At 64.0% G+C, this 115,343-nt stretch carries 100 protein-coding genes and 1 pseudogene (1 of these 101 running past the window's edge); 33 read left to right on the forward strand and 68 right to left on the reverse strand.

The annotated features are described in order from the left end of the window. Positions 1–254 (forward strand): integrase core domain-containing protein (locus CK220_RS24680; RefSeq protein ID WP_141245220.1); only part of this gene is annotated, 254 nt, incomplete at its 5' end. Here CK220_RS24680 and CK220_RS24685 read toward each other — a convergent pair. After that, positions 251–937: a D-lyxose/D-mannose family sugar isomerase gene (locus CK220_RS24685; protein ID WP_095814017.1), complete on the reverse strand. Its 687-nt coding sequence runs from the start codon at positions 935–937 to the stop codon at positions 251–253. The two genes, CK220_RS24680 and CK220_RS24685, sit on opposite strands and share 4 nt — an antisense overlap. Positions 938–1,144: 207 nt before the next feature. Here CK220_RS24685 and CK220_RS24690 point away from each other — a divergent pair, with 207 nt between their 5' ends. Continuing rightward, positions 1,145–2,203, forward strand: coding sequence for a D-TA family PLP-dependent enzyme (locus CK220_RS24690; RefSeq protein ID WP_095814098.1), 1,059 nt, complete (start codon positions 1,145–1,147; stop codon positions 2,201–2,203). 112 nt (positions 2,204–2,315) lie between these two features. Here CK220_RS24690 and CK220_RS24695 read toward each other — a convergent pair whose 3' ends face one another. The 8 genes from CK220_RS24695 to hutI form a co-directional block, all read right to left on the reverse strand. Continuing rightward, positions 2,316–3,119 (reverse strand): heme ABC transporter permease, encoded by an 804-nt coding sequence (locus tag CK220_RS24695; protein WP_095814018.1) that lies wholly within the window; start codon positions 3,117–3,119, stop codon positions 2,316–2,318. An 89-nt stretch (positions 3,120–3,208) separates the two neighbouring features. Next, positions 3,209–4,978 (reverse strand): glucan ABC transporter ATP-binding protein/ permease, encoded by a 1,770-nt coding sequence (locus CK220_RS24700; protein ID WP_095814019.1) that lies wholly within the window; start codon positions 4,976–4,978, stop codon positions 3,209–3,211. Between the two features lie 368 nt (positions 4,979–5,346). Beyond that, positions 5,347–13,926, reverse strand: coding sequence for a glucoamylase family protein (locus CK220_RS24705; protein WP_095814020.1), 8,580 nt, complete (start codon positions 13,924–13,926; stop codon positions 5,347–5,349). Positions 13,927–14,196: 270 nt separating this feature from the next. Next, positions 14,197–14,784: a HutD family protein gene (locus CK220_RS24710; protein ID WP_095814021.1), complete on the reverse strand. Its 588-nt coding sequence runs from the start codon at positions 14,782–14,784 to the stop codon at positions 14,197–14,199. Between the two features lie 4 nt (positions 14,785–14,788). Beyond that, positions 14,789–16,459, reverse strand: a complete 1,671-nt coding sequence (gene hutU / locus CK220_RS24715; RefSeq protein WP_095814022.1) for a urocanate hydratase — start codon at positions 16,457–16,459, stop codon at positions 14,789–14,791. A 37-nt stretch (positions 16,460–16,496) separates the two neighbouring features. Then, positions 16,497–17,312 carry an N-formylglutamate deformylase gene (gene hutG, locus CK220_RS24720; protein WP_095814023.1) on the reverse strand — a complete coding sequence of 272 codons (816 nt, stop codon included), beginning with the start codon at positions 17,310–17,312 and terminating at the stop codon, positions 16,497–16,499. A 220-nt stretch (positions 17,313–17,532) separates the two neighbouring features. Then, complete coding sequence (gene hutH / locus CK220_RS24730) at positions 17,533–19,068, reverse strand: histidine ammonia-lyase (protein ID WP_095814024.1); 1,536 nt, start codon at positions 19,066–19,068, stop codon at positions 17,533–17,535. Beyond that, on the reverse strand, positions 19,065–20,291 hold the full coding sequence (gene hutI / locus CK220_RS24735; protein WP_176479192.1) for an imidazolonepropionase: 1,227 nt from the start codon (positions 20,289–20,291) through the stop codon (positions 19,065–19,067). The genes hutH and hutI overlap by 4 nt, the downstream gene beginning before the upstream one ends. Positions 20,292–20,388: 97 nt before the next feature. Between hutI and CK220_RS24740 the strand changes: the two genes are divergently transcribed. Both CK220_RS24740 and hutC read left to right on the forward strand, forming a co-directional pair. Further along, positions 20,389–21,744, forward strand: a complete 1,356-nt coding sequence (locus tag CK220_RS24740; protein WP_095814025.1) for a formimidoylglutamate deiminase — start codon at positions 20,389–20,391, stop codon at positions 21,742–21,744. Between the two features lie 5 nt (positions 21,745–21,749). Then, positions 21,750–22,496 carry a histidine utilization repressor gene (gene hutC, locus CK220_RS24745; RefSeq protein WP_095814026.1) on the forward strand — a complete coding sequence of 249 codons (747 nt, stop codon included), beginning with the start codon at positions 21,750–21,752 and terminating at the stop codon, positions 22,494–22,496. Positions 22,497–23,033: 537 nt separating this feature from the next. Here the strand turns inward: hutC and CK220_RS24750 are convergent. Then, complete coding sequence (locus tag CK220_RS24750; RefSeq protein WP_095814027.1) at positions 23,034–23,378, reverse strand: RidA family protein; 345 nt, start codon at positions 23,376–23,378, stop codon at positions 23,034–23,036. A gap of 227 nt (positions 23,379–23,605) precedes the next feature. On the opposite strand from CK220_RS24750, the gene aztA reads away from it, so the two are divergent. The 4 genes from aztA to CK220_RS24770 all read left to right on the forward strand — a co-directional run bounded on the left by aztA (position 23,606) and on the right by CK220_RS24770 (position 26,759). Further along, the gene (gene aztA, locus CK220_RS24755; RefSeq protein ID WP_095814028.1) at positions 23,606–24,427 is read left to right on the forward strand and encodes a zinc ABC transporter ATP-binding protein AztA; all 822 of its coding nucleotides are present in this window, start codon (positions 23,606–23,608) and stop codon (positions 24,425–24,427) included. Next, positions 24,427–25,302, forward strand: coding sequence for a zinc ABC transporter permease AztB (gene aztB / locus CK220_RS24760; RefSeq protein WP_095814029.1), 876 nt, complete (start codon positions 24,427–24,429; stop codon positions 25,300–25,302). Before aztA ends, aztB begins: the two co-directional genes overlap by 1 nt. A 30-nt stretch (positions 25,303–25,332) precedes the next feature. After that, the gene (aztC, locus tag CK220_RS24765) at positions 25,333–26,274 is read left to right on the forward strand and encodes a zinc ABC transporter substrate-binding protein AztC (protein WP_095814030.1); all 942 of its coding nucleotides are present in this window, start codon (positions 25,333–25,335) and stop codon (positions 26,272–26,274) included. 146 nt (positions 26,275–26,420) lie between these two features. Beyond that, the gene (locus tag CK220_RS24770) at positions 26,421–26,759 is read left to right on the forward strand and encodes a TIGR01244 family sulfur transferase (RefSeq protein WP_095814100.1); all 339 of its coding nucleotides are present in this window, start codon (positions 26,421–26,423) and stop codon (positions 26,757–26,759) included. 155 nt (positions 26,760–26,914) lie between these two features. Here the strand turns inward: CK220_RS24770 and CK220_RS24775 are convergent, their stop codons facing one another. After that, complete coding sequence (locus CK220_RS24775; protein ID WP_095814031.1) at positions 26,915–27,382, reverse strand: Lrp/AsnC family transcriptional regulator; 468 nt, start codon at positions 27,380–27,382, stop codon at positions 26,915–26,917. 137 nt (positions 27,383–27,519) lie between these two features. Here CK220_RS24775 and hppD point away from each other — a divergent pair, with 137 nt between their 5' ends. Next, positions 27,520–28,635 (forward strand): 4-hydroxyphenylpyruvate dioxygenase, encoded by a 1,116-nt coding sequence (hppD, locus tag CK220_RS24780; RefSeq protein WP_095814101.1) that lies wholly within the window; start codon positions 27,520–27,522, stop codon positions 28,633–28,635. Between the two features lie 29 nt (positions 28,636–28,664). Here hppD and CK220_RS24785 read toward each other — a convergent pair whose 3' ends face one another. The 4 genes from CK220_RS24785 to hmgA form a co-directional block, all read right to left on the reverse strand. Then, positions 28,665–28,967, reverse strand: a complete 303-nt coding sequence (locus tag CK220_RS24785) for a BrnA antitoxin family protein (protein WP_095814032.1) — start codon at positions 28,965–28,967, stop codon at positions 28,665–28,667. 171 nt (positions 28,968–29,138) lie between these two features. Beyond that, positions 29,139–29,675 carry a DinB family protein gene (locus tag CK220_RS24790; RefSeq protein ID WP_095814033.1) on the reverse strand — a complete coding sequence of 179 codons (537 nt, stop codon included), beginning with the start codon at positions 29,673–29,675 and terminating at the stop codon, positions 29,139–29,141. A gap of 4 nt (positions 29,676–29,679) precedes the next feature. Further along, positions 29,680–30,705, reverse strand: a complete 1,026-nt coding sequence (locus tag CK220_RS24795; protein ID WP_095814034.1) for a fumarylacetoacetate hydrolase family protein — start codon at positions 30,703–30,705, stop codon at positions 29,680–29,682. A 99-nt stretch (positions 30,706–30,804) separates the two neighbouring features. Further along, on the reverse strand, positions 30,805–32,118 hold the full coding sequence (hmgA, locus tag CK220_RS24800) for a homogentisate 1,2-dioxygenase (protein ID WP_095814102.1): 1,314 nt from the start codon (positions 32,116–32,118) through the stop codon (positions 30,805–30,807). Between the two features lie 139 nt (positions 32,119–32,257). On the opposite strand from hmgA, the gene CK220_RS24805 reads away from it, so the two are divergent. After that, positions 32,258–32,695, forward strand: coding sequence for a MarR family transcriptional regulator (locus CK220_RS24805; protein ID WP_176479193.1), 438 nt, complete (start codon positions 32,258–32,260; stop codon positions 32,693–32,695). A gap of 36 nt (positions 32,696–32,731) precedes the next feature. On the opposite strand, the gene CK220_RS24810 is transcribed toward CK220_RS24805, so the two are convergent. The 3 genes from CK220_RS24810 to CK220_RS24820 all read right to left on the reverse strand — a co-directional run bounded on the left by CK220_RS24810 (position 32,732) and on the right by CK220_RS24820 (position 35,463). Then, positions 32,732–33,157 carry a hypothetical protein gene (locus tag CK220_RS24810; RefSeq protein ID WP_095814036.1) on the reverse strand — a complete coding sequence of 142 codons (426 nt, stop codon included), beginning with the start codon at positions 33,155–33,157 and terminating at the stop codon, positions 32,732–32,734. After that, positions 33,154–34,188, reverse strand: a complete 1,035-nt coding sequence (gene tdh, locus CK220_RS24815) for an L-threonine 3-dehydrogenase (RefSeq protein WP_095814037.1) — start codon at positions 34,186–34,188, stop codon at positions 33,154–33,156. The genes CK220_RS24810 and tdh overlap by 4 nt, the downstream gene beginning before the upstream one ends. Positions 34,189–34,275: 87 nt before the next feature. Further along, positions 34,276–35,463 (reverse strand): glycine C-acetyltransferase, encoded by a 1,188-nt coding sequence (locus CK220_RS24820; protein WP_095814038.1) that lies wholly within the window; start codon positions 35,461–35,463, stop codon positions 34,276–34,278. Between the two features lie 299 nt (positions 35,464–35,762). Between CK220_RS24820 and CK220_RS24825 the strand changes: the two genes are divergently transcribed. Then, entirely contained in the window at positions 35,763–37,832 is a 2,070-nt protein-coding gene (locus CK220_RS24825; protein ID WP_095814039.1) for an EAL domain-containing protein, read from the forward strand. On the opposite strand, the gene CK220_RS24830 is transcribed toward CK220_RS24825, so the two are convergent. After that, on the reverse strand, positions 37,829–38,257 hold the full coding sequence (locus CK220_RS24830; protein WP_095814040.1) for a MarR family winged helix-turn-helix transcriptional regulator: 429 nt from the start codon (positions 38,255–38,257) through the stop codon (positions 37,829–37,831). The genes CK220_RS24825 and CK220_RS24830 overlap by 4 nt on opposite strands. Positions 38,258–38,422: 165 nt before the next feature. Here CK220_RS24830 and CK220_RS24835 point away from each other — a divergent pair, with 165 nt between their 5' ends. Further along, entirely contained in the window at positions 38,423–38,830 is a 408-nt protein-coding gene (locus CK220_RS24835) for a hypothetical protein (protein WP_095814041.1), read from the forward strand. 127 nt (positions 38,831–38,957) lie between these two features. Here CK220_RS24835 and CK220_RS24840 read toward each other — a convergent pair whose 3' ends face one another. Together CK220_RS24840 and CK220_RS24845 are read right to left on the reverse strand one after the other, a co-directional pair. Continuing rightward, complete coding sequence (locus CK220_RS24840; protein ID WP_095814042.1) at positions 38,958–39,695, reverse strand: HD domain-containing protein; 738 nt, start codon at positions 39,693–39,695, stop codon at positions 38,958–38,960. Between the two features lie 104 nt (positions 39,696–39,799). Next, positions 39,800–41,845 carry an NADH:flavin oxidoreductase gene (locus tag CK220_RS24845; RefSeq protein WP_095814043.1) on the reverse strand — a complete coding sequence of 682 codons (2,046 nt, stop codon included), beginning with the start codon at positions 41,843–41,845 and terminating at the stop codon, positions 39,800–39,802. A gap of 199 nt (positions 41,846–42,044) precedes the next feature. Here CK220_RS24845 and queF point away from each other — a divergent pair, with 199 nt between their 5' ends. After that, complete coding sequence (gene queF, locus CK220_RS24850) at positions 42,045–42,506, forward strand: preQ(1) synthase (RefSeq protein WP_067330169.1); 462 nt, start codon at positions 42,045–42,047, stop codon at positions 42,504–42,506. Positions 42,507–42,742: 236 nt separating this feature from the next. Here the strand turns inward: queF and CK220_RS24860 are convergent, their stop codons facing one another. The 4 genes from CK220_RS24860 to CK220_RS24875 all read right to left on the reverse strand — a co-directional run bounded on the left by CK220_RS24860 (position 42,743) and on the right by CK220_RS24875 (position 46,813). Continuing rightward, on the reverse strand, positions 42,743–43,327 hold the full coding sequence (locus CK220_RS24860) for a hypothetical protein (protein WP_095814044.1): 585 nt from the start codon (positions 43,325–43,327) through the stop codon (positions 42,743–42,745). Between the two features lie 4 nt (positions 43,328–43,331). Then, on the reverse strand, positions 43,332–43,805 hold the full coding sequence (locus CK220_RS24865; RefSeq protein WP_095814045.1) for a DUF3828 domain-containing protein: 474 nt from the start codon (positions 43,803–43,805) through the stop codon (positions 43,332–43,334). A gap of 100 nt (positions 43,806–43,905) precedes the next feature. Then, on the reverse strand, positions 43,906–45,555 hold the full coding sequence (locus tag CK220_RS24870) for an ABC transporter substrate-binding protein (RefSeq protein WP_095814046.1): 1,650 nt from the start codon (positions 45,553–45,555) through the stop codon (positions 43,906–43,908). 217 nt (positions 45,556–45,772) lie between these two features. After that, positions 45,773–46,813: a proline racemase family protein gene (locus CK220_RS24875; RefSeq protein ID WP_095814047.1), complete on the reverse strand. Its 1,041-nt coding sequence runs from the start codon at positions 46,811–46,813 to the stop codon at positions 45,773–45,775. Between the two features lie 247 nt (positions 46,814–47,060). Here CK220_RS24875 and CK220_RS24880 point away from each other — a divergent pair, with 247 nt between their 5' ends. Further along, positions 47,061–47,744: a GntR family transcriptional regulator gene (locus CK220_RS24880; RefSeq protein ID WP_095814104.1), complete on the forward strand. Its 684-nt coding sequence runs from the start codon at positions 47,061–47,063 to the stop codon at positions 47,742–47,744. Positions 47,745–47,795: 51 nt separating this feature from the next. Here the strand turns inward: CK220_RS24880 and CK220_RS24885 are convergent, their stop codons facing one another. Then, a complete protein-coding gene (locus tag CK220_RS24885) occupies positions 47,796–49,346 on the reverse strand; it encodes a trimethylamine methyltransferase family protein (RefSeq protein WP_095814048.1) in 1,551 nt (516 codons plus the stop codon). A 90-nt stretch (positions 49,347–49,436) separates the two neighbouring features. On the opposite strand from CK220_RS24885, the gene CK220_RS24890 reads away from it, so the two are divergent. Both CK220_RS24890 and mutL read left to right on the forward strand, forming a co-directional pair. Next, entirely contained in the window at positions 49,437–50,339 is a 903-nt protein-coding gene (locus CK220_RS24890; protein ID WP_095814049.1) for a LysR substrate-binding domain-containing protein, read from the forward strand. 45 nt (positions 50,340–50,384) lie between these two features. Then, positions 50,385–52,253 carry a DNA mismatch repair endonuclease MutL gene (mutL, locus tag CK220_RS24895; RefSeq protein WP_095814050.1) on the forward strand — a complete coding sequence of 623 codons (1,869 nt, stop codon included), beginning with the start codon at positions 50,385–50,387 and terminating at the stop codon, positions 52,251–52,253. 213 nt (positions 52,254–52,466) lie between these two features. On the opposite strand, the gene CK220_RS24900 is transcribed toward mutL, so the two are convergent. Further along, a complete protein-coding gene (locus CK220_RS24900; protein ID WP_095814051.1) occupies positions 52,467–53,360 on the reverse strand; it encodes an EamA family transporter in 894 nt (297 codons plus the stop codon). A gap of 90 nt (positions 53,361–53,450) precedes the next feature. Here CK220_RS24900 and CK220_RS24905 point away from each other — a divergent pair, with 90 nt between their 5' ends. Beyond that, positions 53,451–54,377 carry a LysR family transcriptional regulator gene (locus CK220_RS24905; RefSeq protein WP_095814052.1) on the forward strand — a complete coding sequence of 309 codons (927 nt, stop codon included), beginning with the start codon at positions 53,451–53,453 and terminating at the stop codon, positions 54,375–54,377. A gap of 10 nt (positions 54,378–54,387) precedes the next feature. Here the strand turns inward: CK220_RS24905 and CK220_RS24910 are convergent, their stop codons facing one another. Further along, positions 54,388–54,972 carry a hypothetical protein gene (locus CK220_RS24910; RefSeq protein WP_095814053.1) on the reverse strand — a complete coding sequence of 195 codons (585 nt, stop codon included), beginning with the start codon at positions 54,970–54,972 and terminating at the stop codon, positions 54,388–54,390. A gap of 110 nt (positions 54,973–55,082) precedes the next feature. Here CK220_RS24910 and CK220_RS24915 point away from each other — a divergent pair, with 110 nt between their 5' ends. Continuing rightward, positions 55,083–55,316 (forward strand): DUF2093 domain-containing protein, encoded by a 234-nt coding sequence (locus tag CK220_RS24915; RefSeq protein WP_095814105.1) that lies wholly within the window; start codon positions 55,083–55,085, stop codon positions 55,314–55,316. A gap of 201 nt (positions 55,317–55,517) precedes the next feature. Here CK220_RS24915 and lpxK read toward each other — a convergent pair whose 3' ends face one another. From lpxK to epmA, 7 genes are all read right to left on the reverse strand, one after another. Beyond that, on the reverse strand, positions 55,518–56,555 hold the full coding sequence (lpxK, locus tag CK220_RS24920; RefSeq protein WP_095814054.1) for a tetraacyldisaccharide 4'-kinase: 1,038 nt from the start codon (positions 56,553–56,555) through the stop codon (positions 55,518–55,520). A gap of 62 nt (positions 56,556–56,617) precedes the next feature. Continuing rightward, positions 56,618–57,934 (reverse strand): lipid IV(A) 3-deoxy-D-manno-octulosonic acid transferase, encoded by a 1,317-nt coding sequence (gene waaA, locus CK220_RS24925; protein WP_095814055.1) that lies wholly within the window; start codon positions 57,932–57,934, stop codon positions 56,618–56,620. Then, the gene (locus CK220_RS24930; protein ID WP_095814056.1) at positions 57,931–58,707 is read right to left on the reverse strand and encodes a lysophospholipid acyltransferase family protein; all 777 of its coding nucleotides are present in this window, start codon (positions 58,705–58,707) and stop codon (positions 57,931–57,933) included. Before CK220_RS24930 ends, waaA begins: the two co-directional genes overlap by 4 nt. 5 nt (positions 58,708–58,712) lie before the next feature. Then, positions 58,713–58,958 (reverse strand): DUF4170 domain-containing protein, encoded by a 246-nt coding sequence (locus tag CK220_RS24935; RefSeq protein WP_040973997.1) that lies wholly within the window; start codon positions 58,956–58,958, stop codon positions 58,713–58,715. 75 nt (positions 58,959–59,033) lie between these two features. Beyond that, the gene (locus CK220_RS24940) at positions 59,034–59,828 is read right to left on the reverse strand and encodes a 3'(2'),5'-bisphosphate nucleotidase CysQ (protein ID WP_095814057.1); all 795 of its coding nucleotides are present in this window, start codon (positions 59,826–59,828) and stop codon (positions 59,034–59,036) included. A gap of 1 nt (position 59,829) precedes the next feature. Beyond that, positions 59,830–61,173, reverse strand: a complete 1,344-nt coding sequence (locus tag CK220_RS24945) for a TldD/PmbA family protein (protein ID WP_095814058.1) — start codon at positions 61,171–61,173, stop codon at positions 59,830–59,832. A 221-nt stretch (positions 61,174–61,394) separates the two neighbouring features. Beyond that, positions 61,395–62,438, reverse strand: coding sequence for an EF-P lysine aminoacylase EpmA (epmA, locus tag CK220_RS24950; RefSeq protein ID WP_095814059.1), 1,044 nt, complete (start codon positions 62,436–62,438; stop codon positions 61,395–61,397). Positions 62,439–62,567: 129 nt separating this feature from the next. Between epmA and efp the strand changes: the two genes are divergently transcribed. After that, complete coding sequence (gene efp, locus CK220_RS24955) at positions 62,568–63,137, forward strand: elongation factor P (protein ID WP_095814106.1); 570 nt, start codon at positions 62,568–62,570, stop codon at positions 63,135–63,137. A 70-nt stretch (positions 63,138–63,207) separates the two neighbouring features. Here efp and CK220_RS24960 read toward each other — a convergent pair whose 3' ends face one another. After that, positions 63,208–64,173: a LysR family transcriptional regulator gene (locus tag CK220_RS24960; RefSeq protein ID WP_095814060.1), complete on the reverse strand. Its 966-nt coding sequence runs from the start codon at positions 64,171–64,173 to the stop codon at positions 63,208–63,210. Positions 64,174–64,282: 109 nt separating this feature from the next. Here CK220_RS24960 and CK220_RS24965 point away from each other — a divergent pair, with 109 nt between their 5' ends. From CK220_RS24965 to CK220_RS24975, 3 genes are read left to right on the forward strand one after another with little or no spacing between them, the layout of a single operon-like run. Further along, positions 64,283–65,203 carry an NAD(P)-dependent oxidoreductase gene (locus tag CK220_RS24965; protein ID WP_176479195.1) on the forward strand — a complete coding sequence of 307 codons (921 nt, stop codon included), beginning with the start codon at positions 64,283–64,285 and terminating at the stop codon, positions 65,201–65,203. Between the two features lie 46 nt (positions 65,204–65,249). Next, positions 65,250–66,176 (forward strand): NAD(P)-dependent oxidoreductase, encoded by a 927-nt coding sequence (locus tag CK220_RS24970; RefSeq protein WP_176479196.1) that lies wholly within the window; start codon positions 65,250–65,252, stop codon positions 66,174–66,176. Next, positions 66,173–66,511, forward strand: a complete 339-nt coding sequence (locus CK220_RS24975; RefSeq protein ID WP_095814063.1) for a DUF2218 domain-containing protein — start codon at positions 66,173–66,175, stop codon at positions 66,509–66,511. Before CK220_RS24970 ends, CK220_RS24975 begins: the two co-directional genes overlap by 4 nt. A 135-nt stretch (positions 66,512–66,646) precedes the next feature. On the opposite strand, the gene CK220_RS24980 is transcribed toward CK220_RS24975, so the two are convergent. Then, positions 66,647–67,312 (reverse strand): metalloregulator ArsR/SmtB family transcription factor, encoded by a 666-nt coding sequence (locus tag CK220_RS24980; protein WP_095814107.1) that lies wholly within the window; start codon positions 67,310–67,312, stop codon positions 66,647–66,649. Positions 67,313–67,416: 104 nt separating this feature from the next. On the opposite strand from CK220_RS24980, the gene CK220_RS24985 reads away from it, so the two are divergent. From CK220_RS24985 to CK220_RS24995, 3 genes are all read left to right on the forward strand, one after another. Next, positions 67,417–68,148 carry an MBL fold metallo-hydrolase gene (locus tag CK220_RS24985; RefSeq protein WP_095814064.1) on the forward strand — a complete coding sequence of 244 codons (732 nt, stop codon included), beginning with the start codon at positions 67,417–67,419 and terminating at the stop codon, positions 68,146–68,148. Next, a complete protein-coding gene (locus CK220_RS24990; protein WP_245429391.1) occupies positions 68,145–69,377 on the forward strand; it encodes an MFS transporter in 1,233 nt (410 codons plus the stop codon). The genes CK220_RS24985 and CK220_RS24990 overlap by 4 nt, the downstream gene beginning before the upstream one ends. A gap of 113 nt (positions 69,378–69,490) precedes the next feature. Next, positions 69,491–70,579: an acyltransferase family protein gene (locus CK220_RS24995; protein WP_095814066.1), complete on the forward strand. Its 1,089-nt coding sequence runs from the start codon at positions 69,491–69,493 to the stop codon at positions 70,577–70,579. 39 nt (positions 70,580–70,618) lie between these two features. Here CK220_RS24995 and CK220_RS25000 read toward each other — a convergent pair whose 3' ends face one another. Further along, positions 70,619–71,257 (reverse strand): PQQ-binding-like beta-propeller repeat protein, encoded by a 639-nt coding sequence (locus CK220_RS25000; RefSeq protein WP_095814067.1) that lies wholly within the window; start codon positions 71,255–71,257, stop codon positions 70,619–70,621. Positions 71,258–71,287: 30 nt separating this feature from the next. Beyond that, a complete protein-coding gene (locus CK220_RS25005) occupies positions 71,288–72,508 on the reverse strand; it encodes a helix-turn-helix domain-containing protein (protein ID WP_095814068.1) in 1,221 nt (406 codons plus the stop codon). A 122-nt stretch (positions 72,509–72,630) separates the two neighbouring features. On the opposite strand from CK220_RS25005, the gene CK220_RS25010 reads away from it, so the two are divergent. Then, complete coding sequence (locus tag CK220_RS25010) at positions 72,631–73,380, forward strand: DUF899 family protein (protein WP_067329733.1); 750 nt, start codon at positions 72,631–72,633, stop codon at positions 73,378–73,380. A 75-nt stretch (positions 73,381–73,455) separates the two neighbouring features. Further along, positions 73,456–73,761 (forward strand): hypothetical protein, encoded by a 306-nt coding sequence (locus CK220_RS25015; RefSeq protein WP_176479197.1) that lies wholly within the window; start codon positions 73,456–73,458, stop codon positions 73,759–73,761. On the opposite strand, the gene CK220_RS25020 is transcribed toward CK220_RS25015, so the two are convergent. Together CK220_RS25020 and CK220_RS25025 are read right to left on the reverse strand one after the other, a co-directional pair. Beyond that, the gene (locus CK220_RS25020) at positions 73,714–74,175 is read right to left on the reverse strand and encodes a response regulator (RefSeq protein WP_095814069.1); all 462 of its coding nucleotides are present in this window, start codon (positions 74,173–74,175) and stop codon (positions 73,714–73,716) included. The two genes, CK220_RS25015 and CK220_RS25020, sit on opposite strands and share 48 nt — an antisense overlap. A 40-nt stretch (positions 74,176–74,215) precedes the next feature. Continuing rightward, positions 74,216–76,894, reverse strand: a complete 2,679-nt coding sequence (locus tag CK220_RS25025; RefSeq protein WP_095814070.1) for a PAS domain S-box protein — start codon at positions 76,892–76,894, stop codon at positions 74,216–74,218. A 262-nt stretch (positions 76,895–77,156) separates the two neighbouring features. Between CK220_RS25025 and CK220_RS25030 the strand changes: the two genes are divergently transcribed. Together CK220_RS25030 and CK220_RS25035 are read left to right on the forward strand one after the other, a co-directional pair. Further along, positions 77,157–78,617 (forward strand): phospholipase D-like domain-containing protein, encoded by a 1,461-nt coding sequence (locus CK220_RS25030; protein WP_095814071.1) that lies wholly within the window; start codon positions 77,157–77,159, stop codon positions 78,615–78,617. Between the two features lie 25 nt (positions 78,618–78,642). Continuing rightward, positions 78,643–79,443: an endonuclease/exonuclease/phosphatase family protein gene (locus tag CK220_RS25035; protein ID WP_095814072.1), complete on the forward strand. Its 801-nt coding sequence runs from the start codon at positions 78,643–78,645 to the stop codon at positions 79,441–79,443. Between the two features lie 9 nt (positions 79,444–79,452). Here CK220_RS25035 and CK220_RS25040 read toward each other — a convergent pair whose 3' ends face one another. The 5 genes from CK220_RS25040 to CK220_RS25060 all read right to left on the reverse strand — a co-directional run bounded on the left by CK220_RS25040 (position 79,453) and on the right by CK220_RS25060 (position 85,808). Continuing rightward, positions 79,453–81,441: a glycoside hydrolase family 127 protein gene (locus CK220_RS25040; protein WP_095814073.1), complete on the reverse strand. Its 1,989-nt coding sequence runs from the start codon at positions 81,439–81,441 to the stop codon at positions 79,453–79,455. 28 nt (positions 81,442–81,469) lie between these two features. Further along, entirely contained in the window at positions 81,470–82,327 is an 858-nt protein-coding gene (locus CK220_RS25045) for a carbohydrate ABC transporter permease (RefSeq protein ID WP_067000383.1), read from the reverse strand. After that, the gene (locus CK220_RS25050) at positions 82,327–83,250 is read right to left on the reverse strand and encodes a sugar ABC transporter permease (protein WP_095814074.1); all 924 of its coding nucleotides are present in this window, start codon (positions 83,248–83,250) and stop codon (positions 82,327–82,329) included. The genes CK220_RS25045 and CK220_RS25050 overlap by 1 nt, the downstream gene beginning before the upstream one ends. Before the next feature lie 189 nt (positions 83,251–83,439). After that, the gene (locus tag CK220_RS25055; protein ID WP_095814075.1) at positions 83,440–84,687 is read right to left on the reverse strand and encodes a sugar ABC transporter substrate-binding protein; all 1,248 of its coding nucleotides are present in this window, start codon (positions 84,685–84,687) and stop codon (positions 83,440–83,442) included. Positions 84,688–84,752: 65 nt separating this feature from the next. Further along, positions 84,753–85,808 carry a LacI family DNA-binding transcriptional regulator gene (locus tag CK220_RS25060; protein WP_095814076.1) on the reverse strand — a complete coding sequence of 352 codons (1,056 nt, stop codon included), beginning with the start codon at positions 85,806–85,808 and terminating at the stop codon, positions 84,753–84,755. Between the two features lie 179 nt (positions 85,809–85,987). Between CK220_RS25060 and CK220_RS25065 the strand changes: the two are divergent. Further along, positions 85,988–86,254, forward strand: a pseudogene (locus CK220_RS25065) (zinc-binding dehydrogenase); the annotation flags it as partial. Between the two features lie 332 nt (positions 86,255–86,586). On the opposite strand, the gene CK220_RS25070 reads toward CK220_RS25065, so the two are convergent. The 6 genes from CK220_RS25070 to CK220_RS25100 form a co-directional block, all read right to left on the reverse strand. Continuing rightward, positions 86,587–87,957: a TRAP transporter large permease subunit gene (locus CK220_RS25070; RefSeq protein WP_095814077.1), complete on the reverse strand. Its 1,371-nt coding sequence runs from the start codon at positions 87,955–87,957 to the stop codon at positions 86,587–86,589. A gap of 3 nt (positions 87,958–87,960) precedes the next feature. After that, positions 87,961–89,061, reverse strand: a complete 1,101-nt coding sequence (locus CK220_RS25075) for a TRAP transporter small permease subunit (protein ID WP_095814078.1) — start codon at positions 89,059–89,061, stop codon at positions 87,961–87,963. Positions 89,062–89,120: 59 nt separating this feature from the next. Further along, a complete protein-coding gene (gene dctP / locus CK220_RS25080; protein WP_245429392.1) occupies positions 89,121–90,422 on the reverse strand; it encodes a TRAP transporter substrate-binding protein DctP in 1,302 nt (433 codons plus the stop codon). Positions 90,423–91,481: 1,059 nt separating this feature from the next. Further along, positions 91,482–92,162, reverse strand: coding sequence for a DUF6064 family protein (locus CK220_RS25090; RefSeq protein WP_095814080.1), 681 nt, complete (start codon positions 92,160–92,162; stop codon positions 91,482–91,484). Next, complete coding sequence (locus CK220_RS25095; protein ID WP_095814081.1) at positions 92,162–93,079, reverse strand: aldo/keto reductase; 918 nt, start codon at positions 93,077–93,079, stop codon at positions 92,162–92,164. Before CK220_RS25095 ends, CK220_RS25090 begins: the two co-directional genes overlap by 1 nt. A gap of 27 nt (positions 93,080–93,106) precedes the next feature. Continuing rightward, the gene (locus CK220_RS25100; RefSeq protein ID WP_095814082.1) at positions 93,107–94,069 is read right to left on the reverse strand and encodes a lipid kinase; all 963 of its coding nucleotides are present in this window, start codon (positions 94,067–94,069) and stop codon (positions 93,107–93,109) included. Between the two features lie 235 nt (positions 94,070–94,304). On the opposite strand from CK220_RS25100, the gene CK220_RS25105 reads away from it, so the two are divergent. Continuing rightward, positions 94,305–95,384, forward strand: a complete 1,080-nt coding sequence (locus tag CK220_RS25105; RefSeq protein ID WP_095814108.1) for a mechanosensitive ion channel family protein — start codon at positions 94,305–94,307, stop codon at positions 95,382–95,384. A gap of 45 nt (positions 95,385–95,429) precedes the next feature. On the opposite strand, the gene CK220_RS25110 is transcribed toward CK220_RS25105, so the two are convergent. Together CK220_RS25110 and CK220_RS25115 are read right to left on the reverse strand one after the other, a co-directional pair. Then, positions 95,430–97,202, reverse strand: coding sequence for an SLC13 family permease (locus CK220_RS25110; RefSeq protein ID WP_095814083.1), 1,773 nt, complete (start codon positions 97,200–97,202; stop codon positions 95,430–95,432). Positions 97,203–97,357: 155 nt separating this feature from the next. Next, on the reverse strand, positions 97,358–98,005 hold the full coding sequence (locus tag CK220_RS25115; protein WP_095814084.1) for a class I SAM-dependent methyltransferase: 648 nt from the start codon (positions 98,003–98,005) through the stop codon (positions 97,358–97,360). Between the two features lie 239 nt (positions 98,006–98,244). Here CK220_RS25115 and CK220_RS25120 point away from each other — a divergent pair, with 239 nt between their 5' ends. Then, positions 98,245–98,457: an Hpt domain-containing protein gene (locus CK220_RS25120; RefSeq protein ID WP_245429393.1), complete on the forward strand. Its 213-nt coding sequence runs from the start codon at positions 98,245–98,247 to the stop codon at positions 98,455–98,457. Positions 98,458–98,471: 14 nt separating this feature from the next. Here CK220_RS25120 and CK220_RS25125 read toward each other — a convergent pair whose 3' ends face one another. From CK220_RS25125 to CK220_RS25160, 8 genes are all read right to left on the reverse strand, one after another. After that, positions 98,472–99,899: a glycosyltransferase family 2 protein gene (locus CK220_RS25125; RefSeq protein WP_176479198.1), complete on the reverse strand. Its 1,428-nt coding sequence runs from the start codon at positions 99,897–99,899 to the stop codon at positions 98,472–98,474. Next, positions 99,896–100,933, reverse strand: coding sequence for a HEAT repeat domain-containing protein (locus CK220_RS25130; RefSeq protein WP_095814085.1), 1,038 nt, complete (start codon positions 100,931–100,933; stop codon positions 99,896–99,898). Before CK220_RS25130 ends, CK220_RS25125 begins: the two co-directional genes overlap by 4 nt. Positions 100,934–100,935: 2 nt before the next feature. Then, a complete protein-coding gene (locus tag CK220_RS25135) occupies positions 100,936–102,684 on the reverse strand; it encodes a YaiO family outer membrane beta-barrel protein (protein ID WP_095814086.1) in 1,749 nt (582 codons plus the stop codon). Beyond that, positions 102,684–103,076 carry a response regulator gene (locus tag CK220_RS25140; protein WP_095814087.1) on the reverse strand — a complete coding sequence of 131 codons (393 nt, stop codon included), beginning with the start codon at positions 103,074–103,076 and terminating at the stop codon, positions 102,684–102,686. The genes CK220_RS25135 and CK220_RS25140 overlap by 1 nt, the downstream gene beginning before the upstream one ends. A 179-nt stretch (positions 103,077–103,255) precedes the next feature. Further along, entirely contained in the window at positions 103,256–103,642 is a 387-nt protein-coding gene (locus CK220_RS25145; RefSeq protein ID WP_095814111.1) for a response regulator, read from the reverse strand. 5 nt (positions 103,643–103,647) lie between these two features. Beyond that, on the reverse strand, positions 103,648–106,089 hold the full coding sequence (locus CK220_RS25150) for an ATP-binding protein (protein ID WP_095814088.1): 2,442 nt from the start codon (positions 106,087–106,089) through the stop codon (positions 103,648–103,650). Between the two features lie 176 nt (positions 106,090–106,265). Then, positions 106,266–107,123, reverse strand: a complete 858-nt coding sequence (locus CK220_RS25155) for an alpha/beta hydrolase (RefSeq protein WP_176479199.1) — start codon at positions 107,121–107,123, stop codon at positions 106,266–106,268. A gap of 19 nt (positions 107,124–107,142) precedes the next feature. Then, positions 107,143–108,066, reverse strand: a complete 924-nt coding sequence (locus CK220_RS25160) for an Lpg1974 family pore-forming outer membrane protein (RefSeq protein ID WP_176479200.1) — start codon at positions 108,064–108,066, stop codon at positions 107,143–107,145. A 204-nt stretch (positions 108,067–108,270) separates the two neighbouring features. On the opposite strand from CK220_RS25160, the gene CK220_RS25165 reads away from it, so the two are divergent. Then, positions 108,271–109,449 carry a cytochrome P450 gene (locus CK220_RS25165; RefSeq protein ID WP_176479201.1) on the forward strand — a complete coding sequence of 393 codons (1,179 nt, stop codon included), beginning with the start codon at positions 108,271–108,273 and terminating at the stop codon, positions 109,447–109,449. On the opposite strand, the gene CK220_RS25170 is transcribed toward CK220_RS25165, so the two are convergent. From CK220_RS25170 to CK220_RS32850, 6 genes are all read right to left on the reverse strand, one after another. After that, positions 109,438–110,256, reverse strand: coding sequence for a Stf0 family sulfotransferase (locus tag CK220_RS25170; RefSeq protein ID WP_141245223.1), 819 nt, complete (start codon positions 110,254–110,256; stop codon positions 109,438–109,440). The two genes, CK220_RS25165 and CK220_RS25170, sit on opposite strands and share 12 nt — an antisense overlap. A 27-nt stretch (positions 110,257–110,283) precedes the next feature. Then, on the reverse strand, positions 110,284–111,150 hold the full coding sequence (locus CK220_RS25175; RefSeq protein ID WP_095814093.1) for an alpha/beta hydrolase: 867 nt from the start codon (positions 111,148–111,150) through the stop codon (positions 110,284–110,286). Then, positions 111,150–111,581 (reverse strand): hypothetical protein, encoded by a 432-nt coding sequence (locus CK220_RS25180; protein ID WP_095814094.1) that lies wholly within the window; start codon positions 111,579–111,581, stop codon positions 111,150–111,152. The genes CK220_RS25175 and CK220_RS25180 overlap by 1 nt, the downstream gene beginning before the upstream one ends. Before the next feature lie 319 nt (positions 111,582–111,900). Then, positions 111,901–113,241 carry an HlyD family type I secretion periplasmic adaptor subunit gene (locus CK220_RS25185; protein WP_095814095.1) on the reverse strand — a complete coding sequence of 447 codons (1,341 nt, stop codon included), beginning with the start codon at positions 113,239–113,241 and terminating at the stop codon, positions 111,901–111,903. Continuing rightward, positions 113,238–114,977: a type I secretion system permease/ATPase gene (locus CK220_RS25190; RefSeq protein ID WP_095814096.1), complete on the reverse strand. Its 1,740-nt coding sequence runs from the start codon at positions 114,975–114,977 to the stop codon at positions 113,238–113,240. The genes CK220_RS25185 and CK220_RS25190 overlap by 4 nt, the downstream gene beginning before the upstream one ends. Before the next feature lie 139 nt (positions 114,978–115,116). After that, positions 115,117–115,343, reverse strand: part of the annotated coding region (locus tag CK220_RS32850) for a VCBS domain-containing protein (protein WP_280952756.1) (this coding region is incomplete at its 5' end). 1,832 nt of the annotated region lie beyond the right edge of the window; 227 of its 2,059 annotated nt are in view.

The following is a 115,343-nucleotide window of genomic DNA, read 5'->3' on the forward strand; positions in this document are numbered from 1 at the left end:
AACTCGGCCTAAAGCATGTCAGGACAAGACCTTATACGCCGAAGACCAACGGCAAGGCCGAGCGCTTCATCCAGACGGCACTCAGGGAGTGGGCATACGCTTTCGCCTATCCAACATCACAACAACGCGCCGCAGAGCTGCCGGTGTGGCTGCATCGCTACAATTGGCACCGCCCCCACGGCAGCCTAAAGTCCAAAACGCCGATCAGTCGCCTCGCTCTAACCCAGGACAACCTGTTGAGGCTCCACAGCTAGCCCAGCCACTTCTCGTAGTCGGACACCAGAAGGTGAACCGGTGCGACATCCTCCTCGATATTGGAGAAGCGGCCGATCGGGTCGCGGAAGACGTTGTCGGTGAGGTCGTCGTTGACGGTCGAGACCTCGCCGATCAGCACGTCCTTATCCTCGGCCCAGAAGGCGTGCCAGACGCCCGGCAGGAGCGTCACGCTCTGGCCCGGGTCGAGCTTCAGGAGCCCGCCGGCGGGCAACCTGGTGATGGTGCCGTCGACCGGCACCGACACTTCGGCCTTCGGGTCGATGCCGCCGTCGCGATCGTGCATGAACAGTTCCAGCACCAGCTTGCCGCCGCCGCGGTTGATGATGTCCTCGGCCTTGATGTTATGGCGGTGCATGGGCGACAGCTGGTCCTTGCGCGAGATCATGATCTTCTCGGCGTAGAGCATGCCCATGCCGAGCTTCATGTCCGCGTAGCGGCCGTTGCGGACGGTAAACAGGAAGAGGCCAAGCTCATCGAACTTCTCCTGGCCGTAGTCGGTGATGTCCCAGCCGAGACGCGAGCTGAAAATGGCCGAGGAGTCCGCCTTGTGCGCCTTCATCTCTTCCGGCGACCAGTAGGCGAACGGCGGCATGATGTAGCCGAACGAGCGGATGAAGGCGTCGGCTTCGCGGATGATGTCGTTGATCTTGGAGCGCTTCATGGTCGTTTTTCCTTCCGGCCGCTGCCTGCTGAAATCTGCCGACCCGAATATCCCAATGCCGCTCCGCTGTCGACGCAAACTCACGGCTCTGGCCTCGTGACATCCGGCCGGATCAAGCCCATAACCCCAACCGGTTTTTGATGCGCATGTCTTTATCCCGAAACCGGTTCCCACTTTCGGGAGACATGCTTTTGAACGGTGATCTTCATGGCAAACATAGACGATCTCGACACGCCGGCGATCCTGATCGACGCGGCCCGCGCCGAAGCCAACATCACGAAGGCGCAGGCGCATGCCGACCGCCACGGGCTGAAGCTGCGCCCCCATATCAAGACGCACAAGCTGCCCTACTGGGCGAAGAGGCAGGTGGCGGCGGGTGCGGTCGGCATCACATGCCAGAAGATCGGCGAGGCCGAGGTGATGGCCGATGCCGGGCTTGAGGACATTTTCCTGCCCTACAACATTCTCGGCCGCGCCAAGCTGGAGCGGCTGAAGGCACTGCATGGCCGCGTCACGCTGTCGGTCACCGCGGACAGCCACGAAACGCTGGCAGGGCTAGCCGCGACCTTCACCGATACCGGCCACCCGCTGCCGGTGCTGGTCGAATGCGACACCGGCATGGGCCGCTGCGGCGTGCAGAGCCCGGCCGAAGCGGTGGCGCTGGCGAAAGTGATCGACCAGGCCAAGGGCCTGACCTTCGGCGGGCTGATGACCTATCCGGCCGCCGGCCGCGCTGCCGAAGCGGAGACCTGGCTGAGGACCGCGCGCGAGACGCTTGCGGCGGCCGGCCTCGAATGCCGGCGCATTTCCAGCGGAGGCACGCCGGACATGTGGCGCTCGGGCGAGGACAGCGTTGTGACCGAATATAGGCCCGGCACGTATATTTATCTCGACCGCTACCAGGTCGCCAAAGGCGTCGGCACGCTCGACGATTGCGCGCTGACGGTGCTGGCCACCGTGGTCAGCCACCCGACGCCCTCCCGCGCCATCCTCGACAGCGGCAGCAAGGCATTGTCCTCCGATACGCTGGGGCTGCCGGATTTCGGCGAGCTGCTCGGCGTGCCCGGCGCGCGGGTGACGGGGTTGAGCGAAGAGCACGGCAACGTCACGCTTGCGGACGGTGCAGCCCTGCGCATCGGCGAGCGCGTGCGCGTTGTGCCCGATCATTGCTGCGTGGTGACAAATTTGTTCGACCAGGTGCATCTGATCGACGGCGACAAGGTGCTGGAAACACTGCCGGTGGCGGCGCGTGGACGTATGGGGTGATGTGCGCCTTTCTCTTGTCCCCCTGTGGGAGAAGGTGGATCGGCGCGATTGCGCCGAGACGGATGGGGGGTGTTCCAGCGGAGTGAGACGTCGGCTTTCCCTGGAACACCCCTCATCCGTCGCCTTCGGCGACACCTTCTCCCACGAGGGAAGAAGGGGAAGTTCGTTCAGCCTGCCGCGCCGCAACTCTCCGCATCGCGATCACACGGCGCCTGAAAATCTCCGTGCGTATCGCCATCAAGTGCAGCGTGAAGAACAGCACGGTGAAGCCAAGCGCCATCACGGCGAGCGGCCACAGCATGGAGGGGTCGATGGTCGGGCCGCCGAGGCGGAAGACCGAGGCCGGCTGGTGCAGCGTGTTCCACCAGTCCACCGAGAATTTGATGATCGGGATGTTGATGAAGCCGACCAGCGTGATGATTGCGGCGGCCCAGGCGGCGCGGCCGGCGTCGTCCAGCGCGCGGGTCAGTGCGATGATGCCAAGATACATAAGGAAAAGCACGAAGACCGAGGTCAGCCGTGCGTCCCACACCCACCAGGTGCCCCACATCGGCTTGCCCCAAATGGAGCCGGTGATCAGCGCAAGCGCGGTGAAGGTGGCGCCGATCGGAGCCGCGGCCTTCAGCGCCACGTCGGCCAGCGGGTGGCGCCAGACCAGAGTGCCGAGCGCCGAGATCGCCATGATGGTGTAGCACATCATGGCAAGCCAGGCGAAAGGCACGTGGATATACATGATGCGCACCGTGATGCCCTGCTGGAAATCCTCTGGCGCGGTGAAGCTCATATAGAAGCCGACGCCGAGCAGGATCGCCGCGATCGCCGCCAGCCACGGAATAACCTTGTCGGCCAGCCCGACGAAGCGCGTCGGGTTGGCGAGGTCGATCCAGCCGGCGAGGCGTGAGGTGGTGTCGCTCATGCCGATCTAAATAGACCGGCGATGTGTCCGGGGCAATCGAGGGAGTGTCGCAGCCTTCCCTTCCCCCCTGTGGGAGAAGGGAAAAAAGCTTACGCGGCTTCGGTCACCGGACGGCTGAGGCGGCGGACTTCCTCGTCGTTGAGCAGGCCGCCGGCGCGCAGCAGGGCTGCGAAGCGGCCGTTGCGCAGCGACAGCTCGGTGAAGCCGCCATATTCGACCACCTTGCCCTTGTCCATGAAGACGACCAGGTCGGCGTCGCGAACGGTGGTCAGGCGGTGGGCAATAATGAAGGTCGTGCGGTTGCGCCGCAGTTCGTCGATCGCTTCCTTGACGCGATCCTCGGTCTCGACGTCGAGGGCGCTCGTCGCCTCGTCGAGCACCAGGATCGGCGCATCCTTCAGCACGGCGCGGGCGATGGCGATGCGCTGGCGCTCGCCGCCCGAGAGCTGGCCGCCGCGCTCGCCGACGACGGTGTCGTAGCCGCCGCTCTTGGCCAGGATGAAATCCTGCGCGGCGGCGGCATTGGCGGCGGCGTGCACCTCGTCATTGCTCGCATCGGCGCGGCCAACGCGGATGTTATCCTCGATCGAGCGGTTGAGGAGGCCGGCGTCCTGGAAGACGGTGGCGATCGAGTGGCGCAGCGACTTGCGCGTCACCGTGCGGGTGTCGATGCCGTCGATCAGGATGCGGCCTCTGGACGGTGTGAAGACGCGCTGCAGCAGGTTGATGAGCGTCGTCTTGCCGGCGCCGGTCGGGCCGACGATGGCGACGGTCTTGCCGGCCGGCACCTCGAAGGAGACGTCCTCGATACCATAGCCCGAATTCGCGAACTCGAAGCTGACGTCCTCGAAGCGCACACGGCCGGTGACATTGGTCAACTCGCGCAGGCCGTCCGGCTCGGCGGTTTCGGCGGCCGAGTCCTCGAGGCGATAGAAATCCTCGAGCTTGGCGCGGGCCTCGGAAATCTGCGTCGTGAAGGCCGACATCTGGTCGAGACGGGCGATCAGCATTCCGGCAAAGCCGGTGAACGCGACGACGTCTCCGACGCGAAGCTGGCCACGGGTGACGAGATAAGCGCCAATCGAGAGCACGATCATCATCGAGATGGTCGACGACAGGCGGTTCAGCGCATTGGCGATCGCCCACCAATCAAGCACCGGATTCTGCGCGTCGAGCAGGTCCTTGACATAGCGCTTCAGCGTCGCGGTCTCATGGCCGATGCGGTTGTAGCTCTGCAGCACGGCGACGTTGCTGACGCTGTCGGTCACATGGGCAAACACGGTGTGGTAGTGGCGCTCGACGGCGGTCTGCCCCGACTTGGTACGGCGCATGACGATACGGCCGATTCCGACGTAGAGCACGCCCAGGCCGAGCAGCACGATGGACATGCGGACGTCCATGGAAAGCGCGGTCGGCACCAGCAGCACCAGCGCGATGGCGGTCGAGAGATGCACGCGCATAAATTCGAGCCACAGGCTGAACAGGGTCTCGACGGCGCGCAGCAGCGTCTGCAGCGAATTGGAAGTGCCGCGCTGGTGGTGCCAGGCGAGCGGCATGGTGATGACGCGCTCGAAGGACTGGCACAGCACTTCCGAACGGCGGGTATGGGCGAAGCGGTCGGCGCCGCGCGACACCAGCACGAAAGCCATGACATTGAAGATACCGAGAGCAGCCCAGACGGCGAGCGTCGAAAACACCGGACCTTTTTCGGAGATGGCGCCGATAACCCGGCCCAAAAGGATCGGCTCGAGAATTGCGATCGCGGCAAGCGCGACGTTGGCGCCGCAGATCAGCGCGACGCGCTTCTTGTCCGCAGCCAGATAACCCAGCGCTCTAAAGTAGATCTGCAGAAGTGACACTTCAGCTACTCCGCCAAACTCTTGTCCGTGCTCAATGTCGGTATTGTGCACCGCACCATTTTTTGACACGTACCGCTTAATGTGTCGCGAAACAATGCGTCGTCTATCCCTTCCGTTCCCATTTAGCGAACAAAAGATGACGACGGTGCGAAATCTGACGTGATCACCTAACGGTTTGAGATAAAAGGTGAAATGTCAGCCTTGAGGCAAAATAATGGCACATGCCCCGCGCTGCCACATTTTCGATCACATGCCGCTTGCTTAGCCGGGTCTAAAGCAGCGTGGGCCCGTTGCCCGGTCCATTGCCAAAGTAAAACGCCAAGCTTGGCCGCGCATCCCGAGAGATGCGCGGCCTGCAATCTTTGATCTTACGCAGGTATCTTGACGACGACCTCGGTCTTCTCGCCGACCTTTGGTTCGAAAGATCCTGATTTGGTCTTCGAACCATTTACTTCAAGCCCGATCGACTTGGTCTTTTTGTCGCGGATGACGCGAACCTTGATTTCGCCGTCGAACATCTTGAGCGTGGCGGCGTAGCCGTCCCAGTGCCCCGGCAGCTTCGGCCTAAACGTGATCTGCTTGCCGCGCCGCTCGATGCCGAGGATTCCTTCCACCGCGGCCCGGTAAAGCCAGCCGGCCGAGCCCGTGTACCAGGTCCAGCCGCCGCGGCCGCCCTTTCCTTCGCCGGCGTAGATGTCCGCCGCCACGACGTAAGGCTCGACGCGGTAATGCTCGGCCGCCGCCTCGTCCGAGGCGTGGTTGACGGGGTTCAGCATTGAGAAGCAGCGATAGGCTTCGTCGGTGCGTCCCATTTCCGCCAGCGCGATGACGAACCAGGTGGCGGCATGGGTGTACTGGCCGCCGTTCTCGCGCACGCCCGGCGGGTAGCTCTTGATATAGCCGGGATCCTTGTCGCTGTTCGAGAAGGGCGGCGTGAACAGCTTGACGATCTTGTGCTTGTCGTCGACGAGCATCTTCGTCGCCTGCTCCATGGCCGTGGTCGAGCGGGCAGGATCCCCCTCGCCCGACAGCACGCTCCAGGACTGGGCGATGGAGTCGATCTTGCACTCGTCCGAGTTGCGGGAGCCGAGCGGCGTGCCGTCGTCGAAGCTGCCGCGCCGATACCATTGGCCGTCCCAGGCCGTGCTCTCCAGCGCCCGCTTCAGCAGGTCTGCGTGCTTCGTCCAGGCTTGCGCCCGCTTGCTGTCGCTCTGTCCCTTGGCGATGGGCGCGAAGTCACCCAGCGTCTTCAGCAAGAACCAGCCCAGCCAGACGCTCTCGCCCTTGCCGCCCTCACCGACACGGTTCATGCCGTCGTTCCAGTCGCCGCCAAGGATCAGCGGCAAGCCTGCCGGGCTGCTGCGCTTGATCGCAAGATCGAGCGCCCGCGCGCAGTGGTCGTAAAGCGAGGCGGTGGTCTTGGTGATCTCGGGCGTGAAGAAGGCGTCGTGCTCGCCCTCGCCAAGCTCCTGCCCGTCGATGAAGGGGATCTGCTCCTTGAGGATCGCGGCATCGCCCGTCACCTCGATGTAGCGGGCCGTCGCGTGCGCCAGCCAGACAACATCGTCCGAGATCATGGTGCGCACGCCGGCATCGGTGCGCGGCAGCCACCAGTGCTGCACGTCGCCCTCCTGGAACTGCCGGCGGGCGGCGTTGAGAATCTGGTCGCGCGCCAGCTTCGGATCATGCGCCAGCAAAGCCAGTGTATCCTGCAACTGGTCGCGGAAGCCGAAGGCGCCGCTCGCCTGGTAGAACGCCGAGCGCGCGCGGATGCGGCAGGCCAGGCTCTGGTAGGGCAGCCAGTGGTTGACCATGGCGTTGAGCGCCTTGTCCGGCGTCTCGACCTGAATGGTGTCGAGGAAGCCGCGCCAGACGCGCTCATTGTCGGCCAGACGCTGGTCGAAATCCTTGTCCCTGTGGGTCTGCACCAGGGCGCTCGCCTCGGCGGCCGTGGCGGCGTCGCCAAGCAGCCAGAACAGCGTCACGTCGCCTCCGGCCGGGATGTCGATGTCGCTGGCGATCACCGCGCAAGGATCGTCACCTGCCTCGACGCGGCCGGACAAAGCAACCCCGCCAAGCACGGCCTGCGGATATTCCGTCGTGCCGTGCCTGCCGATGAACTCACCGCGGTCGGCGGTCACCGAATGAACAGGCGCCGTCGTGGCGAGGAAAGACACCCGCTCGCCGAAGTCGAGCCCGTATGGGTTCTGCGCCAGCATGGCGCCCGTTGCGGCGTCCCTGGTCGGCACGATGGTTGCCGCCGTGCGCGAGCGATGGCCGCCGAGCACCCACTCGGCATAGGCATAGACGCGCAGCCTTGCCGGCGCGGAGCCGGCATTCTGGATGCGCAGCCGGGTGATCTTCACCGGATCCACCGGGTCGACCACCTGCGTCAGATCCATCGACAGCGGCCCGCGCTTCGAGCGGAAGGTCGAGAACCCCTGCCCGTGCCAGGTTTCGTAGGTCATCGAGGGATCGCGCACCACCGCGGCCGTCGGCGAGAACGCCTTGCCGCTCAACTGATCATAGATATAGAAGCCCTCGCCCGGTCGGTTCGACACCGGGTCGTTCGACCACGGCGTCAACTGGTAGTCGCGGCTGTTGCGGCTCCAGGTGAAGCCGGCGCCCTCGGCCGAGACGTGGAAGCCGAAGGAAGCGTTGGAGATGACGTTGATCCAGGGCTGCGGCGTCACACGACGGCCGGTCAGCCGCGTCACATAGTGGCGCCCGTCGCCGTCGAAGCCGCCAAAGCCGTTCCAGAGGCTGAGGCCGGTGCCGTCGGCGGCGATATCGGCTCCCCCCTCGCTTGCCCGCGTCGGCTCAGGCAATGGCGGCGACGGCTGGCGGGCCGGAACGCCTTCCGCCTGCTGCAAGGCGTCGCGAGCCTGCAATGCCGCGGTCTCGGCCCTTTCGAGCTGGTCGAAGATGGTGCCGTTGCGGGTGTGGAGCGCGACGCGTGCGACCGACAGCAGGGTCCTGTAGGTCGGCTCGTCCATCAGGTCGCGGCGCACGGCGAAGATGTGCTGGCGGGGCCCAAGCTCGCGACCGCGCAGGCGGCTGTTCTCGCACAGCGTCTCCACCGCGCGTTGCAGGTCCTGCACGTAGGAGGACGCCTGCTCGTTGACGACGACGAAGTCGATCATCATGCCGCGGGCGCGCATGTATTCCTGGAAGCGCAGCGCCTGAGCGACGATCTCGAGATCGGCGACGTCGCCGATGCGCACCAGGAAGATGGGGAAATCGCCGGAGATGCTGGTTGGCCAAAGGCTCGACTGGCGGCCGAGGCCCGACGCGATGGAGTCGGCGGGCAGACGCAGGAACGGATCGGGATAGATCAGGTAACGCGCCAGCTTCTGCACATTGGCAGCATCCGTCAGGCTGAGGCCGAGATGGCGGGTCTGCACCTGGCTGCGCGTCCAGGCGAGCATCGCCTGGCGGGCGAAACTTTCCTGGTGGTCGAGGCGGCCGATCGCCTCGTCGAGCTCGCCGCGGTTGGCGCCGACGACAGTCCAGAAGGTCAGCGATATCTTTTTGTTGGCCGGCACGCGCACCTGGCGGCGGAGTGCCGCCACCGGGTCGAGCGTGAAGCCGTGGGTGCCGGAGAGCCGGGCGCCGGGATCGAAGGCGGCGGCGTCGGTGATGGTGCGGCCGCGGCCGATGAAGGCGCGGCGATCGGTTTCGGCCTCGGCGTCGCGCGAGGGACCCGACGGATCGGTGACGAAATGCACCATGGTAAGGTCGGGCTCGTTCTTGTCGCGCTTGCGCCTGGTGGCAAAGATCGCCCCGTTGTTCGCAGAGATCTCGGTCTCGACGAACATCTTCGAGAAGGCCGGATGGGCGTTGTCTGAGGCTTCGTTGCCCAGCACCAGCTCGGCAAATGACGTCACCTCGATGTGCCGGTCGGTGGGGCCGTCATTGTAAAGCGTGACGCGCCGGCCTTCGCCATTGCCTTCGGAAATGACGATGCACTCGACCTCCGAACGCAGCGAGCCGATCGATTTGGTGAAGCTCGCCTTGTCATCGGCAAACAGCGTCTGCACGCGCTCGCCCTCGGCGCGCTTCGGCTCGGCGGTGGCCGACCACCAGTCGCCGGTCGCGGTGTCGCGCAGGAACATATAGGAGCCGAGACGGTCTTCGCTCGGGTCCGGTTGCCAACGGGTGACGGCAATCTCGCCGAAGCGGCTGTAGCCGGAACCGGAGGCGGTGACCATTACCGAGTAACGGCCATTCGACATAACATTGGTCGCGCGCAGCGCCTTGATCGGGTCAAGGATGATGCGGCTGTCCGGGCTCTCGGTCTCGGTCTCGTCCTTGGAGCGCTCGTCGGCCTCGGTCCTGACGGTAGCGGTCGGGATGTCGCGCGGCGCCTTCTCCTGCAAGAGGAGTTCGGCCGATTCGATCACCGGATCGCTGTGGAAGCGTTCGCGCAGCCGACCCTCGAAGATGGCGTCCGCCACGGCGGCGATCGACATGCCGGAATGGTGGGCCATGTAGTTCTGGACGACGGCGTGGTCGGTGCCTTCCGGCACGCGCTGCGGCGTGAAATCGACCGCATCGTAGAAGCCGTGCCGGCCGAGCGCGCCGATCGAGCGCAGCCGCATCAGGTTCTGCACCGCCTCGCGCGGATTGAACTGCGCCGCCAGGATGGTGGCGTAAGGCGCGATCACGGTGTTCTGGCCGAGGCCGCGCTTCAGGCCGAGGCCGGGCACGCCGAAGTTGGTGTATTGGTAGGTGAGCTCGCGGTCGCGGGCATTGTAGGCCGCTTCCGAGATGCCCCAGGGCACGTTCTTCGAGCGTGCATACTGGATCTGGCGCTTGATGATGAGCTTGCTGGTCTGGTTGAGGATCGAGCCCTGCGGCTCCTTCATCACCAGCGGCGGCATCAGGTACTCGAACATCGAGCCCGACCAGGACATCAGCGCGCCCTTGAAGCCGATCTCGACGATCGGCCGGCCGAGCCGGAACCAATGCTCGGTCGGCAGATCGCCCTTGGCGATGCCGAACAGGCTGGTCAGCCGCGCCTCGGAGGCGAGCAGGTCGTAGCAGCTCTCGTCGAGCTGGTGCTCCTCGACGCGATAGCCGATCGACAGGAGCTTGCGCTCCTGCCGCATCAGGAAGGAGAAATCCATCTCGAAGGCGTAGCGGCGGCAGCGCCCGCGCAGCGCGAGCAGCTTGGTGCGGAGCGCCGAGACCGCGCTTTCGTCATTGTGCGAATCGTGCACATGCGCCTCGCAGGTCGCCTCCAGCCTGGCCGCCCAATCGGCGATGACGTCGCTCTTCGGTGACGCCGCCTCGACGTGAATGGCGGTGGCGAGCTTGCGGATCTCGCCGGCCAGCACCGCGAGATTGATGGTGCGGATCGAGGCCATCTCGGGCTGCGCCTTGATGGTCATCACTGCCCGGCGCATGCCGTCGAGCCGATCGGCGAGACGCTGGCGCAGCGGCCGCAACTGGCGGCGGTCGTCGGGCAGTTCCTCCAGGCTCTCGTCGAGGATGGTGACGGTGTCGAGGATGCCCTCGAAATCGCCCTGCAGGTGGACGGAAGGCGCCTCGGCCCATTCGGCACAGGCCGCAGCCACCGCGACCAGATGGCCGGCGAGATTGCCGCTGTCGACCGCCGAGATATAGAGCGGATAGAGCGGCTTCAGCGTCGTCGTGTCGTACCAGTTGTAGAGATGCCCGCGATCGCGCGGCATGTTCTCGATGGTTGTCATCGTGGCGTCGATGCGGGTGATGGCATCCGACAGGCTGATCCAGCCGAAATCGCGCGCCGACACCACCGAGAGCAGGTAGACGCCGATATTCGTCGGCGAGGTGCGCGGCGCGACCACCGGCGCCGGGCTTTCCTGGAAATTGTCGGGCGGCAGATGGTGATGCTCGGCCGTCACGAACGTTTCGAAATAGTGCCAGGTGCGACGCGCCACGGTGCGCAGCGCATGGATGTCGGAAGCCGAAATGCGCAGCCTATCCTCGGTCTCGGCCGAGCGGCTGATCCAGCAGGCGACGGCTGGCGAGCCGATCCAGAAAATCGCAAAGAAGAAAGCGACAAACGCGCCAGTGGAATCGGCCAGCACGGGAACGGCAAGGCCGACGACGCCGACGATCACGGCGCCGTACATCATGCTGTAATAGGCGCCGAGATCGCTGCCGCCGGTCTTGTGCGCCTGCGAGGCGGTGCGCCACTCCAGAAGGTTCTGGCGGCTGACAAAGAGCCGGTAAAGCGTGCGGACGATGGCATCGCCCATCATCCAGGCGAGATGCGCCATCAAAAGCACCTTCAGCGCCACCAGCGCGGTGCCGAACACAGTGTCGCGCGCCAGCGCTGAAAAATGGCCGCGCGGCGTCTGGTCGCCGCTCTTCGGCAGGATGCCGTTGACGATATCGAAAGTGGGGGCCATGAACAGGCTGAGGATCATCAACGCCTGCCACTGCGCGGCCTGCGTGAAGGGCAGCAGCGTCCAGCCGGCGATACAGGCCATCACCCAGAAGATCGGGGTGACCGAGCGGCGCAGGTTATCGACCATTTTCCAGCGCGACAGTGCCGGAACGCCAGAGCGCGGATCGAACATGAAGCCGAGCAATTGCCAGTCGCCGCGCGCCCAGCGGTGGTGGCGTGAGGCGTCGACCGAGTAGCGGGTCGGATAGTCCTCGACCAGCTCGACATCGGTGACGAGCGCGGCGCGCGCCAGGGCGCCTTCGAGCAAATCGTGGCTGAGGACGGTGTTTTCCTCGATGCGGCCCTTCAGCGCCGTTTCGAAGGCGTCGATATGGTAGAGGCCCTTGCCGGTGAAAGTGCCGTCGCCGAAGACGTCCTGATAGACGTCGGACACGGCAAAGACATACGGGTCGAGACCGCGATTGGCCGAGAAGACGCGCTGGAAGAAGGAGGCATCATCGCCGCTGGTGAGCGAGGCGGTGATGCGCGGCTGCAGGATGGTGTAGCCGGCTGTGACGACGCGCTTTGCCGGATCGAAATGCGGACGGTTGAGCGGATGCGCGAGCTTGCCGACAAGGCTCGAGACGGCGTCGCGCGTGGTGCGCGTATCGGCGTCGAGCGTCATCACATAGGTGACTTTGTCCGGCAGCGGCACTTCGAGCGGCAGGAAGGTGGTGTCGCTGTCGCCGCGCAGCAGAAGGTTGAGCTCATGCAGCTTGCCGCGCTTGCGCTCCCAGCCCATCCAGCAGCCCTGCGCCTGGTTGTAGAGGCGGCGGCGATGCAGAAGATAGAAGCGCGGAGCGCCTTCGGACGGGTAGCGGGCGTTCAGCCTGGCGATCTCGTCGCGAGCATATTGCAGGATCTCGATGTCGGCTGCGTCGATCTCGGTCTTGGAATCCGGCCAGTCGGACAAAAGCGCGAAATGGATCTCTTCTGCCGTGTTGGCGAGATGATGCACCTCGATGTTGCGGATGTTTTCCTCGACGTCGTCGCGCGACCCGATGAGAGAAGGCACGACGACCAGCGTGCGCGCTGAGGCGGGGATGCCGTGCTTGTAGTCATAGCCGACGAGCCGCGTCGGCTTGAGGAAGAGCGCCACGACGGTGTTGAAGAAGGCCAACGCGCCTTCGCTCGCCGGCACCGCGAACAAAGCCAGCATCAGCGTGATCGCCCCCGCCGAGAGGCCGAGATTGGCAAGCGCGTTGCCGGACAGCACAAGCAGGAGCACCGTCAGCAGGAAGACCGGCACGACGATGCCGAGCCAGCCGGTGGCGGCAAAGGCGCGCTTGGAAGTCACATAGAAGGGAGCCCGGTAGCCGATCGCCTGTTCCAGCTCCGGCCGGCGCGGCCCGACCAGGAAGAAGCCGACGTCGGTATGCACGGAGGGGTCGGCAGTTTCCGGCACGCCGGACGCATCGGTGACCCCGGGCATGTGGCCTGCAAGCTCGATCGCCTTTTCGGCGACGCGGAATTCGGAAAGGTCGGAGCGGCGCGCGAGCTGCTCGATCGCAGTGCGATACTGGTCGCGCGAGAAGAAATCGAGCGCGGCGAAATCGGTCTTCTCGCGCAGCAGCGTATCGATGCGGCTGACGCCTTCGAACCAGACCGTCCAGTCGACGTCGTTGATCAGGCGCAGGCCGCGGATGATGTTGCCGGTGGTGACATTGCCGCTGGACAGCGTCTGATGCTCGGAGATGATGATCTCCTCGGCGTCGGAGCCGGTCTTCTCGAGCTCACCCTCCAGCCATTCCAGCGCGCGGCCGGCATTCTGCGAACCATCACGCAGGCGGTAGAGGAGCTGGGTGGCGAAAGTGGTGTCCTGCGCATGCGTGGCGTAGCTCGACAGGATCCTGGTCCGGTCGGCATTGTCGTCGGTCGCCAGCACCCGGTCGGCGACCTCGTTGGCGATCTGGCGCATCTCTCTGGTACGGTTGACGCGCACTGCGATGCGGCGGAGGTTTTCGATCAGCACGAAACGCAGCAGCGACGGCAGCGCCCACAGCTCGCCAATCTTCAGCGGCTCGACCGATTGAAAGCCCTCGACGATCGCCTTGAACATGGTCGCCGAGACCGCGCTGTCGGAATGCTCGACGTAGCTCCAGGCGACGACGAAGGCGCGCGGCAAAGCCGTGCCGTCCGCAAGCTTGAGCGTCGGCAACTGGCGGTAGAAACGGCGCGGCAGATCGCGCTTGACCTGAAAAATAGTCTCCTCGACCAGGTAGTTGTTGTCGAGCAGCCATTGCGCCGCGGGCGTGATCGTCTCGCCCTTGGCCTGGGCGGCATTGGTCGAACGGTAGACTTCGAGGATCTTCTTCGCGCTGTCGCGGATGCGGGCCTGGAATTCGAAAGGCGAGAGCCCGAACAGGTCTCTGACATCGCCCTTGGCAAGTGCCGCGCCGAGCGCGCGCAGCCGGTCTTCAGGCAGGAAATTGGAGCGTATCGGCGCTTCCGTGACGGTCGGGAAGCCGGCGCTAGTTTGTTCGATCTTGGCGGGATTCGTCTGAATGTTCATTGATTATTCCGTAAGGCGGGGCGCGATGCGGCGTCACCGCCACGGCAATGGCCCTAAAACCGGTTCAAATGCAATCTGTTGCATGGCAGGTTCGGCCGAAAGTTTGTTTGCGCTCCATGACAGGGGCGTTCCCTTTCGACAACTCAAGGGCGAACGCCCCTCGCTTCCCGCCCCAGGTCCGATCAGGGAAAGGATTCAGGCTTTTTCGTGATACATGCAAGGGGCCGGGCGATAATTCGACCCTGCCGCGATCATGTTTGGCAACAGCCGTTAACCGTTGGCGGCGGTGACGTGCAGATGGATCACAAAGAGCAGCCCCTGCCCTTCAGGCTGGAGGCGCAGTTTCCGGCTCTCCTGATCGAGGACGAGCGCATCGAGCGATCCGAGGCTGGTGGCGGTGTCCGTGAGGACTGTGACGCTACCGCCAACCGGCAAGGCGATCGTCGTGCCGTCGCTCGGCCTTATCTCGACTTCACCCGAAACGGATAAGCGCTCGACCGTATGGCTGATCCTGCCCCGGCGGGTCATGACGTTTAGATCGGTGATCGGGCCGCCGATCAAAGTGGCGCTGGTCGGCACGTCGCCGGGAAAGGGAAGCGGCGCCGAGCCTGGCGTCAGCCGCGCCGGCGGCCTGCCGGCGATGTCGAGCACGATGCCGTCCCCTTCCAGCACCGACAGCGTGCGGTCGATGCCGGCAAAGCTGGAGAATGGCCCGCTCGTCTCGACGCGCGCCATCGAGATGCGCCAGTCGAACTCCTCGATACCGGCGCCGTCGGGCGAGACGGCGATCTCGGTTGTCGTGCCGCCGCCATTCTTCCACGGCATGACGCGGTAGCCGGCGGCACGAAGGATGCGCATCGTTTCAACCCAGTATGCCCGGCAGGTTGAGCTGGTGCTCCTTCGCGCACTCGATCGCGATGTCGTAACCGGCATCGGCGTGACGCATGACGCCGGTCGCCGGATCGTTCCACAGCACGCGCTCCAGGCGCCTTGCCGCATCAGGCGTGCCGTCGGCGACGATCACCATGCCGGCATGCTGCGAGAAGCCCATGCCGACGCCGCCGCCGTGATGCAGCGACACCCAGGTGGCGCCCGACGCGGTGTTGAGCAGCGCGTTGAGCAGCGGCCAATCGGAGATGGCGTCGGAGCCGTCTTTCATCGCCTCGGTCTCGCGATTCGGCGAGGCGACCGAACCGGAATCGAGATGGTCGCGGCCGATGACGACCGGCGCCTTGAGCTCGCCCTTGCCCACCATTTCGTTGAAGGCAAGACCCAATCGATGGCGGTCACCGAGGCCGACCCAGCAGATGCGCGCCGGCAAGCCCTGGAAGGAGATGCGCTCGCGCGCCATGTCGAGCCAATTGTGCAGATGCGTGTTGCCTGGCGTTAGCTCGCGCACCTTGGCGTCGGTCTTGTAGATATCTTCAGGATCGCCGGAAAGGGCGGCCCAGCGGAACGGCCCGATTCCACGGCAGAACAGCGGCCGGATGTAGGCCGGCACGAAGCCCGGGAAGTCGAAGGCATTTTCGAAACCCTCGTCCTTGGCGACCTGGCGGATGTTGTTGCCGTAGTCGAGCGTCGGCACGCCGGCGTTCCAGAACGCCACCATCGCCTCGACATGCTCGCGCATCGACGCGCGCGCCGCCTTCTCCACCGCCTTCGGATCGCTGGCGCGCTTCTCGCGCCATTCCGCCATGGTCCAGCCCTTGGGCAGATAGCCGTTGATCGGGTCATGCGCCGAGGTCTGGTCGGTGAGGATATCGGGGCGGATGCCGCGCCTGAACATCTCCGGCACGATCTCGGCGGCATTGCCGAGCAGGCCGACGGACTTCGCCTCGCCGGCCTTGGTCCAGCGCTCGATCATTTCCATCGCCTCGTCGAGCGTTTCGGCCTTCTCGTCGAGGTAGCGAGTGCGCAAGCGGAAGTCGATCGAGTCCGGATTGCACTCGATGGCGAGGCACGAGGCGCCGGCCATGACGGCGGCCAGAGGCTGGGCGCCGCCCATGCCGCCGAGGCCGGCGGTCAGGATCCACTTGCCCTTGAGATTGCCGCCGTAATGCTGGCGGCCGGCCTCGACGAAGGTCTCGTAGGTGCCCTGAACGATACCTTGCGTGCCGATATAGATCCAGGAGCCGGCCGTCATCTGGCCGTACATCATCAGGCCCTTCCTATCGAGCTCGTTGAACTTCTCCCAGGTCGCCCAATGCGGCACGATGTTGGAATTGGCGATGAGCACGCGCGGCGCGTCCTTGTGTGTGCGGAAGACGCCGACCGGCTTGCCCGACTGGACCAAGAGCGTCTCGTCCTCACCGAGCGTCTTCAGCGACGCGGCGATGCGGTCGAAATCGTTCCAGGTGCGCGCCGCCCGGCCGATGCCGCCATAGACGACGAGCTCGTTCGGGTTCTCGGCGACCTCCGGATCGAGATTGTTCATCAGCATGCGCAGCGGCGCCTCGGTCGTCCAATAGCGAGCGTTCAGCCTGTCGCCGCGCGGTGCGCGGACTTCACGGATGTTGTGGCGAGGGTCGTTCATGTCGGCAGTTCCCTTTCGATCAGGTGCGGCGGGAGCGTCAGCGCGCGGCCCAGGCAATCGCCGTTTCGAGAATGGTCTTCAGCGTGGCGCGGATCGGCGCCGCGTAGCTGGGGTCGTAAGGCACGGGCCAGTTGTCTGGCGCGCCCTTCCCGTCCGGCTCGCGCATGTAGCCGCGGTTCGAGAGTTCCATCTGCAGCGCATGGACGCCGCTCTGCGGCCGGCCGAAACTTCTGGTGATCCAGCCGCCCTTGAAGCGGCCGTTGACCACCCAGCTCTGGCCGGTTGCGGCGAGGATCGCGGCTACCTTTTCCTGCAGCGACGGTTCGGTGCACTTGCCGTCGTTGGTGCCGAGGTTGAAGACCGGCAGCGTGCCTTCGAACAGGCGCGGCAGCACCGAGCGGATCGAATGGCAGTCGTAGAGCACGATCTTCTCGTGCATGCCGCGCAGCCGGTCGATCTCGGCCTGCAGGGCGGCGTGGTAAGGCGCGAAGTAAGTCTCGCGGCGCCGGTCGATCTCGGAAGGCGTCGGCTCCTCGCCCATGCGGTAGAGCGGATCGCCGTCAAACGTGTCGGTGGGGCAAAGCGTGGTCGTCGCCTGGCCCGGGTAAAGCGAGACGCCGGAGGGGTCGCGGTTGACGTCGATGACGGTGCGCGAAATGGCGGTGTGAACGACGGTGGCGCCGAGGTCGGTGGCAAAATCATAGAGCTTGTCGATCCACCAGTCGCAGTCGCGGCGGCCGAGCCACGGCGAGACAAGCCTGTTTTCGAGGCCGGCAAGGTCGATGCCGGTGTGCGGGATCGAGACCAGCAGCGGGGCGGTGCCTTGGGTGACGGTAAGCCAGGGAAGCGTCATGCGAGACCTCCCTGCGCCGGCGCTCTACGGCGCCCCCCTCTGCCCTGCCGGACATCTCCCCCACGAGGGGGGAGATTGGCGGCTTCAGCGCCTCGCTCGATCCTGCGACGTTGGAGATTGGCGAAAGCCGAGGTGACAGCCGATCTCCCCCCTTGTGGGGGAGATGTCCGGCAGGACAGAGGGGGGCGCGAAGGAACGCGGCCTGTCATGATTAATTCTCTCACGACGCTATCCCCGGCAGCGCCACCGCTCCCGCCGCCTTCGCCGCAGCACCGCTGCGCACCAGGGCGATCGCCTTTTCCATGTCGGGGTGAAAGTGCCGATCGTTGTCGAGATGCGGCACCTCGGCGCGGACCAGCTTGCGCACGGCTTCCAATGCTTCACTCGAAGCGAGCGGCGCGTGGAAATCGCAGCCTTGCGCGGCTGCCAACAGCTCGATGCCGATGACGGCCGTTGCATTCTCGATCATGCCCAGCAGCCGGCGCGCGCCATGGGCAGCCATCGAGACATGATCTTCCTGGTTGGCTGAGGTCGGGATGGAATCGACGCTCGCCGGATAGGCCTTCTGCTTGTTTTCCGAAACAAGGGCGGCCGCCGTCACTTGCGGGATCATAAAACCGGAATTGAGGCCAGGCTTCGGCGTCAGAAAGGCCGGCATGCCGGAGAGCGCCGGATCGACCAACATGGCGATGCGCCGCTCCGACAGCGAGCCGATCTCGCAGACCGCAAGCGCGATCATGTCGGCGGCGAAGGCTACCGGCTCGGCGTGGAAATTGCCGCCCGAGAGCGCGGTGTCGTCCTCGGCGAAGATCAGCGGGTTGTCGGTGACGCCGTTAGCTTCGGTCTCGAGCGTATCGGCCGCCTTGCGGAGCACGTCGAGCGCGGCGCCCATCACCTGCGGCTGGCAGCGCAGGCAGTACGGATCCTGCACGCGCTCGTCGCCGACGCGGTGCGATTCACGAATGGCGCTGCCCACCATTAGATTGCGCAGCGCATCCGCCGTCTCGATCTGGCCGCGATGCTTGCGCAACAGATGGATGCGCGGATCGAAGGGGGCATCCGAGCCGCGCGCCGCGTCGGTCGACAGCGCGCCCGCGATCAGCGCCGACTGATAGAGCGTCTCGGCTTCGAACAGGCCGGCCAGCGCGAAAGCCGTCGAGAACTGCGTGCCGTTGAGCAGCGCCAGGCCTTCCTTGGCGCCGAGCGTGACCGGTTCCAGCCCATGCGAGACGAAGGCGACCTTGGCCGGGAAGCGACCATGCGGGGTAAAACATTCACCGACGCCGATCATGACCGCCGTCATATGCGCGAGCGGCGCGAGATCGCCCGAGGCGCCGACCGAACCTTGCGCCGGCACCACCGGGATGACGTCGTTGGCGAGCATCCCATGGAGCAGGTCTATGGTCTCGTCGCGCACGCCGGAAGCGCCCTGGGCGAGGCTCGCCAGCTTCAGCGCCATCATCAGCCGCACCACGGGGGCCGGCATCGGCTCGCCGACGCCGGCGGCGTGGGAAAGCACGATGTTGCGCTGGAGCGTTTCGAGGTCGTTTGCCGGAATGCGGACGCTGGCAAGCTTACCGAAGCCGGTGTTGATGCCGTAGACCGGCTCGCCTTTGGCGACGATGCGGGCTACGGCTTCGGCGCTGGCCTTGATCTTCGGCCGGCAGGCATCGTCGAGCGTCGGGACGGCGCCGCGATAGATGGCGCGCCAGTCGGCAAGCGTCGCGCTGCCGGGCTTCAGGATCAGTTCGGTCATTGTCCTCTCCAGATGCGGGCATGGAGCGGATTGAAGCCCATGCGGTAGACAAGTTCGGCCGGACGCTCGATATCCCAGACGGCAAGGTCGGCCGATTTGCCGGCTTCCAGCGTGCCGGTCCTGTCGAGAAGCCCCACCGCACGCGCGGCCTCGCGGGTGACGCCGGCGAGGCATTCCTCGACGGTCAGGCCAAAGAGCGTCGCGGCCATGTTCATGGTGAGCAGCAGCGAGGTGAGCGGCGAGGTGCCGGGATTGCTGTCGGTGGCGACCGCCATCTTCACGCCATGCCGGCGGAACAGATCGACCGGCGGCTTCTTCGTCTCGCGGATGAAATAATAGGCGCCCGGCAGGATGGTCGCGACGGCGCCGGCCTTGGCCATCGCCGCGGCGCCCTCCTCATCGGTGTATTCCAGGTGATCAGCCGACAGCGCGCCATAACGGGCGGCAAGCGCCGCGCCATGCAGGTTGGAGAGCTGGTCGGCGTGAAGCTTCACCGGCAGGCCGAGCGCTTTCGCCTTATCGAAGACGCGCGCGATCTGTTCCGGCGAGAAGGCAATGCCCTCGCAAAAACCGTCGACGGCGTCCGCGAGCTTTTCGGCGGCCACTTCCGGCAGGATCGTGCCGGCGACGAGATCGATGAATGCATCCTTGTCGCCCTTGGCTTCAGGCGGCAGCGCATGGGCGGCGAGACAGGTCGCACGGATCGTGACCGGGCGTTCGCCGGCCAGACGGCGGGCGGCGCGCAGCGACTTCTTCTCGTTGTCGAGGTCGAGGCCGTAGCCCGACTTGACCTCGACGGTCGTCACGCCTTCGGCCATCAGCGCATCGAGGCGGGGCAGCGCCTGGGAGACGAGTTCGTCTTCGCTCGCGGCGCGCAGCGACTTGACCGAGGAGACAATGCCACCCCCTGCCCTCGCCACCTCCTCATAGGTGGCTCCGGCCAGGCGCATCTCGAATTCGTTGGCGCGGTTCCCGGCATAGACAAGATGGGTGTGGCAGTCGATCAGGCCTGGCGTGATCCAGCGTCCTGCGCAATCAACCGTTTCGATGCCCTGCCCAAATGAGGCCGGTATGTCGGCTTCCGCGCCTGCGTAGACAATGAGCCCGTCGCGCACGGCGACCGCGCCTTTTTCGACGATGCCGAGACCAGCACCCTCGGCCATGGTCGCCAGGCGCGCATTGCGCCAGAGACGAAGGCCGCTCTTTCCGTTTGCTCCACCCATCATCTTTTCCATTTGCTTGGATGGCGATTATGTATATACATATTGAAACGCGACGCAAGTGGCAATGTCGCTTCGGCCTTAAGATTCGGAGAGGAACGTGACGGCGATCTTTGCGGAACAGGCGCTGCTGCCCGGGGGCTGGCACGGCAATGTGAGGATCGCTTTCGAAGGCGGCCGCCTCTCGAAGGTCGAGATCGGCGCTTCCGCGCAGGCGGGCGACGAGCGCCATGCCATTCTTCTGCCCGGCATGCCCAATGTGCACAGCCACGCCTTCCAGCGCGGCATGGCGGGTCTTGCCGAGTTGCGCGGCCCTTCGGCCGATAGTTTCTGGAGCTGGCGCGAGGTGATGTACCGCTTCGCGCTGTCGATGACGCCGGACCAGGCCGAGGCCGTGGCGGCGCAGCTTTATCTCGAGATGTTGGAGGCCGGGTTTTCGCGCGTCGGCGAGTTCCACTATCTCCACCACGACCGCGACGGAAAGCCTTACGCCAATATTGCCGAAATGGCCGAACGGATTGCAGCAGCCGCCGCCGACACCGGCATCGGGCTGACGCTGCTGCCGGTCTTCTACGCCCACTCCGCTTTCGGCGGCGCCGCACCGAACGATGGTCAGCGGCGATTCATCAATAATGTCGAGCGGTTCGGGCGCCTGCTTGAGAAAAGCCGCGAAGGCATCCGTTCATTGGAGCAAGCGGTCGTCGGCGTCGCGCCGCACAGCCTGCGCGCGGCGACGCCGGACGAACTCAACGCGGTCGCGGCAATGGCGCCGAACGGGCCGATCCACATCCATGTCGCCGAGCAGGTGAAGGAGGTGGAGGACTGCGTTGCCTGGTCGGGCAAGCGGCCGGTCGAGTTCCTGCTCGCCAACGCCAAGGTCGATAGTCGCTGGTGCCTCATCCATGCCACGCATATGACCGAGGCCGAGACGATCGACATGGCCAAGAGCGGCGCCATCGCTGGGCTGTGCCCCGTCACCGAAGCCAATCTCGGTGACGGCACTTTCGCCGCGCCGCCCTTTATCGAACAGGGCGGCCGCTTCGGCGTCGGCTCCGACTCCAACGTGCTGATCGGCGTCCCGGATGAGCTGCGGCAGCTCGAATATTCGCAGCGCCTTGCCCACCGCGCCCGCAATGTGCTGGCGCGTGCCGGCGGCTCTACCGGCCGCGCGCTGTTCGATGCCGCGCTCGATGGCGGCAGCATTGCACTCGGCGCCGGCCCCTCAACTCTCGCCGTCGGCAGTCCGGCCGATTTTGTCTCGCTCGACGCCGGTCATCCCTCGCTTGCCGGCAAGGTGGGCGATGCCATCCTCGACGCGTGGATCTTCGCCAATGGCGGCAAGGTCGATTGCGTCTGGGTGCACGGGGAAAAGCAGGTCAGCGGCGGCAGGCATTTGAGACGCGAAGCGGTCGCCGGGCGCTTCCGCAAAGTGATGATGGCGCTTTCCGAGGGCTGATCCCGATGAGCATCGCCGAATCGGCAGAGATGGAAGACGGCGAGACCCTCTCGCTGCACCAGCGGATCCTGTCCGACATCCGGGAAAAGATCCTGTCGGGCGCATGGGTGCCTGGCCACCGCATCCCGTTCGAGCACGAGCTGACGGCGGAGTACAATTGCTCGCGCATGACGGTGAACAAGGCGCTGTCGCAGCTCGCCAAGGCGGGGTTGATCGAGCGCCGCCGCCGCTCAGGCAGCTTCGTGCGCCAGCCGCAGTCGCAGGCGGCGGTGCTGGAGCTGCACGACATCAGGATCGAGGTCGAGGCGCTTGGCCTACCCTATCGTTATGAACGGCTGGAGCGCATGAAACGGCGCGGCAATGCCCAGGACCGGTCGCTGCTCGGGCTTTCCGCGTCAGGGCCGGTGCTGTGGCTCGAAGGCTTGCATTTTGCCGGCGAACGGCCATTCGCGCTCGAGCAGCGCCTGATCAATCTTTCGGCGGTGGCCGAGGCCAGCGAGGAAGAATTTCTCGACATTGCGCCCGGCCCCTGGCTGATCGGCCGCGTGCCGTGGAGCGAGGCCGAGCACCGTATCCGCGCCATGGCGGCTGACGAGACTATCGCGGACCCGCTCGACATCGATCCCGGCGCGCCCTGCCTGGTGGTCGAGCGCCGCACCTGGAGCGCCGGCCATCCGGTAACGCACGTGCGCTTCATCTATCCGGCGGAAAGCCACACGCTTGTGGCGCGGTTCACGCCTTCGCAGGGCTGAGTAATCTCCCCCCTTGTGGGCGGGATTGGTCGGCAGGCCAGAGGGGGCGCCATGGAGCGCCGCCTATTGCCTCTCGTCAACCTAGGGCGTAGCAAGGAGCGAAGCGACCCGCGCAGACCCTAGGATCCATGCCGTGACGCTAAAGCATTGCAACTAATACAGAATTTTGCACCGTTGAGCTCTGCGGCAGAGGTCACGGCATGGATACTCGGGTCAAGCCCGAGTATGACGAACGCGTAGGCTGGCGTTCCTTGACGCCCCCCTCTGCCCTGCCGGGCATCTCCCCCACAAGGGGCAGGGGAATCGCATATGGCGATTTTCGTGGTTTTCCAGGTACTTGGCCGGGTGCCGAGAAAATCGTCGACGCGGGCAGTTCGCGGTTTGATTCTGGTCCGTTCTGGTCCGATTCCGTCTCAATACAGCGATCGAACGCCCGCAAATGTGTCTTGCGACGGCTAAACTGTTGCAAAGACTCGGCAATTCCATATGCGATTGCCCTGCCACAAGGGGGGAGATTGGCAGTTCAAGCGCCGCGCCTTACAGCGCCGCTGTAACAATGATCTCGACCAGATATTCCGGGGTGGCGAGCTTGGCTTCGCCGGTGGCGCGGGCGGGCGTGTGGCCTTGCGGCACCCATTTGTCCCACTCCGAATTCATCTCGGCGAAGATGCCCATGTCGGCCAGCCAGATGATCGCCTGCACGATCTTGGTCTTGTCGGTGCCAGCCTTGGCCAGCAATTCGTCGATGCTCTTCAGGATGTCGCGAGTCTGCGAGGCGACGTTGCCGCCGGGCTCACCGACCTGGCCGGCCAGATAAACGGTGTTGCCGTGAATGACGATCTGGCTCATGCGCGGGCCGACATCGATGCGACGAATGCTCATGGGAAGTTCCTTCTTTCTAGGGTTGCGCCTGTTTAGAGACCGTGCCGGCTCCCGGCAAGGCCGACCGGCGCGAAACCAATTGAGCCAATTGACTGGACCCCGACCCTTCCGCGTACACGGCGAGTTGACCGGCCGAGACATAATTCCGCCGGCCTGCCGTGTTGACTAATGTAATAACATCACATATCGACGGGACACTCGATCTAGCGGACCGCTCGGAACGTCTGATGACAAATGCCTGCCTGACCTTCCGCGACCTGACGCTCGGCTACAACAGCCATCCGGCCATTCATCACCTCAACGGCACCGTCCGAAAAGGCTCGCTGACTGCCGTCGTCGGCGCCAACGGCTCGGGCAAGTCGACGCTGATGAAGGGCATTGTCGGCGTGCTAAAGCCGATGGAGGGCACGGTTGTCCGCGCGGCCGGCGTGCGCACCGCCTACCTGCCGCAGCAGTCGGAGATCGACCGCAGCTTTCCGGCGCGGGTGGTCGACCTGGTCTCGCTTGGCCTGTGGCCGAAGCGCGGCATGCTCGGACGCTATACCAAAGAGGATCGCGAGTCGGTCAGCAGGGCGCTGAGGGCGGTCGGGCTCGGCGGCTTCGAGAAGCGGCCGATCGACACGCTCTCCGGCGGTCAGCTGCAGCGCACGCTGTTTGCCCGCGTGCTGTTGCAGGATGCCGACCTCATCCTGCTCGACGAGCCGTTCAATGCCGTCGACGCCAAGACCGTCGGCGACCTCATCCAGCTGATAAAGCGCTGGCATGGCGAGGAGCGCACGATCATGGTGGTCGTCCACGACCTCGATCTCGTGCGGCAGAATTTTCCCGAGACGCTGCTGCTTGCCCGCCAGCCTGTCGCCTGGGGCGACACAAAAGAGACGCTCAGGCCTGAAAACCTGCTCAAGGCGCGGCGGTTCCACGAGGCCTGGGAAGAGAACGCGCCCTGGTGCGAGCCCAGCGAGCACGATCATGGCCATGACCACGAACGTCATGACCACGCGCACGCGCATGATCATCACGGCCATGGCTCCGGACCGAGGGCGGCGTGATGGAGTATCTCTACGGCCTGTTCATCCAGCCCTTCGCCGATTTCGCCTTCATGCAGCGGGCTCTGTTCGGCTCGCTGATGCTGTCGCTCGGCGCCTGCCCGGTCGGCGTCTTCCTGATGCTGCGGCGCATGAGCCTGTCGGGCGACGCCATGGCGCATGCCATCCTGCCGGGTGCCGCCGCCGGCTTCCTGCTCTATGGGCTCGAAATCCTGCCGATGACGATCGGCGGGTTGATCGCGGGCATCATCGTCGCGCTCGGCGCGGGCGCGGTTTCGCGCTTCACCATCCAGCGCGAGGACGCCTCGATGGCGGCCTTTTATCTCATCTCGCTCGCGGTCGGCGTGCTGATGGTGTCGATCCGCGGCTCCAGCGTCGACCTCATGCATGTGCTCTTCGGCACCGTGCTGGCGCTTAACAATGAGGCGCTCATCTTGATCGGCGGCATCGTGGTGCTGACGCTCGCCTGCCTCGCCATCTTCTGGCGGGCGCTCGTCGCCGAATGCCTCGATCCGCTCTTCCTGCGCTCGGTGAGCCGCATGGGCAGCCCGGTGCATTTCATCTTCCTTGGGCTCGTGGTGCTCAACCTCGTCGGCGGCTTCCAGGCGCTGGGCACATTGCTGTCGGTCGGGCTGATGATGCTGCCGGCGGCAGCCGCCCGCTTCTGGACGGTGCGAGTCGAGCCGATGTGCGTGCTGGCGGTGCTGATCGGCTTTGCGTCCTGCATTGCCGGGCTGCTGCTTTCCTACCACGCGTCGCTGCCTTCCGGCCCGGCGATCATCCTTTCGGCCGGCGTCGTCTATTTCTTCTCGATCGTGTTCGGCACGCGCGGCGCGCTGCGCGCCCGCATCGTGCATCACCGCCACCGGACGGCCTGATCCTCTATCCCCAAGCAAGGAGACCTACCGATGCTCAAATCCTTCCGTGCCGCCCTGGCCATGAGCGTTATAACATTAAGCGCATTCGCCACATCCTCGGCCTTCGCGGCGCCGCTCAAGGTGGTGGCGAGCTTCACGGTCATTGCCGACTTTGCGAAAAATGTCGGCGGCAACCGGGTGAACATCACCACCATCGTCGGTCCGGACGGCGACGCGCATGTCTACGAGCCGAGCCCGGCCGATGCCGTGGCGATGGCGAAAGCCGATGTCGTGCTGGTCAACGGCCTGCATTTCGAAGGTTTCCTGCAGCGCCTGGTCGACGCCAGCGCCACCAAGGCCTCGATCGTGACTTTGACCAAGGGCGTCACGCCGATCGACTTCAAGCCGGAATTCGCCGACGCGGACGCCGCCGAAGGCGCCGGCACCGGCAACGGCAAGGCGGTCACCGACCCGCACGCCTTCCAGTCGATCGCCAATGCCAAGATCTATGTGAAGAACATCGCTGACGCCTTCTGTGCGGCCGACAGCCAGGGCTGCGACAGCTACAAGGCCAATGCCGCGTCCTACACCACCAAGCTCGATGCGCTGGAGGGCGAAGTGAAGGCGGCAATCCAATCGATCCCGGCAGCGAAGCGCGTCGTCATCACCTCCCATGACGCCTTCGGCTATTTCGAGCATGAATACGGCCTGACCTTCCTCGCGCCGCAAGGCATCTCGACCGATTCCGAACCTTCGGCCGCCGACGTCGCCAAACTGGTCAGCCAAGTGAAGCAGGACAAGGCGGCGGCGATCTTCATCGAGAACATCACCAATCCGCGGCTGATCGAGCAGATCGCCGGCGAGACCGGCATCAAGGTCGGCGGCACGCTCTATTCGGATGCGCTGTCGCAGCCCGACGGCCCGGCTTCGACCTATATCGACATGATGCACAACAACATCACGCAGATCAAAGGCGCGATCCTCGGCAGTTGAGCGGTCAGCATCCAACCGGGTCAGATCGGCCCGGTTGGATTTTCCGGCCTCACTCTCTATTTGGCAGAGAAATCCGCCGGCACGGATTGCCGCTCCTGCCCCGGAGTGGCATGACTGCGGCCAAGGAAGAGTGCGAGGACAACACGATGGAATATCGCCAGATCAGCGAAGACTATTCGGTCTCCGGCCAGATCCAGCCCGAAGACATCGCCGCCATCAAGGAGGCCGGCTTCAAAAGCGTGATCTGCAACCGGCCGGACAACGAGCAGCCGGGCCAGCCCTCGGCCGACAGCGTCAAGGCGGCCGCGGAAGCCGCCGGGCTCACCTTCCGCTACATCCCGGTGATCAGCGGCCAGCTCACCATGGACAATGTCGAGGATCAGGCCGAGGCGCTCGACGAGCTCGAAGGCCCGGTCTTCGCCTATTGCCGCTCCGGCGCGCGCTGCACCAACCTCTATGGGCTGATCCAGCAGCAGAGGGGCTGAGGATTTCCCGCGAAGGTGTGCTGAGATTCAGGTCAGGCCGAGTCGAAAATGGTGGCTTCCGAGAACCGGAGCGGAGCGTACTTGAAGTACGTGAGCAACCGGAAGCGCAGGAAGCCGCCATTTGCAGGCCGGCCTCACCTGAATATCAGCATACCTTAAATCGGCAGCGCGCCGGTTTCCTTCAGCGTTTCCAGCACGATCGCTGTCTTGACGTGCTGCACCGATTCATGCGGCAGCAGCACGCCGTTGACGAACTCGGACAGCGATTTGAGATCGGGCGTCACCACCTTCAGGATGTAATCCATCTCGCCGGTCAGCGCGTGCGCTTCCTGCACCTCGGGCAGCCGCGCCACCAGCTCGCCGAAGCGGCGGGCATTGTCGCGGTTGTGGGTAGCCAAGGTCACCGAAATCACATTGACCAGCGAAAAGCCGAGACGGTCGCGGTCGAGCACGGCGCGATACCCCCTGATATAGCCATCTTCCTCCAGCCGCTGGCGGCGGCGCGAGCATTGCGAGGCCGACAGGTTCACGCGCTCCGATAGGTCGTTGTTGGTGAGTCGCGCATCGCCCTGCAGGAGCGCCAGTATCTTGCGGTCAAATTGATCAACGCGCGCATCTTCCATGATTTTTCTCCCAATCATGCACAATCTGCGCACATCATGGGCATTCTAGGCGGTTGAATGCAAGCACCATGCAGCCGTCCAGCGTTATTATGGTGACGCTGGCCAAGCACGGCCGCAACAGCTTTCGGAGGACTGCCATGGGCCCCTTCCCGCATGACGCCCCGCCCGCCAAGATCAGCAAGGCGAATCCCGCCGGCACCGACGGCTTCGAATTCGTCGAGTTCGCGCATTCAGACCCGGCAAAACTCGCCGAGCTCTTTGCCCGCATGGGCTATGTCGCGGTGGCGAAGCACCGCACCAAGGACATCACCGTCTGGCGCCAGGGCGACATCAACTATGTCGTCAATGCCGAGCCAGGCTCGCATGCGATGAAATTCGTCGAAAAGCACGGCCCCTGCGCCGCCTCGATGGCGTGGCGGGTGGTCGATGCGAAGCATGCCTTCGACCATGCCGTGTCGAAGGGCGCTGTGCCCTATGAGGGCACCGACAAGGCGCTCGACGCGCCGGCGATCGTCGGCATCGGCGGATCGCTCCTCTATTTCATCGCAACCTATGGCGACAAGGGCTCGGCTTACGATGCTGAGTTCGAGTGGCTGGGCGAGCGCAATCCGAAACCCGAAGGCGTCGGCTTCTACTATCTCGACCACCTGACCCACAATGTCTATCGCGGCAACATGGACAAGTGGTGGGACTTCTACCGCGACCTGTTCGGCTTCAAGCAGATCCATTTCTTCGACATCGACGGCAGGATCACCGGGCTGGTCAGCCGGGCGATCACCTCGCCCTGCGGCAAGATTCGCATTCCGCTCAACGAGTCCAAGGATGAGACCAGCCAGATCGCCGAGTATTTGAAGAAGTACAATGGCGAGGGCATCCAGCACATCGCCGTCGGTACCGACGCGATCTACGATGCCACCGACAAGCTCGCCGCCAACGGCCTGAAGTTCATGCCCGGCCCGCCCGGCACTTATTACGAGATGTCGCATGAGCGCGTGCACGGCCATGACGAGCCGATCGAGCGCATGAAGAAGCACGGCATCCTGATCGACGGCGAAGGCGTCGTGGACGGCGGCCTGACCAAGATCCTGCTGCAGATCTTCTCGAAGACGGTGATCGGGCCGATCTTCTTCGAATTCATCCAGAGGAAGGGCGACGAAGGTTTTGGCGAAGGCAATTTCCGCGCGCTGTTCGAGTCGATCGAGCAGGACCAGATCAAGCGCGGCGTGATCAAGCTGGATGGCAAGGCGGCGTAGTCAGCCGAAAGACCAAACCGCCGGCTACTCTAAAGGCCGGCGGCCTTCCTCAGAATTTCGTTGATCCGGCTCTGCCAGCCGGGTCCGCCGGCACGGAAACGAGCAACCACATCGCTGTCGAGGCGCAGCGTTACCTGCTTCTTCGGATTGTCGAGTGCCGGCCGGCCACGCGAGCGGCGGATGCTTTCGGCAAGGTCGGGGGTCGCCTTGCGGAGATCCTCCCAGATCCATTCAGGATTGTCGGAAACTGCGTCCCGACCTTCCTCGGCAAAGGCCCTGCCTGGCTTGGACTCCTTGCCTGGTTTTGTGAGGTTTGGCTTAGACTTTGCCATCGAACAATCTCCTTTTCGCCGCCTGACTGGCTGCATCGAAACTGTCGATGCCCCTTGGAGCCAAGCCGGGCGAAGATCACCACGACAACTTCATGCGAATTCATGTGCCTACAAATAATCGAGTCAACGATTTTCGAAGGTACAATAATTCATGCGCTTTCTTCCGCATGTTCACAAACCAAGCCGCTCGACCTCCTCCTTCCTGAGCTCGATATCATAGTCGAGCAGAAACTCGTCCAATTGCGGCGGCTCGACCGAGGTGCCGGACAGCATCGCGTGCACCTGGCCGCGATGGTGGATGTCGTGCAGGAAGACATGGGCGAGGATGTCGCCGATACGCTCGGGGATCATGCCGTCCTCGCGTCGGTCGGTGAGGACGCGACGATCAAGGTCAGTCTCCGACAGGCTATCGCAAAATGCGATGAGTCTGTGGTCAAAATCGGCCTGCGCTTTAGCCAGGTTTGCCGCATCGTCGAACGGCACGAAATCGTCGTAGGCGGCAGCGCCGAGGCCGCCATCGGTCAAGAAATCGAGGTAGAGATAATCGACCGCGAGGATGTGGTTGAGGGTCTCCTTGATCGACGGGAAGAAGCTCACCCGCTCGGCTTCGAACTCGCCGGGCTTGAGCGCAAGGACAGCGCGGTAGAGCCGGTCGTTCGACCACAAATTGTTGCGCGCCATGCGGCGCAGATGATCGAGCAAGGTCAACCTTTCAGGTTCCTTTCTCCCCCTCGTATTTCTCGACCTTCTGTTCGATGGCGCCGAAGATCGAATGTCCCGTTTTGTCCTTCATCTCGATGCGCACCGTGTCGCCGAAATGCAGGAAGGGCGTCTTCGGCTCGCCGCTCTCGATGGTCTCGATCATGCGCAGTTCGGCGATGCACGAATAACCGGCGCCGCCGGCCGACACCGGCCTGCCCGGTCCGTCACCCAGCTTGTTGGAGACGGTGCCCGAACCGATGATCGTGCCGGCGGCGAGCGGCCGCGTTTTCGCGGCATGCACGATCAAGGCCGGGAAATCGAAGGTCATATCGATGCCGGCATTGGCACGGCCGAAGGGTTTGCCGTTGAGATCGGCCAGCAGCGGCAGGCTGACCTTGCCGCCGTCCCAGGCATCACCAAGCTCGTCCGGCGTCACCGCGACCGGCGAGAAGGCCGAAGACGGCTTCGACTGAAAGAAGCCGAAGCCTTTTGCCAGTTCCGGCCCTGTGATGGCGCGAAGCGTCACATCATTGACCAGCATGACGAGGCGGATGGCCTCGCGCGCCTCCTCAAGCCCGGAGCCCATCGGCACATCGCCGACGATGACGGCGACTTCCGCTTCCATGTCGATGCCGAAGGCTTCGTCAGCCATGCGGATCGGATCGCGCGGCGCAATGAAGCAGTCCGAGCCGCCCTGGTAGATCAGCGGATCTGTCCAGAAACTCGCCGGCATTTCGGCGCCGCGCGCCTTCCGCACCAGCTCGACATGGTTCACATAGGCCGAGCCGTCCGCCCATTGAAAGGCGCGTGGCAGCGGCGAATGCGCGTCATGCTCGTGGAAGCGGGCCGAGGGCACGGCGTTGGTCTCGAGCGATTCCGCCATCGCCGCAAGATGAGGCGAAATTCGCCGCCAGTCGTCGAGCGCCGCCTGCAGCGTCGGCACCAGGAAGGAAGCGTCGGTGAACCGCGTCAGATCGCGCGAGACCACGACCAGTTTTCCGTCGCGCGTCCCGTTCTTCAAAGTGGCAAGCTTCATGCGGTTTCCTCTCCTCGCGGGCTTCGTGCCGCTCGTCCCACAACAAGGCCGTCGCGAGTGATCGTCAAGCCACCCGCCGATGTTTTCCTGACTCTGATTTCAGGACCAGTCGCCTTCCGGCGTGCCGTTGAAGCGCTTCTTCAGGTCGGCCCAGCAGTCGATGTAGTTCTCCTGCAATGTGTCGAGCTCGGCGGCGTAGCGAGTCAGCATCTGCGGAAAGCGCGTCTCGAACATGAAGGCGATGGTGTTGTCGAGCTTGACCGGCTTGAGCTCCGCCCGTGTCGCCTTCTCGAAACCGGAGGCGTCCGGTCCGTGCGCCAGCATCTGGTTGTGCAGGCTGATGCCGCCGGGGACAAAACCTTCTTCCTTGGCGTCGTACTGGCCGTGGATCAGGCCCATGAACTCGCTCATGATGTTGCGATGGTACCAGGGCGGCCGAAAAGTGTTTTCCGCCACCAGCCAGCGCGGCGGGAAGATGACGAAGTCGACATTGGCCGTGCCCTCCTCGCCGCTCGGCGCCGTCAGCACGGTGAAGATCGATGGATCGGGATGGTCGAACAGGATGGCGCCGACCGGTGAAAACGTCGCCAGATCATACTTGTAAGGCGCGTAGTTGCCATGCCAGGCGACGACGTCGAGCGGCGAATGGCCGAGTTCGGTGACATGGAAAGTGCCGCACCATTTGACGATCAGCCGGCATGGCGTCTCCTTCTCCTCGAACCAGGCGCAGGGCGTCTTGAAGTCGCGCGGATTGGCCAGGCAATTGGCGCCGATCGGGCCGCGGTCGGGCATGGTGAATTTTGCCCCGTAGTTCTCGCAGACATAGCCGCGCGCCTCCTTATCGGCGAGCTCGACCTTGAAGACGAGGCCGCGCGGCAGCACCGCGATCTCGCCGGGCCGAAGCTCGATGACGCCCATCTCGGTGACGAAGCGCAACGCGCCGACCTGCGGCACGATCATGAGCTCGCCGTCGGCATTGAAGAAATGGTCGTCGACCATCGAGCGGTTGGCGACATAGACATGAGCCGCCATGCCGGACTGCCCGATCGCGTCGCCGGCCGTGGTCATGGTGCGCATGCCTGAAATGAAGTCGGTCGGCTCGCTTGGCATCGGCACTGGATTCCAGCGATATTGGCCGAGCGCGAGTTCATGGTCGCCGATGTTGGGCGCGGTCTTCCATAGGGGATAGCTCGCGCCCTTGAAGCGGCCGGTGTGCTTTACACTCGGGCGGATGCGGTAGAGCCAGGAGCGCTCGTTGGTGCCACGCGGCGCGGTGAAGGGCGAGCCGGACAGCTGCTCCGCATAGAGCCCGTAGGCCGGCCGCTGCGGCGAGTTGCGGCCCTGCGGCAGCGATCCAGGCAGCGTCTCGGTCTCGAAGTCGTTGCCGAAACCCGGCATGTAGGAAAAGGCCATCGCTTCCTCCTCGAGGCTTATCTGCAAGCCGCATCATCCAGAGCGTGCGGCTTTCGCGGAATGTTGACCAAACTGGTTTCATTTGTAACCATCGAAAATGTAACTATCAACGCCGAACGCCGCATCGATGGTGCGCCAAATGGAACCGGAAATTCTCGAGCTTGAAAACTTCCTGCCCTACCGGCTCTACCGGCTGGCCGACACCGTGAGCCGCGAATTCTCGCGCATCTACAAGGAGCGCCACGGTCTGACGCGGCCGGAATGGCGCACGCTATCAGGCCTCGGCCAGCGCGGGACAATGACGGCGACGGAGCTCGGCGAGCAGTCGGCCATGCACAAGACCAAGGTGTCGCGCGCGGTTGCCGAGCTCGAGCGGCGGCGCTGGCTGACAAGAACGCCGGACGAGAACGACCGCCGCGTCGAGCATCTGAAGCTGACCAAGGCGGGGCTCGCCGCCTATCGGGAGATGGTGCCGCTGGCAAAGGCGTTTGAGAGGGAGTTGCTGGCAAGGCTGAGCGCAGAGCAGCGGGCTGCGATTGAGAAGGGAGTTGCCGCGCTAGAGAGTCATTTGGGATAAGCCGAGATTGGGATCGAAGCCTGTCGTTGTGAAGGACTAGCCGGTGCCTGGCATTTGGCGTGCAAGCGACCAGTCTTCCGCAATAACCTCGATCGTGTCGTCTCGAAAGTAGAATAGGAATTGTCTCGACTTAGGTCCGTCCGGAGACAGAACTTCCCAGTCGTCCTCGCCAATTGGCCGACTATCGCCGACCACTTCGTAGAACTCACCCCATTTGGGAGCCTGATTGCTGTAAAGGCCTTCGCCCGCAAACCAGGCATGATCGTTCGTGGAGTCCCACCGCCAGCGACTGCAACCGAAGAAACGAAGGATCCCCATCTCTCCCTTGATGGCGTCGGAAGCCCATGGGTTCAACAGAAAGGTGATCTGAACGGTATTGCCCTCGACGGTCAGCTGTGTGTCGGGAGCGTTGGGTTCAGCATTCCAGTCCGAATTGAGGTGATGGAAGGATAATGACGTCACCAATCCATCACCACCTTGCCCGAACTGCCGCTGCGCATCGCGTCGAATCCGACCTGGAAATCGTCGATCCCAATCCGGTGGGTGATCAGGCCCGAGACGTCGAGCGGGCCCTGCACCAGGGCGATCATCTTGTACCAGGTCTCGAACATCTCGCGGCCGTAGATGCCCTTGAGATGTAGCATCTTGAAGATGACCTTGTTCCAATCGATCTCGAAGCCGGTCGGCGCGATGCCGAGGATGGCGATCTTGCCGCCATTGTTCATCGTCTCGATCATGTCGCGGAAAGCGGGTGCCGCGCCCGACATCTCCAGGCCGACATCGAAACCCTCGGTCATACCCAGCGCCGGCATGACATCGCGCAGCTTCTCCTTCGAGGCATCGACCACATGCTGGACGCCGAGCTTCCTCGCCAGATCCAGGCGGACCGGGTTGATGTCGGTGATGACGACTTTCCGTGCGCCGACGCATTGCGCCACCAGCGCGCCCATGATGCCGATCGGTCCGGCACCGGTGACCAGCACATCCTCCCCGACCAGGTCGAAGGACAATGCGGTGTGAACGGCATTGCCCAATGGATCGAAGATCGCGGCAATCTCGTCGGGCACGTCGTCGGGGATCGGCACGACATTGTGCTGCGGGATCGCCACGTACTCGCCGAAGGCGCCGGGCCGGTTGACGCCGACGCCGAGCGTGTTGCGGCAGAGATGCCCTCGCCCCGCGCGGCAGTTGCGGCAGTGGCCGCAGACGATGTGGCCCTCGCCCGAGACGCGCTGGCCGACTTTGTATTCGGTGACGGCCGCGCCGAAGTCGGCGACGGTGCCGACAAATTCATGGCCCGTCACCATCGGCACCGGCACGGTCTTCTGCGCCCATTGGTCCCAATTGTAGATGTGGACGTCGGTGCCGCAGATCGCGGTCTTCCTGACCTTGATCAGCACGTCGTTGGGGCCGATCTCCGGCACCGGCACTTCTTGCATCCAGATGCCCGGCTCGGCCTTGGCCTTCACCAGCGCCTTCATCATGTTGGACATCCAGATCTCCCAGTGCTGCGGAGGTTTGCGTTCTGTCGCGCCCCCCTCTGTCGGAGGGGCGCGCCGTAGAGCAGAAACATTCGCGATTTACCCAACTACGCCAAGCTCACGTCCAACCGCGCCAAACGCCTCGACGGCGCGATCGATATCGCCGCTGGAGTGTGCCGCCGACATCTGCGTGCGGATGCGGGCCTGGCCCTTCGGCACCACCGGGAACGAAAAACCGATGACGTAGATGCCGCGCTTCAGCATGCGGGCCGCCATCTCCTGCGCAAGAGCGGCGTCGCCCAGCATCACCGGGATAATCGGATGATCCGCGCCGGCAAGCGTAAAGCCGAGCTTACCCATTTGAGACCGGAAGCGTTCCGCATTGGCATATAGGCGCCGGCGCAGCGCATCGCCATTGCGGATCAGTTCGAAGACTTTAAGTGAGGCGCCGGCGATCGCCGGCATCAGCGTGTTGGAGAAGAGATATGGGCGCGAGCGCTGGCGCAGCCAGTCGACCACCTGTTTCTTCCCCGCAGTATAGCCGCCGGACGCGCCGCCCAGCGCCTTGCCGAGCGTGCCTGTGATGATGTCCACCCTGCCCTCGACGCCGCAGTGCTCGGCCGAACCGCGGCCGTTCTTGCCAACGAAGCCGACGGCATGGCTGTCGTCGACCATGACCATGGCGTCGTATCTCTCGGCCAGGTCGCAGACGCCCTGCAGATTGGCGATGATGCCGTCCATCGAGAACACGCCGTCGGTGGCGATCAGCCGGAAGCGGCGGTCCTTCGCCTCCTTCAGCCGCGCCTCGAGGTCGGCCATGTCGTTGTTGGCGTAGCGAAAGCGCTTGGCCTTGGAGAGCCGCACCCCGTCGATGATCGAGGCGTGATTCAGCGCGTCCGAGATGACGGCGTCCTCCTCGCCGAGCAGCGTCTCGAACAAGCCGCCATTGGCATCGAAGCAGGAGCCGTAGAGAATGGTGTCGTCCATGCCGAGGAAGGACGAGATGGTGGCTTCGAGCTCCTTGTGTTCTTCTTGGGTGCCGCAGATGAAGCGCACCGAGGCCATGCCGTACCCGTAGCGGTCGAGCGCCTGCTTCGCCGCATCGCGCAGCTCGGGGCTGTCGGCGAGGCCAAGATAATTGTTGGCGCAGAAATTCAGCACCTTCTGGCCGGCAACCTCGATCAGGGCCGACTGCGTTGAGGAAATCACCCGCTCGGACTTGTAGAGCCCGGCCGATTTCAGGCCCTCAAGCTCGTTGTCGATGTGGGAGAGAAACGCTGCGCTCATGGTCTGGCCCTGTTTGTTTGATGCGGACTGTCGCGCTGCGGACAAGAAAAATCCATCGCAAAAACGACCGCTTCGGTGGCGTTGCGCAAGCCTTGCCCCAGCCCCTGCAGCGCAGCCGGACAAGGATGTGTTCAAATGCGACGATCTGCGAAAGGACATAATAACCATCCTGTCAGCTTTGTCGCGCCGCCGGCTCCGGCACTGTGCCGGCTTGCCGAGCTGTTAACCCTTTCACGTCAAGTGTTTTGACGCCGCAAATTCATGGCATGAATCCGTCGATCGGGAGGGGTCACTCAGTTATGTCGCAGCAGCCGGTGCACAGCGTTTCGCGCAAGCTGATTCTGCTGATCAAGAGCGGCTACTGGCTGGCCTTGCTGATCATCGCTGCCATGGTGATGGCTTCCTTCATCCTGCTGCAGCAGCTGATGGCGCAGCAGCAGCACAACGACGCGCTGCTCAACATCGTCTCCACGCAGAAGGCGCTGTCGCAGCGCATCGTTTTCCTGGCCAGCGCGACCGGTGCCGCCCCGCGCGACAAGCAGCCGGCGCTGGTCACCGCGCTGAAGCAGGCAACGGGCGAGTTCGAGACCAATTACGACCGGCTGCTCAAGGAGACCGGCGCCGATCCGCTATCGCCGGCGCGCAACGATCCGAAATCGATCGAATATGTGCTGTTCAGCAAACCGTTCCATCTCGACTATTTCTCGGTCGGCCTTATCGCCAACGGCGATCGACTGGTTTCATCATTTGCATCCCAGCTCGGCATGCAAAGCGACGGCTATAAGGGCGGCGGCGAGCGCGTCGGCCTCGATGCCTCCGTCGCCAATGCGACTTTGTCCGGCTATGCCGCGCTCGGCCAGCGCATCAGCGCCTTCGCCACCGAGCGGTCGGATGAGATGCTCAACCTGCACCGCACGCTGTTCTTTGCCACCATCGGCGTCATCGTGCTGGTCGCGCTATTCATCTTCCGGCCGATGTCCAAGGCCATCCTGCGCAAGACGCATGAGCTGGTCGACGCCCGCAATTCGATGGCCTTCATCGCTGTGCATGACGGCCTGACCGGCCTGCACAACCGCACCTTCCTCACCGATCATTTCGACACGCTGATCAAGGGCGCGCATCGGCGTCGCGAGCGGCTGGCGGTGATCCAGCTCGACCTCGACCGATTCAAGCAGATCAACGACACGCTGGGGCATGCGGCGGGCGACTACGTACTTGTCGTCACCGCGCAACGCATGCGCGATTCCTGCCGCGCATCGGATCTTTGCGCCCGTCTCGGCGGCGACGAGTTCGTGATGATCCTCAATGGCGCCGGCACCACCGAGGACATCCATGCGCTGGCCAAGCGCATCATCGCCAACATCAACGAGCCGATCACCTTCCAGGGCACGACCATAATGCCCGGCGCCAGCGCCGGCATCGCCGTCTATCCGGTCGACGCCGACAGCGCCCAGGACCTGCTCGTCCATGCCGATCTCGCCCTCTATTCGGCCAAGAAGCTCGGCGGCGGCAGCTTCTCCTTCTTCTCCGAGGAGCTTCGGCGCGAGCTCGACTATCGCAAGCAGCTCGAGCAGGACATCCGAACGGCGATCGCGGAAAGGACCTTCGAGGTCTATTTCCAGCCGCAAGTTTCGCTCACCAGCGGCAAGATCAGCGGCATCGAAGCGCTGGTGCGCTGGAAGCACGCCACGCGCGGCATGATCTCGCCAGGCGAATTCATCCCGGTGGCGGAGAAGTGCGGCTTCATGCCGGATATCGGCCGCATCGTCATCACCAAGGCGATCAACGAAGCCGCCGAATGGGATCGCGCCGGCATCGATTTCGGACGCATCGCCGTCAATGTCTCGGGCACCGAGCTGCGCGAGCCGGACTTCGACACGTTCCTGTTCGGAACGCTGGAACGGGCCGGGCTTGCGCCGCAGAAGCTGTCGCTGGAAATCGTCGAATCCGTCATTCTCGACGATGAGAAGACCGGCATCGCCGCCAAGCTCAGGCATATCCGTGCGGCGGGCGTCCATCTCGAGCTCGACGATTTCGGCACGGGCTATGCTTCACTCAGCCATGTCAACCCGAACGAGATCGATCGGCTGAAGATCGACCGCCGCTTCGTGCAGAACATCAACGAGAACGGCGACAACACCAAGATCGTGCGCGCCATCACCGAGCTTGCCCGCGGGCTCGGCATCTCGATCGTCGCCGAGGGCGCGGAAACCGAGGCCGAGCTCGACTCGCTCATGGCGATCGGCTGCGACCAGGTGCAGGGCTATTCGATCGCCTTCCCGATGCCTCAGGACAAGGCGCGCGAATGGCTTACGGCGCGCAGCCCGAAGAAGGCGAAGCTCAAGGTGCTGCAGGGCAGCCGGGCTTAACCGCCCACATTCGCCCGAAGCGCCGCCAGCACCTCGGCGAATTCCGCAAGCCGTTCGTCCGGCAGCCCAGCTCTCAGTCTTTTGTCGAAGGCGACGGCCGCGAGGCGCAACTTCTCGAACAGCGCTTCGCCGGCTTCGGTCAGCGCCACCTGATGGACCCTGCGGTTCTGCGGATCGCGGCGCCGCGTCAGCAAGCCTTGCGCCTCCATGGCATTGAGGTGATGCGTCAGCGTCGCGCCCTGGATGCCGATCATGCCGGCAAGCTCACGCTGGTTGGCCAGTTCCTTCGACTTGACGGAGAGCAAGGTCACCCAGACCGGCAGCGTTCCGCCGGCCTCAACCATTGCAGAGTCGAAAGCCTGCGCCACCAGTTTGGCGGTGCGGGCGAGATTCATGCCGATGGGCGGGCGATCAAATGGCGACATGGCCGGACACTAGAACAAGCAATGGATTGGCGTAACTCTGCATGAAGCATTTGACATCTAACTATTAGATATCTAACTTTGTCTTATTAACGGCGTCGTCGAACCAGCCCACAGAACCGACAGGCAAGCGTCACCCGGCGGCGGGCCAATGAGAGGAATGCGGTCATGCAATATGTCTATATCGTCGTCATCGGCCTGCATGTCATGGCCGGCGTCTTCTGGGCCGGCACGACCATCGCGGTTGCCCGTGATCCGGAGATCAAGGCGGAGCGCTTCATCCGGCCGCAACTCGGCGCCTCCGGCATGGTCTTTTTGACCGGTCTCCTGCTCTGGTATTTTTTCCATGAAGGCGCTTTCGGCTCGATGGAAATGGTGCTGGCGCTGGGTATTGCGACGGCGCTGATCGCCGCCGGAGTGCAGGGCGCCCTTGTAGCCTCTTCCAGCAGGCAATTGGCCGGCGCCGATGCGGCCACGCAAACGCAGTTGCGTGCGAAAATGACCAAAGGCGAACGCCTCGCCGGCGGGCTGCTGGTCATCACCGTGCTTTGCATGGCCACGGCCAGGATGTTCTAACTCGTCAATGGCTCGCGCGGTACCGGCGCAGGCCGGCGGCCGCGCGCGGCGCACCGGACCAACGCGGCAGGTGGCTCTCCTTGTGAAGGTCCGGTGCGTTTCCTCAGTGCGGGCCGTCACCGGCGCATCAGATCACCTCGACCGAACCACCGCGTAAATTTTCCCGACGCAGCTTTAAATAGGTGCGCATATTCGGCGCGATGCGGAAACCTTCCAGCCTGACGTCCTGGAGCGCTGACGCCCAGCCAAGCGCGTCATAACGCCCGCCATATGTTTCGATCGCCGCGGCGAGATCCTCGCGGCCCAATTGCCTGGCCAGGATGGCGCAGGCCGCGACCCGCGTTTCGATCGATCGGCCATATTTGGGCGCGAATGCCAACCCGCCGTCGGCGAGGTCGTCGACCTCGTGCGCAAGCTGCAGGAACAGGATGTCCTCATCGCCGGCCAGCACACCCTCCTGAAGAAGGCGCTCGGGGTCGCCGGTGTCGAATTTCATGGCGCCAACGCGGGCGACGAGGCCTTCAGCCCTCGGCCCGATCCGCGCCTCCAGCCATTTCCGGTGCGCTTCGCTGCGCCGGCTAGACCTGCCGTCCGGATACTGGCCGCTGTCATAGGCAGCGTGGAACATCGCCGCGATGACGAAATCGAGATCCCTTTCGAAATGCGCCACCGACGAGGCGGCGCCTACCGCATGGCAGATAAAGGGCCGTCCCGACTTTCGATAGCGGCCGTTGAACATCGCGCAGGCCATACGATAGGCGTTCTGGACGCGTAGAATGTCGTCCAGCGCGTGCCCGGCCTCGTGCAATTGGATATAGAACGCCGTATTGGTCTGGCGCGGAAAGAACAGATCTTTTCCGGTCAAGCAAGCCCCCGACTATGCGACCCGGGTTGCAGCCCTCGGAATGCGCGCCCGAAAATTGCAAATAAGATCTGTCAAGTCCAGCCTGGCCAATGGACGACCGTGGTTCAAATCCGGATGCCGAACCTGATGCCGTCGTAGATGGCGGCGTGAATATTGCGCGAGGCGACTGCGTCGCCGATACGGAACAGAACAAAGCCGCCTTCCGGATTGCGCGGCGGAAAAATGTCGCCGCCGCTCACCAGCCGCTCGTAGTCGACCGCGCCGCCATTCTTCGACAGCGGCTTCAGCGCGAGGTAGAGATCGTCGAGCGGCGCGGTGCCATGCTCGACCACCACCTGGTCGACGCGCCGCTCGCCGCGCCAGCCATCGGCGAAGTCCGACGCCAGTTCGGCAATGAGCTGGTTACCCTCGCGCCGCACCGAACGCAGGCGGGTGTTGATGGTGACGGTGACGCCTTTCTCGTGGAAGGCGCGCATATAGGGCACGTGGTTCAGGCCGCCCATTTCCGGCGCGAAGAAGCGTTCGGGCGAAACCAGCTCCAGCTTAGCGCCGCTGTTGGCAATCAATTCCGCCGCGCCCATGCCCTGATGGCCGCCATTGTCGTCATAGAGCAGCGCGTTCTCGGCCGGCTTCACGCTGCCGGCCATAATGTCCCAGCTCGAGGTAACGAGATTGTCGCCGGCTGTCAGCGGCGGGTTCTGCGGCAGGCCGCCGGTGGCGACGATCACCACATCCGGCGACAGTGCCAGGACATCGTCCTTCTCGGCCCATGTGTCGTAGCGGATCTCGACGCCGAGGCGATCGAGCTCGGCAAGCCGCCAATTGATGATGCCGATCAGCTCCTTGCGGCGCGGATTTTGCGTCGCGAGCCGCACCTGGCCGCCGGCCTGGCTGGATGCCTCGAGGATCGTCACCTGATGGCCCCGTTCGGCGGCGACACGTGCGGCTTCCAGACCGCCCGCCCCGGCTCCCACGACAACCACCCGCTTCTTCGGTCCTTCGCTTTTCGCGATGACGTGCGGGATCGTCGCTTCGCGGCCGGTGGCGGCGTTGTGGACGCAGAGCGCCTCGCCGCCTTCATAGATGCGATCGAGGCAGTAGGTGGCGCCGACGCAAGGCCGGATCTCGTGCTCGCGGCCTTCCATCACTTTCCGCACGATGTGCGGATCGGCGATGTGGGCGCGCGTCATGCCGACCATGTCCAGCTTTCCGGTGGCAATCGCGTGGCGCGCGGTGGCGACATCGGATATCCGCGCGGCGTGGAAGGTCGGGAACTTTGTCGCCGCCCTCACCTCGCCAGCGAAATCGAGATGCGGCGACGAGCGCATGCCGGTCACCGGGATGACCTTGGTCAGAGCCGCGTCGGTTTCGATCGAGCCGCGGATGATGTTGAGGAAGTCGACCTTGCCGGAGCCAGCGAGCCGTTTCGCAATCTCGACGCCCTCCTCCTTCGACAGACCTTTTTCGAAATCCTCGTCGGCGACCATGCGGATGCCGACGACGAATTGCTCGCCGACCGCGGCGCGAACCGCATCGAGCACCATGTTGGTGAAGCGCAGCCGGTTCTCGAGCGAGCCGCCGAAATCATCGTCGCGATGATTGGTGGCCGGCGACCAGAAGCCGTCCATCAGATGGCCGTAGGATTCGAACTCGATGCCGTCGAGGCCGGCCGCCTGGCAGCGCTGGGCGGCGGAGGCATAGTCGGCGACAATGCGCTCGATATCCCAGTCCTCGATGGCCTTCGGAAAGGCTCGATGCGCCGGCTCGCGCACCGGCGAGGCGGAAAGCACCGGCAGCCAGTCGGCCTTGTTCCAGCCGGTGCGGCGACCGAGATGGGTGATCTGGATCATGACCTTGCAGTCATGCTCATGACAGGCATCCGCAAGCTCGGCGAGCCACGGCACGATGGCGTCGTCATAGACATGCAGGTTGCCGAAGGCGGCCGGGCTGTCGCGCGACACGATGGCCGAGCCCGCCGTCATCGTCAGCGCCATGCCGCCCTTGGCCTTCTCGGCGTGGTAGAGCCGGTAGCGCTCCTTCGGCATGCCGTCCTCGGAATAAGCCGGCTCATGGCTGGTCGACATCACCCGGTTCTTCAGCGTCAGGTGCTTGAGCCGATAGGGTTGCAGAAGCGGGTCGTTGCTGGTCATCGTCTTCCTACCGTTTCAAATTGTGCGGGAGCTGCTCCCGCTTCCATTTCACGCATCGGATTCATCGGAAAACCGCTGCGCGGCTTTCGGTCCAATGCTAATGAGCCGCCAAACACGCCGGGTCCGCTCGATCGCGGCGCACTTTCAACTGATTGCGCCTGCCGCCCTTGCAATCATCGGCGGCAGCAAGGAGCCGTCCATGACCGACGCCAAAAACCTCACCCAGCTCGGCAAACACGTCGAGACGCCCCAGAGCCCCGAACAGGCGGTCCTGGAAACCGTGCCATTCGAGCGAGGCGACGGCCCGCCCGCGATCGTGCGCTTCACTTGCCCGGAATTCACCTCGCTCTGTCCGGTCACCGGCCAGCCCGACTTCGCCCACATCGTCATCGACTACGCGCCCGACAAGACGCTGGTGGAATCGAAGTCGCTGAAGCTGTTCATGACCTCGTTCCGCAACCATGGCGCCTTTCACGAGGAATGCACGGTCATGATCGGCCGCCGCATCGTCGAAGCGACCAAGCCGCTCTGGTTGCGCGTTGGCGGTTACTGGTTCCCGCGCGGCGGCATCCCCATCGACGTCTTCTGGCAGACTGGCGCACCGCCTGAAGGCGCGTGGCTGCCCGATACCGGGGTCGCGCCATATCGCGGGCGCGGCTGAAATTTGTTGCGAAAGGCCGGCGGGACAGCGCACCCCTCTGTCCTGCCGGACATCTCCCGCACTTGGAGGGAGATCGGATGTCACGCCGGCTTTCGCCAATCTCCATCGTTGCAAGATAGGCGGGCGTTGCAAGACAGGCGGGTCGCCGAAGCTGCCAATCTCGCCTCTTGTGGGGGAGATGGCCGGCAGGCCAGAGGGGGGCGCGAAGGATCGCCGGCGCCGAAGTTCAATCGTACTCATTCGCACTGGTACTGGCTGAGCGCCCATTCGCCGGTGACCGACAGAAGATCGGATATCTTCCAGTCGCCGCCGACCTTCTTCAGCTTCCATTCCAGACGGTGTTGGTGGCCTTCGACGACGAAGGCGACCACCACCTTGGCCTCGTCGCCATTAATCGCTTCGATGGTGTGCAGGCTCTTGTCGATGGCGAGCTTGTCGTAATCGGCATTGTCGAGCGCCATGTTGGGATCGAGGCACTCGCCCTGACCCGAGGCGCGCAGCGCGTCGGCTTTGTCGAGCACGCTCTTTGCTGGATCGCTGAAGTTCTTGCGCTGGGCCGGATCGAGCTCCAGCCCGAGATGCTCGTAGAAGGGCTTCACCACCGCCGTCGGCGATCCGGGCAGGACGGGCGCAGCTGGAGCCGGTTCGGCCGGCTTGCTTTCAGGCGCTGTGGCCGGCGCCGACTTGTCGTCCGCCGGCGCATTGTCGCCTGACGCCTTCGGCGGCGGCGAGCCGAACAGCCCTTGCGCGCAGGCACCGCCGTTCAGCCCCGCGGTCAGCATCGCCAAGCTCGACAGCGCGAGGACCAGACGCCGAAGCACGGCGTCACTCCGTCGAGGAGCCGCATTCCAGCGCGCTGAGCGTCCAGTCGCTGGTCTTGGACCGTATGTCGGCGATCTTCCACTTGCCGTCCACTTTCTTCAGCGACCACACCATTTCGCGTTTGGAGTCATCGCCTTCTGGGAAAAGATTGAAGCTTGCCGTCACCTCGGCGGTGTCGCCATTGACGGCCTCCGCAAGCTTCAGCGTCTTCGACACGGTCTTCTGGTCGAAATCCTGCGCGTCGAGGCCTGGGTCGAAGTCGATGCAGGATACCTCGTCGGGCTTCTCCTTGCGCGCCTTGTCGTTGGCTTCGAAGAGCTTGGTGACCGGCTCGGTGAAGCGGTCGCGGTACTTCGCGTCCGCCTCGAACTTCACTTCAGGCACATAGAAGAACTTCACGGCCTTGGAAGCCGGCCCGGCGAGCGCCGCGGCAGGCAAGGCGATCGACATGGCAACTGCCAGCATCATCGGTCTCATGCAGGATCTCCGGATGGTCGGCGGCGTGGTGGCACGATCACCACCACGCATCCTGCATATCGGCTTTTTCGCGGCGCATGAAGTCTTTGCGCTGCGCGGCTTAAGCTTCCAGCCAGACGTTCTGGAAGTCCATTTGATAGGTCTGGTGCATTGCGTAGTTCTTCACCTTCTTGCTCATGTGGCAGTAGAGCTTCTGCCAGAACGGCTGGATGATGACGCCGGAGTCCTGCAGGATCTGCTCGACGTCCTTCATCACCTCCTTGCGCTTGGCGACGTCGATCTGCGACAGCGCCTCCTTGAGCTTGGCGTCGAAATCCGGGTTCGAGAACGCGGTCTCGTTCCAGGCCTCGCCGGTACGGTAGCCCAGCGCCAGCACCTGCACGCCGAGCGGGCGCATGTACCAGATGGTCATGGAATAAGGATATTTCGTCCAGTCGTTCCAGAAGGTCGAACCGGGCAGCACCGTGCGCTTCACCTTGATGCCGGCATCGCGCAACTGGCCGGCGATGGCGTCGCCGGTGTTCTTCTGCCATTCGTCCTCGACCGTGATCAGCTCGTGCTCGAAGTCGGCCTGCCCGGCATCGGCCATCAGCTTCTTGGCGCCCGCGGCGTCCCGTTCCTTCTTGGGCAGCGGATAATATTCCGGATGGATCGGGCTGACATGGTGGTTCTCGCCGACCGTGCCGCGGCCGGCGTAGCCGAGCTGCATCACCTGGTTGTTGTCGACGGCCATCTGCAGCGCGTTGCGCACCCGTTTGTCATCGTAAGGCTTGTGCGTGATGTTGGTGCGCGCAACGAGCGTCGTCGCCGTTGCCACCTCCGATTTCACCAGATCCATCTTGTCGAGCGGATCGATGAAGTCGGCCGGCGTCTCGAAATCGAGGTCGATCTCGCCGGAATCGAATGCATTCAGCGTGGCATTGAAGTCGGTGCCGTAGTCGATGAATTCCACCCCGTCGAGCGGCGCTTCGCCACCCCACCACTTGCCGTTCTCGCGGCGCTTGACCACGGCTTTCTGGCCGACATCGTAAGACACCAGCTCGAAAGCTCCGGTGCCGATCGGCTTCTTGATCGGATCGGCGCCGTCCTTGTCGAAGTCGCGATGCACGACCAGCGCCGGATAGTCGGTGAAGCCCGGGATGATCGCGATATCGGCTTCTGACAGCTTCAACTTGACCGTATGGTCATCGACCTTGGTGATCGCGCCATCCCTTGCCTTGCCAGTCTTGGCGTCGACCAGCGCGCCAACGCGCGCGGCCATGGAATTGCCGGAAGCGCCCTTCTCGCACCAGCGATTGAGGTTGAAGACCACGTCATCGGCGTTGAATGCATCGCCATTGTTCCAGGTGACGCCTTTGCGCAGATGCAGCGTGTATTCGGTGGCGTCGTCGTTGACGTCCCAGCTTTCGAGCAGCACCGGCTCGAAAGTGAACTGGTGCGTGTAGCGCACGAGCGGCTCCAGCCAGGTGCGGGTGACGTTCGCCATCTCCGTCCAGTCATAGGTGCGCGGGTCCTTCTGCGCCTTGACCGACATCGCGACATGCAGCGTTCCGCCTTTCTTCGGCTCATCCGCCAGGGCTTTTGTCGGCGCGGGAAGGCCGATCATGCCATAGGCGAAGGCCGTCGATGCGCCGAAGGCACTTGCCAGCGCCAGGAATTCGCGCCGGTCCACGCGGCCCGCGCGCGCTTCTTCCGCCATCGCCTCGATGGCGGCAGGAACGCGATCACCGTTGCTTTTGAAGATTGTCATTTTTTCCTCCCATGTTGCGAAACATTGGCCATCCTGGTGCACTTCTTTTCAGTTGTAGATGGCGCCTGCAGCGTGAGCGAGCGTCCAGACGCTGTTGCCTGAGACAGTGAGAACTTGCTCCATCCCTGCCGCATTTCGAATATCGTATACGAGCCGTCTTGCGCGTCAAGCTTCTGGCGCATGATCTGGAGGACGATGCCGAGCGAAGAACCACCTTTCACACCTTCGCACGCTTCATCGGCCAGGTGTCCGCCACGCGGTAGCCAGCCGGCCAAGGGTCTTCAGGATCCAGCATGTGCTGATGGATGCCGGTGATCCAGCCGCGACCGCTGATCTGAGGGCGTATGGCGGGCATACCGCCAACCTCCGTGGTGCCGACGATCCTGCCGTGAAATTCTGACCCGATGATGGAAACACCGGTAAACCGATGCTCTGCCGTCATGTGACCCTTCGCGTGCAAGATCGCCATGCGGGCCGACACCGCTGTTCCGGTCGGCGATCGGTCGAGTTTGCCAGGTTTTATCGAAACGACGGATTTTGCGCGGAGGCGGCTGCCATCTTGGGTGATGGCGCCGGCAAAAAGACAGAACGAATGGTGGCGCCAATCGGGACGGTCGGGATGGAAGAATGCCATTTGTCGATTGGCCGCATCGGTAATGCGCGCCCCAAGTTCGGCGAGATCACGAGCCTCGTCGTTTTCCAGCGCAAGCCCAAGGGCCAGCGCGTCGACGACGACGAAACTGTCGCCTCCATAGGCGGTGTCGACCGTAATGGTGCCAAGGCCATCGACCTCGAGCGGCACACCGACCCTGCTGGCGAAAGACGGTACGTTTTCGACGGTGATGCGCTGGGCTTTTCCTCCGGCACAGTCGGCCCGCACGCGCACCAGGCCGCCCGGCGCCTCGAGCACCATTTCGGTTACCGGCTCCTGCATGGGAATGATGCCGGTGTCCAGAATTACCGTCGACACGCAGATCGAATTGGAGCCGGACATCGGGGGCGTATCCTCGGGCTCCATTATGATCCAAGCCATTTGCGCGGCGGGATGCTTGGGAGGGACCAGAAGGTTAACGTGCCGGAAGACGCCGCCGCGCGGTTCATTGAGAACGAAGTTACGAAGTCCGTTGTCTTCCGCGATCCATTTGCGCTGGTCCCAGACGGTGTCTCCCGGCGGGGGAGACACTCCGCCAACGATGACATCCCCGACTTCACCCTCCGCGTGGCAGGAAACTACATGGATGACTTTCGTGCTTCGCATTCGGGAGTCCCCAGAGCCACGGCGTCCGATTGGATATCGTATACGATCTTCGGTTCGCGTCAAGGCTCGATTGAAGGGAAATGGGCCCGTCGTTACTGATCGGCCCGGCTCAAAAGAGCCGGCGCCAGGCGGCATCTCGCGGCATGCAAAGGCTTGGGTTGAGCAAAATCCCGCGCGCATTTGATCACGAACATCGTCTACGATATCTATGTTTGCAGATCTGACGCTCCTTGCGGAGACTCTACACGTGCCATTTGCATTTGCCGACATTCCCGATCTGGGTGCCGCACCGACCGCTTCCGACGTGGTTTTGAAGTTCATACGCGGAGCAATCATATCGGGGTCGCTGGATGAGGGCGAACCAATCAGGCAAGACGACGTCGCCCGCATGTTCAACATCAGCAAGATCCCGGTGCGCGAAGCTTTGAAGCGGCTCGAGGCAGAGGGTTTCGTGGCATTTCAGCGAAACAAGGGCGCAATTGTCGCCAGCATGTCGGAACCGGAGATCGTGCAGATTTTCGAGGTCCGAGCCATGCTGGAATCGAACGCAATTCGGCTCTCCTTCCCCCACATGAACGAGAAGACCTTCGATAAAGCGCAAGCAAGTTGCGACGCCTTCGCGAAGGAAACCGACGTCGGCCGCTGGGCGGAACTAAATTGGGAGTTCCATTCCAGTCTTTATCTAGACGCCGGGCGACCATATCTCCTCCGCATGATCCGGTCGGTTAACGATCGAATCGAACGCTATCTTCGAGTTCAGCTGACGATTTCCGGCGGTCATGAGCTTGCGGATCGAGAACATCGCGAAATCCTGGCCGCCTGCCGCGCTGGCGAGACCGAACACGCCGCAAAATTGGTCTACGATCATATCATGAACGCCTGTCAATCGCTTCAGAAACACCTGGCGAACGGCAGGGTGCGCGCTGGCTGAGCCATCGGCTTGCCGTCAGTCACCCTTGCCGACGCCTCTGCCCGTTTTTGATCAACTAACGCTATCAGGCAGCTTCTCCTCGCGCCGCGCGATCAAATCCTTGAGACCTTCGGCGATGCCCTCTTCGAGCTTCGGCTCCTGATAGTCGGCGAGCATGTTGCGCGCCTTTTCGAGGCCGCGCGTGTCGTGATCCTTCGCGCCCTCGGCTGTCCATTGTTCGAAGGAATTGAAGTCCATGATGCTCGGCATGAAGAAGGCGCGCTCGAAATGCTCGAGCGTGTGCTGCGTGCCGAGAAAATGCCCTTGCGGACCGACTTCGCGGATCGCCGCCATGGCCTCCTTGAAATCATCGAAGGGAACGCCGCCGGCATATTTGTACCAGCCGACAAGCTGTTCGCAGTCGGTGGCGAATTTCGAATAGCCGCAAGTGAGGCCCGCCTCGAGCCAGCCGGCGGAGTGCCAGATGTAATTGGCGCCGGCGAGGATCGCGGCATGCATCAGCATGTTCGCCTCGTAGCCGGCCTGCGCGTCGTTGAGCTTGGAGCCGACATGGAAGCCCGAGGTGCGCCAGGGCAGTTTGTATTTCCGCGCCAGCGCGCCCATCAGATACATCATCTGGGCGGCCTCCGGCGTGCCGCCCATCGGGGCGCCGGTCTTCATGTCGACGGTCACCATGAACTGACCGTATATCTGCGGCGAACCGGGACGGATGAGCTGGGTGAATGCGACGCCTGCCAGCGCCTCGGCATTCACCTGCGCCACCGCGCCGACGGCCGAGGCCGAGGTCGAGGCGCCGCAGAGCGCAAACGGCGCCAGGATCAGCGGTTGGTTGTGGCGGGCATAGACCCGCATCGCGTCGAGCATGGTGGCGTCCCACACCAGCGGCGAATTGCAATTGGTGATCGCCACCAGCACCGGATTGTCGCGCACGAACTCCTCGCCGAACACGATTGCAGCCATCGCCATCGTGTCCTCGGCCCGCTCCTTCGACGTCACGATGCCCATGAAGGGCTTGTCGGAATGCTTCAGCGCCGAATGGATGATGTGCAGGTGCCGCTTCGGCACCGCGATTTCCATCGGCTCGCAGATGATCGAGCTCGACGAATGCAGCGCCGGCGCCATGTAAGCGAGCTTGTGAAAATTGTTGAGGTCGTTGAGCGTGCCGTAGCGCCGCTTGTTGTCGAGGTCGCGTACATAGGGCGCGCCGTACATCGGCACGAAGATCGAGTTCTTGCCGCCGACACGGACGGTGCGCTCGGGATTGCGCGCATTGAGCGTGAATTCCGGCGGGACCTTCGAGACCAGCTCCATCAGCAGCGCGCGGTCGATGCGGACACGTGTGTCCTTGACGTCGGCGCCAGCCGCCTTCCAAAGCGCGATCGCTTCGTCGTCGCGGAACTCGCAGCCAACCTCCTCGAGGATTTTGAGCGACTCCTCGTGGATCAGTTCCACTGCCTCGTCGGGCACGATCTCATAGACGGGAATCTGGCGAACGAGCGTCGGGAAGGACGCAACGGGCGCGCTTCTCAGCGCCTTGCGCCCAAGGCGGCCGCCGCCGCGACGGTGGGTCGGTTCAGTCAATTCAGCGGCCGGTGCGTTCATGTTGTCTCCTTGATCCCGCCCGACCAAGTTAGCGACACGAAATATGGATGTGACGCTGGAAAATCCTGATCTCTTGTATAAGCTGCGCTTATGCGAAGCCTACGCCACCTCCTGCCCTCGGCCGGCAGCCTCGTCGTCTTCGAGGCGGCAGGCCGGCTGTCGAGCTTTACCGCCGCCGGGCGCGAGCTCGGCATGACCCAGGCGGCCGTCTCCTATGCCGTGCGCGGACTGGAGGAACAGCTCGGCGCCAAGCTGTTCCAGCGCCGCCACCGCCAGGTGCTCCTGACGGAGGCCGGCGAGCGCTTCCACGCGGACGTCTCGCTCGGGCTGTCGCATATCCGCAAATCTGCCGAGGACCTTCGCCTGCAGGCGACCGGCGGCCATGTGACCCTTGCCGCCTCGACCGCCTTCGGCTCCTTCTGGATGATGCCGCGTTTGCAGCAGTTCCGTGACCAGCTGCCTGGCATCGACCTGCGCATCCAGACCGCCGACCGCGATCTCGACATCATCGCCGAGGGCATTCCGCTCGGCGTGCGCGGCGGCGTGCCGCGTGACTGGCCGGACTATCACTCGCTGTCGCTCTCCGACGAAGAGATCTTCCCGGTCGCCGGCCCCAGCTATCTCGCCAAATTCGGCATGCCGAAGACGGTCGAGGAACTGGCCACGCACCGGCTGATCCATCTCGAGGAGCCCTATCGCGAGGCGCCGAACTGGGACGAATGGTTCGCGTCGGCCGGAACCAGCCTTCGCAATGCCGAGCGCGGCCTGCGCATCAACGACTATGCCCTGGTGATCCAAGCGGTGATGGAAGGGCAAGGCATCTCGCTTGGCTGGCGGCATCTGGTCGAGCGGCTGGTGACATCAGGGCTGCTGGTGCCGGTGACCGAGCATGTGATGAGGACCGGCATCGGCTTCCACGTCATCTGGCCGAAGAACCGCGAGCTCAGCGACAACGCTCGCAAGGTCAGGGACTGGCTGGTCGCGCAGGCGTGAAGTAGCCCCTCCCCCACACCGTTCGAATCCGCCTATAATCCTCGCATGCCCATTCGCCAGCTTTCCGAAACGATGATCAACCAGATCGCCGCCGGCGAGGTCATCGAGCGTCCGGCAAGCGTGGTGAAGGAGCTGGTCGAGAACGCGCTCGACGCCGGCGCGTCGCGCGTCGAGATCGTCACCGCCGGCGGCGGGCTCTCGCTCATCCGCGTCACCGACGACGGCTCGGGCATTCCCGAGCGCGAACTGGCGCTGGCGATTGCCCGACACTGCACGTCGAAGCTGTCGGACGATATCCACGACATCCGTTCGCTGGGATTCCGCGGCGAGGCGCTGCCATCGATAGGCTCGGTGGCCAGGCTTTCGATTCGCTCGCGCACGGCCGCCGGCGACAGCGCGGCCGAGATCAGCATCGAGGGCGGCCGGGTGTCGGCCGTCAAGCCGGCGGCGGCCAACCGCGGCACCACCGTCGAAGTGCGCGACCTGTTCTTCGCCACGCCGGCACGGCTCAAATTCATGAAGGGCGAGCGCGCCGAAAGCTCGACCACCAGCGACGTGGTGAAGCGCATCGCCATCGCCTTCCCCGCCGTGCGCTTCACTCTTGCCGGATCCGACCGCTCGACGCTGGAGCTGCCGGCGACCGGCGACACGCCGGAGGGCCGGCTCGCCCGCGTCGCGCAAGTGATGGGCGCCGACTTCCCCGCGAATGCCATTGCCATCGATGCCCTGCGGGACGGCGTGCATCTTGCCGGCCACGTCTCGATCCCTTCCTACACCCGCGCCAACGCGCTGCAGCAATATGCCTATGTCAACGGCCGGCCGGTGCGCGACAAGCTGATCGCCGGCGCGATCCGCGGCGCCTTCGCCGACGTGCTGCCGCGCGACCGGCACGCGGTCACCGTGTTGTTCCTTTCGCTCGATCCGGCAACCGTCGACGTGAACGTCCATCCGGCCAAGGCCGACGTGCGTTTCCGCGATCCGGGCCTGGTGCGCGGGCTGATCGTCGGCGCCATTCGCGAGGCGCTGGCCGGCGCCGGCATCCGCGCCGCGCCCACCAGCGCGGCCGGCATGATGGCGGCTTTCCGGCCCGGTGCTGCGCCCTATTCGCATCCCGGGCCGGCCAATGGCCACCGCAGCTATGAGGCCGCGTTTCGCGCCTCCGGCTTCAGCGGCTTCGACCCGTCCCGCTCGCCACAACGTCCGCTCGACATGGGCGAAGCGCGGCCAGCGCGAGGCGGCTTCGCCGACAACGATCAGGCTGCCTTCGACACCGGACCGATGGCGAGCGCCGACGCGCGGGCGGGCATCGCCGAGCCGGCCGAGGCGCTGCTCGGCATGGTGCTAGGGGCGGCGCGCGCGCAGGTGCATGAGAACTACATTGTCGCCCAGACCAGGGATTCGCTGATCATCGTCGACCAGCATGCCGCACATGAGCGCCTGGTCTACGAGGCGCTGAAGAACGCGCTGCACTCGCGGGCCGTGCCTTCGCAGATGCTGCTTTTGCCCGAGATCGTCGACCTTCCGGAAGAGGATGCCGAGCGGCTGGCGATGCATTCCGAGACGCTGGCCAGATTCGGACTCGGCCTGGAGCGCTTCGGCCCGGGCGCTGTGGCGATTCGCGAGACGCCATCGATGCTCGGCGAAACCAATGTGCAGCAGCTGGTGCGCGACCTTGCCGACGAGATCGCCGACAACGACACGGTCGAGACGCTGAAGGAACGGCTGGACCGAATAGCCGCTACCATGGCCTGCCACGGCTCGGTACGCTCCGGCCGGCTGCTCAAGGCCGAGGAGATGAACGCGCTGCTGCGCCAGATGGAGGCGACGCCGGGCTCCGGCACCTGCAACCATGGCAGGCCGACCTATATCGAGCTGAAACTGGCCGACATCGAAAGGCTGTTCGGGCGGAGGTGAGCGCGCCAAGGCCGCCCCTCACCCAGCCTCCGCTTCGCTCGGCTGACCTCTCCCTATGGGGCCCTATGGGGAGAGGAGACTTTCAGCGCCAGCGCCAACCTCTTCTCCCCGACGCGGAGAAGGTGGCTGCGTAGCGGCCGGATGAGGGGGCAAGAAAAGGGCCGCTCGAGGCGGCTCTTTTCTTGAGTCAGGAACCGGCCTCAACCCTCTGACTTACCGCTTCAAATTCACCACGATGACGCCACCCAGCGCCAGCGCGCCGCCGAGGATGCCGAGCAGCGTCGGCACTTCGCCCAGCCAGAAGAAGCCGATCAGGGCGGAGGTCGGCGACACCAGATAAAGGAAGTTCGAGGCGCGCGCGGCCGGCAGGCGCGACAGCGCCGTCGCCCAGGCGGCATAGGCGATCAGGCTCGGCACGACGCCGAGATAGATGACAGCGCCAAGGCCGGCCATGTCGGCGACCGCGGCCTGCGCAAACGCTTCCGGCAGGAATGGCGCGAGGCAGAGCGCGCCGAGCACCATGTTGGAGGCGGCAATCGTCAGCGGATGATGGCGGGCAAAGAGCGGCTTCTGGACGATGGTGTTGACGGCCGAGCAGAGCGCCGAGCCCAGCACCAGCAGCGCGCCGGCGTTGAAATGCAGGCCGTTGCCGTCGGCGACCGCGATGATGCCGATACCGGCAAACGAGATCACCGTGCCCAGCCAGGCCATGCCGGAAAAACGCTCGCCGAGCAGCGCCATCGCCATGATTGCCGTGAAGATCGGGCTGACATTGATGATGAACCCGGCGGCGCCCGCCGAGACGGTCAGCTCGCCGAAATTGAGCATCGCCGTATAGAGCGCGACGAAGATGGCGCCACCGAAGCCAAAGCGCCACAACTCGTCAACCTTGGGCAGCGCCGGACGCTTGACCGCAAGGAAGATCGCCGCCGGCACGGCCGCGATGGCGAAGCGCAGCGCGCCGAGCTCCAGCGGCTGGAAGGCGGCAAGGCCGGCGCGGATCGCCGGGAAGGCCGACGCCCAGCCGATCACCGTGAGAACCACCGCGATCGCCGCCGTGGTGTCCATGCGCTGTGTCTCATTCAACGTGCCGGTGTAAGCGCTCATTGCCGAATCCTCGTCTTTCAGTGCCACAGAGAGACAAAACGCTATTGCCGGCCGATTGACAAACGAGCAATTCGAGGGTCAGCTGTGAGCATGCTTCACAGCTCTGACCAGCTATTGCCGCTCGAGACTTTGCGCGCCTTCGACGCGGCGGCGCGGACCGGAAGCTTTTCCGCGGCGGCCGAAAGGCTCAACCTCACCCATGGCGCGGTCAGCCGTCAGATCGCCAAGCTGGAGGACTGGCTCGGGCTCAAGGTGTTCGAGCGCAACGCGCGCGGCGTCACGCTGACCAATGAGGGCAACCGGCTGCATCTTCGCACCACAGAGGCCTTCGCGCTGATCTCGGTCAATTCCGACCGCTGGGTCGAGCCGCGCGGCACCGCGGTGGTGCGGCTGGCTTCGATCCCTTCGGTCAGCGGCCTTTGGCTGATGCCGCGTATGGCCGCGCTCGAAAACAACCCGACGCGGCTGCGCATCGTGCTCGACGTCGACAACCGTCAGGCAGACCTTGCCGACGAAGGCATCGACCTTTCGGTGCGCTGCGGGCGCGGCCGCATCCCGGGCCGCGTCTCGGTGCAGCTTTTCGAGGAGCACATCTTCCCGATCGCCTCGCCGGAGCTGGCGAAGGAGATCGGCCAGGGCGACCCGGCCCGGCTGCTCAAATTCCCGCTGATCAACGATTCCGACGCTTCCGCCTGGCGCGCCTGGTTTGCGGCCCAGGACGTCGACTACCGCCCGCGCCCGCAGGACCGGCGCTTCGAAGACTACAATCTGGTGCTCGACGCGGCGGCGCACGGCCTCGGCATCGCGCTGGCGCGGCCGCCGTTGACGCAGGACCAGTTGAAGTCGGGCCGGATTGTCCCCGTTGACGAGCGGCTCGCGCTCAATCCGGTGTCCTACTGGCTCGACCGTCCGGTCGGACGGCCGCGCGCGGCCGCCGCCGATCTCGCCAGGCGGATCGCCGAACAGGCGGGGCTGGCGCCGGAGAAGCTCGAAGCCTTCCTGCAGGACGACGACTAGATCGGCCGGATCAGCGAAGCAGCATCAGCACGATCGTGGTAGTCGCAGCCGAGACGACGGCCGTCACGAGGGATATTGCCCACAGCGGCGTCTGGCCGGGTTCGGATCGCGGGGCATGGCCGGGGCGGCGAACGCCTCCCCGCGGCGATACGTTGGCGTTAGCTGCAACCAGCACTCCGGAAGCAAGGGCCGGCGAGAACGAAGACGGCGGCGCCGCCACGGCCTTTGCGGTGTCGTCGGCGGCCGCCGGTGGAACCTGGGGTGTCGCCCGAGAAGGCTGATCGGCATCAGCCGCCTGCCTGCCTGCCGGAGATTTCGTCGAGGCGCCATCAGAGCCGGCATCGGGTTCCAGGACGGCTCGGTAGGCGTTCTCGATCTCGGCCGAGGACAGACGCTGAGTTGGTTGAGCGGCCGGCAACGAGCCGTTCAGCGCCTGCGCGGCCACCGGTGCGGAGGGCAAGACGGAGGGCGCCGGCGGCTGGACGACCGCCTTGACCAGCGCCGCGGTCGCAGGGTCGGCCTGGGGCGACGGCACCGGCTGCGGCGTAAGCGCCTCTTTCAGCAGCGACGTCATGCTGGCATTGGTGATGTTCATGCTTCCTGACAACCATTGTGCCAATCGGCATACTACATCAGCATTGCGCCAAGCTTGACCTTGCCTATGATTTGTGGCGATTGAAGCCCCATGAACTTAAGCGCCATTTCATGATGAACCGTTTTGAAGGCCCCGGCGGCAAGGAAGCGCGCATCCGCTATCTCGACGGCGACTTCCAGGTGACGAGCCCTGGCGCATTTGTGCGCTGCGCCGTGACCGGCGAGAGCATTCCGCTGGACGAGCTCAAATATTGGAGCATTGCCAGGCAGGAGCCATATGTGAACGCGGCAGCGTCGCTGCGGCGTGAGATCGAGGCACATCCGGAGATGAGAAGCCGGCGGTAGTCCCTCACCTTCGTCATCCTAGGGCGAAGCAGGAGCGTAGCGACGTCGCGGAGACCCTAGGATCCATGCCGTTACCTAGGCCGAAAGATGCAGCGGTGCAGAAGCTTCTGCCAATCCGCATCGCAGATTCTGCGTCGTTGCAACGCTCGCAGTTCACGGCATGGATCCTAGGGTCTGCACTCCGCTTCGCGTCGCTCCGCCCTAGGATGACGACCCCCGCATCTTGCGCTGCCGCCATGCATCCAGGGTCTCACTGATGATGCGCTCAGGCACGTGGTCGATCTCGAACACGGCGTCGATCTCCAGCACATCGAGGTGCTCCAGGAAGCCGGCGGGTGCCGCGCCGTGGCGAAGCCGGGCGGCATCCTTTGCCGTGGTGACAAGCTGAAGCCCCTCGCGCTCGGCAAGCGCCGCCAGATCGGCAAGCTCGTCCGCGGCGTAGAAATGATGGTCGGGGAAAGCGCGCGACAGCGCGACGTCGCCGCCGGCGGCGCGCAGCGTGTCGAAGAATTTCTCCGGATGGCCGATGCCGGCAAAGGCAAGGAAGCGCCCGCCGGCAAATCGCGCCGGATTCGCCGGCTCGACATGGGCCAAAAAGATCGGCCGGCCGGCGCGCGCCGCCTGGCGCACCACCGTATCGGCGGCGCTCCCCTCGCCCATCTTCAGCAAGCCGCCGGTGAAGACCAACTGATCGACGATCTTGGCCCGGAGCGGCCCGCCCGGGATGACGCGGCCATTGCCGATGCCGAAACGCGCGTCGACCACGACCAGCGCGTAGTCGATGTGGATGCGGGCCGACTGGAAACCGTCATCCATGATCAGGAAGTCGCAGCCATGCTCTGCCATCAGCAGTTTGGCGCCGGCGGCGCGGTTGGCCGTCACCGCGACCGGCGCATGCTCGGCAAGCAGCAGCGGCTCGTCGCCGACATGCTTGGCCGCGTCGTGATGCGCATCGACGACATGCGGCTTGGCGAAGGAGCCGCCATGGCCGCGCGACAGGAAGCCGGGCGTGAGCTGCATTTGCTTTGCCTGTTTCGCCAGCGCGATGGCGACCGGCGTCTTGCCGCTGCCGCCGACGGTGAAGTTGCCGACGCAGAGCACAGGTGCCGCGACCTTCTCCCGCGGCGCGTGCCGCATGCGGCGCCCAGCCACCATTCCATAAATCGCGGACACCGGCGAAAGCGCCAGCACGCGCCAGTCCGGTTTTTCCCACCAGAAGGGCGGCGCTTCGCTGGTCATGGCGTGACTTCCATGGCGCATGACCCTTTCCAAAGATCGGATCCGACTTTTAGGGCCATGCGCTAGCGCCCGTTGGCGCCTTTCAGGCGCGCCTTGACGACCAGCGGCTGGATGTAGGGCTCGAGCGACTTCAGCGTGCGCTGAAGCGCGCCGCGCATCTCGTCGACGGTCGCCGCGCCCGCCGCCATCATCTCGTGGCGCACCGCCTCGTTGGTCAAAAGGAAATTGACGGCGCCGGCCAGCATGTCGCGGTCGCGCACCAGCTTGGCGCCGCCGCGGTCGAGCAGGCGCTGATAGGCCTCGCGGAAATTCTGCACGTTGCGGCCGGCCAGCACCGCCGTGTCGAGCATCGCCGGCTCCAGCGGGTTCTGGCCGCCTTCGGAGGTCAGCGAGCGGCCGACGAAAGCGATCTCGGTCAGCCTGAGATAAAGTCCCATCTCGCCGATCGTGTCGCCGAGCAGGATATCGGTGTCGGGCGTGATGCGGTCGCCCTTGCTGCGGCGCGCGACCTTCAGCCCCATGCCGGAGATCTGCGCGGCCAGCGCGTCCGCGCGGTCGGGATGGCGGGGCACGACGATGGTCAACAGGCCAGGGTGGCGCTTGTGCAAGGTCGCATGGACTTCCGCCGCGGCGGCCTCCTCCCCATCATGGGTCGAGATCGCCGCCCAGGTCGGGCGTAAGCCGATCTGGCGCTGCAGCGTCGCCAGCGCCCGCTCGTCGACCGGCGGCGGGTTGGTGTCCACCTTGAGATTGCCGGATACGGTCACCGGCCGGGCGCCGAGCACGCGGAAACGCTCGCCGTCGACATCCGACTGGGCAACGACATGGGCAAGATTCTCGAACAGCGCCTCGGCCACGCCGGCGCGCTTCTTCCACGACCGGAAGGAACGGTCCGACAGCCGCCCGTTGACCAGAACCTGCGGCACGTTGCGCGCGCCGAGCTCCAGGATGGTCATCGGCCAGATCTCCGATTCGGCTATGATGGCCAGCTCCGGCAGCCAGTGATCGAGGAAGCGGCTTACCGCGGGCTTGAGGTCGAGCGGCACATATTGGTGAATGATGCGGCTGCCAAGCCGCTCGTCGGCGACCTTGGCCGATGTCACGGTGCCGGTCGTCAGCACGATGTTGACGCCGTAATCGAGGATGCTTTCGACCAGCGGTACGACGGCGATCGTCTCGCCGACGCTTGCGGCGTGGATCCAGATCACCGGTCCTTCCGGACGCGGACGGCCGGCGACGCCGTAGCGCTCGCGACGGCGAACGCGGTCTTCCTTGCCGCGCGAGGCGCGCCAGGCGACATAGGGTCCGATCAGCGGATAGGCGACGGCCCCTGCGTAACGGTAGGCGGTCAGGGCCGCGCGCGCCCAGCGCTCGCTCATTTTTCGCCGTCCACGAGGCGGTAGGCCTCGGCGGTTGCGGCGTTGAGCGAGGCGGTGACCTCCTGGCGCTTGCGCTCCATCTCGGCGTCGTCGGCTTTGGGCGGCACGAAGACCGGCGGTCCGACGATAACGGCGGAGCGGCCGAACGGCAGGTTGATGGTGGTCTTGTCCCAGCTCTTTTCCAGCACCTTGCGGCGGCTGGTGGCGATCGCCGAGGGCAGGATCGGCCGCCCGGAAAGCCTGGCCAAAAGCACGATGCCTAGCCCCGCGTCGCGCGGCGTGCCATGTGGGATGTCGGCGATCATCGCGACATTCTTGCCGGCGACCAGCGCTTTCTTGAGCGCGATCAAAGCTTTGGCGCCGCCTTTGTCGAGATGCCTCGAACTGTCGCGGCCACCCGAGCCGCGCACCGCCTCGATGCCGAATCTGTTCAGCATCAGCGCGTTGAGCTCGGCGTCGGCACTGCGCGAGACCATGGCGACCAGCGGCCGGCCCTTGGGATAATAAGCCGGCGTCAAGAGATGCTGACCATGCCACAGCGCGATGATGCCCGGTTCGAGATGCGCATAGGCGCCGCCGGCGACCTGCGTCGACCCTTTCACCAGCGGGCTGGTGATGCGAATCAGCCGCACGAACCAGGCGAACAGGCTGGCGATGAAATTCTTGACGAACCGCGACTGGGCGAGCGGCTCGCGGATGCGGCGCCACAGCGTGCGAGTCCCGCCCCGCCCGGCGGCGCGCCCCGTCGCTCCTTTCACCGCTTCATGCTCCATCGATGTCAACCGGCTGCCTTTGTTTCCGGGTCGAGCAACCGGTGCAGGTGAACGACGAAATAGCGCATATGGGCATTGTCGACGCTGGCCTGCGCCTTCGCCTTCCACGCAGCGTGCGCCGATTGATAGTCGGGGTAGATGCCGACGATGTCGAGCGCATCCAAGTCACGGAACTCGGTTCCACCCAGCTTTTTCAGCTCGCCGCCGAACACCAGGTGCAAAAGCTGCTTCTTTCCGTCTTCCACGGCCATGCCGATCCTTCGCAGATTCATGAATTTTGTGAAACGTTTAGACCAAAGCGGCCGATTTTGGAACCGTGGGCCGACTCACCCTTGGTCAGCTCCGGCAATGACGCCGGCTAGGACGCCCAGCAGTTGGCCGCTGCCGGCGGCGAGCGCGCCATGGTTGATCACCTCGCCGGCATAGCGCGGCGGCTTGCCGGCGCGGTCGAGCAAGGCGCCGCCCGCTTCGCGGAGAATAAGGTCGGCGGCCGCGATGTCCCAGTCATGCGCGTTGGGCTTGACGAAGGTCGCGTCGAGCTTGCCGTTGGCGATCATCGCCAGCCGGTAGGCGAGCGAGGGGATGTAGGCGACGCGGCGCATCCGGGCTTGCCAGGAAGCGGGCATGCGGTCGAGCAGCGGCTTCGGCCCGCCGATCTCGACGGTATCGCCTGGCGCGCGCACATGGATGCGCTTGTCGTTGAGGAACGCGCCCTCGCCCGGCAGCGCCCAGTAGGTCTCGTGCTTGGCCGGACATTCGAGCACGCCGGCCAGCGAGCGGCCATCCTCGACCACGGCGACGCTGACGCACCAGGAATGCAAGCCATCGAGAAAGCCGCGGGTGCCATCGATAGGATCGACGACGAAAGTGCGGCGGGCCGACAGCCTGGCATGATCGTCGGCGGTTTCTTCGGACAGCCAGCCATAATTCGGCCGCGCCTTGAGCAAGGTCTCGCGCAGATAGGCGTCGGCCGCATGGTCGGCCTCGCTGACCGGCGAGGTCCCGCCCTTCATCCACACCTGGGGGCTTTGGCCGAAATAGCGCATGGCAATGGTGCCCGCCTCGCGGGCGGCGTCGCGCAGCAGAACGAGGTCTTCGTGCGTCTCGGCTGAGATGGCCATGTCAGGCGCCGGCAAGGGTCATCCCCTCGATCAGCAGCGTCGGCGCGGCAGTGCCGAAATTGCGGTCCAGATCGCTCGCCGGCACCATGTTGAGGAACATGGTCTTCAAGTTGGAGGCGATCGTCACCTCGGCCACCGGATAGGCAAGCGCGCCGTTCTCGATCCAGAAGCCGGAGGCGCCGCGGCTGTATTCGCCGGTTACCATGTCGACGCCCTGGCCGAAGACCTCGGTGACATAGAAGCCGCGCTGCAGCGAGGCGATCAGCTCCTCCGGCGCGCGCTCGCCGGGCTCGATGGCCAGATTGGTCGAGGACGGCGAAACCGAAGAGCCGCTGCGCGACCCTCGGCCGTTGGTGACAAGACCGAGCTCGCGCGCGGCCGAGGTCGACAGGAACCAGTGGTTGAGCACGCCTTTGTCGACCATCAAAAGCTTGTCGCCCTCGACGCCCTCGCCGTCGAAGGGACGCGATGCCTGGCCGCGACGCCGCAGCGGCTCGTCGGTGACGGTGATCGCGCTTGAGGCCACCTGCTTTCCCATCATGTCGCGCAGGAAGCTGGTCTTGCGCGCCACCGCGGCGCCGTTGATGGCGCCGGCGAGATGGCCGGCAATGCCGCGCGCCACGCGCGGGTCGAACACGACGTCGACCGGGCCGGTGGCCGCCTTGCGGGCGCCGAGGCGGCGCACGGCGCGTTCGCCGGCCTTGCGCCCGATCTCCTCCGGCGCGTCGAGATCGGCGAAATGCTGGCGGGACGAAAATTCATAGTCGCGTTCCATCGCCGTGCCTTCGCCTGCAATGACGCTGGTCGAACGCGAAAAGCGCGACGCGACATATTGGCCGACAAAGCCGTGCGAAGTGGCAAGCACCAGCCCGCCAAGGCCCGCGCCGGCGCTGCTGCCGGAGGAATTGGTGACGCCCTTGACGGCAAGGGCCGCTGCTTCCGCTGCCAGCGCTGCCTCCTTCAGCTGATCGGCCGAGACCTCGGTCGGGTCGAAGAGGTCGAGATCGCGCCGATTGCGGGCGAGCAGCGCCGGGTCGGCAAGGCCTTGATAAGGGTCCTCGGGCGAGACTCTGGCCATGGCGACGGCGCGCTCGGCAAGCGCCTTCGGGTCGGAGGCGGCGGTGGCCGAGACGCTCGCCACGCGCTGGCCGACGAAGACGCGCAGCGACACGTCCTCGCTTTCCGAAGATTCGGTGCCTTCGACCTTGCCCAGCCGCACCGAGACGCCGGCCGAACGGCCGCGCACGGCGACCGCGTCGGCCGCGTCCGCCCCGGCGCGCTTGGCCGCCTCGACGAGCGCCGCGACGCGGTCGGTCAGTTTCCCTGCGTCGAGCGTGTCGGTCATGCGGTTGGTCCTGTTTGTTCAAGCTGTCCGGGAGGGCGGATGCTGCCGCACATCCACGGAGGCCGAGCCGCCATCTCTGGAAAGCCCGCACCATCGTCTTGGATGCTGATGCACCATCTATTGTTCCACCACCGCTTGTGCAATGGCGGATGCGGCAATCTCAAGGCAATCGCGGCCCTTCGCAGCGCACTGCCTTGCCGCAGCCGCATGAACAGTGCGGATTAGCCGGCCACCGGCGCCCAGATCACATCTTCGATCCTGGCGGCGCCTGTTGCCAGCATCACCAGCCGGTCGAAGCCGAGAGCCGAGCCGCTCGCCTGCGGCATGATGGCAAGCGCGGCGAGGAAATCCTCGTCCAGCGGATAGCGCTCGCCATAGATGCGCTCCTTCTCATCCATCTCGGTGACAAAGCGGCGGCGCTGCTCGGCCGGATCGGTCAGCTCGCCAAACGCATTGGCAAGTTCGACGCCGCAGCAATAAAGCTCGAAGCGTTCGGCGACGCGCGGATCCCTCGCGCTCGGCCGGGCAAGGGCCGCCTCCGATACCGGATAGCCGTAGAGGATCGTGGCGCGCCCCTGCCCCAGCGCCGGCTCGACCTTTTCCACCATCACCCGGCTGAACAGGTCGGCCCAATTGTCGTCGGGCGCGGTGCGCAGGCCGGCGCGGACCAGGCCCGCGTGGAGCGCCTCGCGATCCGTGCTGCCGTCGGCGCCGACGGTACCCAGCAGGTCGATGCCGGCATGGCGCATGAAAGCTTCCGCAACGCTCAGCCGCTCCGGCTCGGCGAAGGGATCGGCCTCGCGGCCACGGAAACGAAAGCTTTTCGCGCCGGATTTTTCCGCGGCAAGCGCCAGGAATTCGGCGCAATCGGCCATCAGGCGCTCATAGGTCTCGCCGACGCGGTACCATTCAAGCATGGTGAATTCGGGATGATGCAGCGGCCCGCGCTCGCGGTTTCGGTAAACGGCGCCCAGGCTGAAGATGCGTTTCTCGCCGGCGGCGAGCAGCTTCTTGCAGGCGAATTCCGGCGAGGTGTGAAGATAGAGCTGCCGGCGCGACACGTCCGGCGCGATCGCCTCGGTGGTAAAGGCTGCAAGGTGCGCCTCGTTGCCGGGCGAAACCTGCAGCGCGGACGTCGTTACCTCAACGAAATCGCGCTCAGCGAACCAACCGCGCAGGGCGGCGGCAATAGCGTTGCGCGCCATCAGTCTTGGCCGGCGGTCGGCATGAACATGCGGCGTCCACCAGGGCGAAGCGCCGGTCATGAGCGGGAAAATCGCCGAGGAGACTGGCGGTTCGGCGCAAGATGCGCTAGGGCGCACGCGAAGGCCGCCGTTGCCGCTTCGGGGGCACAGACGCTTGCAGGCCGAAAAACTCGAATGGGATCGAATACCGTGGTCAAGGTCATCGCCAGTTCCTTACGCAAAGGCAACGTCGTCGATAAGGACGGCAAGCTCTATGTCATCCTCTTTGCCGAAAACATCCACCCTGGCAAGGGCACGCCGGTGACGCAGCTCGACATGCGCCGCATCGGCGACGGGGTGAAGATCTCGGAGCGCTACCGCACCACCGAGATGGTCGAGCGGGCCTATGTCGAGGAGCGCGAGCACACCTTCCTCTATTCCGACGGCGAAGGCTTCCATTTCATGAACCCGGAAAGCTACGATCAGGTCGTGGCTCCGGAAAGCGTGGTCGGCGACATGGCGCCTTACCTGCAGGAAGGCATGGCGGTGCAGCTGGCGCAGTTCAACGGCGTGCCGATCTCGCTGGTGCTGCCGCAGCGCGCCACGTTCGAGGTGGTGGAGACCGAGCCGGTCACCAAGGGCCAGACGGCGTCCTCATCCTACAAGCCGGCAGTGCTGTCCAACGGCGTGCGCACCGCCGTGCCGCCGCACATCTCCGCCGGCACGCGCGTGGTGGTGATGACCGCCGACGGGTCCTATATCGAGCGCGCCAAGGACTGAGGTTTACAGCAGCCCGCGCCACGGCTCGCCTGAGAAGAGGCGGGCCTGCAATCAGGCATAGTTGGCTTGTTTAACCCGGATCCGCCAGTTTCGCATGCGGACGGCAGCTTCGCGCCCCCTGCCCGTGGGCGGCGGCAACGAGGAACTCTGCCAGCTTCTGGGCCTCATTCGGCAGCGGCACGCTTTCGCTATGACACAGATAGTAGCCTCTCTCGGTCCGCAGGACATCCTTGGTGAGCGGCACCAGCCTCCCGGCTGCCAGTTCCGACTGCAGCAGGGCCACGCTGCCCAGCGCGATGCCGCTCCCGCGAATTGCTTCGCCGATGGTCTGGGAATAGGTGCTCATCGTCCTGACGTTCCAGCCTTCAGGTCCATTGAGCGAAAGGCCATCGAACCACACCTGCCAGTCGACCCAATCGGGAGCAGAGCGCACATAGTTCAGCAGAGGCGGACCGTCGCTCCGGCGATAGTGCTGGAACGCACCACTGCCGCCAGCGCCCAACGAAGCGGCCAAAGCCGGTGACGCCATCGGAACCATCTCCTCATCAAGGAGGCGCGTAGCGTGGAATCCCGGAACCATGCCGCTGCTGTAAATAACCAGCAGGTCGTTCTTCCCTGCGAGCAGGTCGCCCGTGCTGTCGGAGGTGACCAGTCGCGTCGGGCAGGCATCGCCGGAAAGGCCGAAGGCCTGCAACTGCGCGGTTAGCCAGAACATGCCGACCACGGTGTGAGCGCCGATAGAGAGCGGCCGCATCGCATGCTCGCGCGACGCGACCAGGCCCTGGCGCAGGAACTCCAGCGCCATCGCGACGGTATTGTAAAGCCGCTCGCCGCTCGCGGTGGGGCTGAGCCGCTTGCCGTTACGGATGAACAGCGGCTCTCCGATCCATTTTTCAAGCTGATGGATACGCTTGCTGACCGCCGCCTGCGAGACGTGGAGTTCTGCAGCACAGCCAGTGAAGCTTCCGACCCGGTGAGCGGCCTCGAAGAAGATCAGCAGGTCGAGCGGTGGGAGGGCGGTCCGGTATTTCTTCATAACCACAGGTTATTAGCGTGCCGGAGTTTTTTCAACGTTTCCAGCCCAGTGCGCAGGATGCATTTTGCGTTCGACATTCATGCTCGGTGGGTGCCGGAGATCGCGGAACATGACAGCCTTTCCTCGCATCGGATTCGTCGGACTGGGAAACATGGGCGGGCCCATGTGCCAGAGGTTGGTGGAGGCCGGCTATCCCGTCACCGTCTTTGACCTCAATCCGACCGCGCTTGAACGACTCGTCACCATCGGCGCTTCGGCCGGCTCTTCGGCAGCGGATTGTGCCGCCCAGGCGGATATCTTCCTCACCTCGCTGCCGAGGCCGGATCACGTGGAAGCCGTGATGGCCGGCGAGAACGGAGCGCTCAAAAGCCTGAGGCCGGGAAGCCTCTGGATCGACCTGACCACCAACCGCAACGAACTCGTCTTCCGGCTCGCATCGGAAGCGCCCAAAGGGGTGAAAGTCGTGGATTCACCGGTGACCGGAGCGGTGGACGGGGCGAGGAACGGCAAGCTGACGCTCTTCGCCGGCGGAGAGCAGGCATCGTTCGACCATGCGGCTCCAGTCCTCGGTCATCTCGGTATGGTCATCCATTGCGGGGCTCTCGGAACGGGCAATGTGGTGAAGCTGGTGACCAACCAACTCTGGTTCATCGGGGCGGCGGCCATCGGCGAAGGATTCGCGACGGGCATCGCCAACGGCGTCGAACTCGGCACGCTATGGCGCGCCATCCGCAGCAGCGTCGGCGACAGCTTCGTCGCGCAACACGATGCCCCGTCCATCTTCGCTGGCCACTACGACCCGTCCTTTTCGCTGGACCTTTGCCTCAAGGATCTTCGCCTAATCCAGGAACTGAACCGCAACGTTCGGGCACCGCTTCCCATGACCACCGCGGCCGAAGGCGCGTTCGCCCTTGCCGCCACCCGCTACGGCGCGCAGGCGGCCGAACTGCATGTCGCCAGGCGCATCGAGGACGATGCAGGACTATCCATGCGGCTCGAGGGCGACTGGGTTCCACCATGGGAACAGTGAGATGGCGACAGGGCTTGGAATCAGGATTTCGAAGGGAGAGCTTGAGATGAAGGTCGGTTTCATTGGCCTTGGCATGATGGGCAGGAACGCGGCCCTGAACGTCGCCCGCAAAGGATTCGAGATGGTCGTCCATGACGTCCGGCCGGAAGCCTTGAAGCCACTGGTCAAGAAAGGCGCCAAACCAGCTAGCAGCCCCGCGGAGGTTCTCGACCAGGTCGACGTTGTCGTCACCATGGTGTTTGGCCCGAAGGAGATCGAATCTGTCGTTCGTGGCGAGAACGGTTTTCTATCGACCGACTGCCGGGGCAAGTACTGGATCGATCTTACAACGAGCAGTCCCAAGCTCATGCGCTCGCTCGGCAAAGAGTTTCATGCCAAAGGCGGCGCGCCGGTGGATGCTCCGGTGACGGGCTCGGTGGACTCCGCCATCCGCGGCGACATGATCATGTTCATCGGCGGTGAGGATGCCGATATCGAGCATGTGCGGCCCGTAATCGAGGCAATGGGCGAGATACGCAAGGTCGGCAGGCACGGCAATGGCTACGTCGCCAAGCTGGTCAACAACCAGCTCTGGAAGATCCATGCTGCCGCGATCGGCGAGGCGATGGTCACCGCCAAGGTTGCCGGGCTGGAGCCGGATGTCTGGTGGTCGGCCATGAAGGGGGGCGCGGCGGACAGCTTCGTCATGCAGCATGATGTGCCGTCCATCTTCGCCGGCCATTACGATCCATCGTTTCCCTTGGCGCTCTGTCTCAAGGACCTCGGCCTGATCGAAGAGCTGATGAACGACACTGGCACGCGTGCCGAACTGACATGCGCGACGCATGACCGGTTCAAGGAAGCGGCCGGCCGCTATGGCAGGGATGCCGGCGAGATGACGGTTTGCAAGGTCATCGAGGATGACGCCAACATCGAGTTGCGCGTGGCCGGAGATTGGATACCGCCTTGGGAGGTGAAGGCTCCCGACGCATGATCCTGACCGGTCCCGCGTCGTATGGCTCCCAGGCATCTCCCGACGCTGGCCGAACGCTTGAGCTGGTCTTTCTGTCGCAGGACGCTGGGAGCGCCGACCAGCTTGTCCAGCGGCTCTGTGTATCTTTTGTCAACTATGCCACTGCCCATTCCGGTCAGCGCGGGCAGATTCGATTTCCCTTCGGGTGGTGTAAGGTGGAAGTCCACGGCCCGACTGTGCACATCACTTCTGGAGCCGAGGATATGGCGAGCCTAAAACGCGTCGAGGAAATCGTCCTTGACCGGCTGAGGCGGATCGCCCACCGGCACCGACACGAACTGAACGTCCGCTATTGATGATCTGAAGCCAAAAACCGTCCGTCGGCTGACGGCTCACTCAAGGCATTCGTCATCTTGTCGCCGGGTGTCTGCAATTGGCGCTCGGTGGCTTTTCGGCTCGCGGGATTTCCCACCTTCTAGTTAGCCACACGGTCAGGCCGGCATTTCCACCGGAAGGCCGGCGGCTTTCCATTCCGGCATGCCATCCTCTAGGCGGCGCGCGGAATGGCCAACCGAGCGCAGCGCGGCCACCGCCTCGAAGGACATCACGCACCATGGGCCGCGGCAGTAGGCGACGATTTCCCGGCCGGGGTCGGCACAGTGGGACCAGGCCTTGATTTCGCCGAGCGGGACATTGATCGCGCCGGGCACATGGCCGAGCGCGAACTCGTCCGCCGGGCGCACATCGATCAGCGTCACCAGCCCGTCGCGCATCAGCGCCTGAAGTTCCTCGCGCGTGACCGGCTGTATGTCGTCGCGCGCATCGAAACAGTCGCGCACAATGCGATCGACTTCGGCAAGGTGGCGCTCCGCGACGCTGCGCACTGACGCGAACGCGCTAAGCACGCTGTCGTCGGCAAGCGAATAGTGCACGTACTTGCCGTCGCGTTCGGCCGAGACGATGCCGGCGCGGCGCAGCGCCTGCAGATGCTGGGAGATGTTGGCGATCGGCTGGCCGAGCTTCGCGGCAAGCGCCTCGACGCTGCGCGAGCCTTGCGCCAGATGCTCGATCAGTTCCAGGCGCAGCGGGTGCCCGAGCGCCTTGGCGACGATCGCGAACTGTTCGTAGAGCGCCTGCTTCGGATTGCGGATTGACATCGCCCTTTCCGCCGTCATTCAATAGAATAATTGAATGACGGTTCCGAACATTGCTGTCAAGCCGGGCGGCTCGCACGGCAGTTGCATAGCGCGGAGAAAAAGCGATGATTCTCAGGCAGTTCCTCCATAGCGACCCGGTCGCCGCCTCCTATCTGTTCGGCTGCGGCGGCAAGGCGTCTGCTGCTGTCGTCGATCCGGTCGGCGAGATCGCGCCCTATGTCGAGGCAGCGCGTACGACGGGCATGCGCATCCTCTATGTCGTCGACACGCATATCCACGCCGACCATATCTCGGCAGGCCGTGCGCTCGCCGCAGCGACCGGCGCCGAATACGTGCTGTTCGAAGACGCCGAGGCAGGCTTCCCGTTCCGTCACGTTAAGGACGGCGAGGTGCTGGAACTCGGCAATGTGACGGCGACCGTTATGCACACGCCAGGCCACACGCCGGAGCATCTGAGCCTTTTAGTCACCGACCGGACGCGGTCGACCGAGCCCTGGTTCGTGCTTACCGGGCACACGCTGATGGTTGGCGATCTCGGCCGGACCGAGCTTGCTTCGAGCGCCGAGGACGGCGCTCGCGCGCTCTATGCCAGCGTGCGCCGGCTGAAGGAACTGCCCGATCACATCGAGGTGCTGCCGGGCGCCTATTCCGGCTCGGTCTGCGGCCGCTCGCTCAGCGGCAAGCCGACATCGACCATCGGCTTCGAGCGGCGCTTCAACAAGGCCTTCCGCATCGAGGACGAGGGCCAGTTCATCGCCGCCATGACCGCCGACATCCCTCCCCCGCCGCCGGACGCGGCCCGGACCCGCGCCGCCAACGCCGGATCCCGATCGTGAGCGCAACGGCGCCCGCCGTCGCGCTCGGCCTCAAGGCCAACTGGAAACAGTTCGCGCTGCTGGTGCTGATCAACGCTTTTGTCGGCGGCATGGTCGGCATCGAGCGGACCGTGGTGCCGCTGATCGGCGCCGAGGAGTTCGCGGTTGCCTCGACCACGCTCGTCACCTCGTTCATCGTCAGCTTCGGCGTGGTCAAGGCCTGCGCCAATCTCGTCTCCGGCCAGCTTGCCGACACATGGGGTCGCAAGCGGGTGCTGATCCTGGGCTGGCTGTTCGGCCTGCCGGTGCCCTTCATGATCATCTGGGCGCCGAGTTGGGGGTGGATCGTTGCCGCCAACGCGCTGCTCGGCATCAACCAGGGGCTTGCCTGGTCGATGACCGTCATCATGAAGGTCGATCTGGTCGGGCCGAAATCGCGCGGGCTCGCCGTCGGCCTCAACGAGTTCGCCGGCTACCTCGCCGTCGGCGTCACCGCATTTCTGACCGGCTATCTGGCCAGCCGCTACGGGCTGCGCCCGGTGCCGATCTATCTCGGCATCGGCTATGCGATCCTGGGTGCCGCGCTGTCGATCCTTCTGGTGCGCGACACGCGCGAGCATGTGCGGCTTGAATTGGCCGACCATCCGAAAGCTGTCTCCCGGCTCGGCTTCCGTGAGATCTTCATGCTGACCTCATTCCGGGACCGCAATTTGTTCGCGGCCTCGCAGGCGGGCCTGGTCAACAATCTGAACGACGGCATGAGTTGGGGGCTTTTTCCGCTCTTCTTCGTCGCCAACGGGCTCGGCGTCGAGCGCATCGGCATCCTCAAGGCGGTCTATCCAGCGGTCTGGGGCATCTTACAGGTCGCGACCGGGCCATTGAGCGACCGCTGGGGCCGCAAGGGCCTGATCGTCGCCGGCATGTGGGTGCAGGCTGCCGGACTTCTGCTCACCGCAATGACACGCGACTTCGGCTGGTGGCTGCTGGCGAGCCTCTTGCTCGGCCTTGGCACGGCGATGGTCTATCCAAGCCTCATCGCGGCGGTATCCGATGCGTCGCACCCGTCCTGGCGGGCGCGCTCGCTCAGCGTCTATCGTTTCTGGCGCGATCTTGGCTACGCCATCGGAGCGCTGTCGGCGGGCCTCATCGCCGACTTCTTCGGCTTCGCCGCAGCGATCGCGGCAATCGCGGCGCTGACCTTCCTCTCGGGTGTAATCGTGGCGGTGACGATGCGAGAGACCAGCCGCTGACCCGACTCTGAGCGCCGGTCCGACAGCGCTGCGTTTACGATATCCGAAGCTTCATGCTGCTAGAGACGCGCCTGTCCGATACTATGGCGCTGGGTGCCTTTGCGGGGTCTTTCATGAACAACTCGACGCGCATGCCGTGGGTGGACACGGCAAAAGGTCTTTCGATCATCCTGGTGGTGATGATGTATTCCGCCTACAACACCGGCGAATATACCGGCGGCGTCGGCTTCCTGCATTATGTCATCGGCTTCGCGACGCCCTTCCGGATGCCGGAGTTCTTCCTGATCTCGGGCTTGTTCCTGTCGCAGGTGATCGACCGGCCGTGGCGGCGCTATATCGATCGGCGCGTCGTCCATTATCTCTATTTCTATGTGCTGTGGGCGATCATCTCGATCGGGCTGAAGATCGGCATCTTCAGCCGCGATCCCGCCGGCATGCTGCATGACCTCGCCATGGCTGTCATCCAGCCCTATGGCGTGCTGTGGTTCATCTACATGCTGGCCGTGTTCGGCCTCGTCGCGCGCGTCTTGCGCGAGCTTGGCGTGCCGCACTGGATCGTGATTGCCGCCGCCGCCGCGCTGCAGATGTGGGCGCCGCATTCGGACAGCTATGCCCTCACCCAATTCGCCGCCTATTTCGTATTCTTCTATCTCGGCTTCGTGATGGCGCCGCTGGTGTTCCGGCTGGTCGCGTGGACGCAAGATCGTTCCGCGATCGCCATCGCCGGCCTGGCCCTGTGGGCCACCGTCAACGGCCTGCTCGTCTATTCGCCGGGCTATGCCGTCGAGCCGGTCGGCATGCAGATGGGCCTGGCGGCATGGCCGCCGCTTCATCTTACGCTGGCCGTGGCCGGCGCGGTGGCGCTCTGCGTCGCCGGCGGCTTCCTGTCGAAATTCGCTTCGATGGAATGGCTGCGCTGGCTGGGCGAGCATTCGCTGGTCGTCTATGTCGCCTTCACCATCCCGATGTCGATCTTCCGCGGTGTCATGCTGGCAAGCGGCCTTCTGACCGATACCGGCATGCTCAGCCTCGCGGTGCTGCTCGTCTCGCTCGTCAGCCCGGTCATTCTCTATTTCATCGTCAAGCGCACCGGCTTCGGAAAATTCCTGTTCGAGCGGCCGGCCTGGGCGCATGTCGACAGACCGACTGCCGGCCAGATCCCAAACAAGGGCGTTGTCCGGCCCGCGCGCGAGGCGGCCTGAGGCCGCCTGTTTCGTCTCGGCGAGCCGCCGGCCTGCCGGCTACTTGCCAGCATGCCCGGGCCGGCGCACGGCCTTGATCTTGCCGCTGCTGCCGCCACCGCAGAAGAAGCAGCCGCCGCCATCGGATTCCAGTCCCGACACGCCGGAGGGCATCGCCAGCTCCTGCAGCACGTCGCCCGTCTCGGGGTCGATGCGTAAGAGATCGCCCTCCTCGCCTTCCCAGGTGGCATGCCAGAGCTCGCCATCGACCCAGGTGACACCGGTGACGACGCGCTTCGATTCGATGGTGCGGATCACCTTGCCCGTATCTGGATCGATCTGATGGATCTTGTGTGCCCTGTATTCGCCGACCCAGAGCGAACCTTCGGCCCAGGCAAGCCCAGAGTCGCCGCCATTGCCGGGGGCGGGAATGGTGGCGACGACCTTGCCTGTCTTCGGATCGACCTTGTGGATGCGGTCCTCACCGATCTGGTAGAGGTGCTCGCCGTCGAAGGCGGTCCCGGCATGCGAGGCGACGTCGATCGATTGCACGATCGCGCCGCTCTCCGGGTCGAGCGCCTTCAGCTTGTCGCCGGTGGCGAACCAAACATTCTTGCCGTCATAGGTGACGCCGTTGATGCGCTCGGCATCCGGAAAGGGGCCGTATTCGCGCAGGATCTCGGCAGCGGCTCGTTTCATTTTCGATCTCCATTCGATAATAGCCGCAGACTAGTCGCTCGGCAGCGGGCCCGGGAGTAACAAGACAGTCGGGAATCCGGTGACCGGCGGCGTCATCCAGCGGCGCGCCCTGCCGCGACCGACCGCCTGCACCTTGTTGTCGGCCGAAAGCGCCTCCAGCGCCCGCTGCACGGTGCGCGGGCTGGCACCGAGCGCGATCGCCAGCGCCGAGCTCGACCAGGACTCGCCATCGGCCAGAAAGGCGAGCACCGCGCCATGCTCCTCCTCGACAGGCGGCGCCAGCACCACGACCTCGACTGCGTTCAGCGGCGTGAGCGCAAAGCCGGCCGCCGTCGCGTTGATTTCCGCCAGCGCGTTCATTTCAGCGCGCAGCCGGCCCATCTCCACCCTAAGCCGCGCACGATGCGATTCATCGGCGTGCCTGGCGCGGAAGGCGCGCTTCAGCAGCACCTCCCGCGACGCATCGGCGGGCCAGGCCTCGGCCAGCGTGCGCGCCAGCGCAAACAGCACCGGCCGCGTCGCCAGCGACACCACCGTATCCGCCTTGCGCACGGCATTGCGGCAGGCATCGACGACGAGGGCGCCTGAGGTGAGCAGCGCCTCGACCTCGTCGAGCTGCAACGGCGTCTCCAAGCCCTTCGACACGAGCCGCGCAACGGGCGTGTTCAGCACCAGCGACGCGCTTTCGACCTCGGCCTTCAGCGCCGGGATATTGGCTTCATAGGCCGCCAGCGCCGCCCGGCCGAGCGCCGCGCGCGCAGCCTTCGTCCGCAGGCGCCTGACCGCGATGCCCGCGGCCGCGAGCTCATGCGCGACGCGCGCCACGGGCGGCAACGGCGCCGGATCGAAGCCGGCTAGCAGGCGCTCGGCCTCGTCGAGCCGGCCGATCAGAATGAGGCGGCGCGCTTCGAGGCTGCCGGCATAGGCGGCGTTGACGCGATCGCCATGCGTTTGAAGCGTCGCGCGGGCGGCTCGCAACGCTTTGTCCGGCCAGCCGAGATCGCGCGAGACCAGCGCGATCTCGGCCTCGGCGACGACGCAGCGGGCGCGCGCCACCGCCTCCTTCGGACTGAAAGCGCGGGCGGCGCTCTTCAGCAGCGCCTTGGCCTTGGCGAAGTCGCCGAGCTGCGCCATCGCGATGCCGCGCAGCGCCAGCGCCGGGGCATCGTCGCGCAGCGCGACCCGCTTCAGGGCGCCGAGCGGGTCACCTGACGCCAACGCACGGCCGGCGGCATTGATCAGCGAGTCCATGCAATGCCCGGCTCAGCGTCTCCCGGATCAAATCGCGTCACACTTGTAACTCTCACCATCGCGCCGTCCGGCCCTAAGTTTTCCTTGTCACCCCAACCAACCGCAAGAACGGGACAAGAGCAATGACCCAACACATGAAGACACCACCGGTCGTTTCGCCGGAAGCCTGGGAAGGCGCGTACGAAGAAATGCTGGTGAAGGAAAAGGCCCTCACCCGCGCCCGCGACGCGCTGGCCGCCGAACGCCGCCGCATGCCGTGGATGCCAGTCGAGAAGGACTATGTCTTCGAAGGTCCGAACGGCAAGGCAAGCCTGCTCGACCTATTCGAAGGCCGCCGGCAGCTGGTTATCTACCGCGCCTTCTTCGAGCCCGGCGTCTATGGGTGGCCGGAGCACGCCTGCCGCGGCTGCTCGCTTGGCGCCGACATGGTCGGCAACCTCGCCCATCTCAACGCCCGCGACACCACGCTTGCCTATGCGTCGCGCGCGCCGCAGGCCGACATCCAGCGGCTGAAGCAGCGGATGGACTGGAAGATGCCCTGGTACACCATCACCGACAGCTGGGATAAGGATTTCGGCGTCGACGAATGGCACGGCCACAACGTCTTCATCCACGACGGCAACCGCATTTTCCGCACCTATTTCGTCAACAACCGCGGCGACGAGGCGTTCGGCACGGTGTGGAGCTATCTCGACGTCACCCCGCTCGGTCGCCAGGAGGTGTGGGAGGATTCGCCCGAGGGCTATCCGCAAACCCAGACCTACAAGTGGTGGAACTGGCACGACAACTACGAGGAAGGCGCCGCACCCGACCAGCGATGGGTCGAGGTGTCGGATGCCGGCGAAGCGGCGTTTCGCAACAAGAACGCCTGAGCGCGAAGCGACTCTGGCGGCGCCGCCGCGCCGCCAGAGCCGATCTTTCCTGAGAGCAGTTGGAAGGTGGAGATCATGAGCATCGACAATCCCGCCCCTCGCCCCGCAGGCCTGAGCGGATTCGGCCCGGCAGACTGGTTATGCCTGGCGGCGGCGCCGACCTTTGCCGTCATGACCTTGCTCACGGCTGCCGATAGCGGACCGAACGCGATGTGCATGTCCGAGCCCGGAGCCTCCGTGCTCAGCGGCATGGCGCCGATGTATTTCCTGATGGCTGCCTTCCACCTCGCGCCCTGGCTGCGGCTGCTCGCCGGAGGTGGTGCAATCGGCGTTTCATCCTGCCGAGGCGCTGCCCGACTTAAGCGCGGAGTGGATCGCTGAGAGCAGGGATGCCGGCGTGTAGGGTTTTACCAGCCAGCCCAGCGGCTTCGCGGGCGCTGCCCGGGCGCGGACGTCGGAATCGGAATGCGCCGTCGCAAAAACCGACCGCAAACCGTAAGTTCGAAACAGCTCCAGGGCAGCTTGGATTCCATCCATGGCGCCGGACAACCGGATATCCATCACAACCAGGTCAGGCCGGTCCGCAGCTGCGCTATCGAGCGCTTCCTCGCCCGAGCCGACGACTACGACCGAAAAACCGGCCGCGGTCAGCGTGCTCTCCATCTCCAGCGAAATGAGAAAATCGTCCTCGACGACCAAGATCCGCGTCGGCAATGCGGCGGCCACAGGTTCGGCCGACGCGGCTTTCGTTGGGATTGGCCGACGGCGTCCGGGTGGGGCAGCAAGCTCGGTCATCGGGAGCCATCCAGGAACTGAAAAAGTGCCGGCGAGAGCTTCATGAGAACCGAATGCTGCAGCGCGTCTTCGGTTCCTTGGTCACGACAAGCTTACCGTGCAGCTGCCGCGCCAAGCCCTGAACCAGTTTCAACCCGGACGAACGGTCGCGGACCGAAGCCAGGTCAAAGCCGGGACCGCTATCTTCGACAAATACCTGGAATCCGTCGGCATCGCGCCGAAGCCCGACCCGAATTGTGCCGGCTCCGTCGGGAGTTCCATATTTCACGGCATTGGTCAGAAGCTCGTTCAGGATGAGCGCCAGCGGCATTGCAACATCGTTCGAGAGCTTTGAATCGTCTGCCTCGAACTCAACCGCGACTTCCTTCGGAAAGGTCTGTTTTACTGTCCCGCAAACCGCAAGCAAGAAACCCTTCGCGTTGAACTGCGTCGAATCGACCGTCTCGTACAGAACCTGCTGAGCAGCGGCCATGGCCGCAACGCGGTTGCCGGCTTCACGCAGGATTTCTCGCGCTTGTGGGTGCGCTGCCCTTTGACCCGCCAAGCTCAGCAGCGACTGCAGCATCTGCATGTTGTTCTTCACACGATGATTCAGCTCATTGAAGAGCAGCCGCTGCTGTGTTTCGGCCTGTTTGCGTTCGCTGATGTCGACCAGCATGTTGATACCGCCGACGATATTGCCATCTTCATCGCGCAGCGGCGTCGGATACGGGATGAAGGGAATCCGCACGCCGTCCGGGCGCTCGGCGACGGCTTCGGCGTTGCGTATCGGACGCCCCTCCTTCAGGGCGACCGCCATCGGGCACTGGTCGTGAGGAAGCGGGGTTCCGTCCGGCCAGAACAATTTCCACGTCACGCACCACTTATCCTTGCCGATCTGCGGAACGCGCCCGGAAAGCTCGACGGCCGCCTCGTTGAAAAAGGTTATCGTGCCGTCGGCATCCGTCGTGTAGATCGCCGCCGGAATTGCCGCCAGCAGGTCGCGCAGCTGACGCTCGCTCGCGCGCAGCTTGGCCTCCGCCACCTTTTGGTCGGTAATGTCGCGCGCAATCTTCGAGGCGCCGATGATGCGGCCCTGGCTGTCGCGGATCGGAGAAATCGTCAGGGAAATATCGATGAGGCTGCCGTCCTTGCGGCGACGCACCGTTTCGAAGTGATCGACGTTTTCGCCGCTGCTGATGCGCCTGATGATTTCCGGCTCCTCGCCCAGCCGGTCATCGGGGATGATCATCGTAATGTGCCTGCCGATCGCCTCATCGGCGCTGAAACCGAACAGACGCTCCGCGCTGGCATTCCATGAGGCGATAACGCCGTTGAGATCCTTGCTGATGATCGCGTCGTGAGAGGATTCGACAATGGCCACGAGTTGATTTGCCGCGCGCTCCGTCTTCTGGCGGGCGGCCTCGAGCCGCACTCGGTCGACCGCGAAGCCGAGTTGTCCGGCCACTGTCAGAGCAAAACGAAGCTCGGACTCCACGAAATCGTGCGGATGATCGTAATACGTCATGAACTTGCCGAGCAGCTGACCGCGCACCGAGATCGGGATGAAAGCCAGCGCCGCAATACCTTCGTCCCGCACAGCCGCCTTAAGGTCGTCGGGCAACCCGCTCTGCTCGACGTCGGCAATAGCGATCGGTTCGGGATCGCGTGTGTCGCGCGGCCAGGGGGAATGGCCTTCGACGGCCTTTCGGTAAGCTTCGGACAGGCCTCGCGAGGCAGCAAATCTGAGGAAGCCGGTGTTGTCGAAGAAGAGTATGGACGCGCGGTCCGCACCCAATGCGCGAATGATGGCGCTGAGGGCTATCTCGTGGACCTCGCCAAGATTCGCCGCGCGCTGAAGGCTGTCCGTGAATTCATAAAGCGCCGCCTGCTGCTCCAGATGCCGGACGAGAGCGGCCTCGGCCTTCTTGCGCGCGGTGATATCCTGCTGGACACGCACCGCATACAAGAAGCGGCCTTCGGAGTCCCTTACGCTCGACGACGTGACCGCGACCCAGACTCTTGCCCCGTCCTTGCGGATGAAACGCTTCTCGTGCCGGTAGCTGTCGATCTCGCCTCGCACCTGACGCTCGAACTGACGCAGATCCGCATCGACATTCTCCGCCAAAGTGGCATCGAACACCGACCTACCGACAAGTTCATCGGCGGAATAGCCGAGCAGGTCGGCCAGGTAGCCATTGACGCGTCCGAGTTCGCCCTTCGCGTTGACTTCAGCGATGCCAATCCCCGCATGCTGATAAGTCGCAGCGAGCCGCTGCTCCTGTTGCCCAATGATCTCATCACTCAGACGCCGGTCCGTGACGTCGTGGAAACAATTGATCGCGCCGACGACCCGACCATCCTCGTCTTCGATCGGCTCGATGTGGACCATCACCCATATCGCTGTGCCGTCCGGCCGCTCGATCTTGCCTTCAATCCCCCTGACCGGAATACCGGTTCGCAGCACCGCGGCCATCGGGGTTTCGGCGCGCGCGATCTCGCGTCCATCGAGATAGAGCCTGTGGGATCCGCAATAGAGTTCGGCGTCGGAGCCACGCAAGGGCGTTCGCCCCCACAAGTCGGCAGCGCGCTTGTTGAACCAAAGCAATCGGCCTTGCGCGTCGCAAGCGTAGATCGCAATGGGCAGTATCTCGATGAAGTCAGGCGGGACTTGCAGGGCCACGGCGTCCTGCGGGGTACGGATAAACCCCTCGGTCCCTTGAACGCTTTCGATGCGCATCTCCCATTCCCGCTCGGCAACGAAAAGCCAAACGCATCGGATCGCCGAATGTTCCCGCTGCGGCCCGACACTTCGGCACCGAGGCAGCGCCGAGATAATTGGCGAGGGCGATTTCGTTGTGCCTGGTGAACCGCTTTCGCATAGAGGCGCCTGGCCTCCAAGATCCCTCATGCAATCGCGGCCGGAAACAGCTCCATGCGAATGCGGATCGCCGTGCCCTTGCGCATTGCCTTCCGCGTCGGCTCGCACAATAGTCGGGGCGATGTTTGAGGCGATAGCGAGTCACTGGTCGACGCTTATCCTTCTCCTGTCGTTGGCGATGGCGGCGGTCGGCATCGTCCATGCCATCATGACGAAGGAGGACGTGCGCGCCGCCACGGGGTGGGTCGGCGTGATGCTTCTGTCGCCCTTCCTCGGCGCGATCATCTACGCCATCGCCGGCATCAACCGCATCCGCCGCGCGACGATCAGTGCCATGCGGCCCAGCGCCGGTTCGGCGGATGAGGCCGGGCACAATCGCGACGTCGCCGTCGAAGCCTTGATCGAGGCCCAATTCGGCCAGCGCTTCGTCGGGTTGAAGACGTTGGGCGACAGGGTGGCGCGGCGTCCGCTGACTTCCGGGAACACGATCGCCGTGCTCGAGACCGGCGACGAGGCCTATATGGCGATGTGCCGGGCGATCGACGGCGCGCAAAAGAGCGTTCTCCTCGAAACTTACATCTTCGACAATGACGCCGTCGGACAGATGTTCGTGCAGTCGCTCGCCGCCGCGGTCAAACGCGGCGTCGCCGTGCGCGTGCTGATCGACGCCGTCGGCGTGCGCTATTCGGTGCCGAGCATCCTGAAGCAGCTCAGGGAGGCCAATGTCGCCGTCGATCTCTTCAACGGCAACATCGTCATGGGCTTGAGACTTCCTTATGCGAATCTGCGGACCCACAGGAAGATCCTGGTCATCGACGCGACAGTGGCGTTTACCGGAGGCATGAACATCCGCAAGGGATTCTCGGCCGAATTCGCCGGCTCCGACAGCTCCAGGGACACGCATTTCGAGGTCACCGGGCCGGTGGTGGCCGACCTGTTCTCCGTCGCCGCCGAGGACTGGCGCTTCGCCGGCAACGAGGCGCTGAAGGGCGACGTCTGGCAGGTCGAGCGAACCGCCCCGTCGCCCGGCCAGCCGATGCTGGTCAGAGCCGTGGCGACAGGGCCGGATGCCGCGAACGAAACCAACCACAAGCTGCTGATGGGGGCGTTTTCGGTCGCCCGCAAATCGATCCGCATCATGTCGCCCTATTTCCTGCCGGATCGCGAGCTGATCAGCGCGCTGACCACGGCCGGCGCGCGCGGCGTCGAGATCGACATCGTAGTGCCGGCGGTGAACAACCTTTTCCTCGTCGACCGCGCCATGACGGCACAGTTCGACCAGGTGCTGAAGCATTATTGCCGGGTGTGGCGCCACGAAGGCCCCTTCGATCACTCGAAACTTATGGCAATCGACGGCGCATGGGCTTATGTCGGCTCGTCCAATCTCGACGCCAGGTCGCTCAGGCTGAATTTCGAGATCGACATGGAGGTCCTGGATGCCAACTTCGCCCGGGCGATCGAGGCGCGTATCGACGCGGCGATCGCGTCGGCGAAACCGGTGACACTGCAGATGCTGAAGGCCAGAGCCTTCCTCATTCGTGTCCTCGACCGATTGCTGTGGCTGGGATCACCCTATCTATAGGCAAGGAAGACGAGCAGCAGGAACCATGGAGAGAAACGGACGCACCCTCCCCGAAACCGTGCTCCTGTCGATCCGCGGCAGAAAGATGCGGAAAGCGAAAGCCACGGCGCCCAAACGGGTCGGCGGCGCCGAGATGGTGGTCGCCTCCTACAACGTCCACAAATGCATCGGCACCGACCGCAAGTTCGACCCCGAGCGGACCGCGCGCGTCATCCGCGAAATCAGCCCGGACGTGATCGCGCTGCAGGAGGCCGACAACCGCTTCGGCGACCGCGCCGGCCTGCTCGATCTCAACCGCCTCGAAATCGAAACGGGGCTGGTGCCGGTGCCGGTCACCGGAAACGGCAAGGCACATGGCTGGCGCGGGAACGTGCTTCTGTTCAAGCGCGGCACGGTGCGCGATGTTCACCAGATCAAGCTGCCGGGCCTGGAGCCGCGCGGGGCACTGGTGGCGGAGATCGACCTCGACGAGAACCGGGCGCTGCGCGTGATCGCCGCGCATCTCGGCCTGTTGCGCCGCTCGCGCTCGGAACAGGCCCGCGTGGTGCTCGATATCATGAGCAGCGCGGACGAAAGGCCGACGCTATTGCTCGGCGACCTCAATGAATGGCGGCTGGGCAACCGCTCCGCGCTCAACACGCTGCACTCGACCTTCGGTCACACGCCGCCGGCGGTGCCCACCTTTCCGTCGGGGCTACCGGTGCTGGCGCTCGACCGGATCATGGGCAACCGGAACGGCATGGTCTCGGCGGTGGAAGCGCATGACACGCCGCTGTCGCGCGTGGCGTCAGACCACTTGCCGCTCACGGCGTATGTGCATTTGTAGGCTCCGGCCCTACCCTTCCCTCAGCCAGACCAGCATCTCGCCGGGATCGCGGTTGTCCCAGGCGAAATAAGGAATTGCCTTGAGCTTCGTTTCTTCGGTTTCCGGCGGCTCGGGGCGGTAGAGATCGCTGCCCCAGTTCTTCGCCTCGGCCCGGTTGCCGATCGCCGAAAGCGTGACGATACCGCCGAGCAGGTTCGGCTCCTCATGTGCCTCCAGCCTGGCCGTGCGCGGCAGCGCAATGCGGTGCAGGCCACCGCCATTGTCGGTCTCCTCGACGCAGTAGATCAGCGGGCCGCGCGACAGCGCGACGCGGCCGATATCCTGCCGCACTTGCGGATTGGCGAAGAGGCGGGCCATCGACATTTCGAGGTCGAGCTCGACGCGGTCGCCCTTTTGCCATTCGCGCCGGATCGCGGCGTAGCCGTCGCTGGTTGCAGCATCGAGATCGACCATCTTGCCGTTCAGTTTGAGCACGGCGTAGCGGCACCAGGCGGGTATGCGCAGGTAAAGCGTGAATTCAACCTGTGTCTGTGCCTCGATCTCGATCGAGACCGCGCCGTCCCAGGGATAATTGCTGGTCTGAACCAGGCTGACCGGCCGGCCGGCGATCTCGAAGCGGGCGGTGGAGTCGCCATAGAGATGCACGGCCAGCGCATCGTCGGCGAGGCCGTAGAAATAGCTGCCGATCGAAGCGACCATGCGGCCGATATTGGGCGGGCAGCAGGGGCAGCGGTGCCATTTCCAGCGGTGGTGGCCGCCGCGGCTCTCCAGCGGGTTCTCGTAGAAGAACAGCGAACCGTCGAGCGACAGGCCCGAGATCGAGCCGTTGTAGAGCGCCCGCTCCATCATGTCGGCATAGCGGCGGTTCGGACCCATGCCGAGCATGCGGCTTGCCCAGAATACCAGGCCGACCGAGGCGCAGGTCTCGGCATAGGCGGTTTCGTTGGGCAGGTCGTAGTCGCTGGTGAAACCTTCATTGTGAGCCGACGGCCCGAGGCCGCCGGTGACATAGAGGCTCTTGGTGGTCAGATCGTCCCACAGCCTGTCGAGCGCCGCGCGCAAGCTGTCGTCGCCATATTCGGTGGCAATGTCGGCCATGCCGGAGAAGAGGTACATCGCCCGCACGGCGTGGCCGACGACCTTGTCCTGCTCGCGCACCGGCTTGTGCGACTGATTGTATTCGTAGGTCTTGAAGTGATAGGCCTTCGGGTCGGCGCCGCGGGCGCGCGCCTCCTCGTCGAAATAATGCGGCTGCTGGCCGCGCTGGTCGATGAAGTACTTCGCCAGATCCATATACTTCTTCTCGTCCGTCGCCCGCGCGAGCTTCACCAGCGCCAGTTCGATCTCCTCATGGCCGCAGTAGCCCTTCCGCTTGCCGGGCTGCGGGCCGAACGTGTCGGCGATGTGATCGGCGTAGCGGCTCATGATATCGAGCAACTTGCGCTTGCCGGTCGCCTGGTAATAGGCGACGGCGCCCTCGATCAGATGGCCGGCGCAGTAGAGCTCGTGGCAGTCGCGCAGGTTCGTCCAGCGCAGGCCGGGCTGGATGCGCTGGTACCAGCTGGAGAGATAACCGTCCTCCTGCTGCAGCTTGCCGTACATGTCGATGACGGCATCGATCTTCTTCTCCAGCTCCGGATTGCGGCGCCGGTAGAGCGAATAGGCGGCGGTCTCGATGGTCTTGCCCCAGTCGGAATCCCAGAACATCTGGGTCGTCACCGTCGAGCCGGTGAACTCGGCCCCCTGCGCGTCGGCCTCGTCGGGCGACGGCGAATGGAACGGAATGACGACGCCCGGCGACGGCCGGTCCGGATCGATCTGTTCCAGCATCCGCGCCTCGACGCAGCGGTCGTAGAGGATACCGGCGGTCTTGGCGGCGACCGCGTCGACACGGTCGCCCCAGAAACCGCGGACATCGACCTGCGGCACGGGCAGCGGCCGGAAGGCAAGCTTCGGCTTGGCAGACTCGATAGCGGCGGTGGGCTGCGATACGGTCATGAACGTCACTCCATTCGAATGCGGGAAATCATTTGACGGCCCCGGCCATCAGGCCGCGGATGTAGAAGCGCTGCAGCGCCAGGAACAGGATCAGGCAGGGCACCATCATCACCGTGACGCCCGCCTGCACCGCGCCCCAGTCGATGGCGCCGAAGCGGCCGGACTGAAGTGCCGTCATCATCACCGGCAGGGTGAATTTCGACTGGTCGGTCATCAGCACCAGTGCCGCCAGGAATTCGTTCCAGGCGCCGAGGAAGGCGAACAGCGCGATGGTGACGACGCCCGGCCAGACCAGCGGCAGCATCACCTTGACCAGCATGGTGACATTGTTGGCGCCGTCCATGCGCGCCGCCTCCTCGATCTCGCGCGGCACGGCGTCGAAGGCGTTGCGCATCATGAAGATCGAGAACGGAAGCTGCAGCGTGACGTAGACGCAGACCAGGCCGGTCAACGTGTTGTGGAGGCCGAGTTTCGTCAGCACCAGGAAGATCGGCGTCAGGATCGACTGGAACGGGATCATGATCGTCGACAGGATGAGGATGAAGAAGAAGTCCCTGAACGGGAAGCGGAAACGCGAGAAGCCGTAGCCGGCGAGCACGCTGACCAGCACAGAGAGCAATACCGTCATCACCGAGACGTAGATGCTGTTCTGCGCCGAGGCCCAGAGCCCGTCGCCGAAGGTGTTCAGCGTCTGATAGTTCTCGACCGAGAAGCCGGTGGTCGGCCAGGGCGGCAGCGGCGGCTGGCGCGCTTCCTGAGCGGGCTTGAAGGTGGAGAGCACCGTCCACACGATCGGCGCCAAAAACAGCACCGAGGCGATGATGCCGGTGGAATGCCTGGCCAGGCTGAAGGCCGCCTTGCGGTGCTGCGACATCGCCTCGGCCATCAGTCGAGCCCCTCGGGCTTGCGCAGCAGCCAGAGCTGGACCAGGCTGAGTGCCACCAGGATGACCAGCAGCACCATCGAAAGTGCGGCGCCGTAGCCGAGCTTGAACGAGACGAAGGACTGGTTGAAGATCCAGTAGACCGCCGTCAGCGTCTGGTTGCGCGGGCCGCCGCGCAGGATGATGTAGAACTGGTCGAAGGCGAGGATCGAGCCCGCCACCGACAGGATCAGCGCCAGCGCCAAAGTGCGGCGCATCAGCGGCAGGGTGATCGCCCTGAAGCGGGCGAACGGACCGGCGCCATCGATGACGGCGGCCTCCTGCAGGTCCTGCGGGATCGACTGCAGGCCGGTCATCAGGATGATCATGGTGAAGCCGGCGACCTTCCAGACCACCATGGCGATGATCGACCAGAACGCCGGCTGGAAGGTTGCGAGAAGATTGACCTTCCTCTCGGTCAGGCCGAGATCGAAGGCAGCCGGGCTGAACAGACCGGAATCGACGTTCAACAGCCACGACCAGAGCAGGCTTGCGGAAGCGAAGCCCACCACCGCCGGCATGAAGAAGGCGGTGCGGTAGAGATTGGTGAGCGGGCGCGGCCGCTCGATGAAGATCGCCAGCGGGAAGGCGACGGCGAAGATCGCGATGGTGACGATCAGCGTGTAGTAGAAGGTGAATTTGAGCGCGTTCCAGAACCGCGTGTCGCGCAGGATGGCAAAGTAATTGTCGAGGCCGATGAAGGCGTGCTCGCCCATCAGCGGCCAGTTGTGCAGCGACATCCACGCCGTCATGCCGAGCGGGATGACGAAGAAGACGGTGACGAAGGCGACGGCCGGCAAGACATAGAGCAGGCCGATCCACTGCCGGCGGCTTACGCCGATGCGTCTGGCGCGGGCGGGAGCTGAAGCCACTGTAATAGACGCCATCCAGATTTCTTCCTTGTGTCCGTGGCGGCCGCGACGTCCCCCTCCCCCTTGAGGGGAGGGTCCGGCCGCAGGCCGGGGGTGGGGTCCGCCGCGACGCGCGCCGACGGGGAGATAGCGTCGAGCACTGCCGAGGCGACCCCACCCGGACCTGCGGTCCGACCTCCCCTCAAGGGGAGGTTGAGGTCGGCGCTACTTCTGCGGCGCCTGGTCGATGATCGACTGCATGGTCTCCTGGGCATTGGCGATGGCGCCGTCGACATCGTCGCCGAAGAAGACCTCGTTGACCATCTGCGTCCACGGGCCGTTGGCGGAGTTGATCAGGTCGTTGAACACCACCGTGTAGGGCGTGCGGCCCTTGGCCATCGCCTCGGCCGCCACCTGGTAGCGCGGATCGAGGTCCTTGAGCGCTTCCTTGGCGATGTCGCCGCGCACCGGCAGGCTACCATATTTGGCGAGGATGGTCTGGCCCTCGAGCGAGTAGGCGAAGTCCAGAAACTCCTTCACCACGGCGATCTTCTTGGTGCCCTTGGTGACGACGAAATTGTCGCCGCCGGCGAAGGACGACCAGCCGCCATCCTTGCCCGGCAGGAAGGTGATGCCGTAGTCGATGTCCGGGTATTGCGTGTTGAGCGCGCCGATGGCGAAGGCGCCGGACGGCGAGAGGCCGATCTTGCCGCCGGCAAAGGCGGCGAAGAAATTGGCGCCGGTGTCGGTCTGCGCGCCCTCGGGCACCAGCCCCTTCTTCACCATCGAGCGGTAGAGGTCGATGGCGCCGCGCAGCTGCGGGCTGTCCAGCGTCGCCTTGGAGCCGTCCTCGGAGAGGATGTCGCCGCCCGAGGCCCAGACCAGCGGCGTGAAGGTGAAGATGTTGCAGCCGCCGCAATTGCCGGAGAAGTAGAAGCCCTTGATGTCGCCGCCGAGCGCATTGACCTTCTCGGCGTCGGCCTCGATCTCGGCCCAGGTCTTCGGCCCCTTCTCGGGATCGAGTCCGGCCTGCTTGAACAGCTTCTTGTTCCAGATCAGCACCGAGGAATCGGCCGAGAACGGCAGGCCGTAGATGCGGCCCTTATAGGTGCCGGTCTTCACATGCGCCGGCGACAGGCTCGAAAAATAGGGCAAGGATTTCGCCCAGTCGGTGATGTCTTCGAGCTGGCCGGCGGCGGCGAAGGACGGCGTATAGATCAGGTCGAGCGACAGCGCATCCGGCGCGGTGCCGCCGGCGGCGGCCGCGCCATATTTCGGGATGATCTCGGCATTCGGGATGATGTCGAGCTTGATCTGGTCCTTATGCGCCTTGTTGAAGGCATCGACGATGCGCGGCATGAAATTCGAGCCGTCGGCGCGCACCCAGATGTTGGCGGTCTCGGCGGACGCCGCCTGCAGGCCGCCGCCGATCACGGCCGCGGCCAGAGCCAGCTTGGCAAACATGGTTTTCACGGTATTCCTCCTCATGGTTCTCCTCCCAATTTGGCCGTTGCGCGACGGCCGTTTCGTTCGATGCCTCAGCCGCCCGGCGGACGGCCGCATGACTGACGCACCACCAGCCGGCACGGCAGTTTCCTGATGCCCGGCGCGGCCGGCTGGCCGCCCACGAGCGAAAGTAGGGCAAGCCCGGCCTCGCGCCCGAGCGAGGCCAGGTTCATGTCGACCGAGGTCAACGGCGGGCGCGTCGCCTCGGCCACGATCTCCCAATTGTCGAAGCCGATGACGCCGACATCGTCGGGCACGCGGATGCCGCGCTCGCGCAGCGCGTCGATGACGCCGCGCGCGATCTGGTCGTTGCCGCAGAACACCGCGTCCGGCCAGCCTTCCCTGCCCCGGCCGTTGCCGAACAGCCTTGCCACCGCATCGTGACCCCAGGCTTCCGACCAGGCCCCAAGCAGCGGTTCGCCGACCGGCAGGCCGTGCTCCTCGAGCATCTCCCGGTAAGCCTCAGCCCGCGTGTGCACCACGGCGAAGCCCGCCGGTCCGGTGACATGGGCGATGCGGCGGCGTCCGAGCCGCAAAAAATGCTCGACCGCCAGCCGCGCGCCGCCGGCATCGTCGGAAACCAGGCCGACCGCGCCGGGGTCCGGCTGGGTGAAGGCATAGACGACGGGAATGCGCAGATTGGAGAGATCGATCGGCAGATGGCGGTCGATGCGTTTTCCCGTGGCGATGATGCCGTCGACGCGCTTGTCGAGCATGGCCTCGACATGTAGCTGGCCGAGCCGCATGTCGTCTTCGACATTGCACAGGAACACCGAGACGCCATTGTCGACCAGCGCATCCGAAACGCCGGCCATCAGCGGCAGCGAGAAACGGCCATAGGTATCGTTGGTGAGCAGGCCGACGGTGAACGAGCGCTTGCGCAGCAGGCTCTGCGCCAGGTGGTTCGGCCGGAAGCCGAGACGCTGCGCTACCTCACGGATGCGCTCGCGCGTCTCGGCGGTCATGCGCCCCTGCCCGTTCAGCGCCTTCGAAGCGGTGGCGACGCTGACGCCCGCGGCCGCCGCCACCTCGCGCAGAGTGACCGGCGGCTTGGCGGAAACTGGCGCTGGCTCGGCGTCGGCGGACATAGTTCGAGGCGCATCCCTGGGTTGGGAAAAGGTTTTCTCTTATCGCCCTGCGTGCTGGTGACCGGTGAGGTCAGCAGGGCGCAGGGCGATCTGGGAAAAGGTTTTCTCAAAAGGGAGATTAGGGGAAGGTGGGGAGGTTGGCAAGGGGTTAGATGCCGGTCGACAAGCCGGTGGTCGCCATTCAGAAGCGGTCCGCAGCCCTGATTAGAGCCGGAGGTACACTGGTCACCGCGGTCGGCCCGGCCGAGGCACGGCCCGTGGAGGGCCTGGCGATAGATTTCGTGGTCGAGTCCGATCGTGCCCAACTGAGTGCGATCGTCCAGCGGGTGCGGGACGGACGACTGCGGACGAACATCGGCAAAGTCGCGACCTTCGACGAGGCCGTCGCCGCCTTCAACTCGACCGAGCGACGCGCGGGGAAAACGGTCATCCGTGTTCGTCCGTGAACCAGCTCCCATGTGAGCATTGCTGACCGGCGGCCACCGGACCGGCTGCTTCCGGCCTCTCGACACCGGACCACCAGTGAGATGAAGGTCTCACAGCAATACCGGACGATCCCGTTTAAGAAGCATGAGGCGCGCTCGTGTTCTCGGCGCGGCCATTCAACAGCGTTGCTGCGCCCAGCAACGTGGCGATCAGCGAGCCCGCAAGGATGCGGACCGTCACTGCGTCCTGGAGCGCCGATCTCGCCACGGCGCGCAAAGGAAGGCAAAAAGGGGACGCCGTTCAAGCAAAAAGCTTTGCTCCGCGGCATCGAAAGACCAAGCCGCAGATATGGTCAATTGCCTCCATACATGACCCTCGGCAGCCACAAGACAATCGAAGGGAACACGATGCAGAGGCCCACTCCGATCGCTTGCAGGCACAGGAACGGCACTGCCGACCGGAAGATCATCGCCATCGAGATTTCAGGTGGCGCGACGCTCTTGAGGTAGAAAAGCGAGTAACCGAAGGGCGGGCTGAGGAACGCCATCTGCATGTTGACCATGAAGATGACGCCATACCAGAGCGGAACGTCCGCGGGAGCCACGCCGGCGAATCCCAGTGTGCCGTCGAACTGAAGCGATTTCAGAATGGGAAGGAAGATCGGCACGGTCAGCAGCAGGATTCCGACCCAGTCGAGAAACATGCCGAGGACGAACAGGATGACCATCATCAGCACAAGAACGCCATAGGGCGCCAGGCCAGTGCCGAGGATGGATTCGGAGACGAAATTCTCCCCACCCTTCAGGATGAAGAAACCCACGAACATGGTGGCTCCGAAGAATATCCACATCACCATCGCCGTCGCCTTGAGGGTCGCTATACCGGCTTGCCGGATCGTGTCCCAGGTCAGCCGGCGATGGGCGGCGCAGACGACGAAAGCACCGAACGTGCCTATGCCGGCGGCCTCAACAGGCGTGGCTATGCCAAGGAAGATGACTCCGAGCACAAGCAGGATGAGCAGAATGGGCATGAACGTGCGGCGCAGAAGCCTCACCTTTTCCCCAAAGCCGATGCGCTCGTTCGGCGGCAACGCCGGGCCGAGCTTGGGGTTGATGTAGCAGCGCACCGTGACGTAGGCGACATACATCCCGGACAGCAGCAGGCCGGGAAAGACCGACCCGATCAGCAGTTCGCCCAAGGACTGCTGCGCGACGACGGCATAGACGATCGCCATCACCGATGGGGGAATGAGGATGCCAAGCGTTCCTCCGGCAAGCAGCGCGCCACAGGCGAGCTTGGCGTCGTAGTTGCGGCGCAGCATCGCCGGCAGCGCGATCATGCCCATCGTTACTTCCGTCGCGCCGACGACCCCAACCATGGCGGCCAGCAAGGTGCAGGAGATCACCGTGGCCGAGGCAAGTCCACCTTTCAGCCCACCCAGCCATTTATAGACGACGTCGAACAGTTCCTCGATGATTCCAGCCTTTTCGAGAATCGCCGCCATGAAGATGAAAAGCGGCACCGCCGAGAGCTGATAGTCCGTCATGAAGGGGAAAATCCGAGACGGCAGCATGTTCAGCATGGCCGCATTGCCGAACAAAAACAGAAAGAGAACGGCGAGGCTGCCGGTGCAGAAGGCCATCGGCAGCCCGAGCAACAAAAGCACGCCGAGGCCGCCGAACATCAGTATGCTCAGCCACAGGATCGGGAGCTCGAGACCCATGGCTTAGCGGAGCCTTCCTGTTGCGGTCGCAACGTCGCGCATCAGGCGAGACAGACCTTGAAGCAGCAGCAAGGCGGCCCCGACGGGAATCGCGAGCTTCACCGGCCAGTATTGAATACCCCACTCGGTGAAAGAGCTCTCGCCCACCGCCATCGCATCACTGGCAAAGCGCCAGCCGGCAACGAGCATTGTGCCCACGAACAGGAAAAAGAACGCCGAGGTGATGATGTCGCAGATCGCGCGGCCACGTTCGGACAGATGGCTGTATACGATGTCGACCCTAACGTGCGTCTCATCGCGATAGGCATAGGCCCCAGCCAGCATGTACTGCATGCCGAACATGAGAAACATGCTCTCATGCACCCAGTTGGTCGGCGAGTTGAAAACATAGCGGGCGACCACCTCGTAGTAGTACGCCATGACCGCGAGGACCGACCAATAGGCGACGAACTCGCCTGTCACCCTTACAAGCCAGTCGACAGGCCGGAATGGCGCGAGAGGCTGCTTGACGGGCGTCGCGGGCACATCGACGATGATCTCGTGGTCGGTAGCGGCGCGCCCGGTCTCACGCGCGCGGGCGCGCCGCACAAGACCCGGTATCAGAAGTGCGTCGCCGACGATAGCAAGACCGAGCAGGAGTCCGGCAATGCGGCTGATGCTGCTCGCTCGATCGAGCCCGTGAGCGGCTGCCGCCAGATTGTCGCGCGCCGCCGCGGCGTCCGCCTCAGCTTTCGCGAGTCGATCGGCAGCGCCCTGCTTGCTGGCTCCCGCATCTGCCCTGGCGCGCGGCAACAGCCTCTCGGCATGCTCGCTCTGGGATCGCGCCAGTGAAACTGCCTCGCGTCCGTCGCGCACCTGGGTGCTTGTCCAAAGCACCGCGATGAAGAAGGGGATAAAAACGAACCCCCATCTGCTCTTCAGATAGAAACGATGCATACCGAGGAAGCCGGCGGTAACCAGGAACAGATAGGCAAGAAACAGGTTTGGGCGGCCGGCGCCGCGCTGTGCCCGCTCCCGATAAACAAAATAGGCTGCAACCAGCGGAAAGACCGCGAGGCTTGACCAGTAGAGCCAGTGCGGCAGCACAAATGTGAGGGACGGCATTGGCGAACGCCTGCTGCAGGAGAAGGGCGCCCATCCGGGTCAGGATGGGCGCCAGGGGCTTAAAGGTTGATGGTCAGTCCCTGATACATGTCCGGAGTGACGTAACCGACCGTCGGGTTCTCCATCACCTCGAGCTGCAGCTTGAAGATGCGCGCCGCGTCCTTGTCCTTGTTGGCCCACTCGAACCAGATCGGCACCGCGATTTCCTGGAACTTCTGGAGATCTTCTGGGCCAAGACGGTTTATTTCGATGCCTGCATCGGTGAATTTTTGCCAGGCCTCCATGTCGGCCTTCTGGATCGCGCCGAAATGGATGTTCGAATAGACTTGGATCTCGTCTTCTACGAACTTCTTGAGATTATCCGGGAGCTGGTTCCAGACATTCATGTTGACGGCGAAATCCATCAGGTCGACTGGCTGGTACACCGACATCAGTCCTGGCGGGCCCATGGAGATGTATTTGGTCACCTGTTGGAATCCGAGCGCCCAGTTGACCGCGGGCCCCGTGTAGTCGGCGGCATCGATCGTGCCTTTCTCCAAAGCGGAGAAAACCTCGCCGCCCGGAAGCAGCGTCGTCTTGGCTCCGGCCTTGGCGAAGGTCTCGGCAATCATGCCGCCCGGCACCCGCAGCTTCAGGTCTTTAAAATCCTCGAACGAGCGGATCGGCGTCTTGGAATGGATAATGTTCGGGCCATGGTGAATGCGGTTGACGTAGTACAGGCCTTGTTTCGCATAAAGATCGCGTGCCGCCTGGAGACCGCCCTTCGAATAGAAGAAGATGTCCCATTCATGCGGATAGCGTAACCCCATGGTGTACGACGAAAGAAAGGCGGTGGCTGGGAGCTTGCCGGCCCAATAGAGCGAAAAGGAGTTCATCGCTTCCAGAACGCCGTTCTTCACCCCGTCGAGCAGCTCGAAATCGCCAACGATGTCTTTTGCCTTGAACGGCTGGAACTCGAGTTGGCCTCCAGTCTTCTCCTTGATGGTTCCACACCAGTTCTGAAAAGTTTCGAGCCCGACGCCCGCCGGCCAGGAGGTCTGGATCTTCCAGGCAACCGTCTCAGCGGCTCCAGCTTTTCGAACCCAGGGGGTGGTAAGTGCCGTCGCGGTTAGCCCGGCGACAAGTCCTCCCGTCTTCAGAAAACCTCGCCTTGATTGAGAATGCGTTTCACCGTCCATTGTCTTTCCTCCCTGCTTGGCAAGCGGAAAAACAATGCGCCGCCGCCGGTCTCGAAAAAAGCACTTAGACCAATGACAAATGGGACGCCGCTTTTGGTCTGTCCCTTCTTGCAACCTTTTCCAACCGAGTTGTCGGCGCCGCAACGATAGCGAAAATAGCCAGCGCAGCCTGCAAGTGAACATAGCGCAGCGCGGACATTTTCAATCATAGCGCGCCTGGCCCCGTACTATGCGCGCGCAGTTTTGATAAATCCATCCGTTTGAGTGGGCGAGTCGACCGGACAACCTCACGGCAATTTAAGCAATCGCCAACTTAAAGAACAAATTGCCAACTTTGCCTATGGCGGCCGCCTTTGAGGGCTTCGGAATTACCAAAAGACGATTTGATGACCCGGTCGCGGCGGTCCGCTGAAATCCGCGCCGAGTTGGACAGACCGTCTCTCCATCCTTGCCGACGCCAGATCACGCACGCATTCGCTGACTTGAAGGCTCGCCGCGACACTGCGCATGTGGCGACTTCGATGCTGTTGGCAATGTCAGCTATCAGGCTTCGGCCGAGGATCGCCGAATGGCGGACATGCGGCGCATAACTGCCGATCGCGCTTACGCAGCGCCGCCTAGCCCGCTGGGCCGATCAGCCCACGTAGTGAAGGACCTCGCGCATGGTCCCCTGCCCGGCGCTACCTTCGCAGGCGCCAATGGAATCTGGCCTACCGCCTCCTAAAAAACCCCGACAAAATATTTAGACCCGCTTCGCCAAGCCGCAGCCTCATCCCGTCCTAGAAGCAATTCAGGGTCACGCATTCGAAACCGCTGTGGGCGAGCAGCGCCACCAGCGAGTGACGGTCAAAGTGCTGCCAATGCTCGTTGGGGAGAAGGAGACCGCTCTATGTTGCGGCCGCCCCTGGAAAAAATGTCTAAGATCACCGGCCTCATGACCTTCTCTAATAGAGGCCGGTCACCAAACCCCGGAGAGCCCAATTCACGTCGGCGACCCGGACGCATGGATCAAAAAGTGCGACAGAAGCTGGTTTCGTGCCTGCAGACTATGCAGTCACGCTTCGTTGGCTGACCGAGGTGATCATCGCCGGCCGACAGGTGGCAATTGGCAAGCAACGTCCAAACCTCGCGCAGAGATCAGGGTGACCGCCAAGCTGGCTTCGCCCCACCCACCGCAAGCCGGAGCGACTTGGCGGAGTCTGCGCCGCTTTGATGCAGACGCCGGCGTGGCTTTCGAGAATCCTATTCAGCGCACGGTGCGCCTAGTCGCCGCTTGAAGACGATGGCGGCGAGTCCGGTAGCGAATGCCAGAAGCGGCAGCCAGAACTGCGCGTCCCCCATGGTCTGCAGCGTCAAGCCGCTGAGCAGCAACCACAGCAGCGGGATCGGCATGAGCAGGAATAGAAGCCTGCCGCGCGCCAAAAGCAGGACACCGAGCGTGGCGATGACGGTTGGGTCGGGCGCGATGCCGAAGATTTCCGCGCCGGACCAGCGACGTCCAAGGACCTGCGGGACGAGCGGATAGGCGACAAGGCCGAAAGCCGCGAGGAGGAGCCCGGTCCAGCCGACGATGCCGCGCTGGTCGAAGGTGAGACCGTTGAATATTGTGCCGATGATCAACAGCAGGATCGCCTGGAGTGCGAAAAGCGGCGCGACATACCCGATCGCCCAGTTGATCGTCGCATAGCGGTACCAGAGGAAGGACCATCCGACGAAGGTCCAGATCAGGGCGAATATGAGCGCGATCCACCGCTCGTAGCCAAAAGGCCGCCGATGGACGAGGACAACCATGCCGAGGCCGGCGGCGAGCGCCAGGACCTGCATCGGCCAAAGCGCGGCGTTATGCATCTCGAACATGCGCCAGTAGACGCGCGGGGAGAAGAGGAGAAAATCCTCCGGCCGATAGCTCAACCATTCAGACATCATAGATCGCGGATGTGGGCTGCCATCCGCTCGCGCATCGCCGCATCGGGAAGCAGTCCTGCGGCCGCAGCCACGTTCTCGCGCACATGGTCGACGCGGGTCGTGGCGGGGATGACGACGGTGACGGCAGGATGCGAAAGGATGAACTTCAGTATGAACTGCGCCCAGGTCGAGGCGCCGATCTCGATCGTCCATCCGGGCAACGGCTCGCCTTCGAGCCGTCGCGTCAGCGCACCCTGCCTGAAGGGGCGGTTCACGATCACGGCCATGCCCCGATCGGCCGCAAGCGGCAACAGCCGCTCCTCCGCCTCGCGGTCGACGATGTTGTAGGTGAGTTGCACGAAGTCGAGTGGCTGGCCGCGCATGATCTCTTCGAAGAGATCGTGCCGGCGCCCCTCCGACGTAGTGATGCCGACATAGCGGATCTGGCCTGCCGCCTTCATCTTGGACAGCGTTTGCAGATGCGCCTCCCAGGCTACGATATTATGGACCTGAACGAGGTCGAAGCGCTGCACGCCCCAGTGGCGGCGCGACTGCTCGATCTGCGCGCTTCCACTTGCGCTGGAGGAAGTCCAGACTTTCTCCGCCGAAAAAAGCGCGCCAGGTCGGCCGAGCCTTTCGAGGCCGCGGCCGATGACGGGCTGGGACGAGCCGTACATGGGCGAGCAATCGATCAGCCGCCCGCCCGCCTTGAAGAAGGCAGCCATCACGTCGGCGCATTCGTCGTTGAGTACCGGATCGTCGCCGACATTGAAGGTGATCCAGGTGCCGAGCCCAACTACCGGGATCATCTCGCCGGATGACGGGATGGGCCGCGTCGCCGGCGCGGTAGGCTGACTTAGCGCGAGCGTCGGCATCATGGCGGCAGTCGCTGCCGCGACCGAGCCTTGGACGAATGTCCTCCGGGTCGTCGTCATAAGCGTCTCCGTCGCTCTTGCGCAGCGTCAGCGCCGCAAGGCCGACAATTCGAGGTCTGCGCTGGTTGCTCGACGAAACATTTCCGTGCGGCCTGGACTGCCCACGCTCGGAGGTGCAAAGACCGAGATCGCCTTTGGGTGAACCTTGAAATGGGCCGGCGTCGACGTGACGATCTCACCATCGGTGTTGACCGGCATCGGCTTCCGGGTCTCGATGTCGAACTCGACGCACCTGGCCGTGCGCACCTCACGCCAGGCGCCATGCGTTCCAGAGCGGAAAGAGCGGATCATCAGCGCCAGCTTCCAGAGATTCGTCATTTCCAAGCTATAGAGATCGAGATGTCCGTCATCGATCTCGGCGGTCTCTTCCACGACGTTGCCGCCGCCGTAGTGCCGACCGTTTCCAACCGCGATCTGGTAGGTTTCGACTTCGATCGCCGCGCCTTTCTCGGTAATCTTGGCGTGAAACCGCACGGCCCGGGTCAGCACTTTCATCGCCGCCAGCGCATAGCCCAGCCTGCCGAAACGCTTCTTCAGAACGGGGTCGAGACCCTGCGCCAATTCAGTGCTGAGCCCGATACTGGCGACGTTGAAGAAGGCATGACCGTTAACCGTGCCGACATCGATCCGCCGGGTTCGGCCTCGCGCGATCACATCGGCGGCCTGCAGGAGATCCATCGGAATATTGAGTGTGCGAGCGAGGTCATTCGCCGTTCCCATGGGAATAATGCCCATCGGCAGGCCGCTTTCCATTGTTGCCATCGCCGCCGACGACACCGAACCATCGCCGCCGCACACAACCACAAGATCGGCCATATGGCGTAAGCGAACGATGTCACGAGCGATCTCCGGCAACGCCTCGAACTTCTCTACGGTGACGGAAAGCCGGCTTCGCTCCAGCCGCTCCACAATCGGCGCGATCTGCTCCTGGCCGCGCCGCGCATTGGGATTAACGAGCAGCAAGGCGCGCCCTTCAGCCAATTTGCTCATTCAAAGATCGGTCCGATAGCTCATGGCTCTACGCAGATAGGGCGTTTGCTTCCGAATTTCGACCGCAACCGACGTTTTTGGACCCGTTTCGCAGGTACGTCCGGAGCCACGTGGTCATCGCCCCGTTATCCATGTGCCTCCTGGTGCGACCGCATATCGCGCACTCATCCCGATGCCGCCGCCGGGGAACGATAAGGCGCTGCCGGATGTTGATGCGACATCGGATGGCAAACCCATGGGACCGCGCGACAAAGAACAGGAGAACCTTTCCCGGCTCGAACGGGCCGCACAGCAGACTGCCGATCCGAAAACGATCCAGCAGCAGGCGCAAAAGCCCGAGGAAAAATTCCGCTTCAGCTTTCGCAAGGAAGACCTCTGGTGGGCGGCTGGTTTCGCGGCCGCTGCCCTGCTGCTCTTTGCCGTCCAACTTCTCATCAATTGGCGCTTGGAATGGCTCGACGCGCCTTTGCGGGTTCGCGTGCTGAATTATGTCTGGGGCGGCGTTCTCATTTTCGTCATGCTGACGGTGGCGAATGTCATCGAAGTCTTTCTCATCGGCCGAATTCCCAATCGTGTCTCGCGTTTCAACCTGAAACGAATTTTTCGATTGATCGTCGTGGTCGCCGTCGTCTTTGTGGCCATCTCGGTTCTGTTCGTGAACTGGTACGCAGCCGTTGTTTCGCTCGGGCTGATTTCGCTGACACTCGGCTTTGCGCTGCAAATGCCGATCTCCAGTTTCATCGCCTGGATTTATATTCTGGCCAGGGCGCCCTATCGCGTTGGCGACCGGATCCGCATCGGCGATGCCCATGGCGATGTCATCGATGTCAGCTATCTCGACACGACGTTATGGGAATTCGGCGGGGAACATCTTTGGACCGATCATCCGAGCGGACGGGTCATCAAGTTCCCCAACTCCACCGTGTTCGACACGCCGGTCTTCAACTATTCCTGGCCGCTGTTTCCCTATGTCTGGAACGAAATCAAGTTCCAGCTCGCCTATGAGAGCGATCTGGAATTCGTGGCCAAAACCATGAGAGAGGTCGTCGACGAGCAGATCGGCGACATCATGAGCCAGAAGGTGAAGGTCTATAAGGACATCCTGTCGAAAACCCCGGTGGACGAACTGCAAGTGAAGGAGCATCCGGTGGTCCATTTTCGCGTCAGCGAAAATACCTGGCTCGAAGCCATCGTGCGCTACCTCGTGCCGCCCAAGGAAGCGGGGCGCACCAAAACACGCTTGATCAAGGAAATGCTGGCGCGAATGAATGCAGAACCCGATCGCGTGCTGTTTCCAAAGAGCAATTTGAGGTGAACTTCCTGCATCCCAGCGAGGTCATTCACATCCGTCTATAGCTTGTCAGTTCATTGGCCATACGATCGCCAGCATCGGCACGGCAACAATGACGACAAGGAACGATAGCGGCAGCCCCAGACGCGGATAGTCGCTGAAACGATAGCCTCCCGGCCCCATGACAAGGGTGTTGCATTGGTGCCCGATCGGAGTGAGGAAGTCGCAGCCGGCGCCAATCGCGACAGCCATCAGAAATGCTTCCGGCCTATAGCCCAGATCGGCGGCGAATTCCGAGGCGACAGGCGCCATGACAAGAACAGTGGCGGCATTGTTGAGGAATGGCGTCACTGCCATGGCGGCGACGAGGATGAGCATCAGTGCGCCGGGCGCCGGAAGAATGGTCCCGAACTTGGCAAGCTCGGCGGCGAGCAGTCCGGTCGCCCCTGTAGTGCGCAGCGAATCGCTCACCGGGATGAGAACGGCGAGCATGACGAGGATGGGGCCATCCAGCGATTGGTAGACGTCGCGGAGCGGGATGACTTTGAAAAGCACTATCCCGACCGCGGCCGCAAAGAAAGCGACGGGAACAGGGAGCAGGCCAACGGCAGTCGTGAGCATGGCAAGGGCGAGAATTGCCACGGGCGCGATGCCTTTGCGAACGCTACCAAGAAGGATAGGCCTTTCTGCCAGCGGCAGGCAGCCGAGTTCACGCAAGGTCTCGGGCATTCGCGTTGCATTGCCCTGCAGCACGACGACGTCGCCGAGCCTTAGCTCGACATTGGCGAGCCTGCGGTCGAGGCGCTGGCCGCGACGGCTGACAGCCAGGAGGTTGACGCTGAAGCGATCGTAGAGGGCAAGTCGCTGGGCCGTCCAGCCGATCAAGGGCGAGCTTTCGCCAATTGCGGCCTCAATAGCTACCATCTCGCTGGTGGTGACGTCATCATTCACCCGATCGCCCGTGACGCTGAGCTTGCCTTGCGAGACAAGGCGATCCAGCGCCGCCGGGTCGCCTTCGAGCAACAGGATGTCGTTGACCTTCAGGACAGCATCGGGCAGCGGCGTCATCCGCATCGTCCGATTGCGCAGGATCGACGTCACGACGGCATCGCCGCCGGCAAGCTTCATGACGTCGGCGACGGTTTTCCCAAGCACGGTGGAATCGCCGACAACTCGCGCCTCTGTGAGGTAATCCTTGATGTCGAGGGCTTCATTCAGCGCCCCGCCGAGCTTTTCGCGCACTGGCAACAGCCAATAGAAAGACAGCAGGAAGATCATTCCGGCGGCTGCGACAGCCGCTCCGACGGGTGCGAAGTCGAACATTGTGAACGCCGTTCCGGTCAACTGCTCTCGCACTCGCGAGACAACGATATTCGGGGAAGTGCCCACCTGCGTCATGAGACCGCCGAGCAATGACCCGAACGCCATAGGCATCAGAAATATCGATGGTGAAGTGCTGGACCGGCGCGCGAACTGAAAGGCGATCGGGATCATGATCGCCAGCGCGCCTATATTCTTGACGAAGGCAGACAGGCACGTCACCACGATCACCAGCAGCGCCAGTTGCGACCGAACTCCCGACAATTTCGGAGCAAAGCGCTGGATGGCGAGTTCCATGATGCCCGATCGCGCTATGCCTGCGCTCACCAGCAGAGCACTGCCGACAATGATCACGATATCGTCGCTAAACCCGCTGAAGGCTTTGTCAAAGGGCACAATCCCAACGGCGAGAGCGAGCAACAGTGCCGCAGCAGCGACGAGATCATACCGATAGCGACCCCATACGAACGCTGCCATCATCACGAAGGTGACGGCGAACGACAGAATTTGCGGCATAGTCATGTCTTCGGCTGCTCCACAAGCGGCTGATCAGAACGCCCAAACTGCTCCTTCGTTGCTTTGGCCCCGACGGCCTTGGGCTGCTCGCGCCGCTGGAGGCCATCGCGCATGAGCGCGGTCCCCTCGCCCGGCTCCTTCGGGCGCGGATGCAAACTGGCCTATCGCTTCCTGAAGAAGCCGGACAGAATGTTCGGGCCGGCTTCGCCGGGCCGCAGCCTGATGCCGTCCTCGAAGCAGTTCAGCGTCACGCACTCGAAGCCGCTATGGGCGAGGAGTGCCACCAGCGAGTCGCGATCGAAGTGGTGCAAATGCTCGTTGGGGAGACGCATACGCCAGGTTCGGAACCACGCGTCGCCGTCGGCGCCGAGCTCACGCCAGCGGCAATAAGGGACGGCGACGGCCAGGTGCCGGGTCTGCAGGCGGTCGAGGAAACCGAGATCCGGGATGTGCTCGAGCACGTCGAACATGGCGACGAGATCCCACGAGCCGGCCAGCGCCTCCTCCCAACCGACAAAGCGGACACCCGCGGGCAGCGGGAACTCGGCGATATCGTAGCCGGCACAATCGGCGACCCCGGTTATCTTCGCGGCTTCGATGAAGGTGCCGGTGCCATATCCAATCTCCAGCACCGAGCGGGGAATCGCGCCGGTCATTCCCAGCACCCAGCCAAGCCGCTGATATCCGAGTTTGATGGTCCGGTCGCTCAGGTCCTCGTAATAGGAAATATATTGCTTGTCGTATTTGATCGGCGTGAAGTCGATCTGGTGGATCACGCCAAATCGGTCCACCTCGTAATTGTCCAACATCAGCGTGCTGCCCTCCGGATTCCCATTCCTTATACGGCGGCGCTAAACGCGGCGTAACTGGCGGGGCCGCGACGTAGCCAAGCAAGCGCGACAGATGAGCGACAAAGCCCGCCTGCCATTCCACCGCGCCCCGCTTTCTGCTTGAATACCGCCTCACCCAGGAGCACCCCATCTCAACCGACCCCTTCGCCCCCCTGCGCCAACGTTTCCTCACCCGCTGCGCCGGTCAGCTCGCGGAGCTGCAGGCGGCGCGCGAGGCGACTCCCCTGCCCGGCTCCGACGTCACCAGGCTCGCCCATTCGTTCGCCGGCGCCGCCGGCACTTTCGGCTTTGCGGAGATCAGCGCACGGGCGTCAGAGCTGGAGACGCTGCTCGTCGAGCAGGCGGATGGCGGCGATGTCCGCGCGGCGCTCGATGCTTTAATCGCGGAGATCGAGCGGACGCTGGCCTGACGCCGTCGGCCGGCTCACTTCTTCGCGGCGCCGAGGCCGGTCCTGGTCATCTCGCCCCAGCCCTGGTTGCCGCGCAAGAATTGCCACCAGCCCTTGACGCGCCAGAAATTGTTGAGCTGGCGGTAGCCGAAATTCTCGATCACGGCGGCCGCCGTCAGCACGGCGAGATCCCTGGCGCGCGGAAAACGCTGCAGCTCGGCCTCCTCCAGGATGAGCGAGCAGACGCTGACACAAACGCCATAGGTGAAGATCAGCGAGGTGAAGGCCAGGAGATATTCGGCCGACAGGATGCCGAGCAGCCAGAAGGCGGGGATCAGGATATAGCCCAGCACCTCCGCCACCGGCCCCAGCACATCGACGATGAAGATGTGGCCGAAGCCGAGGAAGCCGACGCGGCCATAGCGCGGGTTCAAGAACATGGCGCGGTAGCGGAAGAAGCATTCGAGCGCGCCGCGCTGCCAGCGCGTGCGCTGGCGGGCAAGCACGCTCAGCGTTTCCGGCGCCTCGGTCCAGCACACCGGCTCGGGAATGAACTGAACGCGGTATTTGCGCTTCTTGTCGCGCATGTGGCGGTGCAGCTTGATGACGAGGTCGAGGTCCTCGCCCATCGAGCCCTTGGTGAAGCCGCCCACCGCGACCACTTCGGCGCGGCGGAACATGCCGAAGGCGCCGGACACCAGCATCAGCGTGTTGACGCTGCTCCAGGCAAGCCTGGCCATAAGGAAGGCGCGCAGATACTCGACCACCTGGAAGAGCGGCAGCAGGCGGCGCGGCAGATGCACCTCGCGCACCCTGCCGGCCTCGATCTTCGAGCCGTTGGCGATGCGGATCGTGCCGCCGACGGCGATGGTGCGCTCGGGGTCGTCGATGAAGGGCTGGGCGGCGCGCATCAGCGCATCGGGCTCGAGGATGGAGTCGCCGTCGATGACACAGAAGAGCGGCGCGCGACAGACATTGATGCCGGCATTCTGCGCGTCTGCCTTGCCGCCATTCTCCTTGTCGACCACGAACAGCCGCTCGGTCATCGGCGAGGAATAGAGGCCGCGGATCGGCTGGTGCGCCAGCGCGTCCTCGTAAGGCCGGTGGAACTTCACCAGCTTGAAGCCCTCGATCAGGCGCTGCAAGGTCTGGTCCTTCGAGCCGTCATTGACGACGATGACCTCGAAATTCGGATATTCGAGCGCCAGCATCGAATGGACGCTCTCCACCACATTCACTTCCTCATTATAGGCAGGCACCAGAAGCGCGATCGGCGGCGCGACCTCGCCGTAGCGCTGCCAGAGCAGCGCCGAGCGCGCCACTGGCGGGCGCTTGGACAGCGCGTAGCCGGCGAGGACGAGCTGCAGCAGATAGATCGTCGTCTGTGCCAGCCCCGCCGCGATGATGAACCAGGACAGGATGGTGGCGGCAAGGACGATCTCGTCGCTCCAGTCGGCAATCATGCGGCCGGCCCCTCGGCAAGAATGAGCGAGGCGGTGCGCTGGCTGCGCGAGACCTCGCTGTCGGCAATCTGGCGCAGCAGCCGCTCGCCCGGCTGGCCAAAGGAGCGCAGCGCGTTAGCGGCGGCATAGCGCACGTTCCAGACCTCGTCGTCCAGCAGCTTGGACAGCGGTGGGGCAAGTTCGGGAAGGCCGAGGCGTCCCGCTGACTCGGCGGCGGCGGCGCGCACGTCCCAGTCGTCGTTTGCCATCGCGCTCGTCAGGATCGCCGGCGCATCGGCGTGTCCGGTAAGGCCCAGCGCGCGCAGCGCCGCGGCGACAACCTCGGGCGAGGCATCGCCGGCCAAGCCGGCGAAGAAGGCGGCGAAGCCGAAACCGCCGGCGCGGGCGAGCGCATCGATCGCGGCCGCCCTGATGAAGGGCACGGCGTCGACGCGCGATGCATGGATCGCAAGCTCGTTGAAGCGCGTGCGCGGAAAGCGCCTGAACAGTTCGATCACGCGTCGCGAGCGCTGTCCCGCCACGCCTATCTTGTCCAGCGCGACGCCGAGCAGGGGCAGGCTGCCGAGATCGCAGAGCGCGATGGCGGCGGCGATCCTGACTTCGCGCGAGCGGTCCTGGTCCAGCGCCGAAAGCAGGCTTGCCGTCGCATTCTGCGACCCCAACGCCGCCAGCATCTCGGCCGCGTGGATGCGTTCGGCCACGTTGCCCCGTTCCAGCTGCCTGCCGACGAGAGCCGGCAGGCCGCATTCGTTGAAGGCGACAAGGACGTCGTCACGCTCCTCGCCGCGCAGCAGCGAAATGAACTCGAAGCCGGCCTCGATCGCCACGCCCGGCGGCACCGAAAAAATGGTCGTTTTCAACGTCTGGCGGTCGCGGTCTTCGGTGAAGGCGATCAGCGCCGTCAGGAGTTGGCGCCGCTGTCCGGCTCTGGCGCTGTCCCGGCGCTCCCGCAGCAAGCGGCGCGCGATCAAAAACAGCATGATCAGCAGGGAGAGCGCGCTGAGCAGTATGGAGAGATCCCAGATGTACCACATGGTCAGAACCGCGCGGTCAGCCCGAGCCCGAATATGCTTCGGTCGAATGTCGGGCGTTGTTCATGCGCGATGCTGGCGCGCAGCGTCAGCGGATCGCTGACGTCGAAGGAGAGGCCGCCAAAGAGGGTGCGCGTTGGCACCAGCGTGCCGTCGGAGATTTCCGGGGCGTCGGCATAGCCGCCGAAGAGATTGACATGCGGCGTCACCGCCAGATCGGCGCGAAGCACATAGCCGTCCGCGCGCGTGCCGATATCGTCCTCGGCATGCACCCAGCGGGCGGAAAGCCCCAGGCGACCGTCGAGGATGTAGCCCTGCAGCCACGGCTGGATGCTGGTGACGTCGGCGTCGGCGAAATTGTCGTAGCGGGCGTCGATGTTGAGCGAAAGCGGGCCGAAGGCCTTCGCCGGCGCCACGACCTGCCAAGACGTGCCGGCGCCGAACGAATAGCGCGCCAGGAAGTCGGCATCCGGCGTCGCCGCGGCCAACGCATAGGCGGAGAAGGCCGGCGAGAAGGCCTGGTCGACGCGGCCCTCGATCTGGACGTCGGTGCGGCCGAAGCGGGTGGCGAGCCGCGTACGGCCGGAGATCGTCGTGCGCCGAGTGAGCTGATAGGCAAGGGCGGCCGAACTGTCGGTCCAGTCGCCGAGCCCGTCGGTGAGATCGCTCACCTCGCTGCCGAGGTCGAGCCGCCATTTACGCGGCGGCGGCACGGCCAGCCTTTGCTCGATATCGGCGGAACCGGGCTCGATGGCGAGCGCCTGGGTGTAGGCCTGCCGCGCGGCTGCGTCGTCGCCCTCGGCGCGGCGCACATCGCCGAGCCCGACCAGCGCCTCGGCATTGCGCGGATCGAGCGCCAGCGCGCGCTGGAACGATCGCCCGGCCCGCGGGTTGTCGACCTCGAGCAAGGCGATCCTCGCATCAAGGTTGAGCGCCTCGACATCGTCCGGCGCCGAGGCCAGGACATCGTCGACCAGCGTGCGGGCGCGCGGCGCGTCACCCTGCCAAATCGCCAGGCGGACCTGGCTCAGCCGCGCGTCGAGAAGGCCGGGCTTGATCGCAAGCGCCCGGTCGAAGAACTGGCCGGCCTCGTCGAAGCGCTGGCTGGAGCCCACAACGAGGCCGAGGGCGACCAGTACGTCGGTGTTCCTAGGCGCCAGTCTGAGGGCGCGGCGATAGGCCGTCTCCGCCTCGGGCAGTTTTCCCGCCGCCCGCAGCCGCCTGCCCTGCTCCAACTGGATGGCCACAGGATCGGGCCGCCGGCGGGGCGGCTCCTTCGCCCGCGGCGCGGTAGCCGGAACCGGCTTCGCCGGGCCGGCCTGCTTGGCCTTGCGGATGTTCTCCACAAGTGCCGCGGCCTCGGCATTGCCGGGCTCTGCCTCAGCGACCTTCTCGGCGAGCGGCAGCGCCGCATCCAGATTGCCGGAGCGGAATTCGACCTCGGCCATGCCGAAGCTCGCATCGCGATAGGTCGCGGCAAGGGAGAGCGCTCTGGAAAATGCCTCGCGCGCCGCCGGCAAATCGTTGCGGCCGAGCTCGGCGAAGCCAAGCTGCACGAGAGCGTCGGCATTGTCAGCTTTAAGGGCCAACGCGCGCCGGAAAAGATCGGCCGCCTCGTCGAAATGCTGCGCCTGCCTGGCCTTGACGCCGGATGCGTAGAGCTCGTCGACAGTCTGCGCCAGCGCCGCGCGGGGAGCGGCGGCGATAGCCAGGATCAGGCATGCGGCTAGGCTCAAGCGCCGGCGGCGCCGCATCAGCGCTTCCCGCCCTTGCGCGCGATGAGACGCGCCAGCCGGGCCAATAGCTCCTCGGGAATGAACGGCTTCACCAGATAATCGTCGGCGCCCTTTTCAAGCGCCGAAACGATGTCCTTTTCGGCCTTGCGGGCGGTGAGCATGACGACGGGCGTCTGGGACAGCACCGGGTCGCCCTTGATGCGCGCCAGCACCTCGATGCCGTCGGTCTTGGGCATCATCGCGTCGAGCACGATGATGTCGGGGCCGTCCTGCTCCGCCTTGGCCAGCGCCTCGGCGCCGTCCACCGCTTTGATGACCTCGTATCCCTTCGCCCTCAGCCTGAATTCCATCAGCTCGAGCAACAAGGGATCATCATCGCAGATCAGAACTCTTGCCTTCGCTCCATCCACCAGTCCTGCTCCGGTTCCGTCGCCCCCCGGAGTGATGACGCCGCGCGATCATAGTTAAAGCCGATTCGCGGCGGCCGCATTTCGATACAATCACTAGATGAATATTGGGCCATGGTATAGGAGCGGTAAACGCAAAACCGACCTTGCCGACAGGCATCTTGGCGCGGCTTTCTCGCCGGCTAAACCTGGCCGGAACGCCGCGAAAGCAGCCTTCTCACCTCGCCCGCAAGCGCCAGCGGGTCGAACGGCTTGGCGATCACCCCCACGGCTCCCATGGCGAGATAGCGCTCCACCTCATGCGTCTGGGTGCGCGCCGTGATGAACGCCACCGGAATCGAGGCCGTCAGCGGCGAATCGGCCAGGCGCCTCAGTGTTTCCGGCCCGTCCATGTCCGGCATCATCACGTCGAGCAGGATGAGGTCGGGGCGCCAATCGGCGGCATCGGTCAGCGCTTCGATGCCCGAGGCGCTGGACCGCACCTCGAATTCCGGCTCGAGCTCCAGCGACATCTGGGCGATTTCGCGGATGTCGTCCTCGTCATCCACATAGAGGATCCTTGCCGGCATGATCATCACTCCTTGGCATTCGAGGCGGGTCTGGCGCTATCGAGCGATGAGACCAACATGCCTCTAACCAGCCTCGCGACATCGATCTCCGACGCCTTGGTCTTGGTCATCATCGCGTGCACCCGGTCACCGAGGTTCTGATCCAGCTCCGCCGCCGAGAACACGATGACTTGGGTTTCCAGCGGCAGATCGATGAGGAGATCCAGTCCCGATCCGTCGGGAAGCAGTATGTCCAGGATGACCAGGTCGAAGCGATGCTTTGCGACCGCCTTGCGGGCCTCCTGCAACGTTTTGGCCGAGGCGATCAAGACGCCCGGACCCAGCCCCGCTGACATCACGGCAAGGACACCTTCGTCGTCCTCGACGTGGAGGATCCTCGGCCTCCGCTCGACCTTGCTGGCGAGGATTTTGGCGAGAGCGGCGTGAAGGCGCGCCGAATCCACCGGCTTCTCCAGCCAGTCGACGATGCCGATGGCGGTTCCGTTCAACGAACGTCTGGCCTCATCGGCGATGGCGGAGATGACGATGACCGAAATCTCGGAATTCACCGGTGAGACCCTTATGTCGTGGAAGAGCTTGATGCCGGATTCCCCGGCCAGCTTGATGTCGAGCGTCAGCGCCACGTAGTCACGGGAGTTCAGGAGCGCTTTTGCGGTACCGATATCGGGGGCAACATCGCTGGAAAAGCCGTCCGCGTCGAGAAGGGCCGCGATCACCGCTGCGACGTCGGGCTCGTCCTCGCAAATGAGGACGCGCAGGCGGCCATCGCGCTTGCGCGACCGGCGCTCGACCAGAACCGCCTTCTCGGCCTGTCTGTGCGCTTCGGCAAGGTCGACGTGAAACGAGGTTCCCTTGCCTTCCTCGCTTTCGAAGGAAACGGCGCCGCCCAGCTTTTCGACGATGGTCTTGACGATGCTCAGGCCCAGGCCGGTTCCCCCCTTCTTGCGGGTGCTGGAGGCATCGGCCTGCTCGAACTTGCCGAATATGCGGCTGCGGAACGCTTCCGGGATGCCGGCGCCCTGATCGATAACGGAGATGCGCAGCATGTCGCGCTCGCGACGCTGGAGATTCACCATGACAGTACCGCCGGGATCGGAGAACTTGATCGCGTTCGACAGCAGATTCGCCATCACCTGGTGCAGGCGGTCGGGGTCGATATTGGCTTCGGCGCGCGGAGCATCGTCGATCAGGACGATGCGGATCCCGCTCTCGGCCATGTAGTTGGAACTGGCGGCAATAGCCTGCTCCAGGACCGCTCGCACGGGCATCTGCTTGATTTTGAAGGTGATGACGCCCGACTCGATCTTCTCCATGTCGAGAATGTCGTTGATGAGAAGAACCAGCCTTTCGCTGTTGTTGTGGGCGATGTTGACGAGATTGGCGGCCTTGGGCGGCAGCTCGCCCGCGACGCCGGCTGCAATCAGGCCAAGCGAGCCGCGGATGGACGTCAGCGGCGTTCGCAATTCGTGGCTGACCGTCGAGATGAAATCATTCTTGAGCTGGGCGTTTCGCTTCTGCTCGGTGATGTCGCGATTGTAGGTGATGACGCCGACGATCTTGCCGGCCTCGTCGCGGAACGGCGCCTTCAGCGTATAAAGCCAGCCCTGCCTGCCGTCAGGCAGGAGCGCGGGCTGATCGATGCGCAACGTCTGCCCAGCCTCCAGCGCGCCCATTTCATCCTGCCTGAAGCGCTCGGCCACGTCCTGGGGATAGAAATCGAAATCCGTCTTGCCGATCAGATCCTCGACCGAGGCGGCGCGCACTAGTTCGGCGGTGGCTGGATTGGCCGCGATGAAGCGCCCCTTAGCATCCTTCACGTTGAGACTATCCGGCAGCTCGCGAACCATGGCACGGAAAATCATGTTGGACATGGCGAGATCGCGTCGCCGCTGCTGCCGGTCGAGCAGCACGCCGATGATGAACGTGCTCAGGAAGCGGAACAGGAGCGACGGCAGCGTGCTCTGCTGCACGAAGCCGGTCACGACCTGCGAGGGGATGACCAGAAGCGTAATGAGCCCGGCCAGCGCAACCGACAAGCCGAGGCCGAGTATGTCGAACATGGTGCGCGAGCGGACCGCGACGATGTGGTGCCAGGCCAGGCCGACGACGGCGGTGATCAGGATGCTCATGACGCCGACGTCGGCGCCCTGACCGCCCAGATGAAGACGATAGGCGATGGAGCCGGCAGCAGCGATGAACATCGCCGGCCATCCGCCGAAGAACGCGGCCGCACCGATAAACGCGGCCCGCAGGTCGACGATGAAGCCGGAGACGGACAGGGCCGTCGCCATGGAAATGACCGCGCCCGCGCACATGACCACGCCCAAAAGCAGCGACTGTGCCCGCCGCGAGAGACGCCCCGTGAAATCCGCCACGAGGTCCCAGGCGACGACCAGGATGGAGACCAGGGCAAGATTGGCGAGGAGTGAGTGCCAGATCTCGGTCATGACTTTCCGGCTCCGTTTTTTCCGACAAATACCGGCAAAACCTATCCGAGGTCTAAAGAGCGGGCGGAGTAGGCTGATTGGAAAGGGACACGCCGAATACGAGACATGGCGACGACCCCCCGTCAGACCGACGCGATCATGCCGAGCTATGTCGAGGATCTCGGTGGCGGATGGCTCTAAGCCAGACTGCGGAAGCTCGACGGTGGCCGCGATACCCAGCCCTCGATCTCACGGGTGACGAAGGCAGCGGCCTGGTGATGGATGAAATGCCCGGCACCAGGGAGCGCCAGCAGTGATGTGACGTTGTCGACCTCCCGGAACGTACCATCGAAGGCGCTGGCAGGAACATAGGGGTCTTGGGCTCCGAACATCACCAACGTCGGCGCTTTCACCAATGGCAACTGGCCAATATCCGGCACCCTGCCGAGCGGAATATTGGCCCTGTAGTAGCCCAGCATAGCCTCCGGATCGGAATGCCGGAGCGACGCTGAGAGCGCCTGCCTGTCGCTCTCGTCGGCAACCCATGCGGCAAGCTCGTCAGGCGCCGGCAAGGCGGCCGCACCAACTTCCTGGAAGAGGCGCATATAGGCGAAATATCGGGCGTTGGCCGGATCGACGATGGCACGAAGATAATTCCGGGGGTGAGGCGTAGCCAGAACAACCAGATGACGTACAGCCTGCGGAACACGCATGGCCAGCCACCATGCTATCGTTCCACCCCAGTCGTGGCCGACGATCGAGGCCTGGGAAAGTTGCTCCGCCACGAGCACGGACAGGACGTCCTCCACCAGGTTCGGCAGCAGGGCGTAGTGGGCGTGTCCCCGCGGAGCATCGCTTCGCCCAAAGCCGCGCAAATCCGGCGCCAGCACCCTGAAGTTGCCGCACAGAGCTTCCAGTTGCCTGCGCCAACCGAGACCATGATCGGGAAACCCATGCAGAAAAACGATCGGCGGGCCTGAGCCCGCCGCAATGTAATGTAGCTTTATTTTGCCGTTCGATGCGAACTTCGACTCGAAACCTGTATCCGAAGCCACCTTAGTCAACCGACTGCGATCACATCTTTACTTCGAGGCGCAGGAACGGGCCTTGGAAAACCTGATTGTCGTGGTCTGCGTTCACAAGCAGGTTGTGCCACGCTTCGATCTTGTAGCCTGCAGTGAATGTGGTGTTTGCCATCGGCGTCCAGCTCAAGCCGAGCGATGCATCCAGATTGGAGACCGTTTCGCTCGAGCCCTGACTGAACAGCGTCTCGGAGGCATGCGCGTCCGGATTTGTTTGCGAGAAATTGATACCGACGCGGTCGATGCGGCGGCCCCACATGACGGCGCCCGAAACGGCCCCTGTCAGGCCCCAGTTCTCGCCGACAGGGTAGTAAGCCTCCGCACCGGCCCGGGGTCCGATGCCCCAGTATTCGGACGTGCCCATCTTGTCGGCGGAGATCCCCTTGTCGGCAGGATTGGTGGGCGTGAATGTATTGGACACGTCGAATACCGTTTCGTCGGAATGCACGAGCCGCAGGCCGCCGAAGAAGCGGATATCGGCCTGCTGAACCTTCACGTGCTTGCCGACGTCGAAATCGAAAGCCTGGAAGGTGTATCCGTCGCCGTAACCAAAGCTCGCGATACCGTCTGGATCAGTCACTGGTCCTTCACCAAGGATGACCGACCGGTCCTTGCCGATATGGAAAGCGCCGGCCAGACGCCAATCCAAGTCCGAGGAAATCTGCTTGGTTAATGCGACCGACCCGGAGATGTCGCCGTTGCTGTTGCCCAGCTTGTCGCTGCTGAGCTTGTCGTCCTTATGGACATTGTTCCAGAAGTAGGAACCTTCGAACGACATCTTGATGCGCGAATCGATGACGGTCTGGTCCGACGGCTGTGCCTCTGTGGCGTGAGCCGTGGCCATGCCCATAGTTGTCGCCGAGGCAGCCGATGCCGCCATCGTCGCCAAAAGTTTACCCTTGCCCTGCGAATGCATTTCAATCCCCACCCAGAATCCAGCCCGCGTGTTATTGCAGACAAGTTTATAAAGGCATATTCCCGCTGCGGGACGCCAACAACTTTGCGGCGTCACTGTCACGTCTTTGCAACAATAGCGCACATCGACGGTTGGAAGGGACGCCGCAGTCGTGGGGCGTTCCGGCATGGAGGTAGAGTGAGCAATCCCACGCAAATCGAAGGCATGCTCAACAATCTCGTCTACAACCTGTTCGCACAAAGCGGACAAGATGCCAGGGGAGGTGCTGGTCCCAAGGAGATCGGCAACCTCGTCGTATTCGACCATCCGGGCAGCGTCGACACGATCGTCAAGGCGGCGACCCTGTTCCGCAAGAACTTCTCTCTGATCTCGGCGCTCGGCTTCAGCCGGTTCAACACCAATGACGAGGAGTGGGCGACGAGGCGCGCGATCACGCAGGACCGCTATCTCGCTGCCGCCAAGCCCGCGCACGAGGCAGGCGTATACGAGATCTTCAGCGACTGTCTTGCCGGCTCCGAGCCCTCGCTTACCGGCATCCAACAGGCCCTCCTCGCGGGTGCCCTGAAAATTTTCTACCAAGCGTTCGGGCTTGCCGCTGATGCCCGCCCGACGGCGGCGCTGCTTGACCGGGTGCGTGAGGTACTACGTCGACTCCAGTACTATTCCTGGGTCACGCCGAGCAATGACGAGAGAAACAGTGCCATCCAGGATGCCCGCGCCGTCATTGCGGATTTCGGCTCGCAGTTGATGGCAGACGCTCAGGCGGCTGCCGAGATGGGGCGCTTCGCCGAGAAGGCCCAAGGGATCGAAAGCTTTTCCCCGATCGAGGAGTTCGTAATGAACCTCTTCGCCGGAGTCGAAACCACCGTGACGACGGTGCTGTGGGTGGTCGACAGGCTCGGCGCGAACCAGAAAGTGCAAGAGCGCATCCATGATGAAATCTTGGGCGACGGACCGCAGACGCCATTCACCGACTGCTTCATCAATGAGACGATGCGGTATTTTCCGCCCATTCCATTCCTGACGCGCGAAGTGAGCACCGACACCATTCTGGACGGCACGGCGTTGCGCGCCGGACAGCTTGTCATGCTTTCTGTCGTCGGCGTGCACCAGCATCCCGATTTCTGGGAAAATCCGCGGACCTTCGATGCCAGCCGCAAGGAGTTCATCGACAACAGTTTCGACCGGCGCGCCTTCATCCCCTTTCTGACCGGACCGCGCATGTGCGGAGGCGCGCGCCTCGGCCGCCTTGAAGTGGAGCAGGCGATTCGCGCGGTGGTGCGGCAATTCGCATTCGCCCGCGCCGACGATGTTGTCCGCTTCGACTATGCACTGGCGCTGCGCCCGGCGAGCGGCATCTCGGTAACCGTATCAAGGCGCTGACGGGCTCTGATCCGCCCCGACAGACATGTCGCGCCAAAGCTCCCGGATCAGGCCTCCGAATTGCCTTGCGATGATTGTCTTTACGGCCGCATCATTTCCATAGCGCCGACTTTCGGCCACGGTAGCGATATCGAAGTCGTGCGCTGGAAACCAGTTTCGCATTGTCGCCCGGACATTTTCATATGGATGGGCGACAAAGTCCTCATAGGCGACTTGGACTATCCTCGCCGCATCGATCCTCGAAAGGTAGCTCCGCCACCTCACCTCGCAGTCCGCAATGTGTCGCACTGTGTCGATGACGGCCTTCTGGCTTATCGTTTTCAACGTCGGGATTCCCGGCAGCGTTTCTCCGCCATCGAATGGTTGCCCGGTATAGAGCATTGAAAGCAGGCTGACGGTCTGATCAAACTTGTTCCGCCGGCTCAGGAAGACATAAAACGAGTTGGCGTCGTCATCGCCGACCGCGCGGCGGGCAAAATTCAGGTTCCCGACAAACAGCTTGGCTGCAAACACGCCGTTCACCGAGCGCTTGTCCAAAAGGTGCCTCCCGTATAAGGCCGCCAAGCGATCGAGTGCCAGGACGTCGATCGTATCGTCACCAGCCCATCGCCGCATGAGCGGCACCGCAAATTGCCACTGGAAGTATTCGGTCGGCAGGCCGAGCCCGAGATGCCGCATGACCATACAATAGGTATGGCCGGCTGTCCGCGGCGTTGTGCAGATCAAGATCCGGGCAGGATTGCTCGACGAACTATGTCGGTCGAAAGCTGTCGAAAGAAGCCTGCTATACGCCTCCTCGAAGTGCATTTCTGGTTTCGCCAGGGTAGACCTCGCTCAAGCTGCTGAAAGAAAGCCGAGGATCAGGAAAAGCTGATCAAGCGTCATCAGCGACGGGGGGTTGCCGGCATCGATATTGTCGACGAGACAGAGATCAGGGCGGGCGCGACGAGCTCGTTCCAAGGCCTTCCTCTCAAGGAACTCACTCTCGCGGCCGTGCATGAGCATCACGCGGGCGTCGAGCTTGGCCATCATGGGGAACAGGTCATACTCGCGCCCGGTCATCGCCTCGAAATTTCCGGTCGTGGCGGGATCGAACCCAAATCGAAAGCCGCCCGGACCTGCGGCAATTCTATTGTCGATGAAACGGTCCAAAACCGGCTGTTCGATCTGCCCCATGCTCGGCTGTGAGGCGCGCAGATATTCCCTTGCTGCCGCGCGCGTCTCGAAAGCGAGCGTGCTTTCCTGGATCACCTCTCTCCGCAACGCGTCGACTTTCGGTCCGCCGATCATTGGGACATCATTGAGGACAATCTTATCGACGCGGCCCCGGTTCGCGTACAGAAACAGAATCAGGATCAAACCGCCCCACGATGTGCCGACGAAATGGTTCTCCTTGCCGGCAAATTGACCGAGCGCCCGCAAGCAGCTCGAATAGACTTCGATGTCGTAACCCGATCCCAGATAGGCGCTGCGCCCGCGGCCGAGCAGGTCTGGGCAAATGACCAAATAGCCGTTGCGGCAGAGGAAGGCCGCCAGATAGTCGAAATCGGCCCCGTTTCCGGTGAAGCCGTGCAGACAAAAAACCGTGCCGCGCGGCTGGGCTGCGGGCTGCCAGATGCGCACGAACATCGACGCATAGCGGTCGCCAAGGCGGATCAGGATTTCCTGGGTCAGCGCCTCGATAGACGCTACCTTGTCCATCACGCGTCCCGCTTGCGGACGGCGCGCTTCATGGCGCCGCGCGCATCGATGAAATCGCGCTTCCAGTAGACGGATTTGTCGGGGTTGAGCAGCTTCGCCTCTTTGATCAAGGGCAGGATGTGCGAGGATGAGCGCGTCACCATTATCGTAGCGGCAACGGAGTTGCCGCTGGGATCGGAATTGAGCGGGCCGTTGTTCGCGACCCACGCCTCGGCAATTTCGCTACTGGTCACGATCCATCCCAGGTAAGCAACGATCGCATCGTCAATCGAGCCGATGAGATGCGTCTGCTGCTCCAGCTGATAGCACAGCGACTTCACCATCTGCCCGAATTCATAGCCGTCGAAAGGCGGGTGATGGGCGACGAAATTGCAGACCAACCCGAGCGAGAGCGGATTGAAGGGAACGCGGGTAAAAAGGAGTTTGCTCATGCGGATTCGGACGGTTCAAGCGGGCGCGAGATTATGATGAGGAACCCAGGCCGGGCTAGTAGGAAATTCGCAGCCGAGTGGCCGTTGTTGTTGCGACCTTGTTAGGGAGGCGGGCACCCGACGGCGATGCCGCCAGCGGCCGTGATATCGCCTATTCGGCCACGGCAGGCTCCCTTCCGTAACCTTTCGGCGATCGTATCGTTTGGTCTCAAAGCAACCCCTGCATGGAGCTGTTCTCGGCCGTGCCGTTCAGCAACGGTGAGGTGGCGCAGGAGTATCGGCCGCAGCCGAGGAGCTGGCTCGAGGATTTCAGTCCGCGCTACTTCTGCCGGAAGGCCGTATGCAGGGACGCGGTCAGCGGCCCCAGAATGTAATCCAGCGCGGTGCGTTCCTCGGTGACGATCATGACCTGCGCCGGCATGCCGGGATAGAGCTGGATCTGCGGGGCGGCGGCGAGTTCCTGCTGATCCACCGCCACGTCGGCCACGTAATAGGGAAAGCCGGTCTTGGCATCGGTGACGCGGTCCGCCGAGACGCGGGTGACGCGGCCGTGGATGACTGGCGTCGTGCGCTGCTTGTACGAGGTGAAGCGGACCTCCGCCGTCATATCGGCGCGCAGGCTGGATATGTCCTCGACCTTGACTTGCGCTTGAACGATCAGCGAATTCCTGGTCGGCACGATGTCCAAAATGGTCTGGCCGGGCGCGACGATCGCCCCGGTCGAAAAGACCGTCACGTTCATGACCTGGCCGTCATAGGGCGCGCGCACTTCGGCGCGGTCCACCATGGCCTGTGCGGCAAACATCTTCGGCACCAGATCGGCCAGGTTCGACTGGGTGTCGATCAGCATGGCCGAAAGTTTTGCGCGACGCTCGTTGGTGAGCTGCGCGATCTGGCTTTCGAGCTCGGCCTTGCTCTGGCGGTTTCCGGCGATCTCGCCGAGCGCCTGGTCGATCAGGCCCTGCAGATCGGAGGCCGAGCGGTCGAGCTCCAGGATACGCGGCTTCGTCGTCAGCCCCGCCTTCAGCAGCTTGTTGAGGCTCGCCTTTTCGTCGATCGTCGACTTGAGCTGCGCACGAAAAGATTCGACGCGCGCCTGCTTGCCATCGATTTGCTCGTCGAGCTCGGCGATCCGCTTCTGCAGGATCTGCCTGGCGCCGGCCATCGAGGCGCGCTGGCTCTCGAGGTCGGCAATCTGGTTGGCCATGGCGTCCTGCAGATAAGCCTGGTGCTCGGCGGTGATGTCGTTTGGAAAGGCCACCGCCTCATGGCCGTCGAGCTCCGCGCGAATGCGGGCATCGGTGGCGCGCAGCAGCGCATATTGCTGGGAGTAGAGGTTGAACTCGGACCGGGCGCGGGTGTCGTCGAGCAGCACCAGCACATCGCCGGCCTTGACGATGTCGCCGTCCTTGACCCGGATTTCCTTCACCGTGCCGCCGTCGAAATGCTGGACACTCTTGCGGTTGCCCTCGACCTTCACCACCGCATCGGCAAGCACCGCGCCATTGAGCGGCGCGACCGCGGCCCAGCCGCCGAACACGCCGAAGAAGGCGACGATGATGACCAGGCCGATCCACACCGGTGCCCGGATCGAATCCGCATTGGCGCCCGCATCTTCGGCGCCGGAGAGGCTGCGATAGGTAGCCGCGCTATCGGTCATTGGGCCGCCACCGTAATCGGTGCCGCGCGCTGGTTGAGCAGCGCCACGATCTCGTTTCTCATGCCGAAGGCTTCGACCGCGCCATCCCGCAAGAGCAGGATCTTGTCGACATTGGCCAAAGTCGAGGGCCGGTGCGAGACGATGATCACCGTGCTGCCGCGACGCTTCAGCTCCAGCGCGCATTCGGCCAGGGCGCGATCGCCGTCGGCATCGAGGTTGGAGCTCGGCTCGTCGAGCACGATGAGATTCGGCATGCCGAACACGGCGCGGGCAAGCGCGATGCGCTGCCGGTAGCCGCCGGACAGCACCGCCCCGCCCTCGCCGATCTGCGTCTCGTAGCCTTGCGGCAGGCGGATGATCATCTCATGCACGCCGGCGAGCCTTGCCGCCTCGATCACCTCGCGGTCGACATCGGCCTTGAAGCGGCCGATATTGGCGGCCACGGTGTCTGAAAACAGCTCGATGTCCTGCGGCAGGTAGCCGATATGGTCGCCGAGCGCCTCCCTTCCCCATTGCGTCATGTCGGCGCCATCGAGCCGCACTGTGCCACGGCTCGGCTGCATGATGCCGGCGAGGTGACGCGCCAGCGTCGACTTGCCGGCGCCGGAAGGGCCGACGATGCCGAGCGCCTCGCCTGCCTCGAGCCGGAACGAGACATCGCGCAGCAGCACCTTCTGCAGGCTGGGAATGGCGAAGCTCAACTGCTCGACGGCGACCTTGCCGGTGGGCTTCGGCAGGTTGAACGAGCGTTCGCCCTGCGCGCCGCCGTCCAGCAGCTTCTCGACCCGCCCGAGGGCGGCCCGCGCCAGGATCAGGCTGCGCCAGAGGCCGACGATCTGCTCGACCGGCTGCAGCCCCCTGCCCAGCAACAGGCTGGCAGCGAACATCGAGCCGCCGGTGATCTGCCGCTCGATCACCAGATAGGCGCCGAGGCCGAGGATCAGCGACTGCATGGTCAGGCGCAGGAAACGGATCAGCCCGGACATGACCGCTGCCCGGTCGCTCGCCCGCCCCTGCTGGCCGAGCGCCAGGCCGCGATCGCGCCCCCAGCGCCGGACGAGGCCGTCGATCATGCCCATGGCGCGGATGACTTCCGCGTTCCTGAGGCTCATTTCGGTGAAATTGTAGTTGGCCGTGGCAAGGTCGTTGGCCTGCTTCAGCGGCGCGCGCACAATATATTCGTTGAGCACCGCCATGGCGATGAGAAGCAGCGAGGAGCCCAGCGCGAAGAAGCCGAGCCAGGGATGCAGGAGGAAGATGATGCCGATATAGATCGGCGACCACGGCAGGTCGAACAGTGCATGGATGCCGCTGCCGGTGATCACCTGCCGGAAGGTGTCGAAATCGCGGATCGGCTGGCTTTGCGAGGCACCCTGCGACGGGGTCTCGACGGAAGCCGCCAGGATTTTCGCCGAAAGCAGCCGGTCGAGCCGGGCGCTGGCCCGCGTCAGGATCGCGGCGCGGACGAGGTCGAGACCGGCGAGCGCAAGAAAGGCTGCAAGCAGCACCAGCGTCAGCATCACCAGCGTCGTCTCGCTGCCGCTGGTGACCACCCGGTCGTAGATCTGCAGCATGTAGAGCGGCGATGCGAGGTAAAGCAGATTGATCGCCAGGCTGAACACCGCCGCAAACAGGAAATAGCGGCGGCAGGCGCGAAGCGCTTCCCTGACGATCCTGGATTTGTTGTCGAGACTCAAAATACCCAGCGGCAGAACCGCCCCCTGTCCAAACTGCATGCCCGGAACGATACTACTCCGGATCCCGCACCCGGCCACGCGATCCCCTCGTAAACCTGTCGTAAACCTTAATTCGTAAGCTGAATCGTGAGCCAGCGGGATACGAGGTGAGCCGCGCGGCCGCGGCTCACCTCTTTGGTTACAGCACGAAGTCGCTGGCCGTCAGTCCGAGCCCGGTGCCGGTCAGCGTGATCTGGAAATCAGCTGTCGTGTTGCCGTTGACGTCGGCGCGCACGATGGTGTTGCCGCCGACTTCGGACCAGGTGATGCTGTTGGCGACGGTGGCTGCATTCTGACCGCCGAACAGGAAAGCCTGGTCGCCTGGGGCGGCAGCGGCATCGATCGGCGACAGATCGATCTTGTCGA

The organism is Mesorhizobium sp. WSM3860, assembly GCF_002294995.1.
Taxonomy (GTDB): domain Bacteria; phylum Pseudomonadota; class Alphaproteobacteria; order Rhizobiales; family Rhizobiaceae; genus Mesorhizobium.

Bases quoted from the DNA above. Each gene is read 5' to 3' on its own strand.
- dctP (WP_245429392.1), bottom strand. From the start codon at position 90,422: ATGTTCACTTGCAGGCTGCGCTGGCTATTTTCGCTATCGTTGCGGCGC.
- aztB (WP_095814029.1), top strand. From the start codon at position 24,427: ATGGAGTATCTCTACGGCCTGTTCATCCAGCCCTTCGCCGATTTCGCC.
- CK220_RS24795 (WP_095814034.1), bottom strand. From the start codon at position 30,705: ATGAAGCTTGCCACTTTGAAGAACGGGACGCGCGACGGAAAACTGGTC.
- CK220_RS24905 (WP_095814052.1), top strand. From the start codon at position 53,451: ATGCTTCACAGCTCTGACCAGCTATTGCCGCTCGAGACTTTGCGCGCC.
- CK220_RS24915 (WP_095814105.1), top strand. From the start codon at position 55,083: ATGATGAACCGTTTTGAAGGCCCCGGCGGCAAGGAAGCGCGCATCCGC.
- CK220_RS24685 (WP_095814017.1), bottom strand. From the start codon at position 937: ATGAAGCGCTCCAAGATCAACGACATCATCCGCGAAGCCGACGCCTTC.
- lpxK (WP_095814054.1), bottom strand. From the start codon at position 56,555: ATGACCAGCGAAGCGCCGCCCTTCTGGTGGGAAAAACCGGACTGGCGC.
- hutC (WP_095814026.1), top strand. From the start codon at position 21,750: ATGAGCATCGCCGAATCGGCAGAGATGGAAGACGGCGAGACCCTCTCG.
- CK220_RS24910 (WP_095814053.1), bottom strand. From the start codon at position 54,972: ATGAACATCACCAATGCCAGCATGACGTCGCTGCTGAAAGAGGCGCTT.
- aztA (WP_095814028.1), top strand. From the start codon at position 23,606: ATGACAAATGCCTGCCTGACCTTCCGCGACCTGACGCTCGGCTACAAC.
- CK220_RS25095 (WP_095814081.1), bottom strand. From the start codon at position 93,079: ATGACGACGACCCGGAGGACATTCGTCCAAGGCTCGGTCGCGGCAGCG.
- waaA (WP_095814055.1), bottom strand. From the start codon at position 57,934: ATGAGCGAGCGCTGGGCGCGCGCGGCCCTGACCGCCTACCGTTACGCA.
- CK220_RS24775 (WP_095814031.1), bottom strand. From the start codon at position 27,382: ATGGAAGATGCGCGCGTTGATCAATTTGACCGCAAGATACTGGCGCTC.
- CK220_RS25115 (WP_095814084.1), bottom strand. From the start codon at position 98,005: ATGTTGGACAATTACGAGGTGGACCGATTTGGCGTGATCCACCAGATC.
- hutI (WP_176479192.1), bottom strand. From the start codon at position 20,291: ATGGGTGGAGCAAACGGAAAGAGCGGCCTTCGTCTCTGGCGCAATGCG.
- CK220_RS25020 (WP_095814069.1), bottom strand. From the start codon at position 74,175: ATGACCGAGCTTGCTGCCCCACCCGGACGCCGTCGGCCAATCCCAACG.
- CK220_RS25185 (WP_095814095.1), bottom strand. From the start codon at position 113,241: ATGACCGATAGCGCGGCTACCTATCGCAGCCTCTCCGGCGCCGAAGAT.
- mutL (WP_095814050.1), top strand. From the start codon at position 50,385: ATGCCCATTCGCCAGCTTTCCGAAACGATGATCAACCAGATCGCCGCC.
- CK220_RS24770 (WP_095814100.1), top strand. From the start codon at position 26,421: ATGGAATATCGCCAGATCAGCGAAGACTATTCGGTCTCCGGCCAGATC.
- CK220_RS24870 (WP_095814046.1), bottom strand. From the start codon at position 45,555: ATGACAATCTTCAAAAGCAACGGTGATCGCGTTCCTGCCGCCATCGAG.
- CK220_RS25025 (WP_095814070.1), bottom strand. From the start codon at position 76,894: ATGCGCATCGAAAGCGTTCAAGGGACCGAGGGGTTTATCCGTACCCCG.
- CK220_RS24935 (WP_040973997.1), bottom strand. From the start codon at position 58,958: ATGGCCGTGGAAGACGGAAAGAAGCAGCTTTTGCACCTGGTGTTCGGC.
- CK220_RS25165 (WP_176479201.1), top strand. From the start codon at position 108,271: ATGCTCAACAATCTCGTCTACAACCTGTTCGCACAAAGCGGACAAGAT.
- hutU (WP_095814022.1), bottom strand. From the start codon at position 16,459: ATGAACGACCCTCGCCACAACATCCGTGAAGTCCGCGCACCGCGCGGC.
- CK220_RS24930 (WP_095814056.1), bottom strand. From the start codon at position 58,707: ATGGAGCATGAAGCGGTGAAAGGAGCGACGGGGCGCGCCGCCGGGCGG.
- CK220_RS24845 (WP_095814043.1), bottom strand. From the start codon at position 41,845: ATGACCAGCAACGACCCGCTTCTGCAACCCTATCGGCTCAAGCACCTG.
- CK220_RS25160 (WP_176479200.1), bottom strand. From the start codon at position 108,066: ATGCATTCGCAGGGCAAGGGTAAACTTTTGGCGACGATGGCGGCATCG.
- CK220_RS24705 (WP_095814020.1), bottom strand. From the start codon at position 13,926: ATGAACATTCAGACGAATCCCGCCAAGATCGAACAAACTAGCGCCGGC.
- CK220_RS24865 (WP_095814045.1), bottom strand. From the start codon at position 43,805: ATGAGACCGATGATGCTGGCAGTTGCCATGTCGATCGCCTTGCCTGCC.
- epmA (WP_095814059.1), bottom strand. From the start codon at position 62,438: ATGACCGGCGCTTCGCCCTGGTGGACGCCGCATGTTCATGCCGACCGC.
- hutH (WP_095814024.1), bottom strand. From the start codon at position 19,068: ATGACCGAACTGATCCTGAAGCCCGGCAGCGCGACGCTTGCCGACTGG.
- CK220_RS25180 (WP_095814094.1), bottom strand. From the start codon at position 111,581: ATGAGCAAACTCCTTTTTACCCGCGTTCCCTTCAATCCGCTCTCGCTC.
- hppD (WP_095814101.1), top strand. From the start codon at position 27,520: ATGGGCCCCTTCCCGCATGACGCCCCGCCCGCCAAGATCAGCAAGGCG.
- CK220_RS25005 (WP_095814068.1), bottom strand. From the start codon at position 72,508: ATGGACTCGCTGATCAATGCCGCCGGCCGTGCGTTGGCGTCAGGTGAC.
- CK220_RS24830 (WP_095814040.1), bottom strand. From the start codon at position 38,257: ATGTCGCCATTTGATCGCCCGCCCATCGGCATGAATCTCGCCCGCACC.
- CK220_RS24835 (WP_095814041.1), top strand. From the start codon at position 38,423: ATGCAATATGTCTATATCGTCGTCATCGGCCTGCATGTCATGGCCGGC.
- CK220_RS24875 (WP_095814047.1), bottom strand. From the start codon at position 46,813: ATGCGAAGCACGAAAGTCATCCATGTAGTTTCCTGCCACGCGGAGGGT.
- hutG (WP_095814023.1), bottom strand. From the start codon at position 17,312: ATGACGCTTCCCTGGCTTACCGTCACCCAAGGCACCGCCCCGCTGCTG.
- CK220_RS25075 (WP_095814078.1), bottom strand. From the start codon at position 89,061: ATGCCGTCCCTCACATTTGTGCTGCCGCACTGGCTCTACTGGTCAAGC.
- CK220_RS24695 (WP_095814018.1), bottom strand. From the start codon at position 3,119: ATGAGCGACACCACCTCACGCCTCGCCGGCTGGATCGACCTCGCCAAC.
- CK220_RS25110 (WP_095814083.1), bottom strand. From the start codon at position 97,202: ATGACTATGCCGCAAATTCTGTCGTTCGCCGTCACCTTCGTGATGATG.
- CK220_RS24820 (WP_095814038.1), bottom strand. From the start codon at position 35,463: ATGAGCGCAGCGTTTCTCTCCCACATCGACAACGAGCTTGAGGGCCTG.
- CK220_RS24750 (WP_095814027.1), bottom strand. From the start codon at position 23,378: ATGAGCATTCGTCGCATCGATGTCGGCCCGCGCATGAGCCAGATCGTC.
- CK220_RS24975 (WP_095814063.1), top strand. From the start codon at position 66,173: ATGATCCTGACCGGTCCCGCGTCGTATGGCTCCCAGGCATCTCCCGAC.
- CK220_RS25170 (WP_141245223.1), bottom strand. From the start codon at position 110,256: ATGCACTTCGAGGAGGCGTATAGCAGGCTTCTTTCGACAGCTTTCGAC.
- CK220_RS25030 (WP_095814071.1), top strand. From the start codon at position 77,157: ATGTTTGAGGCGATAGCGAGTCACTGGTCGACGCTTATCCTTCTCCTG.
- CK220_RS24890 (WP_095814049.1), top strand. From the start codon at position 49,437: ATGCGAAGCCTACGCCACCTCCTGCCCTCGGCCGGCAGCCTCGTCGTC.
- CK220_RS25145 (WP_095814111.1), bottom strand. From the start codon at position 103,642: ATGCCGGCAAGGATCCTCTATGTGGATGACGAGGACGACATCCGCGAA.
- CK220_RS25130 (WP_095814085.1), bottom strand. From the start codon at position 100,933: ATGTGGTACATCTGGGATCTCTCCATACTGCTCAGCGCGCTCTCCCTG.
- CK220_RS25175 (WP_095814093.1), bottom strand. From the start codon at position 111,150: ATGGACAAGGTAGCGTCTATCGAGGCGCTGACCCAGGAAATCCTGATC.
- CK220_RS24785 (WP_095814032.1), bottom strand. From the start codon at position 28,967: ATGGCAAAGTCTAAGCCAAACCTCACAAAACCAGGCAAGGAGTCCAAG.
- CK220_RS24960 (WP_095814060.1), bottom strand. From the start codon at position 64,173: ATGAAGAAATACCGGACCGCCCTCCCACCGCTCGACCTGCTGATCTTC.
- CK220_RS25000 (WP_095814067.1), bottom strand. From the start codon at position 71,257: ATGAAACGAGCCGCTGCCGAGATCCTGCGCGAATACGGCCCCTTTCCG.
- CK220_RS24710 (WP_095814021.1), bottom strand. From the start codon at position 14,784: ATGCGCATCCTTCGTGCCGCCGGCTACCGCGTCATGCCGTGGAAGAAT.
- CK220_RS24980 (WP_095814107.1), bottom strand. From the start codon at position 67,312: ATGTCAATCCGCAATCCGAAGCAGGCGCTCTACGAACAGTTCGCGATC.
- CK220_RS24940 (WP_095814057.1), bottom strand. From the start codon at position 59,828: ATGGCCATCTCAGCCGAGACGCACGAAGACCTCGTTCTGCTGCGCGAC.
- CK220_RS25010 (WP_067329733.1), top strand. From the start codon at position 72,631: ATGACCCAACACATGAAGACACCACCGGTCGTTTCGCCGGAAGCCTGG.
- CK220_RS25105 (WP_095814108.1), top strand. From the start codon at position 94,305: ATGGGACCGCGCGACAAAGAACAGGAGAACCTTTCCCGGCTCGAACGG.
- CK220_RS25035 (WP_095814072.1), top strand. From the start codon at position 78,643: ATGGAGAGAAACGGACGCACCCTCCCCGAAACCGTGCTCCTGTCGATC.
- queF (WP_067330169.1), top strand. From the start codon at position 42,045: ATGACCGACGCCAAAAACCTCACCCAGCTCGGCAAACACGTCGAGACG.
- CK220_RS25100 (WP_095814082.1), bottom strand. From the start codon at position 94,069: ATGAGCAAATTGGCTGAAGGGCGCGCCTTGCTGCTCGTTAATCCCAAT.
- CK220_RS24690 (WP_095814098.1), top strand. From the start codon at position 1,145: ATGGCAAACATAGACGATCTCGACACGCCGGCGATCCTGATCGACGCG.
- CK220_RS25150 (WP_095814088.1), bottom strand. From the start codon at position 106,089: ATGACCGAGATCTGGCACTCACTCCTCGCCAATCTTGCCCTGGTCTCC.
- CK220_RS25125 (WP_176479198.1), bottom strand. From the start codon at position 99,899: ATGATTGCCGACTGGAGCGACGAGATCGTCCTTGCCGCCACCATCCTG.
- CK220_RS25040 (WP_095814073.1), bottom strand. From the start codon at position 81,441: ATGACCGTATCGCAGCCCACCGCCGCTATCGAGTCTGCCAAGCCGAAG.
- CK220_RS24995 (WP_095814066.1), top strand. From the start codon at position 69,491: ATGAACAACTCGACGCGCATGCCGTGGGTGGACACGGCAAAAGGTCTT.
- CK220_RS24825 (WP_095814039.1), top strand. From the start codon at position 35,763: ATGTCGCAGCAGCCGGTGCACAGCGTTTCGCGCAAGCTGATTCTGCTG.
- CK220_RS24900 (WP_095814051.1), bottom strand. From the start codon at position 53,360: ATGAGCGCTTACACCGGCACGTTGAATGAGACACAGCGCATGGACACC.
- CK220_RS25060 (WP_095814076.1), bottom strand. From the start codon at position 85,808: ATGTCCGCCGACGCCGAGCCAGCGCCAGTTTCCGCCAAGCCGCCGGTC.
- CK220_RS25070 (WP_095814077.1), bottom strand. From the start codon at position 87,957: ATGGGTCTCGAGCTCCCGATCCTGTGGCTGAGCATACTGATGTTCGGC.
- CK220_RS24885 (WP_095814048.1), bottom strand. From the start codon at position 49,346: ATGAACGCACCGGCCGCTGAATTGACTGAACCGACCCACCGTCGCGGC.
- CK220_RS25135 (WP_095814086.1), bottom strand. From the start codon at position 102,684: ATGCGGCGCCGCCGGCGCTTGAGCCTAGCCGCATGCCTGATCCTGGCT.
- CK220_RS24945 (WP_095814058.1), bottom strand. From the start codon at position 61,173: ATGACCGACACGCTCGACGCAGGGAAACTGACCGACCGCGTCGCGGCG.
- CK220_RS25190 (WP_095814096.1), bottom strand. From the start codon at position 114,977: ATGCAGTTTGGACAGGGGGCGGTTCTGCCGCTGGGTATTTTGAGTCTC.
- tdh (WP_095814037.1), bottom strand. From the start codon at position 34,188: ATGTCCAACATGATGAAGGCGCTGGTGAAGGCCAAGGCCGAGCCGGGC.
- CK220_RS24985 (WP_095814064.1), top strand. From the start codon at position 67,417: ATGATTCTCAGGCAGTTCCTCCATAGCGACCCGGTCGCCGCCTCCTAT.
- aztC (WP_095814030.1), top strand. From the start codon at position 25,333: ATGCTCAAATCCTTCCGTGCCGCCCTGGCCATGAGCGTTATAACATTA.
- CK220_RS25050 (WP_095814074.1), bottom strand. From the start codon at position 83,250: ATGGCGTCTATTACAGTGGCTTCAGCTCCCGCCCGCGCCAGACGCATC.
- CK220_RS25090 (WP_095814080.1), bottom strand. From the start codon at position 92,162: ATGTCTGAATGGTTGAGCTATCGGCCGGAGGATTTTCTCCTCTTCTCC.
- CK220_RS24970 (WP_176479196.1), top strand. From the start codon at position 65,250: ATGAAGGTCGGTTTCATTGGCCTTGGCATGATGGGCAGGAACGCGGCC.
- CK220_RS24965 (WP_176479195.1), top strand. From the start codon at position 64,283: ATGACAGCCTTTCCTCGCATCGGATTCGTCGGACTGGGAAACATGGGC.
- CK220_RS24805 (WP_176479193.1), top strand. From the start codon at position 32,258: ATGGAACCGGAAATTCTCGAGCTTGAAAACTTCCTGCCCTACCGGCTC.
- CK220_RS25015 (WP_176479197.1), top strand. From the start codon at position 73,456: ATGAGCATCGACAATCCCGCCCCTCGCCCCGCAGGCCTGAGCGGATTC.
- hmgA (WP_095814102.1), bottom strand. From the start codon at position 32,118: ATGGCCTTTTCCTACATGCCGGGTTTCGGCAACGACTTCGAGACCGAG.
- CK220_RS25045 (WP_067000383.1), bottom strand. From the start codon at position 82,327: ATGGCCGAGGCGATGTCGCAGCACCGCAAGGCGGCCTTCAGCCTGGCC.